The 113361-nt window shown below is 73.2% G+C and carries 98 protein-coding genes, 7 tRNA genes and 1 pseudogene (1 of these 106 running past the window's edge); 70 read left to right on the plus strand and 36 right to left on the minus strand.

Annotated elements, in window-relative coordinates:
• Positions 1-272 precede the first annotated feature (272 nt).
• The 4 genes from ACIGXE_RS25570 (at position 273) to ACIGXE_RS25585 (ending at position 12228) form a co-directional block, all read left to right on the plus strand.
• Entirely contained in the window at positions 273-8711 is an 8439-nt protein-coding gene (locus tag ACIGXE_RS25570) for a hypothetical protein (protein WP_399751201.1), read from the plus strand.
• Between the two features lie 162 nt (positions 8712-8873).
• Entirely contained in the window at positions 8874-9941 is a 1068-nt protein-coding gene (locus ACIGXE_RS25575) for a PP2C family protein-serine/threonine phosphatase (protein WP_399751202.1), read from the plus strand.
• Positions 9942-10220: 279 nt separating this feature from the next.
• A complete protein-coding gene (locus ACIGXE_RS25580; RefSeq protein WP_399751204.1) occupies positions 10221-11561 on the plus strand; it encodes a transcriptional regulator in 1341 nt (446 codons plus the stop codon).
• Positions 11562-11697: 136 nt separating this feature from the next.
• The gene (locus tag ACIGXE_RS25585; RefSeq protein WP_399751206.1) at positions 11698-12228 is read left to right on the plus strand and encodes an NUDIX hydrolase; all 531 of its coding nucleotides are present in this window, start codon (positions 11698-11700) and stop codon (positions 12226-12228) included.
• 90 nt (positions 12229-12318) lie between these two features.
• Here ACIGXE_RS25585 and ACIGXE_RS25590 read toward each other — a convergent pair whose 3' ends face one another.
• The gene (locus ACIGXE_RS25590) at positions 12319-13179 is read right to left on the minus strand and encodes a 3-hydroxybutyryl-CoA dehydrogenase (RefSeq protein WP_399751208.1); all 861 of its coding nucleotides are present in this window, start codon (positions 13177-13179) and stop codon (positions 12319-12321) included.
• A 170-nt stretch (positions 13180-13349) separates the two neighbouring features.
• Here ACIGXE_RS25590 and ACIGXE_RS25595 point away from each other — a divergent pair, with 170 nt between their 5' ends.
• Positions 13350-14660 carry a glycoside hydrolase family 10 protein gene (locus ACIGXE_RS25595; protein ID WP_399751210.1) on the plus strand — a complete coding sequence of 437 codons (1311 nt, stop codon included), beginning with the start codon at positions 13350-13352 and terminating at the stop codon, positions 14658-14660.
• 85 nt (positions 14661-14745) lie between these two features.
• On the opposite strand, the gene ACIGXE_RS25600 is transcribed toward ACIGXE_RS25595, so the two are convergent.
• Complete coding sequence (locus tag ACIGXE_RS25600) at positions 14746-14949, minus strand: DUF1918 domain-containing protein (protein WP_399751212.1); 204 nt, start codon at positions 14947-14949, stop codon at positions 14746-14748.
• Between the two features lie 90 nt (positions 14950-15039).
• On the minus strand, positions 15040-16017 hold the full coding sequence (locus ACIGXE_RS25605; RefSeq protein ID WP_399751214.1) for a DMT family transporter: 978 nt from the start codon (positions 16015-16017) through the stop codon (positions 15040-15042).
• On the opposite strand from ACIGXE_RS25605, the gene ACIGXE_RS25610 reads away from it, so the two are divergent.
• The 4 genes from ACIGXE_RS25610 to ACIGXE_RS25625 all read left to right on the plus strand — a co-directional run bounded on the left by ACIGXE_RS25610 (position 16016) and on the right by ACIGXE_RS25625 (position 19945).
• Positions 16016-17452: a PLP-dependent aminotransferase family protein gene (locus ACIGXE_RS25610; protein ID WP_399751215.1), complete on the plus strand. Its 1437-nt coding sequence runs from the start codon at positions 16016-16018 to the stop codon at positions 17450-17452. The two genes, ACIGXE_RS25605 and ACIGXE_RS25610, sit on opposite strands and share 2 nt — an antisense overlap.
• A gap of 112 nt (positions 17453-17564) precedes the next feature.
• On the plus strand, positions 17565-18017 hold the full coding sequence (locus ACIGXE_RS25615) for a GNAT family N-acetyltransferase (RefSeq protein ID WP_399751217.1): 453 nt from the start codon (positions 17565-17567) through the stop codon (positions 18015-18017).
• A 69-nt stretch (positions 18018-18086) separates the two neighbouring features.
• A complete protein-coding gene (locus ACIGXE_RS25620) occupies positions 18087-18662 on the plus strand; it encodes a histidine phosphatase family protein (protein WP_399751219.1) in 576 nt (191 codons plus the stop codon).
• Between the two features lie 104 nt (positions 18663-18766).
• Positions 18767-19945, plus strand: coding sequence for a methyltransferase (locus tag ACIGXE_RS25625; RefSeq protein WP_399751221.1), 1179 nt, complete (start codon positions 18767-18769; stop codon positions 19943-19945).
• Here the strand turns inward: ACIGXE_RS25625 and ACIGXE_RS25630 are convergent.
• Both ACIGXE_RS25630 and ACIGXE_RS25635 read right to left on the minus strand, forming a co-directional pair.
• Positions 19932-21532, minus strand: a pseudogene (locus ACIGXE_RS25630) (ABC-F family ATP-binding cassette domain-containing protein). The gene ACIGXE_RS25625 and the pseudogene ACIGXE_RS25630 sit on opposite strands and share 14 nt — an antisense overlap.
• A gap of 322 nt (positions 21533-21854) precedes the next feature.
• On the minus strand, positions 21855-22643 hold the full coding sequence (locus ACIGXE_RS25635; RefSeq protein WP_399751223.1) for an RNA polymerase subunit sigma-70: 789 nt from the start codon (positions 22641-22643) through the stop codon (positions 21855-21857).
• Between the two features lie 159 nt (positions 22644-22802).
• Here ACIGXE_RS25635 and argC point away from each other — a divergent pair, with 159 nt between their 5' ends.
• From argC to ACIGXE_RS25660, 5 genes are read left to right on the plus strand one after another with little or no spacing between them, the layout of a single operon-like run.
• Positions 22803-23831, plus strand: coding sequence for an N-acetyl-gamma-glutamyl-phosphate reductase (argC, locus tag ACIGXE_RS25640; RefSeq protein WP_399751225.1), 1029 nt, complete (start codon positions 22803-22805; stop codon positions 23829-23831).
• Positions 23828-24979 (plus strand): bifunctional glutamate N-acetyltransferase/amino-acid acetyltransferase ArgJ, encoded by a 1152-nt coding sequence (gene argJ, locus ACIGXE_RS25645; protein WP_399751227.1) that lies wholly within the window; start codon positions 23828-23830, stop codon positions 24977-24979. Before argC ends, argJ begins: the two co-directional genes overlap by 4 nt.
• Positions 24976-25899, plus strand: a complete 924-nt coding sequence (gene argB / locus ACIGXE_RS25650) for an acetylglutamate kinase (RefSeq protein ID WP_399751229.1) — start codon at positions 24976-24978, stop codon at positions 25897-25899. The genes argJ and argB overlap by 4 nt, the downstream gene beginning before the upstream one ends.
• Positions 25896-27095: an acetylornithine transaminase gene (locus ACIGXE_RS25655; protein ID WP_399751231.1), complete on the plus strand. Its 1200-nt coding sequence runs from the start codon at positions 25896-25898 to the stop codon at positions 27093-27095. The genes argB and ACIGXE_RS25655 overlap by 4 nt, the downstream gene beginning before the upstream one ends.
• A 7-nt stretch (positions 27096-27102) precedes the next feature.
• Positions 27103-27663, plus strand: coding sequence for an arginine repressor (locus ACIGXE_RS25660; protein WP_365342408.1), 561 nt, complete (start codon positions 27103-27105; stop codon positions 27661-27663).
• Between the two features lie 66 nt (positions 27664-27729).
• On the opposite strand, the gene ACIGXE_RS25665 is transcribed toward ACIGXE_RS25660, so the two are convergent.
• The 7 genes from ACIGXE_RS25665 to ACIGXE_RS25695 form a co-directional block, all read right to left on the minus strand.
• Positions 27730-28395, minus strand: coding sequence for a L,D-transpeptidase (locus ACIGXE_RS25665; RefSeq protein WP_399751384.1), 666 nt, complete (start codon positions 28393-28395; stop codon positions 27730-27732).
• Positions 28396-28622: 227 nt separating this feature from the next.
• Positions 28623-30407 carry an ABC transporter ATP-binding protein gene (locus ACIGXE_RS25670; RefSeq protein WP_399751234.1) on the minus strand — a complete coding sequence of 595 codons (1785 nt, stop codon included), beginning with the start codon at positions 30405-30407 and terminating at the stop codon, positions 28623-28625.
• Positions 30404-30781, minus strand: coding sequence for a lasso peptide biosynthesis B2 protein (locus ACIGXE_RS25675; protein WP_399751236.1), 378 nt, complete (start codon positions 30779-30781; stop codon positions 30404-30406). Before ACIGXE_RS25675 ends, ACIGXE_RS25670 begins: the two co-directional genes overlap by 4 nt.
• Positions 30782-30786: 5 nt before the next feature.
• Positions 30787-31044 (minus strand): lasso peptide biosynthesis PqqD family chaperone, encoded by a 258-nt coding sequence (locus tag ACIGXE_RS25680; RefSeq protein ID WP_399751238.1) that lies wholly within the window; start codon positions 31042-31044, stop codon positions 30787-30789.
• On the minus strand, positions 31041-32918 hold the full coding sequence (locus tag ACIGXE_RS25685; protein ID WP_399751240.1) for an asparagine synthase-related protein: 1878 nt from the start codon (positions 32916-32918) through the stop codon (positions 31041-31043). The genes ACIGXE_RS25680 and ACIGXE_RS25685 overlap by 4 nt, the downstream gene beginning before the upstream one ends.
• Before the next feature lie 77 nt (positions 32919-32995).
• Entirely contained in the window at positions 32996-33115 is a 120-nt protein-coding gene (locus tag ACIGXE_RS25690) for a keywimysin-related RiPP (protein ID WP_399751242.1), read from the minus strand.
• 232 nt (positions 33116-33347) lie between these two features.
• On the minus strand, positions 33348-34688 hold the full coding sequence (locus ACIGXE_RS25695) for a hypothetical protein (RefSeq protein ID WP_399751244.1): 1341 nt from the start codon (positions 34686-34688) through the stop codon (positions 33348-33350).
• A 139-nt stretch (positions 34689-34827) separates the two neighbouring features.
• Here ACIGXE_RS25695 and ACIGXE_RS25700 point away from each other — a divergent pair, with 139 nt between their 5' ends.
• Entirely contained in the window at positions 34828-36021 is a 1194-nt protein-coding gene (locus tag ACIGXE_RS25700; protein WP_399751245.1) for an argininosuccinate synthase, read from the plus strand.
• 98 nt (positions 36022-36119) lie between these two features.
• The gene (gene argH / locus ACIGXE_RS25705) at positions 36120-37547 is read left to right on the plus strand and encodes an argininosuccinate lyase (RefSeq protein WP_399751246.1); all 1428 of its coding nucleotides are present in this window, start codon (positions 36120-36122) and stop codon (positions 37545-37547) included.
• A 9-nt stretch (positions 37548-37556) separates the two neighbouring features.
• Here argH and ACIGXE_RS25710 read toward each other — a convergent pair whose 3' ends face one another.
• Positions 37557-38066 carry an HAD domain-containing protein gene (locus tag ACIGXE_RS25710; protein WP_399751247.1) on the minus strand — a complete coding sequence of 170 codons (510 nt, stop codon included), beginning with the start codon at positions 38064-38066 and terminating at the stop codon, positions 37557-37559.
• Between the two features lie 84 nt (positions 38067-38150).
• On the opposite strand from ACIGXE_RS25710, the gene ACIGXE_RS25715 reads away from it, so the two are divergent.
• Positions 38151-38702, plus strand: coding sequence for a TetR/AcrR family transcriptional regulator (locus tag ACIGXE_RS25715; protein WP_399751248.1), 552 nt, complete (start codon positions 38151-38153; stop codon positions 38700-38702).
• A complete protein-coding gene (locus tag ACIGXE_RS25720) occupies positions 38699-40255 on the plus strand; it encodes an MFS transporter (protein WP_399751249.1) in 1557 nt (518 codons plus the stop codon). Before ACIGXE_RS25715 ends, ACIGXE_RS25720 begins: the two co-directional genes overlap by 4 nt.
• Before the next feature lie 70 nt (positions 40256-40325).
• Here the strand turns inward: ACIGXE_RS25720 and ACIGXE_RS25725 are convergent, their stop codons facing one another.
• Positions 40326-41000 (minus strand): lysophospholipid acyltransferase family protein, encoded by a 675-nt coding sequence (locus tag ACIGXE_RS25725; RefSeq protein WP_399751250.1) that lies wholly within the window; start codon positions 40998-41000, stop codon positions 40326-40328.
• Positions 41001-41225: 225 nt separating this feature from the next.
• Here ACIGXE_RS25725 and ACIGXE_RS25730 point away from each other — a divergent pair, with 225 nt between their 5' ends.
• The 3 genes from ACIGXE_RS25730 (at position 41226) to ACIGXE_RS25740 (ending at position 43550) form a co-directional block, all read left to right on the plus strand.
• Positions 41226-42416 carry a glycerophosphodiester phosphodiesterase gene (locus ACIGXE_RS25730; protein ID WP_399751251.1) on the plus strand — a complete coding sequence of 397 codons (1191 nt, stop codon included), beginning with the start codon at positions 41226-41228 and terminating at the stop codon, positions 42414-42416.
• A gap of 89 nt (positions 42417-42505) precedes the next feature.
• Positions 42506-43027: a sigma-70 family RNA polymerase sigma factor gene (locus ACIGXE_RS25735; protein ID WP_399751252.1), complete on the plus strand. Its 522-nt coding sequence runs from the start codon at positions 42506-42508 to the stop codon at positions 43025-43027.
• A 37-nt stretch (positions 43028-43064) separates the two neighbouring features.
• Positions 43065-43550, plus strand: coding sequence for a GNAT family N-acetyltransferase (locus ACIGXE_RS25740; protein WP_399751253.1), 486 nt, complete (start codon positions 43065-43067; stop codon positions 43548-43550).
• 26 nt (positions 43551-43576) lie between these two features.
• Here the strand turns inward: ACIGXE_RS25740 and ACIGXE_RS25745 are convergent, their stop codons facing one another.
• On the minus strand, positions 43577-44551 hold the full coding sequence (locus ACIGXE_RS25745) for a GlxA family transcriptional regulator (protein WP_399751254.1): 975 nt from the start codon (positions 44549-44551) through the stop codon (positions 43577-43579).
• A gap of 139 nt (positions 44552-44690) precedes the next feature.
• On the opposite strand from ACIGXE_RS25745, the gene ACIGXE_RS25750 reads away from it, so the two are divergent.
• Entirely contained in the window at positions 44691-45089 is a 399-nt protein-coding gene (locus tag ACIGXE_RS25750) for a hypothetical protein (protein ID WP_399751255.1), read from the plus strand.
• Here the strand turns inward: ACIGXE_RS25750 and ACIGXE_RS25755 are convergent.
• Both ACIGXE_RS25755 and ACIGXE_RS25760 read right to left on the minus strand, forming a co-directional pair.
• Positions 45086-45508, minus strand: coding sequence for a hypothetical protein (locus tag ACIGXE_RS25755; protein WP_399751256.1), 423 nt, complete (start codon positions 45506-45508; stop codon positions 45086-45088). The two genes, ACIGXE_RS25750 and ACIGXE_RS25755, sit on opposite strands and share 4 nt — an antisense overlap.
• Positions 45509-45510: 2 nt before the next feature.
• Positions 45511-45873: a hypothetical protein gene (locus tag ACIGXE_RS25760; protein ID WP_399751257.1), complete on the minus strand. Its 363-nt coding sequence runs from the start codon at positions 45871-45873 to the stop codon at positions 45511-45513.
• An 838-nt stretch (positions 45874-46711) separates the two neighbouring features.
• Here ACIGXE_RS25760 and ACIGXE_RS25765 point away from each other — a divergent pair.
• The 8 genes from ACIGXE_RS25765 (at position 46712) to ACIGXE_RS25800 (ending at position 57503) form a co-directional block, all read left to right on the plus strand.
• A complete protein-coding gene (locus ACIGXE_RS25765; protein ID WP_399751258.1) occupies positions 46712-47770 on the plus strand; it encodes a methionine ABC transporter ATP-binding protein in 1059 nt (352 codons plus the stop codon).
• The gene (locus tag ACIGXE_RS25770; RefSeq protein ID WP_399751259.1) at positions 47767-48435 is read left to right on the plus strand and encodes a methionine ABC transporter permease; all 669 of its coding nucleotides are present in this window, start codon (positions 47767-47769) and stop codon (positions 48433-48435) included. The genes ACIGXE_RS25765 and ACIGXE_RS25770 overlap by 4 nt, the downstream gene beginning before the upstream one ends.
• Before the next feature lie 104 nt (positions 48436-48539).
• Positions 48540-49397 carry a MetQ/NlpA family ABC transporter substrate-binding protein gene (locus ACIGXE_RS25775; RefSeq protein ID WP_399751260.1) on the plus strand — a complete coding sequence of 286 codons (858 nt, stop codon included), beginning with the start codon at positions 48540-48542 and terminating at the stop codon, positions 49395-49397.
• 100 nt (positions 49398-49497) lie between these two features.
• Entirely contained in the window at positions 49498-50172 is a 675-nt protein-coding gene (locus ACIGXE_RS25780) for a GNAT family N-acetyltransferase (protein WP_399751261.1), read from the plus strand.
• 59 nt (positions 50173-50231) lie between these two features.
• Positions 50232-51410 carry a precorrin-6y C5,15-methyltransferase (decarboxylating) subunit CbiE gene (gene cbiE / locus ACIGXE_RS25785; protein WP_399751262.1) on the plus strand — a complete coding sequence of 393 codons (1179 nt, stop codon included), beginning with the start codon at positions 50232-50234 and terminating at the stop codon, positions 51408-51410.
• Between the two features lie 308 nt (positions 51411-51718).
• On the plus strand, positions 51719-55195 hold the full coding sequence (gene cobT / locus ACIGXE_RS25790; protein WP_399751263.1) for a nicotinate-nucleotide--dimethylbenzimidazole phosphoribosyltransferase: 3477 nt from the start codon (positions 51719-51721) through the stop codon (positions 55193-55195).
• A 189-nt stretch (positions 55196-55384) separates the two neighbouring features.
• Positions 55385-56617: a uroporphyrinogen-III C-methyltransferase gene (gene cobA, locus ACIGXE_RS25795; RefSeq protein WP_399751264.1), complete on the plus strand. Its 1233-nt coding sequence runs from the start codon at positions 55385-55387 to the stop codon at positions 56615-56617.
• Positions 56618-56684: 67 nt separating this feature from the next.
• Positions 56685-57503, plus strand: a complete 819-nt coding sequence (locus ACIGXE_RS25800) for a TrmH family RNA methyltransferase (protein ID WP_399751265.1) — start codon at positions 56685-56687, stop codon at positions 57501-57503.
• A gap of 201 nt (positions 57504-57704) precedes the next feature.
• Here ACIGXE_RS25800 and ACIGXE_RS25805 read toward each other — a convergent pair whose 3' ends face one another.
• Positions 57705-58937, minus strand: coding sequence for a serine/threonine-protein kinase (locus ACIGXE_RS25805; protein WP_399751266.1), 1233 nt, complete (start codon positions 58935-58937; stop codon positions 57705-57707).
• 437 nt (positions 58938-59374) lie between these two features.
• Between ACIGXE_RS25805 and ACIGXE_RS25810 the strand changes: the two genes are divergently transcribed.
• The 3 genes from ACIGXE_RS25810 to ACIGXE_RS25820 all read left to right on the plus strand — a co-directional run bounded on the left by ACIGXE_RS25810 (position 59375) and on the right by ACIGXE_RS25820 (position 61211).
• Positions 59375-59542: a hypothetical protein gene (locus ACIGXE_RS25810; RefSeq protein WP_399751267.1), complete on the plus strand. Its 168-nt coding sequence runs from the start codon at positions 59375-59377 to the stop codon at positions 59540-59542.
• A gap of 418 nt (positions 59543-59960) precedes the next feature.
• Positions 59961-60899: an aminoglycoside phosphotransferase family protein gene (locus ACIGXE_RS25815; RefSeq protein WP_399751268.1), complete on the plus strand. Its 939-nt coding sequence runs from the start codon at positions 59961-59963 to the stop codon at positions 60897-60899.
• Between the two features lie 39 nt (positions 60900-60938).
• The gene (locus ACIGXE_RS25820) at positions 60939-61211 is read left to right on the plus strand and encodes a zf-TFIIB domain-containing protein (protein WP_399751269.1); all 273 of its coding nucleotides are present in this window, start codon (positions 60939-60941) and stop codon (positions 61209-61211) included.
• A 145-nt stretch (positions 61212-61356) separates the two neighbouring features.
• Here ACIGXE_RS25820 and ACIGXE_RS25825 read toward each other — a convergent pair.
• The 5 genes from ACIGXE_RS25825 to ACIGXE_RS25845 form a co-directional block, all read right to left on the minus strand.
• Positions 61357-61431, minus strand: a tRNA-Val gene (locus tag ACIGXE_RS25825).
• A gap of 28 nt (positions 61432-61459) precedes the next feature.
• Positions 61460-61531, minus strand: a tRNA-Val gene (locus ACIGXE_RS25830).
• A gap of 34 nt (positions 61532-61565) precedes the next feature.
• Positions 61566-61637: transfer RNA gene (locus ACIGXE_RS25835), tRNA-Val, on the minus strand.
• A gap of 1 nt (position 61638) precedes the next feature.
• Positions 61639-61712 (minus strand) — tRNA-Cys (locus ACIGXE_RS25840).
• Positions 61713-61751: 39 nt separating this feature from the next.
• A tRNA-Gly gene (locus ACIGXE_RS25845) sits at positions 61752-61824 on the minus strand.
• 276 nt (positions 61825-62100) lie between these two features.
• Between ACIGXE_RS25845 and ACIGXE_RS25850 the strand changes: the two genes are divergently transcribed.
• From ACIGXE_RS25850 to ACIGXE_RS25860, 3 genes are read left to right on the plus strand one after another with little or no spacing between them, the layout of a single operon-like run.
• Complete coding sequence (locus ACIGXE_RS25850) at positions 62101-63153, plus strand: chorismate-binding protein (protein WP_399751270.1); 1053 nt, start codon at positions 62101-62103, stop codon at positions 63151-63153.
• Positions 63150-63980 (plus strand): aminotransferase class IV, encoded by an 831-nt coding sequence (locus ACIGXE_RS25855; protein ID WP_399751271.1) that lies wholly within the window; start codon positions 63150-63152, stop codon positions 63978-63980. The genes ACIGXE_RS25850 and ACIGXE_RS25855 overlap by 4 nt, the downstream gene beginning before the upstream one ends.
• A gap of 42 nt (positions 63981-64022) precedes the next feature.
• The gene (locus ACIGXE_RS25860; protein ID WP_399751272.1) at positions 64023-64859 is read left to right on the plus strand and encodes a GNAT family N-acetyltransferase; all 837 of its coding nucleotides are present in this window, start codon (positions 64023-64025) and stop codon (positions 64857-64859) included.
• A gap of 98 nt (positions 64860-64957) precedes the next feature.
• Here the strand turns inward: ACIGXE_RS25860 and ACIGXE_RS25865 are convergent, their stop codons facing one another.
• On the minus strand, positions 64958-65470 hold the full coding sequence (locus ACIGXE_RS25865) for a DsbA family protein (protein ID WP_399751273.1): 513 nt from the start codon (positions 65468-65470) through the stop codon (positions 64958-64960).
• Positions 65471-65644: 174 nt separating this feature from the next.
• Between ACIGXE_RS25865 and ACIGXE_RS25870 the strand changes: the two genes are divergently transcribed.
• Entirely contained in the window at positions 65645-66085 is a 441-nt protein-coding gene (locus ACIGXE_RS25870) for a hypothetical protein (protein WP_399751274.1), read from the plus strand.
• Between the two features lie 132 nt (positions 66086-66217).
• On the plus strand, positions 66218-66382 hold the full coding sequence (locus ACIGXE_RS25875; protein ID WP_399751275.1) for a hypothetical protein: 165 nt from the start codon (positions 66218-66220) through the stop codon (positions 66380-66382).
• A gap of 18 nt (positions 66383-66400) precedes the next feature.
• Here the strand turns inward: ACIGXE_RS25875 and ACIGXE_RS25880 are convergent, their stop codons facing one another.
• A complete protein-coding gene (locus tag ACIGXE_RS25880) occupies positions 66401-66958 on the minus strand; it encodes a CGNR zinc finger domain-containing protein (RefSeq protein WP_399751276.1) in 558 nt (185 codons plus the stop codon).
• Between the two features lie 191 nt (positions 66959-67149).
• Positions 67150-67563 carry an SsgA family sporulation/cell division regulator gene (locus ACIGXE_RS25885; RefSeq protein WP_015032345.1) on the minus strand — a complete coding sequence of 138 codons (414 nt, stop codon included), beginning with the start codon at positions 67561-67563 and terminating at the stop codon, positions 67150-67152.
• 189 nt (positions 67564-67752) lie between these two features.
• Between ACIGXE_RS25885 and ACIGXE_RS25890 the strand changes: the two genes are divergently transcribed.
• Together ACIGXE_RS25890 and ACIGXE_RS25895 are read left to right on the plus strand one after the other, a co-directional pair.
• A complete protein-coding gene (locus ACIGXE_RS25890; RefSeq protein ID WP_399751277.1) occupies positions 67753-68199 on the plus strand; it encodes a TIGR02611 family protein in 447 nt (148 codons plus the stop codon).
• Between the two features lie 54 nt (positions 68200-68253).
• Positions 68254-68328, plus strand: a tRNA-Val gene (locus tag ACIGXE_RS25895).
• A 49-nt stretch (positions 68329-68377) separates the two neighbouring features.
• Here ACIGXE_RS25895 and ACIGXE_RS25900 read toward each other — a convergent pair.
• Positions 68378-70906 carry an SCO7613 C-terminal domain-containing membrane protein gene (locus ACIGXE_RS25900; RefSeq protein WP_399751278.1) on the minus strand — a complete coding sequence of 843 codons (2529 nt, stop codon included), beginning with the start codon at positions 70904-70906 and terminating at the stop codon, positions 68378-68380.
• Between the two features lie 82 nt (positions 70907-70988).
• Here ACIGXE_RS25900 and ACIGXE_RS25905 point away from each other — a divergent pair, with 82 nt between their 5' ends.
• A complete protein-coding gene (locus ACIGXE_RS25905; RefSeq protein WP_399751279.1) occupies positions 70989-71453 on the plus strand; it encodes an SRPBCC family protein in 465 nt (154 codons plus the stop codon).
• A 40-nt stretch (positions 71454-71493) separates the two neighbouring features.
• A tRNA-Val gene (locus ACIGXE_RS25910) sits at positions 71494-71565 on the plus strand.
• Between the two features lie 58 nt (positions 71566-71623).
• Here the strand turns inward: ACIGXE_RS25910 and ACIGXE_RS25915 are convergent.
• Positions 71624-72352 carry a 3'-5' exonuclease gene (locus ACIGXE_RS25915; RefSeq protein WP_399751280.1) on the minus strand — a complete coding sequence of 243 codons (729 nt, stop codon included), beginning with the start codon at positions 72350-72352 and terminating at the stop codon, positions 71624-71626.
• Positions 72353-72472: 120 nt separating this feature from the next.
• Between ACIGXE_RS25915 and ACIGXE_RS25920 the strand changes: the two genes are divergently transcribed.
• From ACIGXE_RS25920 to thrS, 3 genes are all read left to right on the plus strand, one after another.
• A complete protein-coding gene (locus ACIGXE_RS25920) occupies positions 72473-73048 on the plus strand; it encodes a DUF4365 domain-containing protein (RefSeq protein ID WP_399751281.1) in 576 nt (191 codons plus the stop codon).
• Positions 73048-74520 carry a hypothetical protein gene (locus tag ACIGXE_RS25925; RefSeq protein WP_399751282.1) on the plus strand — a complete coding sequence of 491 codons (1473 nt, stop codon included), beginning with the start codon at positions 73048-73050 and terminating at the stop codon, positions 74518-74520. Before ACIGXE_RS25920 ends, ACIGXE_RS25925 begins: the two co-directional genes overlap by 1 nt.
• A gap of 114 nt (positions 74521-74634) precedes the next feature.
• Positions 74635-76611, plus strand: a complete 1977-nt coding sequence (gene thrS / locus ACIGXE_RS25930; protein WP_399751283.1) for a threonine--tRNA ligase — start codon at positions 74635-74637, stop codon at positions 76609-76611.
• A gap of 16 nt (positions 76612-76627) precedes the next feature.
• On the opposite strand, the gene ACIGXE_RS25935 is transcribed toward thrS, so the two are convergent.
• Complete coding sequence (locus tag ACIGXE_RS25935) at positions 76628-77317, minus strand: potassium channel family protein (protein WP_399751284.1); 690 nt, start codon at positions 77315-77317, stop codon at positions 76628-76630.
• Positions 77318-77382: 65 nt separating this feature from the next.
• Between ACIGXE_RS25935 and ACIGXE_RS25940 the strand changes: the two genes are divergently transcribed.
• On the plus strand, positions 77383-77946 hold the full coding sequence (locus ACIGXE_RS25940) for an HIT family protein (RefSeq protein ID WP_399751285.1): 564 nt from the start codon (positions 77383-77385) through the stop codon (positions 77944-77946).
• Positions 77947-77964: 18 nt separating this feature from the next.
• Here the strand turns inward: ACIGXE_RS25940 and ACIGXE_RS25945 are convergent, their stop codons facing one another.
• Together ACIGXE_RS25945 and ACIGXE_RS25950 are read right to left on the minus strand one after the other, a co-directional pair.
• Positions 77965-79623, minus strand: a complete 1659-nt coding sequence (locus tag ACIGXE_RS25945) for a hypothetical protein (RefSeq protein ID WP_399751286.1) — start codon at positions 79621-79623, stop codon at positions 77965-77967.
• Positions 79624-79831: 208 nt separating this feature from the next.
• Positions 79832-82033 carry an elongation factor G-like protein EF-G2 gene (locus tag ACIGXE_RS25950; RefSeq protein ID WP_399751287.1) on the minus strand — a complete coding sequence of 734 codons (2202 nt, stop codon included), beginning with the start codon at positions 82031-82033 and terminating at the stop codon, positions 79832-79834.
• Between the two features lie 416 nt (positions 82034-82449).
• Here ACIGXE_RS25950 and pgsA point away from each other — a divergent pair, with 416 nt between their 5' ends.
• From pgsA to ACIGXE_RS25965, 3 genes are read left to right on the plus strand one after another with little or no spacing between them, the layout of a single operon-like run.
• On the plus strand, positions 82450-83109 hold the full coding sequence (pgsA, locus tag ACIGXE_RS25955) for a phosphatidylinositol phosphate synthase (RefSeq protein WP_399751288.1): 660 nt from the start codon (positions 82450-82452) through the stop codon (positions 83107-83109).
• Positions 83106-84044 carry a phosphatidylinositol mannoside acyltransferase gene (locus ACIGXE_RS25960; protein WP_399751289.1) on the plus strand — a complete coding sequence of 313 codons (939 nt, stop codon included), beginning with the start codon at positions 83106-83108 and terminating at the stop codon, positions 84042-84044. The genes pgsA and ACIGXE_RS25960 overlap by 4 nt, the downstream gene beginning before the upstream one ends.
• Positions 84041-85198 carry a glycosyltransferase family 4 protein gene (locus ACIGXE_RS25965; protein WP_399751290.1) on the plus strand — a complete coding sequence of 386 codons (1158 nt, stop codon included), beginning with the start codon at positions 84041-84043 and terminating at the stop codon, positions 85196-85198. The genes ACIGXE_RS25960 and ACIGXE_RS25965 overlap by 4 nt, the downstream gene beginning before the upstream one ends.
• Before the next feature lie 153 nt (positions 85199-85351).
• Here the strand turns inward: ACIGXE_RS25965 and ACIGXE_RS25970 are convergent, their stop codons facing one another.
• Positions 85352-87067 (minus strand): ricin-type beta-trefoil lectin domain protein, encoded by a 1716-nt coding sequence (locus ACIGXE_RS25970; RefSeq protein WP_399751291.1) that lies wholly within the window; start codon positions 87065-87067, stop codon positions 85352-85354.
• 168 nt (positions 87068-87235) lie between these two features.
• Here ACIGXE_RS25970 and ACIGXE_RS25975 point away from each other — a divergent pair, with 168 nt between their 5' ends.
• From ACIGXE_RS25975 to ACIGXE_RS25995, 5 genes are all read left to right on the plus strand, one after another.
• Positions 87236-87871, plus strand: a complete 636-nt coding sequence (locus ACIGXE_RS25975) for an N-acyl homoserine lactonase family protein (RefSeq protein WP_399751292.1) — start codon at positions 87236-87238, stop codon at positions 87869-87871.
• 11 nt (positions 87872-87882) lie between these two features.
• Complete coding sequence (locus ACIGXE_RS25980; protein WP_399751293.1) at positions 87883-88425, plus strand: hypothetical protein; 543 nt, start codon at positions 87883-87885, stop codon at positions 88423-88425.
• 125 nt (positions 88426-88550) lie between these two features.
• Positions 88551-89465: a pyridoxal 5'-phosphate synthase lyase subunit PdxS gene (gene pdxS, locus ACIGXE_RS25985; protein WP_399751294.1), complete on the plus strand. Its 915-nt coding sequence runs from the start codon at positions 88551-88553 to the stop codon at positions 89463-89465.
• A 6-nt stretch (positions 89466-89471) separates the two neighbouring features.
• Positions 89472-90059, plus strand: coding sequence for a pyridoxal 5'-phosphate synthase glutaminase subunit PdxT (pdxT, locus tag ACIGXE_RS25990; RefSeq protein ID WP_399751295.1), 588 nt, complete (start codon positions 89472-89474; stop codon positions 90057-90059).
• A gap of 62 nt (positions 90060-90121) precedes the next feature.
• On the plus strand, positions 90122-90874 hold the full coding sequence (locus tag ACIGXE_RS25995; protein ID WP_399751296.1) for a YebC/PmpR family DNA-binding transcriptional regulator: 753 nt from the start codon (positions 90122-90124) through the stop codon (positions 90872-90874).
• A 193-nt stretch (positions 90875-91067) separates the two neighbouring features.
• Here ACIGXE_RS25995 and ACIGXE_RS26000 read toward each other — a convergent pair whose 3' ends face one another.
• The gene (locus tag ACIGXE_RS26000; RefSeq protein ID WP_399751297.1) at positions 91068-91361 is read right to left on the minus strand and encodes a hypothetical protein; all 294 of its coding nucleotides are present in this window, start codon (positions 91359-91361) and stop codon (positions 91068-91070) included.
• Between the two features lie 245 nt (positions 91362-91606).
• Here ACIGXE_RS26000 and ruvC point away from each other — a divergent pair, with 245 nt between their 5' ends.
• The 8 genes from ruvC (at position 91607) to ACIGXE_RS26040 (ending at position 100785) form a co-directional block, all read left to right on the plus strand.
• Entirely contained in the window at positions 91607-92137 is a 531-nt protein-coding gene (gene ruvC / locus ACIGXE_RS26005) for a crossover junction endodeoxyribonuclease RuvC (RefSeq protein WP_399751298.1), read from the plus strand.
• Positions 92134-92766, plus strand: coding sequence for a Holliday junction branch migration protein RuvA (gene ruvA / locus ACIGXE_RS26010; RefSeq protein ID WP_399751299.1), 633 nt, complete (start codon positions 92134-92136; stop codon positions 92764-92766). The genes ruvC and ruvA overlap by 4 nt, the downstream gene beginning before the upstream one ends.
• Positions 92767-92810: 44 nt before the next feature.
• A complete protein-coding gene (gene ruvB, locus ACIGXE_RS26015; RefSeq protein WP_399751300.1) occupies positions 92811-93890 on the plus strand; it encodes a Holliday junction branch migration DNA helicase RuvB in 1080 nt (359 codons plus the stop codon).
• Between the two features lie 187 nt (positions 93891-94077).
• Positions 94078-94536, plus strand: coding sequence for a preprotein translocase subunit YajC (yajC, locus tag ACIGXE_RS26020; RefSeq protein WP_399751301.1), 459 nt, complete (start codon positions 94078-94080; stop codon positions 94534-94536).
• A 141-nt stretch (positions 94537-94677) separates the two neighbouring features.
• Positions 94678-96459, plus strand: a complete 1782-nt coding sequence (gene secD, locus ACIGXE_RS26025; protein WP_399751302.1) for a protein translocase subunit SecD — start codon at positions 94678-94680, stop codon at positions 96457-96459.
• Between the two features lies 1 nt (position 96460).
• Positions 96461-97531, plus strand: coding sequence for a protein translocase subunit SecF (secF, locus tag ACIGXE_RS26030; RefSeq protein ID WP_399751303.1), 1071 nt, complete (start codon positions 96461-96463; stop codon positions 97529-97531).
• The gene (locus ACIGXE_RS26035) at positions 97528-98079 is read left to right on the plus strand and encodes an adenine phosphoribosyltransferase (protein WP_399751304.1); all 552 of its coding nucleotides are present in this window, start codon (positions 97528-97530) and stop codon (positions 98077-98079) included. Before secF ends, ACIGXE_RS26035 begins: the two co-directional genes overlap by 4 nt.
• 240 nt (positions 98080-98319) lie before the next feature.
• On the plus strand, positions 98320-100785 hold the full coding sequence (locus ACIGXE_RS26040; protein ID WP_399751305.1) for a RelA/SpoT family protein: 2466 nt from the start codon (positions 98320-98322) through the stop codon (positions 100783-100785).
• Between the two features lie 104 nt (positions 100786-100889).
• On the opposite strand, the gene ACIGXE_RS26045 is transcribed toward ACIGXE_RS26040, so the two are convergent.
• On the minus strand, positions 100890-102119 hold the full coding sequence (locus ACIGXE_RS26045) for a DUF349 domain-containing protein (RefSeq protein ID WP_399751306.1): 1230 nt from the start codon (positions 102117-102119) through the stop codon (positions 100890-100892).
• A gap of 220 nt (positions 102120-102339) precedes the next feature.
• Positions 102340-103125 carry a peptidylprolyl isomerase gene (locus ACIGXE_RS26050; RefSeq protein ID WP_399751307.1) on the minus strand — a complete coding sequence of 262 codons (786 nt, stop codon included), beginning with the start codon at positions 103123-103125 and terminating at the stop codon, positions 102340-102342.
• Positions 103126-103278: 153 nt separating this feature from the next.
• Between ACIGXE_RS26050 and ACIGXE_RS26055 the strand changes: the two genes are divergently transcribed.
• From ACIGXE_RS26055 to rpsD, 5 genes are all read left to right on the plus strand, one after another.
• Positions 103279-103986, plus strand: coding sequence for an MBL fold metallo-hydrolase (locus tag ACIGXE_RS26055; protein WP_399751308.1), 708 nt, complete (start codon positions 103279-103281; stop codon positions 103984-103986).
• Positions 103987-103997: 11 nt separating this feature from the next.
• Entirely contained in the window at positions 103998-105260 is a 1263-nt protein-coding gene (gene hisS / locus ACIGXE_RS26060; protein WP_399751309.1) for a histidine--tRNA ligase, read from the plus strand.
• 151 nt (positions 105261-105411) lie between these two features.
• A complete protein-coding gene (locus ACIGXE_RS26065; RefSeq protein ID WP_399751310.1) occupies positions 105412-106038 on the plus strand; it encodes a vitamin K epoxide reductase family protein in 627 nt (208 codons plus the stop codon).
• Positions 106039-106093: 55 nt separating this feature from the next.
• A complete protein-coding gene (locus tag ACIGXE_RS26070; protein WP_399751385.1) occupies positions 106094-107449 on the plus strand; it encodes a replication-associated recombination protein A in 1356 nt (451 codons plus the stop codon).
• Between the two features lie 361 nt (positions 107450-107810).
• Positions 107811-108425: a 30S ribosomal protein S4 gene (gene rpsD, locus ACIGXE_RS26075; RefSeq protein WP_365342540.1), complete on the plus strand. Its 615-nt coding sequence runs from the start codon at positions 107811-107813 to the stop codon at positions 108423-108425.
• A 34-nt stretch (positions 108426-108459) separates the two neighbouring features.
• Here the strand turns inward: rpsD and ACIGXE_RS26080 are convergent, their stop codons facing one another.
• The gene (locus ACIGXE_RS26080) at positions 108460-110634 is read right to left on the minus strand and encodes an ATP-binding protein (RefSeq protein ID WP_399751311.1); all 2175 of its coding nucleotides are present in this window, start codon (positions 110632-110634) and stop codon (positions 108460-108462) included.
• 177 nt (positions 110635-110811) lie between these two features.
• Between ACIGXE_RS26080 and ACIGXE_RS26085 the strand changes: the two genes are divergently transcribed.
• The 3 genes in view from ACIGXE_RS26085 to alaS are tightly spaced (at most 5 nt apart) and all read left to right on the plus strand, a layout consistent with a single transcriptional unit that may run on beyond the window.
• Complete coding sequence (locus ACIGXE_RS26085; protein WP_399751312.1) at positions 110812-111246, plus strand: DUF948 domain-containing protein; 435 nt, start codon at positions 110812-110814, stop codon at positions 111244-111246.
• 5 nt (positions 111247-111251) lie between these two features.
• Entirely contained in the window at positions 111252-111608 is a 357-nt protein-coding gene (locus ACIGXE_RS26090) for a hypothetical protein (protein WP_399751313.1), read from the plus strand.
• A protein-coding gene (alaS, locus tag ACIGXE_RS26095; RefSeq protein WP_399751314.1) for an alanine--tRNA ligase crosses the window boundary here: on the plus strand, positions 111608-113361 show its 5' portion. The gene runs 916 nt beyond the window's last position; 1754 of the gene's 2670 nt are visible here — the first part of the coding sequence; the start codon lies at positions 111608-111610; the stop codon falls past the right edge of the window. The genes ACIGXE_RS26090 and alaS overlap by 1 nt, the downstream gene beginning before the upstream one ends.

Genomic DNA, 113361 nt, shown 5'->3' on the forward strand with positions numbered 1-113361 from the left:
GCCCGCCCGGCCCGCGGGGGTCGCCTGGGGGGGGGCCCCCCGGGGGCCGGCCCCCGGGGGCGCCTCCCCCGCCGGCCTGGGGGGCCGGCCCGGGCCCCCCCCCCCGCCCACGGCCCTTTTCCGCATTCCGGATCATGACGCACCGTCAGGTCGGTAGACTCCCCTCCTCCGCCGAGTGTCGTCAGCCGTCGACTGTGCTGCGCGCAGATCCGGTCGTCCGTCATCGACGCAGCGGAGTGAAGGTGTCCGGGGTCCAGCGGGGAGCGTGCACGATGACGGCGATCGAGCGTGTCGGGGAGGCGCAGGGCTCGGCACCCTCCGCCGCGGGTGAGGCGGCGGCCCGGTTCGTCCGACACTGTCTGAACCGGGGTACCGGCATCGACCGGGAGGCGTTACGCGCGGCCGCGCCCTTCGTCGTTCTCCTCCATCGCCGCTCCGCGGTCCTCGCCTCCATCGTCGTGCCGCCCGAGCGGCGTACGCCCGAGAGCCCCCTGGTGGGGGAGCTCATGTCGGAGCTCACTGCCGCGGCCGTCGGGGCCAAGGACATCGCGCTCGCCCAACTGGTGAGCTGGGCGCGGCAGGCGTGGTCGGCCCGCCGGTACGACGTCTTCGACGCGGAACGCGCCCTGCCCGGACCCCTGATGCACCAGCTGTCGGAGCTGTTACGGGCGGTGCCGTCCCCGGTCATGCTCCAGGCGGCGGGCACGCGGCAGCTCCGTGACCTGGCCGAAGAGCTGCGGGCCTGTGCGGAGGAGCACGCCAAGATCGATCGCCACCTCGGTCCCGAGCTCTTCACCCGGCCCGTCGGTGCCCTGCTCGACGGACTCGCCGCCGGCGCGCCCACCGACGCGGGACTCCTGGCGGACGGCCCCGACGAACGGGTGTCCCGGGCGATGGCCGCCCTCGGCGGTACGGCGGCGCACTACGAGGGCCAGGCGGGCGCCGCGAAGCTGCGGCGGCTGACAGCGGCCGTCGACGACGTCACCGGGCGGGTCCGGCGCGTCCTCGAGCTGGCCGCGGAGTTCCGGTGGCGGCCGGTCGACGTGCCGGATCCGCACCAGCCCGAGCATGCGGATCTCGATCCCGCACTCCTGCCGGTCCTGATGGCCGCGCTGGAGAGCGACCCGGCCCCGGAGTCGCCGCACACCGCCGACGGACAGTCGCTGCTCGCCTGGTTCGCCGCCGAGGCCCTGGCCTCGGCGGACCCCCACCACCGGCACCAGGTCGCCGTCGTGGCCCGGCTCACGGACATCGACCCGAAGCTCCTCGAACCCGCACTGGCTCCGCTGGAGCGACTGCGCGCACGCGGTGCGGAGTTGCTCCGCGACGTGGGCGACAAGGGCGCCCAGAGCCTCGGCCCCCTGGGGGAGATGGTCACCGACGCGCTCGCCCGGGGCGACCTGGAGGAGGCCGGCCAGGGCGTCGAGCTGCTCGCCGAGGCGCGCGCCGAGTTCGACGTCCTCAACGGGCTCGAGCGGATGCGCGCGGGGCTCACCGCCCTCGCCGCCCCCGACGCCGCCGTCGCCCTGGACGTGCGCACCGCGGAAACCTACGTCGTGAACGGCGACGTGGACGCCGCCGCCGAATACCTCCGGCGCGCGGAGGACCGGCTCCGCGTCACGCTGACCGCCGCCGACCAGGACGCCGACACCGACCGGGCCGGTGACGGCACCGAGCAGCCGCACGCCCCCGGTCCGATGCCGTTCGAGAACGGGACCGCGCCCACCGCCCCACCGGAGGCGTACCCCGTCCCGGTGACCGTGGCTCCGCCGGACGACGGCCTGGGCTTTCCGGCCCAGCGGGGCAGCACCGTCGCCACCATCCAGGAGGGCTGGAGTCCGGACGCCTCCCCGGAGACCCGGGAGACGGCGCGGACGCTGCTGCGGCAGCTGGGCGCGCAAGGGTCGTTCCAGGAGGTGAGCCAGGTCGCGCGCCAGCTCACCTTCGCCGCCCCGGAGGCCGCCGCGGACCTGCTGGAGGCCGCCGTCCCGCGCTTCCCGCGACAGACCCACCCGACCATGTGGCAGTTGCAGGAGCAGGCTCTGCGCGCCGCCGGGCGGCACACGCCGGCCGACGAGGTGTTCCACCGGGGGCACCCGCCGCTGCCGCCGGCCGAGCTTTTCTCGGCGCATCCCCTCGCCCCGCTGCCGCCGCTCGCTCCCTGGCTGACCTCGCCCGACGGCGCGGCCCTCGGCGACCCGGCCGTCGCCGAGGCCGTGCGGCTCGCCGCCCTGAACGAGTCGGCCGCGGCCGCCGAGGCCTTCACCACCGCCGCGCGCGGCGGAGCCAAGATCGCGCTGGGGCCCGCGGTGGGCTGGCACGTCGCGGCCGGCAGCCCGGCCGCGGCGCTGGCCCTCTACCGCGACCTCGCCCCGCGGCAGTACCTCAACGCGGCCGCCGCCTGGAACATCGCCTGCGCCTACGCCGCGGTGGGAGCCGACCGGCTCGCCGTCGACTCCCTGCGCGTGATGGCCCGGGTCCTCCCCGGCCGCCCGAACCAGGAGCAGAAGGCCGCGGCCGACGCCTACTGTGCGCGCCTCGGCTTCCCCTCCCCGTTCACGGAGACCGACACCCGGCGGGAACCGCCGGTCCAGGCCGTCGAGGAACAGACGCGCGAATCCCTGGCGAAGCGGATGTACGAGAGCGGGGACGTCGAGGGAGCCGCCCGCGAGCTCGAGGACCTGCTCCGCACCAACCCCTCGTCGCCGGGGGCGTTCCTCATGCTGCGCATCTGCCGGGAGACGGGGGACCTCCCGCGCGCCCAGGCCGTCGTCCGGCGCATCTCCGAGACGCGCGACGCACCGAGCTGGCGCCACCACATCGAACTGGCCCGCACCGCCCTCGACAGCCGCATCGCCGACTACGAGGTGGCCCGTCACGAGCTCGAGCGGGCGCGGGAACTCAACGCCACCGAGACCTGGATCGCGCCGCTCGAACAGCGCCTGAGGGAGGTGACGGCGGCCGGGCACGTCCCCGGTGCCGACCAGCGCGACAGCCGTCCCGGGGCCGGGCTGCCCGGCCCGGCGCCGTGGACGTCGGACCGGTCGGCGCTGCAGGCCGAGTCCTCCCGCTTGGCCGCGTACGGCGGCATGGGCACGGCCGACATCGTGGCGGGCCTGCGCTCGGGAACGCTGCCGGCCCCGTCCGAGGCAACGCTGAGCGAGCTGCAGGACGCCGTCGCCGTCTGCCACGACGACTACCTCGTCCGCGACTTCGCCTTCTGGCTGATGGACACGGGACGCCCCGGGGAAGCCGTACGGCTCCTGGAACGCAGCCTGGTCTGGACGGCGCCCCAGCGGATCCCGCGCGTCCTGCTCGTCCGGGACCGAGCGGCCGCCGCGGCCGGCCTCCCGGCCTCCGCGCTGCATCCGCGCAGCGCCCCGCGCCTCGCCGAGGCGGGGCCGGCGGTACCCGCGCGGGCCCACCACATCGGTGTCCACCGCACGCCGATCGTCGGCCCCCCGGCCACCCAGCCGGTCATCCGCGCGGCCCAGCAGCCGCTTCCCGGTGCTTCGCGCGACGAGGTGGCCGACGCGTGGGCACGGGCCGCCCGCGCCCACCCCGTGGCCACCGGCAACGCGCTGGCCGATCTCGTCGAGGCGGGGCGGGCCGAGGAGGCCCTGCGGCTGCACAGCGACCTGGCCGACACCCGCTGGCTCGGTTCCGGCAGCGCGTGGAACCTCGGCTGCGCGTACGCCGCCACCGGCCGGCTGGAGGCCGCGGCGGCCACCTTCGAGTACCACGCGCGGGTGTCGACACGTCGATACGACCTGCAACAGCTCGACTGGCTCGGCAGGCTCTTCGCCGTCGTGGGCAGACCGGTGCCCACTCCGGCCAGGAGCGGCCCGGAACCGGCCTTCACGCCGGCCGCCCCTTCAACCGCCGCCGCGGTGCGCGCCCCCGCGCCGCCGTCCCCCGTCTGGCAGGCCTCCCGGGTCGCCTACCCGCGGACGCCGACGCCTGCCTCCGCGCCCGTACGGTCCTCGTACGCCCTGGAGGAAGCGGAGTCCAACGCCGCGGAGCTGATCGCCCAGTGCCGCAGCGAGCCGACGTCCCACCACTTCCGCCTCGCGGCCGACGCCGCCCGCCGGGCCATGCGGGCCGGTGGCACCGCCACGGCCGGTCGCTATGTCGCGACCATGCGCGAGCTGTTCACCTACCAGCCGGACCCGCAGCCGGACACGGTCGCCGCCATGGCGATGGTGCTGGAGACGGCGGAGCGGTACGAGAACGCCTGGGACCTGCTGACCGAATGGATCGAGCGGAGCAGGGGCAAGGTCGCCGAACTGCTCGCCTCCGCCGTCCGTGTCGCACCGATACTCGGGCGCGTGGAGCAGCTCTACGAGTTCCTGCAGCCCTACGTCACCCCCGACAGCGGCTTCGAGCTGCACCTCAGCCTGGCCAAACTGGCCCAGAGCCTGCACCGCAAGGACGAGGTCGTCCACCACGCCGAGACGGCGTTGCGGCTGAGCCCGAACTGCGCCGAGGCGGCCAATCTCCTGCAGCGGTACGGCGGCGGCAGGCTGCCCCGCCACGACCATCAGCAGGCCGTCGGACTGCGCCAGCGGCTCGCCGAGGCGCCGCGTCGGCAGGCCGTGGACATGCTGGAGGGCGAGTACGGTGACGCCCTCGCCGGGCTCCGGGTGCAGGCGCTGTCGTACTTCCGGCCGGAGGTCAGCCGGAACACCTTGAAGAAGCTGCTCAGCGGGCCGCTGCGGGAACCGGCCGCGGACCTGCTCGCCGCCGCGGAGGACGACTGGGAACTCGCCTCGGACCATGCGCGAAGGCTGCTCGACGAGGCACCCCGGTCGATCGATCTGATCAAGGCCGCCGCCTACTGCCTGATCGAGGCGGCGCGCCACGACGAGGTCCGAACGGTGGCGGGGCTGCCGGGCTCGGAGGCCGACAGCCGCGAGATCCTCGTTCGGCTCGCCTGCGCGCAGGGCGATCACGCCGAGGCCGGACGGCTGATGTCCGGCATCGAGGTCTGGCACAACGACCGGACCAAACTTCTCGCCCACGTGGGCGTGCTCGCCCAGCCCGACATGGGCGACAACCCGGCCGAGGCGGCCCGCCTCCTCCTGGTGCACGCCCGGCTGAAGCCCCGCAGCGAGAACCTGGCGGGACTCGCGGCGCTCCTGGCTCACCAGGCCGGCCGCAACGAGCTGGTCGACGAGGCGATCGAACTTCTCCGGCGCGACGAACTGCCGTCCACGCAGGCTCTGGTGGACAGCGCGCTCGCGGCGCACGTGCCCGAGGCGCTGCACGGGATCGGCCGCCCCCTCGGCGGCGACCAACTGCGCGCGATCGTCGCCTCCCTGGAGAACGACCGGGAACGCGCCGTGCGCTTCCTGTCCCACACGAACAGCCGGACCAGCCGGGTCTACGGCGACGAACAGCAGGTCAGCAACCGTATCCTCGGGCGGATCTACGCCGAGGACGGCATGATCGAACGGGCGCTTGAGGCGTACCGGAAGGCGCTGGAGCTGGGCGCCGACAGGGAAGGGATCCTGCGTGAGCTGACGGAGCGGTGCGCGGAATGGAGCGCGGCGGATCCGTCCCAGGCGGCGCGCGCGCTGCTCACGGACGGCGCGGTGACCGACCTCTGGGCCGAGGCGGAGGTCACGCCGGAGGCCGCCGCCCTGGTGGCCCGCCTGGCGGAGCGGCCCGGACGCCCCGGCCCGGAGCTGGCCGCGCAGGTGGAACAGGTCGCTCACGCCTTCGCCGACGGCGCCGTCGGGCCGGACGCCCAGCTGTGCCGGCGCCTGGGGGAGCGGTGGCGGCGGCTGGTCGAGATGATGGCGGACGCCAATGCGCGGGGCGAGGCACCGCTGCCGCCGATCGGCGCCGAGCGCCCCGACGTGGACGTCACCTTCAGGGAGGGCACGGCACGGGCGTACGCGCTCGCCTCCGCCGCTCTGCGGGACGCCGCCCTTCACGTGCACGGCGTGCTCAAGGGGGTCTGGGAGACCACCGGGCACGAGCGGCTGCGAGCCGATGCGGGCACCCAGGTCCCGCTCAGCTGGCGGGAGAGCAAGGTCACGCGGCTCGAAGGCGGACCGGTGGAACTCCGCCTCAAGCTCAGGGCCGGTCCCGAACCGCTCGGCCAGGTGACCGTGCGGGTACGGGGCACGGACATCGTTCACGAGCTCGGCCGCATGGAGCCGGGAGCCGTGTCCTCCGTCTTCCTCGTCGTGCCCTGGAACGGCAACCAGCTGGTCATCGACGCCGACGGCGTCCTGCCCGACCGGAGCCTGGGCCAGGCGAAGAAACTCGCGGCGAAGATCGAACCGCTCACCCGCCGCGAGGGACTCTCCTCCCGCTTCCGCCCCGGCGATCCCGTGAACACGACGATGTTCGCGGGCCGGGCCGCGGAGATGGAGCGGCTGCGGGCCGCCTTCGGCGACGCCTCGAGCGAATCGGTCCCGCCGGTGTGCATGACGGGATCACGCAGGGTCGGAAAGACGTCCCTGGTGCGTCAGCTGACCCGGCTGTGGGGCGGCACGCCCGAATCCCTCCTTCCGCCCGAGCGCTGGCGCATCCCCCAGGTCTTCCCGGTCCTGCTCGACGGCCAGGCGGTGGATCCCGGCTCGGCCCCGCTCCTCACCTGGATCGCCAAGGAGGTGCGCGACCAGGTCGAGGAGCACTACGACCCCGACCCCGCCGTCCTGACCCTCCCCGAAGCGCCGCACGCGGTCGACTTCCGGCGGTGGTGGCGGGGCGTGCGGCGGGCGGTCTGGCAGGACCGGAAGGTGGGGCTGCTGCTCGTGATCGACGAGACGCAGGATCTCCTGCGCCGCTACGAGGACGCGGCGGAGCTGTCCCGCGCCCTCGGCGACCTCCGGCGGCTGCGCCAGGACGGCACCCTCGCGCTGCTGCTCACCAGCTCCGGCACGGCCGCCCAACTGGGCGAGCGGCTGGCCGGCACCCTCTCCCACCAGGACTTCCTGCGCCCCGTCCCGCTCGGCCCGCTCGACCGGCAGGCCACGCTCCAAGTCCTCCACCAGGGCTTCTCCGGCACCGGTGTGGACGTGCGGCCCACCGCGGCCGAGCTGGTCTTCCGCTACACCTCGGGGCACCCCCAGCACGTCCACATGATGGGGCGGGCCCTGTGTGAGCTCCTGGAGTCCGAGCGCCCGCGTACGGTCGTCGACGACGCCCTGGTGGACGAGGCCTTCCGTCAGGTGACGGGGCAGGACGAGGCCGTGCTCGGGCTCCTCGACGCGTACGCCCCGGTGGAGGACACGCTGGACGTGCTCCTCCGGGTCGCCCAGGAGCTCCTCACGGACCCCGAGGAGAAGGCGGTGCGTGCCGCCCTGGCCGAGGAGACACATCGCAGGCGGCTGGACGACTACCTCGAATACGGTCTGCTCGTCCGCAACGGCACCGAGCTGACCTGGATCAACAGCATCGTCGAGACGTGGCTGGCGGGGCAGACACCTTCCTGGGACGACGGCACGGCGGCCTCCCACGAGCAGGAGAAGGAACTGCGCCCGCACTACGTGGTCACGTACCGGTACGAGAACTCGCTGACGAACGCGTGCGAAGTCCAGCCCCTCCCGCACCGGGACGTCACGTACATCGCCAAGCGGTATCCGGAGGCTCCGCAGACGACGCTGCAACGGATCGAGGAGCTCTTCGACGGCCAGTCGGGGATGACGGTGGAGGGCCTGCCCGACGGCTGGAAGCGCAACGGCAGCTGGCTGCTGCACCGGAAGGTCGCCGGGCGATCGCTGGCCGCCTCCCTGCGCCACGGCCGAGGCATGAAGCCCTTCGAAGCGGCCCGCATGGTGATGTACGCGTGCTACGCGGTGGGCCAGGTCTGGGAGGAGCGGAAGACGACGCACGGCGACATCCGCCCCGGTAACCTCATCGTGCCCGAGCACGCGGACGGGGCGCCGTTGTACGTGGTCGGATGGGGGCACGGCGGCGGGCTCGGGAAGGGCGGGTCGCTGGAGCCGCTCCTGCCGAGCACCCCTTCCGGCTACTACCCCTGGGCCGCCCGGGAGGGACGTGTCCCCACACCGGAGGACGACACCTTCGCGCTGGCCGGCGTCCTGTACTGCTTGCTCAGCGGCAAGGAGGAACTGCCGTGGGACGGAGCCGCGTCCGGCGACCCGCGATACGACCACATGCCCGAGGCGTTGAAGCTGGTCCTTCGCACGGCTCTCGGGGTTCCTGCGCAACGATTCCGCTGGCCCGCCGAGCTTGCCGCCGCGATCAGCAGCGTCCTGCCTCAGGAGCCCTCGGAGAAGCAGGACTCGCAAAGCAACGTCTTCAATGTTTCCCTCAACAACACCACATCCACCCAGGCGACCAGTAACTCGGAGGCAACGGCAAACATGGGCGACACGTTCGAAGTCAAGGGCACGTTCACCAACTCGGCCGTCGGCAACAACGTCACGAACACCGGCAACACCAACACGCAGGGCGCCCCGGCCGCGTCCGATGGTTCCGAGGCGAGCCTCGCCGATCTCGTGACCCGGCTCCAGGCGGAACTGGACGCCATTCGGTCGCAGTTGAGTGCCGGTGACGCTCAGGACCTGGACGTGCACGTCGCCTCGCTCGCGACCGAGGCCGAGAGCGAGCAGCCGGACGCCCGGCGCGTCGGCCGGCTCGCCGGATGGGTCGGCGGCATCCTCCGGGGCATCGGTGCGGCGGCCTCCGCCATCGCCGTGACCGATGCCATCAGCGGGCAGTTCGGTTCCTGACCGCCCTTCCGACACACGTGCCGGGGTCTCACTCCTTCGGGTGAGACTTCGGACGGCGGAACCTCCCGGGCCGGGCCGCGCGCGAGAATCGACCCGGCCACAGGGGCGGGCCTGTGTGCCGCAGGGTCTTCGGGCGCTGGCGGGCCTCGGGAAGGGCCGTGGATGTTCCGTGACAGGGCGTTGGTTGCCGAAGGCTCCCGGCTGAGGCGGATGGCCCCGCCGGCGGCTCCGTTCGCGTGGGGGGCCGTGGCCGTCGCGTGGCGGTTGTGGTGTCCGCTGGCCCGGCAGCCGGGGCTGCCGATGCGGATCGCCACCAGTGTCGTGTTCTTCAGCGTGGGCATCGGGCTCGTTCTCGGGGTGCGGCGCGGGCTCAGCCGGGAGTTGGCGCGCGTGCGGGCCGTCGCCGACGCCACCCAGCAGGTGCTGCTGCGGCCGCCGCCCCCGCGGCTCGACGGGCTCGCCGTGGCAGCGGGCCAGCTGTCCGCCTCACGCGGGGCCGTGGTCGGCGGGGATCTGTACGAGGCGACCGCCACGCCGTACGGCGTGCGGATCGTCATCGGGGACGTGCGGGGGCACGGGCTCGCCGCGCTGGGGGCCGTGGTGGCCGTGCTGGGGAGCTTCCGGGAGGCCGCGCACGACGAGCCCGAGCTCGCCGGGGTGCTGCGCAGGCTCGAGCGGGCGCTCGGGCGGCATCTGCGCGAGCGGGCCAGGGAGGAGCACCCGGCGCGCTCCGGGCGGACGCCCGAGCATCCGGCGGCCGAGGAGTTCGTGACCCTGCTGCTGCTGGAGATCCGGCCCGACGGGTACGTGGACGTGCTCGACTGCGGCCACCCCGGGCCGTACCGGATCGGCGGCCGGTGCGTCGAGCCCGTGCCCGTCGGCGAACCCCTGCCGCCGCTCGGCGCCTTCCCACTGCCCGTCGACCTCGTGCCGTACCGCGCGACCCGGCTGCTGCCCGGCGAGACGCTGGTGCTCCACACCGACGGCGCCGAGGAGGCGCGGGACGACCACGGGCGGTTCTTCCCGCTCGCGGCCGTCCTCGCGGGTGCGGCGCGCGAGGCGCCGGCGGCGCTCGTCCACCGGGTCCACGCCGCTCTGCTGCGTCACACGGGCGGCCGGCTCACCGACGACGTCGCCCTGCTCGTCGTACGCAACGACCGGGTACGGGTACCGGCGCAGCCCGCCGAACCCGGGCTGCGCCGTACCCGGCCCGCGCCCTCCCCGCGCTAGTGGTCCACACCAGCGAGACAGGGGGACGGGTGACCGGCGCCGCCCGCGCTGCCACGGAGTGTCGGGCAGATCAACAGCGCGGGCGGCGCGTCGACCGGGCGGCCGCACTGTAGAGGGGGAGCCGGCGCCCGGTCCTCGCCCTTCGGCGAGGATCCAAGTCAACCCGTACCGGGGCGACTTCGGCACCGCACGCGGAAGGGAAGAAGATGTACTTCGTTCACACCCCGTGCGAAACCGCCCCTCACTACTCTGAGCGCACCGAAAGACCGGAGCGGTCCCATGCAGCCCAACACCCTCCTCGACGCCCTGCTCGACGAAGCGGGCATCTCGCACGCCGGTCTCGCCTCCCGGGTGAACCAGGCGGGGCGGTCCCGGGGCCTCGCCCTGCGGTACGAACACACCGCCGTCGCCCGCTGGCTGAAGGGGCAGCGGCCGCGCGGCCAGGTCCCCGACCTGATCTGCGAGGTGCTCGCCGGGCGGCTGCGCCGCGCCGTCACCCTCGACGACATCGGCCTCGGGGTGCCCGGCGCGGGCCTGCCCGTCCCCGGCACCCCGCTCTCCGGGTTCGTCGAGCGGGCCACCGCCCTCTGGCGCTCCGACGAGCAGCGGCGCCCCCACATCCGCGGCGCCCAGGCGGTGACCGGGACCCCGGCCGTGATGCCCGTGTGGGAGTGGGAGAACCCGCCCGAGGACGTCGACGTCTCCCGCGACGGCCGCACCCGCGTCTCGGCCGCCGACGTCGAGATGCTGTGCGCGGCCCGCGCGCACTACGAGCAGATGTACCGCAAGGCCGGCGGCCTGGCCACGCGCGCCCGGATCGTCGGCTTCCTCAACTCCGAGACCGCGCCGCTGCTGCGCGGCGCCTACGGCGACGCGCTGGGCCGGCGGCTGCACCGCGCCACCGGCGGCCTGGTGGCGGTGGCCGGGATCTGCGCGTACGACTCCGACGCCCACGGCCTCGCCCAGCGCTACTTCCATCAGGCGCTGCGGCTCGCGAAGGCGAGCGGTGACCGCGGCCTCGGCGCCTATGTCGTCGCCCTGCTGGTCAACCAGTCGCTGTTCATGGGGGAGTACCGGCAGGCCGTGGCCTTCGCCGAGGCCGCGCTGCGCTCGGCGGGGCGCGAGATCACCCCCGCGCTCGCCGCCGACCTGACGGCCATGCAGGCGAAGGCGTACGCACATCTGGGCGACGGCGCCGCGGCCTTGGCCTGCATCCTGCGGGCCGAGGCGGAGGCGGAGCGGATCAGCCCCGGCAGCGAGCCCGCCGAGACCGGCTACGTCCAGCCGGGTCTCGTCAACGTGCAGGTCGCCGAGGCCCTGCTCAGTCTGGGTGAACTCGCCGCCGCCCACGAGCACGCGGCGGCGGCCGTCGGGACCCCGGCCCACGACCGGGGGCGGGTGCACCGGCTCGCGATGCTGTGCCAGATCGAGCTGCGCCAGGGCGAGCCGGACCGGGCCGCCCGGACGGCCGTGGAGATGACGGAGCGGGCCCGCGGGATGGAGTCGCGCCGGCTGCGGGACCGGCTGCGGCTGGTGCGCGAGCAGCTGCTCGCGAGCGGAGGAGGGGACGCGCGGCAGGCGGCCGAGCTCATCGACAGCGCGCTGCGCGTGCCACTGTGACATGGCGTCCGCGCCGGCGTGAGACCCTCCCTCGGCCGTGCGCTGCGCGCGCCCCCGTGAGCTTTTCCTTGCGACCGGGCAGGAGCTGCGATATTGCCACCAAGTAATCACCGACCAGTCGGAAGGTGGCAAAAACGTGCAGTGGACGAAATTAAGCGAACATCCCGTCTATGAGAACCGTTGGTTCCGGGTCAATCTCGCGGACGTCGAACTCCCCGACGGCCGCCGGCTCGACCACTACCTGATCCGGCTCCGCCCCGTCGCCGCCGCGACCGCCGTCAACGACGCCGACGAGGTCCTGCTGCTCTGGCGCCATCGTTTCATCACCGACAGCTGGGGCTGGGAGCTGGCCGCCGGCGTCGTCGAGGACGGCGAGGACATCGAGGCCGCCGCGGCGCGGGAGATGGAGGAGGAGACGGGCTGGCGCCCCGGGCCGTTGCGTCCGCTCCTCACCGTCGAGCCGTCCAACGGTCTCACCGACGCCCGCCACCACCTCTACTGGAGCGAACGGGCGACCTGGACCGGTCCGCCGCAGGACGCCTTCGAGTCCTCGCGGCTGGAATGGGTCCCGCTCAAGCTCGTCCCCGACATGATCGCCCGGGGTGAGGTCCCCGCCGCCAACATGGCCGCGGGGCTGCTGATGCTGCACCACCTGCGGCTGGGGTGACCCCGGAGAGGCGCCCCGGCCGGTGGAAAAGGCCGGACGGCCCGTACCTGTGCGGTGTACGGGCCGTCCGGCGGCAGGGGAGAAAGGTCCTCAGGAGTACGGGTAGAAGCCCGAACCCGTCTTGCGGCCCAGCCGGCCCGCGTCCACCATCCGCTGCAGCAGCGGGGGAGCGGCGTACAGCGGCTCCTTGTACTCGGCGTACATCGAGTCGGCGATCGAGGCGATCGTGTCCAGACCGATGAGGTCCGAGAGCTTCAGCGGCCCCATCGGGTGGGCGCAGCCGAACTCCATGCCGTTGTCGATGTCCTCGCGGCTCGCGATGCCGGACTCGAACATCCGGATCGCGGAGAGCAGGTACGGCACGAGCAGCGCGTTCACCACGAAGCCCGAACGGTCCTGCGCACGGATCGCGTGCTTGCCGAGGGTCTTCTCCGCGAAGAGCTGCGCCCGGCTGATCGTGCCCTCGGAGGTGGTGAGGGCGGGGATCAGCTCGACGAGCTTCTGGACCGGAGCCGGGTTGAAGAAGTGGATGCCGATGACGTTGTCGGGGCGGGAGGTCGCCACGGCCAGCTTCACCAGCGGGATGGAGGAGGTGTTGGAGGCCAGGATGGCGTCCGGCCGGGTCATCACCTGGTCGAGCACCTGGAAGATCTCGGTCTTGACCTGCTCGTTCTCCACGACCGCCTCGATCACGAGGTCGCGGTCGGCGAACTCGCCCAGGTCGGTGGTGAAGCTGAGCCGCGCGAGCGTCGCGTCGCGCTCCTCCTCGCTGATCTTGCCGCGTTCGGCGGCCTTGTCGAGCGAGTTGTAGAGCCGCGTGCGGCCGATCTCCAGCGCCTCGCCGGTGGTCTCGGCGACCTTCACCTCGAGGCCGCTGCGGGCACACACCTCCGCGATGCCTGCGCCCATCTGGCCGCAGCCCACCACTCCGACGCGCTCAATGTCGGCCATGGAGTCCGTCACCTCGTGCCTTTCGCTGTTTCCTGGCGGCGGGCCCGTGTGATTCCGGTGCGTCCGCCTCGACTCCACGACGTTACTCCCGACGGGGCGGATGATCGATCGTTCTGGGAGGGGCATGCTCTCCCAGACGCTGTGACGTATCCGATAGCGAGGGGTGACAAATGCCGCCGATCGGTAGAAGAGGGTTCGTGGCGGGGGTGACGCTCGCGACGCTCGGCCTCGGCGGCCGGGCGGCGGCCGACGCGCCGGGCGGAGGTGGCGGTGGGCCGGGCGGAGGTGGGGCGGGGCCGGACCGTGGCGGCGGTGGGCCAGGGCGGGGTGGCGCCGGGGGCGGGCCGGGCCGTGGTGGCGCCGGCGGCGGGCGGAACGCCCCCGCCTTCCGCGGCATGTGGGTCGCGACCGTCACCAACCGTGACTTCCCCTCCCGGCCCGGCCTGAAGGCGGCCGAGCAGCGCGCCGAGCTCGTCGCCCTGCTCGACCTCGCGGTCCGGCGCGGGATGACGGCCGTCGTGCTGCAGATCCGGCCGTCCGCGGACGCCCTGTGGCCCTCGCCGTACGAGCCCTGGGCCGCGTGCCTCACCGGGGTCCAGGGCCGCGATCCGGGCTGGGACCCGCTCGGCACCGCCGTGACCGAGGCGCACGCCCGCGGCCTGGAACTGCACGCCTGGTGCAACCCGTACCGCGTCGCCTCCCACACCGACCCCGACCGGCTCGCCCCCGGTCACCCGGTCCGGCGGCACCCCGAGTGGGCCCTCACCTACAACGGCAGGATGCTCTACAACCCCGGCCTGCCCGAGGTCCGGAGCCACGTGCAGGACGCCATGCTCGACGCCGTACGCCGCTACGACGTCGACGCCCTGCACTGGGACGACTACTTCTATCCGTATCCGGTCGCGGGGGAGGTCATCGACGACGACGCGGCGTTCCGGGAGCACGGGGACGGCTTCGCGGACCGGGCGGCGTGGCGCCGGAACAACATCGACGTGCTGGTGTCCGAGACGGCGGCGCGGATCAAGGAGCTCAAGCCCGGGGTCGCCTTCGGTATCAGTCCCTTCGGCGTCTGGCGCGACGCCGCCGACGATCCCGCCGGGTCCGACACCCGCGCGGGCCTGTCGACCTACGACGACCTGTACGCCGACACGCGCCGGTGGATCCGGGAGCGGTGGATCGACTACGTGGTACCGCAGCTCTACTGGAACATCGGCTTCGCCGCCACCGACTACGCCAAGCTCGTGCCGTGGTGGGCCGAGACCGTCCAGGACACCGGGGTACGGCTCTACCTCGGCGAGGCGCTCTACAAGGTCGGTGACCCCGCCCAGCCGGACGCCTGGCAGGACCCGCGGGAGCTGGCCCGTCATGTCGCCCTGGCCAGGAAGTACCCGGCCGTCGGCGGGCACTGCTACTTCGCGGCCAGAGAGGTCGCGGAGGATCCGCTCGGCGCGCTGACGACCGCGCTCGCGGAATCCCCCTAGGAGGGGGCGGTCGGGCTCGCGGAATCCCCCTAGGCGGGGTGGTCGGGCCAGGAGAGCCGGGGGCGGACCCCCGGCGCCCGGGGGCTCAGGCGCCCCCGGTCTCCAGGTGGTGGCGGACGACGGTGTCAGGGCCCGGCGACACCACGGCCTCGTGGCCGTCGTCGTCGAACTTGACGCGGAACGGGGGGTTGCCGTCCTCCCCCAGTACCTTCAGGACCTTGGCCGTACGGTCGTGGTGGCCGACCGTCCGACCGTGCACGACCAGCTGGTCGCCCTCGGACGCACGCATCGGTGACCTCCTCGCGGCTGGGCTTGCCCTACTGGGAGTCTACGTCTGCCATTGTGACCTGGCTCACCCCCGGAGTCGCGCTGGGCCGCGTCAGCTCTTCGCCCGCTGGGTCACCGCGATGCAGACCAGCACCGCCCCGGCGGCCAGCGGGGCGGCCGGCGCGAGGTCCTCGCCGAGCACCGTCACCGACCAGACCAGCGTCAGCAGCGGCTGGGCGAGCTGCAGCTGGCTGGCACGCGGGATGCCGATGGCCGCCATGCCCCGGTACCACACGTACAGACCGAAGAACGTGGACCCCGCCGCCACCCAGACGAGGCCGACGATCCCGTGGGCGGTGAGGTGCACCGGCTCGTACGCGAGGGCCACGGCCGCGCCGACCGCCATGAGCGGCAGGCACAGCACGAGCGCCCAGCCGATCACCTGCCAGCCGGGCATCAGGCGCGCCAGCCGTCCGCCCTCGGTGTAGCCGGCGGCGCACACCAGCAGGGCGCCGAAGAGGTAGAGGTCGCCGGTCGACAGCGCCCCGCCGCTCTGCTGGAGCGTGAAGGCGAGCACGACGACGGCTCCGGCGACGGCCGCGGCCCAGAACATCCGAGAGGGGCGCCGGCCGGTACGGATCGCGGCGAACGTCGCCGTGGTCAGCGGCAGCAGCCCCACGACGACGGCGGCGTGCGAGGTGGTGGAGGTCTGCAGGGCGAGCGTCGTCAGGAGCGGGAAGCCGACGACGACGCCGCCGGCGACGACCGCGAGCCCCGCCCAGTGGCGCCGCTCCGGCAGCGGTACCCGGCCCGCCAGCAGGAAGGCTCCCGCGATCAGCGCGGCGAGGACCGAGCGGACGGCGACCAGGGACCAGGGACCGAAGCTCTCCAGGCCCCACACGGTGGAGGGGAAGGTCAGCGAGAAGGAGATCACTCCGAGCGCGGCGAGCAGGGTGCCACCGCTGACGGGTGTGCGGCGGGAGGCGGCGTCCGGGGCGGCGGGGGCGGTGTCCGCCCCGACGGTCCCCGCGTCCGGGGAGGTGGTGACCGCTATCGTGCTCGGAGTAGTAGCGCTATTCTGTGCTCTCATGTATGAGCGTAGCAGTGTGGCCGAGCTGGTGAAATCCCTGAAGGCGGAGCTGAATCGCTACTCGCCAGGTGAGAAGCTGCCGTCGAGTCGGGCTCTCGTGGAGCGCCACCGCGTCTCCCCGGTCACGGTCACCCGCGCCCTCGCCCAGCTCGCCGCCGAAGGCCTCGTCGTCACCCGCCCCGGTGCCGGCGCCTACCGCGCCGAGCCCCGCGGTGCCGCGCCCGTCGCCGGCGACACCTCGTGGCAGGAGGTGGCGCTGAGCGCCGACAGCGCCACCGAGCTCGTTCCCCGGTCCGTCGACGCCTCCGGCGTCCTCGTCACGTTGTCCGCGCCCCCGCCCGGCGTCGTCGAGTTCAACGGCGGCTACCTCCACCCCGCCCTGCAGCCCGAACGCGCCCTCGCGGCCGCCCTCGCCCGGGCCGGCCGCCGCCCCGGCGCCTGGGGCCGGCCGCCCGCCGACGGCCTGCCCGAACTGCGCGAGTGGTTCGCCCGCGAGATCGGCGGCACCGTGACCGCCGCCGAGATCCTCATCACCGCCGGCGGACAGTCCGCCATCACCACCGCGCTGCGCGCGCTGGCCCCGCCCGGCGCCCCCGTCCTCGTCGAGTCGCCCACCTACCCCGGCATGCTGGCCGTCGCCCGCGCCGCCGGACTGCGGCCCGTCCCCGTCCCCACCGACGCCGACGGCATCCGCCCCGACCTGCTCGAAGCCGCCTTCCGGGCCACCGGCGCCCGGGTCGTGGTCTGCCAGCCGCTGTTCCAGAACCCCACCGGGGCCGCCCTCTCCGTCGAACGCCGCGCCGCCGTGGTGCGGATCGCCCGCGCCGCCGGCGCCTTCGTCGTCGAGGACGACTTCGCCCGCCGGCTCGTCCACGAGGACGCCGGGCCGCTGCCGCCCACCCTCGCCGCCGACGACCCCGACGGCGTCGTCGTCCATGTCTGCTCGCTCACCAAGATCACCTCGGCGAGCCTGCGGGTCGGCGCGCTCGCCGCGCGCGGGCCCGTCCTCGAACGGCTCCGGGCCATCCAGGTCGTCGACAGCTTCTTCGTGCCCCGGCCCCTGCAGGAGACCGCGCTCGAACTCGTCGGCTCGCCCGCCTGGAAGCGTCATCTGCGTGCCGTGTCCGCCGAGTTGAAGAACCGGCGGGACGCCATGACCGGCGCCGTCGCGCTGCGGCTGCCCGAGTTCGCCGTGCCGCACGTGCCGTCCGGCGGCTACCACCTGTGGCTCCGGCTCCCCGAGACGCTCCCCGAGGCCGAGCTGCTCGCCGCCGCCCTGCGTGCCGGCGTCGCCGCCGCCCCCGGCCGCCCCTACTTCTGCGCCGAGCCGCCCGCCGGGCACATCCGGCTGAGTTTCGCGGGTGTCGCGGGAGCCGCGGAGATCGTCGAGGGGGTGCGGAGGCTGCGGTCCGCGGTCGACGAGCTCACCCGCTGAGCCCGCGGGCGGCGGGGCGCGGGCGTTCACGGGGCCCGGCCGGGGTCTCCGGCGGCCCTCGCCCCCGGCACATTCGCCTGACACGGGACGGCGGCCCTGGCAGCCTGGGGCCATGACCGACATCCGTACCGAGAACGGCACCGTCATGCACGGGGCGTACGAGATCTCAGCCGACCCGTCCCGCATCGACGCCGAGCGCGTCCACCACTGGCTGTCCACCGACTCCTACTGGGCCCTGGGCCGACCTCGGGAGAAGCAGGACCGGGCCATCGCCGGCTCGCTCAACTTCGGCGCCTACGACGCCGAGAGCGGCGAGATGGCCGCCTACGCGCGGATCGTCACCGACTACGCCACCTTCGCCTGGCTCTGCGACGTCTACGTCGACCGCCCGGCCCGCGGCACCGGCCTCGGCACCGCCCTCGTCGCCGCCGTCCGCGACCACCTGGAGCCGTACGGGCTGCGCCGCGTCATGCTCGCCACCGCCGACGCGCACGGCGTGTACGAAAAGGTCGGTTTCACGCCACTGCAGAATCCGGACAAGTGGATGGCTCTCGGACAGCATTGACCGAGCCCGCTCGCTGACCTGCGCAATGACCTCTTGACCTGCGGGGCGGGCGGCCTCACGATCGCGGCCATGGGTCTTCGGGTCACGCTGGTCGCGGCGGCGCGCAGCTCCTCCCTGCTCGCCGAACGTTTCGACGACGACCGGCCGCTCGACGAGGCCGGCTGGTACGAGGTGCAGCTTGCCGCGCCCCGGCTGATTCCGCTCGGTGCGGCCGAGCTCCGCTACTGCTCCCCGACGCCCCGCAGCAGGGCCACCGGCACCGCCCTCGGCTACGCCCCGCTCGCCCAGCCGGCCCTGCGGGACTGCGACATGGGGCGCTGGCGCGGGCTGACGCTGGCCGAGGTCGCCGCGCTCGAACCGGCCGCCGTCGACGCCTGGCTTTCCGACCCGCGCAGCGCGCCGCATGGTGGAGAAACGCTTCTCTCGTTCATCACGCGGGTCGGGGGGTGGCTCGACACCCGGCCGGCCGACGACGGGGAGATCGTGGCCGTGGCCGAACCCGCCGTCGTACGGGCCGCGCTCGTCTACGCCCTGAAGGCGCCGCCCGCGACGTACTGGAACGTCGACGTCCGGCCCCTGTCGACGGTCACCCTCGCGGGGCGCCCCGGGCTGTGGCACCTCCAGCTGGCGGCGGCCGTGGGCTGACGCGTCCCGTGGGCCGACGCGTCCCGCCCGCGGCCGCGGGCTCCCGGCGGCCGGGGCCCGCGGGGCGGGGGCCGGCCGGCCCGACCGGCTAGCCTGGGGGCACGATGAACCGTCTGACCACGTCATGGGGCACCTTCCCGCTCACCCGCTTCCCCGAGGACCCGCGCGACCAGCTGCGGGCCTGGGACGCGGCCGACGAGTACCTGCTGAACCACCTCGCGGAGACCGGCACCGATCTGTCCGGCACCGTCGCCGTCGTCGGCGACCGCTGGGGCGCGCTCGTCACCGCGCTCGCGGCCGCGGGACCCGGCGAGCTGGTCCAGATCTCCGACTCGTACCTCGGCCGGACCGCCACCGGCGAGAACCTGGCCCGCTCGGGGGCCGAGGGCGCCTCGGTGCGGCTGCTCACCACGCAGGACCCGCCGCCCGAGCGGGTCGACGTGCTGCTCGTCCGGGTGCCCAAGAGCCTCGCGCTGCTGGAGGACCAGCTCTACCGGCTCGCGCCGGCGGTGCACGAGAACACGGTGATCGTCGGCACCGGCATGGTGAAGGAGATCCACACCTCGACGCTCTCGCTCTTCGAGCGGATCCTCGGGCCCACGCGGACCTCGCTGGCGGTGAAGAAGGCCCGGCTCATCCACACCACGCCCGAGGCCCGCACCACGCCCGAGGCGCGGGAAGAGCGCGCCAACCCCTGGCCGTACCGCTACGCGCTGCCCGCCGACGCCCCGGCCGGGCTCGCCGGGCGGACGGTCGTCAACCACGCGGGGGTGTTCTGCGCCGACCGGCTGGACATCGGCACGCGCTTCCTCCTGAACCACCTGCCGCGCGGGCTCGGGCGGGCCCGGGTCGTCGACCTGGGCTGCGGGAACGGTGTCGTGGGGCTCGCCGTCGCGCTCGCCGAGCCCGAGGCGGAGCTGCTGTTCACCGACGAGTCGTACCAGGCCGTCGCCTCCGCCGAGGAGAACTTCGCCGCGCACCTCGGGGACGCCGGACGCAAGGCCGAGTTCGTCGTCGGCGACGGCCTCGCCGGCCTCGCGCCCGGCTCGGTGGACCTCGTCCTCAACAACCCGCCGTTCCACAGCCACCAGGCCACGACCGACCGCACCGCCCGCCGGATGTTCACCGACGCCCGCCGGGCCCTGCGGCCCGGCGGGGAGCTCTGGGTCGTCGGCAACCGGCACCTGGGCTACCACGTCACCCTGCGCCGGATCTTCGGTGCCTGCGAACTCGTCGCGAGCGACCCGAAGTTCGTGGTCCTCCGGGCCGTCAGGCGAGGGTGACCAGCTCCCGGTAGCCCTCGTTCCACAGGTCCTCCTCCGCGTCCGGAAGCACCAGCACCCGCTCCGGGCGCAGCGCGTCGATCGCGCCCTCGTCGTGCGTGACCATGACGATCGCGCCCGGGTACGTGCCCACGGCGGCCAGCACCTCGTCGCGCGAGGCCGGGTCGAGGTTGTTCGTCGGCTCGTCGAGCAGCAGCACGTTCGCGCCTGAGTGGACCAGGCCCGCCAGGGCGAGCCGGGTCTTCTCGCCGCCGGAGAGCACCCCGGCCGGCTTGTCGGCGTCGTCGCCCCGGAACAGGAACGCGCCGAGGACGCGGCGGACCTCCCCGTCCGTCAGGTGCGGGGCGGCGGCCGCCAGGTTCTCCCGGACCGTACGGGCGGGATCGAGCGTCTCGTGCTCCTGCGCGAAGTAGCCGAGACGCAGCCCGTGCCCGTGGACCACCCGCCCGGCGTCCGGGGTCTCCCGGCCCGCGAGGAGCCGTAGCAGGGTCGTCTTGCCGGCGCCGTTGAGCCCGAGCACGACGAGCCGGCTGCCCCGGTCCACCGCGAGGTCGACCCCGTCGAGGACCCGCCGGCCCCCGCCGTACCCCTTGGCCAGGGAGATCGCGCCCAGCGGCGTGCGGCCGCAGGGGGCGGGCTCCGGGAGCCGGATCCGGGCCACCTGCTCGCCGTGCCGGACCGCCTCGAGACCGTCCAGGAGCCGGTCGGCCCGGCGGGCCATGCTGCGGGCGGTGACCGAGGTGGCCGAGCGGGCCTTCATCCGGTCCGCCTGCGCGTGCAGCGCCGCCGCCTTGCGTTCGGCGTTGGCGCGCTCACGGGTGCGGCGGCGCTCGTCGGCCTCCCGCTGGGCCAGGTACGCGGCCCAGCCGGTGTTGTGGACGTCGACGGTCGCGCGCCGCGGATCGAGGTGGAAGACCCGGTTGACGGTGGCGGCGACCAGGTCGAGGTGGTGGCTGACCAGGACGAGGCCGCCCCGGTGCGCGGCGAGGTGGCCGCGCAGCCAGCCGACGGAGTCCGCGTCGAGGTGGTTCGTCGGCTCGTCGAGCAGCAGGGTGCCCTCCCGTCCGTGGCCGGCGAAGAGGATGCGGGCCAGCTCGACGCGCCGCTTCTGCCCGCCGGACAGGGTGCCGACGGGCCGTCCCGTCAGGTCGGCGGGCAGTCCGACTCCGGCCGCGACCCGGGCCGCCTCGGCCTCCGCCGCGTAGCCCCGCACGCCTCGAAGGCGGCCTCGGCGCGTGCGTACGCCTCCATGGCCCGGGCGTCGGCCCGCTCGGCGAGCCAGTCGGCGGCCTCACGCAGCCGCCGTACGGCCACGTCCATGCCCCGGGCGGACAGGATGCGGTCGGTGACGGACACCGACGGGTCGGCGGCGCGCGAGTCCTGCGCCAGGTACGCGACGGGGCCGGTGCGCAGGACGCTGCCGGCGGCCGGGGCGCGCAGCCCGGCCAGGGTGTGGAGAAGGGTGGTCTTCCCGGCGCCGTTGCGGCCGACCAGGCCGACGCGGTCGCCGGGCGCGACGTGGAAGGAGACCTCGGACAGGAGGAGACGGGCGCCGACGCGCACGTCGACACCACGAGTGGTGATCATGGGATGACGCTCCGAACAGGCTGAAGGACACACGGGTGGCGTGGAAGCGGGTCCTCAGCTAGGAGATGCGGGGCGTCGACATGCCTCCGAGCGTACGGGCCGGGGGCGGCGGAGCGCATCCGCGTTTCGCCGCCCGGCGGCGGCGCGCCAGGTCGGAGCCCTGGCCTGGGCGCGGGCGGCGGCCGAGGGAGGGCGCGGGTGACGGCCGAGGGGAGGGCGCGGGTCGGTGACCGAGGGGCAGGCCCGGATGGCAGGCCCGGATGGCGGGCGCGGGTGGCGGGCCCGGGCCGGGCGGCCGGACGGGCCGCCCGGGTCGGTGTCGTCAGTGCTCCGGGAACCTCAGTTCCAGGTTCCTGACCCGCTCCTCGCCCGTCGTGATGTCGAGGGCCACGATCCGGTCCTCGCGCAGGGTGAAGGACACCGCCGCCACCGGGCGGCCGGCGGCGAAGCCGACGACTCCGAGCGCGCCGTCGACCAGGGCGGGCCGGGTCGCGCCGGCCGTGCGGGCCAGGGCGGTCGCGGCTCCCTCGGCGACGGCGGCCGGTCCATGGGCCTGGCCGTGCGCCGAGTACGCCACCACCTCCGGGTGCAGGACGGCGGCGATGGCGCGCGGGTCCCTGGCGCGGGCGGCGGCGAGGAAGGCCTCCACCACCGCCCTCTGCCGTGCCGGGTCCGGGCCGGCCCCGCCGGCGCCCCGCACCCGCAGCCGGGCCGCCCGGGCGAGCCGGCCCGCCTCCTGCGGGGTGCCGCCGGCGATGCGGGCGGCGTCGTCCAGGGGCAGCCCGAACAGGTCGTGCAGCACGTACGCGAGTCGTTCGGCGGGCGGCAGCCCGCCCAGGACGACGAGCAGCGCGAGCCAGACGGGGTCGGCCTCGGGCCTGTCCGCGGCCCCGTCGGCGTGCCCCGTCCCCGTCCGCTTCTGGAGGCGCCGTACGCAGGCCCGCCCCACGACGGTCAGCAGCCATTCGCGCGTGCCGCTCCCGACCGCCGCACGCGCCTCGGCCAGCACCTCGTCCACCTCGCCGGGCTCCCCGAGCATCCGCCGTGCCGCGGCCCGCAGCCGCTCCTCGTCCGCGTCGAACTCCGCGGTCAGGAAGGTCCTCCCGTGCATCGGTCCTCACTCCTCGTGGTGGTGTCCTCGTCGCAGCCTTGACGCCCCGACCGGCGCGGATGTGACAGGGGCCGGGCGCGGGCCCGGCGGCCCGGCGCAAGGGCTTTGCATAAAACTGCGGCGCCACGTATAGTCATGCCATCCATGAGGAGGGTTTCGATGACGGTACGAGCAGCAGTCGCGGGCGCGAGCGGATACGCGGGCGGAGAGCTCCTGCGCCTCCTCCTGGCCCACCCCCACGTCGAGATCGGCGCCCTGACCGGCCACTCCAACGCCGGACAGCGGCTCGGCGGCCTCCAGCCGCACCTCCTGCTGCTCGCCGACCGCGTGCTGGTGGAGACCACCGCCGACGCCCTCGCCGGCCACGACGTGGTGTTCCTCGCCCTCCCGCACGGGCAGTCCGCCGCCGTCGCCGAACAGCTCGGCCCGGACACGCTCGTCGTCGACATGGGCGCCGACTTCCGGCTCAAGGACCCGGCCGACTGGGAGGCCTTCTACGGCTCCCCGCACGCCGGCACCTGGCCGTACGGCCTCCCCGAACTGCCGGGTGCCCGCGCCGCGCTGGAGGGGTCCAAGCGCATCGCGGTGCCCGGTTGCTACCCCACCGCCGTCTCGCTCGCGCTCTTCCCGGCGTACGCGAACGGGCTCGCCGAGGCCGAGGCCGTGATCGTCGCCGCCTCCGGCACCTCCGGCGCCGGCAAGGCCGCCAAGCCGCACCTGCTCGGCAGCGAGGTCATGGGCAACATGACCCCGTACGGCGTCGGCGGCGGCCACCGGCACACCCCCGAGATGATCCAGAACCTCAGCGCGGCGGCGGGCGAGCGGATCACCGTCTCCTTCACCCCCACCCTCGCGCCGATGCCCCGCGGCATCCTCGCCACCTGCTCGGCCGCCGCCAGGCCGGGCGTCACCGGCGAGACCCTGCGGGCCGCGTACGAGAAGGCCTTCGCGGACGAGCCCTTCGTCCACCTGCTCCCCGAGGGGCAGTGGCCGGCCACGGCGTCCGTCTACGGCTCCAACGCGGTCCAGATCCAGGTCGCCCACGACCCGGCCGCGAACCGGATCATCGTGATCAGCGCCATCGACAACCTCACCAAGGGCACCGCCGGCGCAGCGGTGCAGAGCATGAACATCGCCCTCGGGCTCCCCGAGGAGACCGGACTCTCCACGATTGGAGTCGCTCCATGAGCGTCACCGCAGCGAAGGGATTCACGGCCGCGGGCATCGCGGCCGGAATCAAGCAGAACGGCAACCCGGACCTGGCCCTCGTGGTCAACACCGGGCCGCGCCGCGCCGCCGCGGGAGTCTTCACCTCCAACCGCGTCAAGGCCGCCCCCGTCCTGTGGTCCCAGCAGGTCCTCGCCGACGGCGAGCTGACCGCCGTCGTCCTCAACTCCGGCGGCGCCAACGCCTGCACCGGCCCGAAGGGCTTCCAGGACACCCACGCCACCGCCGAGAAGGTCGCCGAGGTCCTGGACATCGGCGCCGGCGAGGTCGCCGTGGCCTCCACCGGCCTCATCGGCGTCCTGCTCCCCATGGACAAGCTCCTCCCGGGCGTGGAGAAGGCGGCCGGCGAGCTCTCCGAGCACGGCGGCGAGAAGGCCGCCATCGCCATCAAGACCACGGACACCGTCCACAAGACCGCCGTGGTGACCAAGGACGGCTGGACCGTCGGCGGCATGGCCAAGGGCGCGGGCATGCTCGCCCCCGGCCTCGCCACCATGCTCGTCGTCCTCACCACCGACGCCGACGTCGACGCCAAGGGCCTCGACGCCGCCCTGCGGAACAGCACCCGGGTCACCTTCGACCGGGTCGACTCCGACGGCTGCATGTCCACCAACGACACCGTCCTGCTGCTCGCCTCCGGCGCGGCCGGCGTCACCCCGGCCCAGGACGAGTTCGCCCAGGCCGTCCAGGACGTGTGCGCCGACCTCGCCCGGCAGCTCATCGGCGACGCCGAGGGCGCCAGCAAGGACATCCGCATCGAGGTGATCAACGCGGCCACCGAGGACGACGCCGTCGAGGTCGGCCGGTCCATCGCCCGCAACAACCTCCTCAAGTGCGCCATCCATGGCGAGGACCCCAACTGGGGCCGGGTGCTCTCCGCCATCGGCACCACCCGGGCCGCCTTCGAGCCCGACCGGCTCAACGTCGCCATCAACGGCGTCTGGGTCTGCAGGAACGGCTCCGTCGGCGAGGACCGCGAGCTCGTCGACATGCGCTACCGGGAGGTCGTCATCACCGCCGACCTCGCCGCCGGCTCCGAGTCCGCCGTCATCTGGGCCAACGACCTCACCGCCGACTACGTCCACGAGAACAGCGCGTACTCCTCATGAGCGACTCCAAGAGCCCCACCCGGAAGCACACCGCGCTGCCCAAGGCGCAGATCCTCATCGAGGCGCTGCCCTGGCTCACCCGCCACCACGGCAAGACCGTCGTCATCAAGTTCGGCGGCAACGCCATGATCGACGACGACCTCAAGGCCGCCTTCGCCCAGGACGTCGTCTTCCTGCGCCACGCCGGCCTCAAGCCGGTCGTCGTGCACGGCGGCGGCCCGCAGATCAGCGCCGCCCTCGACCAGGCCGGCCTGGTCAGCGAGTTCAAGGCGGGCCTGCGGGTCACCACCCCCGAGGCCATGGACGTCGTACGGATGGTCCTCGCCGGACAGGTCCAGCGCGAGCTCGTCGGGCTGCTCAACCAGCACGGCCCGCTCGCCGTCGGCCTCACCGGCGAGGACGCCCACACCATCACCGCGACCAGGCACCAACCGGTCATCGAGGGCGAGCAGGTCGACATCGGCCGGGTCGGCGAGATCACCGCCATCGACACCGGGGCCATCCAGGCCCTCCTCGACGACGGCCGGATCCCCGTCGTCTCCTCCATCGCCCGCTCCCAGGACGACGACCATGTCTACAACGTCAATGCTGATACGGCGGCTGCGGCACTCGCTGCTGCGCTGGGCGCCGAGACACTGATGGTCCTGACCGACGTCGAGGGCCTCTACGAGGACTGGCCGAACAGCGACGAGGTCATCAGCCGGCTCACCGCGAGCCAGCTGGAGAAGCTGCTGCCGGAGCTCTCCAGCGGCATGGTCCCCAAGATGGAGGGCTGCCTGCACGCCGTCCGCAACGGGGTCACCACCGCCCGCGTCATCGACGGCCGGGTCCAGCACTCGATCCTGCTGGAGATCTTCACCGACGAGGGCATCGGCACCATGGTCGTGCCCGACGACCAGCACGTTCAGGGGGAGAAGTGACCGCCAACCAGGACCTGACCCAGCGGTGGCAGGGCGCGCTGATGGACAACTACGGCACGCCCAGGCTGCCGCTGGTCCGCGGCGAGGGCGCCAAGGTCTGGGACGCCGACGGCACCGAGTACCTCGACTTCGTCGGCGGCATCGCGGTCAACGCCCTCGGCCACGGCCACCCGGCGATCGTCGAGGCCGTCTCGCGGCAGATCGCCTCCCTCGGCCACGTCTCCAACCTCTTCGTCGCCGAACCGCCCGTCGCCCTCGCCGAGCGGCTGCTCCAGCTCTTCGGCCGGCCCGGCAAGGTCTTCTTCTGCAACTCCGGCGCGGAGGCCAACGAGGGCGCCTTCAAGCTCGGCCGGCTCACCGGTCGCCGGCACATGGTCGCCACCACCGGCGGCTTCCACGGCCGGACCATGGGCTCGCTCGCGCTGACCGGCCAGCCCGGCAAGCAGACCCCGTTCCTGCCGCTGCCCGGCGACGTCACGCACGTGCCGTACGGCGACGTCGAGGCCCTGCGCGCCGCCGTCACCGAAGAGACCGCCTTCGTGATCATCGAGCCCGTCCAGGGCGAGAACGGCGTCGTGGTCCCGCCCGCCGGCTACCTGCAGGCGGCCCGGGCGATCACCAGGGCCACCGGCACCCTCCTCGTCCTCGACGAGGTGCAGACCGGCATCGGCCGGTGCGGCACCTGGTTCGAGCACCAGGCCCACGACGGCGTCGACCCCGACGTCGTCACCCTCGCCAAGGGCCTCGGCGGCGGCCTCCCGCTCGGCGCGACCGTCGCCTTCGGCCCGGCCGCGGAGCTGTTCACGCCCGGCCACCACGGCACCACCTTCGGCGGAAACCCGGTCGCCTGCGCCGCCGGACTCGCCGTCCTCGACACCCTCGGCGCCGACGCCGTGCTCGACGAGGTGAAGCGGCTCGGCGAGAAGCTGCGCGACGGAATCGAGGGTCTGGGCCACCCGTTGGTCTCCCACGTCCGTGGCTCGGGCCTCCTGCTGGGTATCGTGCTCACCGAGTCCCTCGCGCCGCAGGTGCAGCAGGCGGCTCAGGACGCCGGTCTCCTGGTGAACGCGCCCGCCCCCGATGTCGTACGACTCATGCCGCCGCTCATCATCGGCGACGCGGAGGTGGACGCCTTCCTCCGGGCCCTGCCCGGCGTCCTCGACGTGGCGAACGGGGAAGGACGAAGCGGAGAATGAAGCGACGATGACCGACGCGCAGGGAACCGAGCGCTGGGGATCCGCCCAGCCGGAGTCCGGGGGACCGTCCGTTCCGCAGACCCGCACCGCACGCCACCGCAGGATCGTCGACATCCTCAACCGGCAGCCGGTCCGCTCGCAGAGCCAGCTGGCCAAACTGCTCGCCGACGACGGGCTGAGCGTCACCCAGGCGACGCTCAGCCGTGACCTCGACGAGCTCGGCGCGGTGAAGATCCGGAACACCGGCGGCGAGCTGATCTACGCCGTGCCCAGCGAGGGCGGCTTCCGCACCCCGCAGGCCCCGCTCGGCGAGTCCGCCAAGGAGGAGCGCATGCGCCGCCTCTCCGGCGAACTGCTGATCTCCGCCGAGGCCTCGGCCAACCTGGTGGTGCTCCGGACCCCGCCGGGCGCCGCACAGTTCCTCGCGTCGGCCATCGACCAGGCCGAACTCCACGCGATCCTCGGCACGATCGCGGGCGACGACACGCTGCTGCTCATCTCCCGCGACCCGGCCGGCGGCCAGGCCCTCGCCGACCACCTGCTGCGCCTCGCGCAGAAGGAACGTTGAGGCACCAGGTCCTGTCGTCGAACTCCCGTCGTTGCCCGCGGGGCAGGCGGGAGTTGACGACAGGGCCTAGTACCGCGTGATCGCCGTCGGCCCGCCCCGCGTGCCGACGGCGATGTGCGGCCGGCGGGCCGGATCGGCCCAGGCCAGGAGCTTGCGCATGGTCTCCTCCGGTACGGAGACGCAGCCGGCCGTCGCCCCGCGCCCGTTCACGTGCAGGAAGATCCCGGCGCCGCGCCCGCGCACCGGGCGGTCGTAGTTGAAGCCGACGACCAGCCCGTAGGCGTACTGCGTCGGATAGGCGCCCAGACGCTCGGACTCGGCCGCCCGGCAGTCCGAGGGCAGGCCCTCCACCCAGCGGTTGTAGGCCTTCGACCGATTGTCCTCGCACCACCAGGAACGATGCGTCACCCGGGCGTAGCGGTACGCCGTCCCGGCCGGCGCGGGCTTGATCCCGAAGGCGTACGGCAGGCCGTAGAGACCGGTGGGCGTGGTGTTCGTGCCCTGGCGCCGGGTCGCCCCCTCGGTGAGGCCCTTCGCCCCGAAGCGGGCGGGCGCCGACCCCGCCTTCACCCATGTCCCGTCGCGCCGGTCCCACCAGGTGAGGGTGCCGGTGGTGGCACCCGTGTCCAGGGCCTCGGCGGTGATCAGCTGGGAGCCGCCGCCGGTGTCCGCCATCCGCGCGGGCAGCGGGGCCTGCTGCGGGCTCCAGGGGGCCGGGACGATCGTGAACATGACCGCGCCGAGCGCGAGAAGGGTTCGCATGGCGCGACGCTAAGCGCCCCGCGCCGGCCCTGCCAAGCCGGCGGCTCGTCCGGGGGAGCGGCGGCGGCGGGAGCGGCAGCGCGGGCAGCCCGTCGAGGCCGGTGGCGATGTGCTCCTTGCGCGCAGCAGGCGTCGAACTCCTCCTCCAACCTGCGGTCGAAGTGGTCCGCGTGGAGCCGCCGGTCCGTCCACGTCGCTCACCCGCCCCGCCCACGGGCCGCTCCTCTCACCTGCTGGGCACGGCACAGCAGCCGGTACGGGGCGCAGCCGTCCAGCAGCTCCTCATGGCTGCCCGTCGCCACGACCCGGCCGCCGTCGAGCACGACGATCAGGTCCGCCGCGCGGATCGTCGACAGCCGGTGGGCGATGACGAGCACGGCGCACTCGGCGGAGGCCTGCTCGATCGAACGGCGCAGCGCCACCTCGTTGACCGCGTCCAGGTGGGCGGTCGGCTCGTCGAGCAGCAGCAGGCTGGGGCGGCTCAGCAGGGACCGGGCGATGGCCACGCGCTGGCGTTCGCCGCCCGACAGGGCCATGCCGTGCTCCCCGGCGTCGGTGTCGAGGCCGCGCGGCAGCCGCGCCACCAGCTCGGTCAGCTGGGCCAGTTCCACCGCCCGGCCGACCTCCTCGGCGCCGGCCTCCGGGGCGGCGTAGAGCAGGTTCTCCCGCAGCGAGCCGTACAGCACCGGGGCGTGCTGCTCGACGAGCCCGATCCGCGCCCGGTGCTCGGCCCGGTCGAGGGTCCGGACGTCCCGGCCCTCGAAGAGGAGCACGCCCCGGTCGGGGTCGTAGAAGCGCTCGGCAAGCGCGAAGACCGTCGACTTGCCGACACCGGAACGGCCGACCAGGGCGACATGAGCGTGTGCGGGGACCCGGAACGAGACCCCGCGCAGGACCGGCCGCTCGGGGTCGTAGCCGAACCACACGTCCCGGAACTCCAGTACCGGCGGGCGGGGCCCGGCCCGGGACGGCCGCGGCGCCGCGGCCGCCGGAGCCGCGGGGACGGCCCCCGGCTCGCCCGGCAGGTCCAGGATCTCGGTGATCCGCCGCAGCGCGCCCGCGCCCTGCTGCAGGGTGCTCACCGCCTGGAACACCGCGCCGACCGGCCCCACGAGGAAGAGCATGTAGAGCAGGAAGGCGGCCAGATCGGCGACGGAGGCGTCCTGGCCCGCCACCCGCACCCCGCCGATGAGCAGGACCAGCAGGAACGAGCCCTGCACGGTCAGCTCGATCGCCGGCGCGACCACCGCGTCGAGCCGTCCCACCCGCACGCTCGCCAGGAAGGCGGCCTCGGCCTGCGCCCCGATGCGGTCCGCCTCGCGGCGCTCGGCGCGGCTGGCCCGGACGGTCCTGATGGCGCCCAGGGCCCGTTCCAGCTCGGCCGTCATCGCACCGGTGGCCTGCTGGGCGTGGAGCGAGGCGCGCGCGATCCCGCGCAGCACCGAGGCGACGAGCAGCCCGCCGACCGAGATCAGGGCCAGGACGACCAGGAAGAGCACCCAGTCGAGCCAGATCATCAGGGCGACCACCGCGGCCAGGCCGATGGCGCCGCTGACCGCGTCGGTGAAGCCCTCCGCGATGAGCAGGCGCAGCGCGGTGCTGTCCGCGCTGGTGCGCGCGATCAGGTCGCCGGTCCGGTACCGGTCGTACGTCCGCATCGGCAGCCGCAGCAGATGCTCGACGAGGTCGAGCCGGATGCCCAGGACGACGCCCTCGCCCGTGCGCGCGAGCACATAGCCCGCCACCGCCTGGACGAGCGCCTGGGCGACGAAGAGGACGACCAGCAGGGCCACTGAGCCGGCGACGGCCGTTCCCGCCCCGGCGGCCTCGATCACCCGCCGGACCACCAGGGGCTGGGCCAGTCCGAGCGCCGAGGCGACCACGGTCAGCGACACCGCGCCGAGGATCCACCGCCGGTGTCCGCGCAGCACCCGCAGGATCTCCCGTGGGCCGGTGAGCCGCTCGCCGCCGTGGTCCCTCATGGCACGGTGAAGAAGGTCCGGAAGTAGTCGGGCGGGTGGTCCTCGCCGACCGGCACGCCCTCGGCCTCCACCCAGGCGTGCGCGGCGAACGGCGGCAGCCGGCGGACCCCCACGCACCAGGTCGGCCACCGCCCGTGCAGCCGGCAGAGCAGGGCGGTCGCCAGGGACCGGGGCAGGCAGCCCTCGGGCGCGGCGCAGCGCACACTGACCGCGGTCACCGCGTCCCGGGCCGCGCGGGCCTCCTCGTAGCCCGCCGGACGGGCACCGCGGCGCACCGCGCCGAGCACCGCCCGCATCCGTCGGGGGGAACGCCGGGCCAGCAGCCGGGCGAGGCCGACGACGAGCCGGGCCTCTACGGCCCGGACACCGGTCACCGCGGTCACCGTTCCACCAGCCCGGACGACTCCAGCGCCTCGACCAGCTGCCGCACGTCCTCCCGCGCGCCGCCGTCGTCCACGTCGTAGTCCCGGATCAGCTCCCGCACCGCCTCCTCCGGGGTGCCGCCGGCCAGGAGGGTGCGCAGCACCTGGCCGCCGGTGGGGTTCAGTTCCCAGTACTCGCCGCTCTCCTCGTCGAGCAGGGCCGTCCCGTAGTCGGTCTCGGCGCAGGACACGCCGGTGCGCAGGGTGAAGGTCATGGCGGGGCTCCCACGGTCGGGCCGGCGGCGGCGCGTTCCCTGGCGCGCAGCCAGAGTTCGCAGCCCACCGCCTGGTACAGCGCGTCGTGCAGGTCGTAGGGGTGCTGTCGCAGCGGGCCGGTGCACAGGGTGCGCAGCGCGGCCTCGTCGATCAGCCCGAGCCGGCCCAGCCGGGAGTCCTCGAAGAGCGTGAGCACCTCCCGGCGGTGGGCCCGCAGGGCGGCGTCGAGGTCGCACATGCCGGGCGACTTGGCAGGCCGGTCGAGGCTCTCGGCGGGGACGACGCCCCGCATCGCCTCCTTGACCAGCGGCTTGTACGCGGACGGGGGGCGCTTGTCCTCCGGCCGGACCGAGAGTCCCGCCTCCAGGACGCGGTCGTCGTAGTAGGGCGCGCAGAGGGTCACGCCGAGGCGGGCGGCGAGGCGGCTGATCTGGCGGACCGGCCGGGCGGACTCGCGGATGCCGACCAGGTCGTCGTGCAGCCCGCGGTCCGCGGAGAGCGGCCGGGCCGTCGGAGCCTCCGCCCGGATCAGCTCGCGGACGGCGTCGGCCGCGTCCTCGGTGACCCACGGCGCGAGGCGAGGCGTGGGGCCCCAGCCGAGGGCGCCGGCGTCGGCGTCGGGCGGCGGGGGAGTGGTGAGCCGGTCGGCCGCCCCGCGCAGCCAGGAGCCGTACGACCTGCCGTCGCACAGCTCCCGCAGCATCCGGGCCCGCGACCACCGGTAGGTGACGGCGAAGCCGCGCAGCTCGCGCAGGGCGGTCGCCGGCCGGCGGCGCAGCAGGGTCCGCAGATGGGTGGTGGCGCAGCCCAGCACCTCGTCCCCGCCGAAGCCGCTCAGATGCAGCCGCGAGCCGCGGTCCGCGGCCCGGCCGACGACGGCCGCCCACCGGGCGTGGTCCGCGAGGCCGCCGCAGGGCTCGTCGAGCAGCTCGTCCAGCAGTCCGCCGGTGTCGAGCAGTCCCTGATAGATCTCCGGCATCTCCTCGGCGGGGACGATCCGGTGGTCGACCCGGGGCAGGGCGCCCGCGGTGAGACGCGCGTACCGCACGTCGTCGTCGAGCGGGTCCGGCCCGGCGGCCGTGCAGGCGACGACCTCCGGGCCCGCCCGGGCAGCCAGGGCGCACAGCGCGGTCGAGTCCAGGCCGCTCAGGTCGCTGCTGACCCGCGCACGCCCGCGGACGCGGGCGTCCACGGCCGCCCGCAGCGCCTCGGCGAGCGCGGCGGCACCCTCGGCCAGGGGCACCTCGGGCGCGGGGGGCAGCCACCAGCGGACCTGGCGCGCGCGTCCGTCGGTCTCCAGGACGAGGACGTGGTCGGCGGGCAGGTCCGCGACGCCCCGCCACACGGGGCGGTACGTGAGGGGATGGAGGACGGGCGGGTCGAGGAGGTGGAGGGCGAGCCGACGGGCGTCCAGGTCCGTGCGGCCGAGGGCCGCCGTCACGTCGGCCCGGTCGGAGGCGACCGCGACGCCGGCGACGGTGGTGTGGAAGAGGCGCCGGAGTCCGCTCACCGCGCCCTGGGCGCGGACCCGCCCGGAGACCGAGGCGAGGAGATGGCAGCTGCCGGTGAGGCGGCGGGCCACCGTGTCGACGTCGGCGACCGTGCGCAGCCCCGCGGCCGCCCGGGCGAGCGGGACGGGACCGAACTCCCCCATGAGGACCAGCTTGTTGCCGCCCGCCTCCCCGACCGCACAGGCCTCGTCGTCCCACCGACCCACCAGCCAGGGCCGTCCGGAGGGGTGGCGGATCGTCCGCCGGGCGCCGTGACGTGAGGCGGCGTCAGCGAGGGCGGCGGCCGCCGGGGTGTCCGGAAGGACGGCGAACCAGGAGGGGACGGCGGCGAGTTCGGAGCACACCGGCATCACCACGGTCACGTTCGTCAGGAGGACGACGGGTGTCCGGCACCCGCCGTCGCTCGTCAGAGATGCTGATCGACATCAACTCCTGGTGCTCAGAGGAGATTGCCCTTGAAGAGGATGTCCGGAGGGCCCTTGCCCTTCCGGAACGGCCTTCCGGTCTCCTTGCGGAAGGAGCCGACCCGAGTCAGCGTCGGGCGCTCGTAGGCACGCATGGCGGTTGCACCTCCTCTCGCTTCCCGGTTCGGACACCCGTGGTCCCGCCCCGAGGGGCCGGACCCCGTCCGGTGAGCACGCCCAGGGCGGACCTGAACCCGCCAGGGGACACTGAGGACTTGTGCGCGGACCCCGCATCGCTCTGTCGAACTTCTGTGCGCGCCCGGCTGCATGACGCCGGACCGCGATCGGTCCGTGCACCTTCCAGGCTAGTACGTCCCTCTTTGTGCGTCACCTACGCGTGACGCGGCGGTCTCCTCGAGCGGGAATCCGGCGGAGCCGTGCCCGCAGCACCGGATCGGGGTCCTCGGCGAGCCGCCGGGCCGTCTCCTCGTAGGCGGCCGAGCCGTTCGCGCGCAGCAGCCGCAGGGCGCGGAGGCGGACGTGGACGGGCCGGTCGGGACCGGTGCGGCGCACGAAGTCCTCCTCCGGCAGCCGGTTCGCCCACGGCAGCAGCGCCCGCGCGGCCTCCCGCACGACACCGGGATCGGGGTCGTCGAGCAGGGGCAGCAGGCGGGCGTGATCGACGGCCTCCAGGACGCGCAGGCCCGCGACGGCGGAGGAGCGCACCAGCGGGCGTTCGTGCCCGGCCAGCTCCCACAGCACCGGCAGGTCCGCCGCCCGCCCACCGCACTCGGCGAGTCCGAGCGGCGCCCGGCCGGGCACGGTCGCCGGGTCCGCGCAGGCCGCCCGGTAGACGGCCGAGGGATCCCGGCCGTCCTGTCGCAGCACCCAGCGGGCGCAGGCCCGGACGAGCCCCGACCGGTCGTACAGGAACGCCTCGGCCTCGGCGGACCGGCCGGACTTGCGGAGGGCGGTGACCCCGGCCGAGCGCACGCCGCCGGATCGGGCCGCGAGCAGCAGCGGCAGCGTCTCGTCGGGGATGCCCGCGGCCAGGGCGGCCGTGGCCGCCTTGTCCCGTACGGCGCCGTCCTCGTCGTACGCGGCGATCCGGGCCAGCTCGCGCGGTGCCAGGAGCCCCCGCTCGACGGAGACGTCGAGGGCGAGCCGCCGGGTGGCCCGGTCCCGGTTGAGGAGCAGGGTGGAGACGGTGGCCGGCGGGGCGGTGCGCAGCACCTCCCGGAGGAGCGCGGCCGCCGTGCCGCCGCGCAGCCGGGCCCGCAGCCGGAGGATGACCGGGGCGGTCACGCCGAGGGTGCCGGCGTCGGCGCCGGGCAGGGCGGCGGCGAGGACGGCGTCCGCCTCCTCGCGTACCCGAGCGGCCCAGTCGGCCGTGCGGATCGCCACCAGGGGGAGGACGGCGGGACGCGCGGCGGCGTGGGGGAGGGCGGCCGCGCGGATCCGGCCGTCGCCGTCGCACAGGGCCAGCGCGAGCTCCGCCTCGCTCGGCTTCGGGTCGCCGATGAGGACACGCAGGACGACGGGGCGCACGCGCTGCGCGAGCCACTCGTGCTGGGGAAGCCCCAGGCCTCGCCAGGCGTGGTCCGAGCGGATGTGCTCGTCCAGCTCCAGCCACGCCCCCGGGCGCCACACCTCGATGACCTTGGCGAGCGCGCGCCCGTGCGCGAGCCCCCGTAGCGCCGCGGTCGGCGGCTTCTCGTCGCTCGTCATGCACGGACCCTAGGTCCTGCGTACCCCCCGCCGCCTGCGGTTTTCCACGGTGGAGGGCCGGGCTCGGGAGCGCGTTGACAAAACATACGGAGGACTGCATAGTTATACCCATCAGTGGTTGCAAGGTAAGGAGAACCCCGTGACCGAGCGCGTCGTACTCGCCTACTCGGGCGGCCTGGACACCTCCGTCGCCATCGGCTGGATCGCCGAGGAGACGGGTGCCGAGGTCATCGCTGTCGCCGTGGACGTCGGCCAGGGCGGCGAGGACCTGGACGTGATCCGCAAGCGCGCGCTCGCCTGTGGTGCGGTCGAGGCCGAGGTCGCGGACGCCAAGGACGAGTTCGCCGACGAGTACTGCCTCCCGGCGATCAAGGCCAACGCCCTCTACATGGACCGCTACCCGCTGGTCTCGGCCCTTTCCCGGCCCGCCATCGTGAAGCACCTCGTGGCCGCCGCGAAGAAGCACGACGCCTCGATCGTGGCGCACGGCTGCACCGGCAAGGGCAACGACCAGGTGCGCTTCGAGGCCGGCATCCAGGCCCTCGGCCCGGACCTGAAGTGCATCGCCCCGGTCCGTGACTACGCGATGACCCGGGACAAGGCCATCGCCTTCGCCGAGAAGGCGAACCTGCCGATCGCCACCACCAAGAAGTCCCCGTACTCGATCGACCAGAACGTCTTCGGCCGGGCCATCGAGACCGGCTTCCTCGAGGACATCTGGAACGCCCCGATCGAGGACATCTACGAGTACACCCAGAACCCGGCCGTCGTCCGGGAGCCCGACGAGGTCGTCATCTCCTTCAAGGAGGGCGTCCCGGTCGCCATCGACGGCCGGCCCGTCACCGTCCTCCAGGCGATCCAGCAGCTCAACGAGCGCGCCGGCGCCCAGGGCATCGGCCGGATCGACATGGTCGAGGACCGTCTCGTCGGCATCAAGTCCCGTGAGGTCTACGAGGCTCCCGGCGCGATCGCCCTGATCACCGCCCACCAGGAGCTGGAGAACGTCACCGTCGAGCGCGAGCTGGCCCGCTACAAGCGGCAGGTCGAGCAGCGCTGGGGCGAGCTCGTCTACGACGGCCTGTGGTTCTCCCCGCTCAAGCGCGCCCTGGACGGCTTCATCAACGAGGCCAACCAGCACGTGACGGGCGACATCCGGATGACCCTGCACGGCGGCCGCGCCGTCGTCACCGGCCGGAAGTCCGCCGAGTCGCTGTACGACTTCAACCTCGCCACCTACGACACCGGCGACACGTTCGACCAGTCGAAGGCGCAGGGCTTCATCGACATCTTCGCCCTTTCGGCGAAGATCGCCGCGAAGCGCGACCTGGGCTGACCCCCGCACGTTGAACAAGCCGCCTCCCTGTCTCGTACGCCGTTGGTACGGCAGGGGGGCGGTGGCACATCCAGACACTGTCCTGAGGAGCAACAGCAGTGAGCAGCAACAACGGTGACGTCCGGCTCTGGGGCGGCCGGTTCGCCGACGGCCCCGCCGAGGCCCTGGCGAAGCTGTCCGCGTCGGTCCACTTCGACTGGCGCCTGGCGCCGTACGACATCGCCGGCTCCCGTGCCCACGCGCGCGTGCTGCACAAGGCCGGGCTCCTCACCGAGGACGAGCTGACCCGGATGCTGGCCGGCCTCGACCAGCTGGAGGCGGACGTCGCCGACGGCTCCTTCGTCGGCACCATCGCCGACGAGGACGTCCACACCGCTCTGGAGCGGGGTCTCCTGGAGCGCCTCGGCGCCGAGCTGGGCGGCAAGCTGCGGGCCGGCCGGTCCCGGAACGACCAGGTCGCCACGCTCTTCCGGATGTACCTGCGGGACCACGCCCGGATCATCGGCGGTCTGATCGCCGACCTCCAGGACGCCCTGGTGGGCCTGGCGGAGGCGCACCCGGACGTCGCCATGCCGGGCCGGACCCACCTCCAGCACGCCCAGCCGGTGCTCTTCGCCCACCATGTGCTCGCCCATGTGCAGTCGCTGTCCCGGGACGCCGAGCGGCTGCGGCAGTGGGACACCCGGACCGCCGTCTCGCCGTACGGCTCCGGCGCCCTCGCGGGCTCCTCGCTCGGGCTCGACCCGGAGGCGGTGGCCAAGGACCTGGGCTTCGAGCGGGGTTCGGCGGGCAACTCGATCGACGGCACGGCCTCGCGCGACTTCGTCGCCGAGTTCGCCTTCATCACGGCGATGATCGGGGTGAACCTCTCCCGGATCGCGGAGGAGATCATCATCTGGAACACGAAGGAGTTCTCCTTCGTGACCCTGCACGACGCCTTCTCCACCGGCTCGTCGATCATGCCGCAGAAGAAGAACCCGGACATCGCCGAGCTCGCCCGGGGCAAGTCCGGCCGCCTCATCGGCAACCTGTCCGGCCTCATGGCGACGCTGAAGGCGCTGCCGCTCGCCTACAACCGTGACCTCCAGGAGGACAAGGAGCCGGTCTTCGACTCCTGCGACCAGCTGGAGGTCCTGCTGCCCGCCTTCACCGGCATGATGGCGACCCTCACGGTCAACCGGGAGCGGATGGAGGAGCTCGCCCCGGCCGGCTTCTCCCTCGCGACCGACATCGCCGAGTGGCTGGTCAAGCAGGGCGTGCCGTTCCGGGTGGCGCACGAGGTCGCCGGCGAGTGCGTCAAGGTCGCCGAGGCGGAGGGCAAGGAGCTCGACGACCTGACGGACGAGCAGTTCGCCAAGATCTCCGAGCACCTCACCCCCGAGGCCCGCACGGTCCTCAACGTCCCCGGCGCCCTCGCCTCGCGCGACGGCCGGGGCGGCACGGCCCCCTCCGCGGTCGCCGCGCAGCTGGTCGAGGTCAAGGCGGACCTGGTGATCCAGCACGCCTGGGCCACCGCCAAGAACTGAATCCCGCTCCTACAGCGCCGCCGCCCAGTCCGCGAGCGCGTCGAAGTCCGGCCGGAGCAGTCCGAGTCGGGGGTCGACGCGCAGCAGCAGGGCGGCGGCGAGGTGGTTCTGCTCCACGTACTCGTGGTCGTACGACGTGATGTCGTCGTCCACCCATGCGAACGGCCGCCCCTGCGCGTACTCGAGGACGTACTGGGTCTTCCAGAACGTCCCGCGCGGGGCGGCCCCGTGCATTCTCGGCCAGTCGATGAACGGCAGCTCGGGCAGCCCCAGACGCGGGCCGATCCAGTCGTTGGCCTCGTCCTTCCATGTCGTCGCCCAGACCAGCTCGTACGCGTCGGACAGCGCGAGCAGCTCGTCCCCGTGCCCGGGGTTCAGCCACACGCGCAGCGGCTTGGCGCCCGTCCAGGCCGTCGGGCTCATCCGGTGCGTGTCGTAGCCCTCGGGGCGGCGCTCCGGCTTCGCCGCATACGGGTTCAGCGGTCCGTCCACGTCGATCAGCAGCAGCGGCTTGGTCATGTTCACAGCATTCCTCCGGGCCCCCGGTGAGGCATTGAAATTTCGAATGAGACATTGATGTCTCATTCGATGTATGGTTGTCTCATGTCAGTCGACCGCACCCAGGTGCTCCACGCCGCCGCAGCCCTGCTCTCCCGCAAGGCGACCGCCACCATGGACGAGGTCGCGCGGGCCGCCGGGATCGGGCGTGCCACGCTGCACCGGCACTTCGCCGGGCGGGACGCGCTGGTGCGGGCGCTGGAGCAGATGTGCATCGAGGAGACGGAGACCGCGCTCGACGCGGCCCGCCTCGACGAGGGGCCCGCGGACGAGGCCGTTCGCCGGCTGATCGGCGCCTCGGAGCCCGTGGCCCCCCTGCTGGCCTTCCTCTACACGGAGAACCAGCTCTTCGAGGGCGAGCAGCAGAACGAGGGCTGGTCCCGCGTCGACCTCCGGGTCGCCGCGCTCTTCCGGCGCGGACAGGAGGAGGGCGTCTTCCGGATCGACCTGACCCCCGCCTGGCTCTGCGAGGCCTTCTACGGGCTGATCGGCTCGGGCGCCTGGGCCGTCGCCGACGGGCGGGTCGCCGCCAACGACTTCCAATTCATGATCGCCGAGCTGCTGCTCGGCGGAGCGCGCAGGAGCGTGGAGAAGTGATCACCGACAGCGTCACGAGGGCGAAGAAGCACGAGAGCCATACGGAGGGCGTGCGCCGTCCCGGCCGGTGGCTCGCCCTCGCCGTGCTCGTCCTGGCCGTGCTGCTCGTGGCGGTCGACGCCACGGTACTCGGTCTGGCGACCCCGTTCCTCTCCGAGGACCTGAAGCCGTCCGGTACCCAGCTGCTGTGGATCGGCGACGTCTACTCCTTCGTCATCGCCGGTCTCCTGGTCTCCATGGGCAGCCTCGGCGACCGCATCGGCCGCAAGAAGCTGCTGCTCACCGGAGCCGTCGCCTTCGGCGCCGTCTCCGTGCTCACCGCCTATGCCACCAGCCCCGAGATGATGATCGTGGCCCGCGCCCTGCTGGGCGTCGCCGGCGCCACCCTCATGCCCTCCACGCTCGCCCTGATCCGCAACCTGTTCCACGACCCGCGCGAGCGCAGCCTCGCCATCGGCATCTGGGGCGCCATGGCCTCGGCCGGTGCCGCCGTGGGCCCGGTCGTCGGCGGATTCCTGCTCGAACACTTCTGGTGGGGCTCGGTCTTCCTCATCAACCTGCCCGTCATGGCCGTCCTGGTCCTCGTCGGCGCCAAGCTGATCCCCGAGTCGAAGAACCCGAACCCCGGCCCCTGGGACCTGCCCAGCGTCGGCCTCTCCCTCGTCGGCATGATCGGCGTCGTCTACGCCGTCAAGGAACTCGCGTCCGAGGGCCTCGCCGTCGGCGTGGCCGTCGCGGCCCTGGTCGGCATCGGCTGCCTGGCCGGGTTCGTGCGCAGGCAGCTCACGCTGCCGGCCCCGCTCCTGGACATGCGCCTGTTCCGCCACCGCGGCTTCTCCGCCGCCGTCCTCGCCGACCTGCTCACCATCCTGGGGCTGTCGGGCCTGGTGTTCTTCCTGTCCCAGTTCTTCCAGCTGGTCCAGGGCCGCCATCCGCTGGAGGCCGGACTCGCCGAACTGCCCGCCGCGATCGGCGCGGTGACGGCCGGTCTGGTCGCGGGCAACGTCGCCCGCCGCTACAGCGTGCGCTCCGTCGTCGCGGGCGGTCTCGCCGCCATCGGCCTCGCCCTCGCGGCCCTCACCGCCCTCGGGCAGTCGACCGGCTACCCGCTGCTCGGCGCGAGCCTCCTGGTCGTCGGTGTGGGCGCGGGCTTCGCCTTCACCGTCACCGCCGACGTCATCCTCTCGACCGTCCCCAAGGACCAGGCGGGTGCCGCCTCCGCGGTCTCGGAGACCGCGTACGAACTGGGCGCGGCCCTCGGCATCGCGCTCCTCGGCTCCGTCGTGACCGGCGTCTACCGGGGCTTCACCACCCCGGCCGGCGTCCCGGCCGACACCGCCGCCGCGGCCCACGACTCGCTCGGCGGCGCGGTCGAGGCCTCCGCGGGCCTCGCCCCGGCCCAGGCCGAGGCGCTCGTCTCGGCGGCCCAGCAGGCCTTCGTCGACGGCCTGCGCATCGCGTCGGGCGCCGGCGCCGCGGTGCTGCTGGTGACCGCGGTCGCGGCCTGGTTCCTGCTGAAGGGCCAGAAGCTGGCCGACGGCGTCGAGCACTGACGCGTCCGGACACGACGGAGGGCGCTCCCCGGTCCCGGGGAGCGCCCTCGCCTGCGTCGCGGGTGCGGCGCTACGCCGCTTCCTTCGCCTTGGTGGCGTACATGTCCACGTACTCCTGGCCGGAGAGCCGCATGACCTCCGCCATCACCGAGTCCGTCACCGCCCGCAGGACGTAACGGTCGCGGTCCATGCCGTCGTAGCGGGAGAACTCCATCGGCTCGCCGAAGCGGACGGTGACCCGGCCCGGGCGCGGGAAGCCCGCGCCGCCCGGCTGGATCTTGTCGGTGCCGATCATCGCGAACGGCACCACCGGCGCGCCCGTCATCAGGGTCAGCCGCGCGATACCGGTGCGGCCGCGGTACAGGCGCCCGTCGGGGGAGCGGGTGCCCTCGGGGTAGATCGAGAAGATCTTGCCCTCCTCCAGGACCCGGCGCCCGGTCATCAGCGCGGCCACGCCGCCGCGGCCGCCGTCGCGGTCCACCGGGATCATGCCGACGCTGGTGAAGAACCAGGCCATCAGGCGGCCCTTGAGGCCGGTGCCCTTCACGTACTCGTCCTTGCCGATGAAGAAGACCTGACGGTCCAGGCAGATCGGCATGATCATCGAGTCGATGAACGTCAGATGGTTCCCCGCGAGGATGACCGGCCCGGTGCCGGGGACGTTCTCCGCGCCCTCGACGCGGGGGCGGAACATGAGGCGCAGGACGGGACCGAGAGCGGCCTTCATGATCGCGAGACGGGACAACGGTTCCTCCGGTGTCGGGCGGGCGGCTCGTGCGGAGCCGACAAGTGCAGATCGCGACGATACTCGCCGGTCACGGCGTGTCGCACGTCGGGTTCACCGAGTGGATACGCGGTGTTGACGTGTGTTTCCGCCATGTTCCGCCCAGGTCTGCCGCCCGTAGGGGGTTCTTGCCTAGCGTCGGGCCCGTAGTTGGCAGGTGCGGGACATCACACCGAAGGAGTGTTCATGACACAGCCCGAGCGCCGGACCCCGGCCCGACGCGCCGTCCTCGGAGCGGCCGGAGCGGCCGTCCTGGGCGGCTCCACGGTCCTCGCCGGCGGCACCGCGCAGGCCGTGCAGTCGGCCGTCGCCGCCGACGCCGACCGCGACGCCCGTGGCAGGGGCCACGGCCACGGCTACCGCTCGCTGCCCGTGCCCACCGTCATCGCCCACCGAGGCGCCAGCGGCTACCGGCCCGAGCACACCCTCGGCTCCTACCAGCTCGCCCTCGACATGGGCGCGCACGTCATCGAGCAGGACCTCGTCCCCACCCGGGACGGGCACCTCGTCTGCCGCCACGAGAACGAGATCGGCGGCACCACCGACGTCGCCGACCACCCCGAGTTCGCCTCCCGGAGGACCACGAAGAGCGTCGACGGCGTCAGCCTCACCGGCTGGTTCACCGAGGACTTCACGCTCGCCGAGCTGAAGACCCTCCGCGCCAAGGAGCGCATTCCGGCCACCCGTCAGGAGAACACCCTCTACGACGGCCGCTGGGCCGTCCCCACCTTCGAGGAGGTGCTGCGCTGGGCCGAGCGGGAGGGACGCCGACGGGGCCGCGAGGTGTGGCTGCACGTCGAGACCAAGCACCCCACCTACTTCCGCGCCCTCGGCCTCGCCCTGGAGGAGCGGCTCGCCGGGCTGCTCCGCCGCTACGGCCGGCACCGCGCCGACTCCCCGGTCTTCCTCCAGTCCTTCGAGCCCAGCAGCATCCAGCGCCTGGCCCGGCTGGTGGACTCCCCGCGCGTCGTGCTGCTCTCCGCCGCGAACACCCGCCCCTGGGACTTCGTCCAGGCCGGTGACCCGCGCACCGTCGCCGACCTGGTCGAGCCGGCCGGACTGCGCTGGATCGCCTCGTACGCGCAGGGCATCGGACCCACCCTCGACCTGATCCTGCCGCGCGACGCGAGCGGCCGGCTGGGCACCGAGACCACGCTGGTGCGCGATGCGCACGCCGAGGGCCTGATCCTCCACCCGTACACCCAGCGCAACGAGAACGGCTTCCTGCCGGCCGAGTACCGCCGGGGCACCGACCCGGTCGCCTACGGGGACGCCTTCGGCGCGCTCCGGCGGTTCTTCGCGACGGGCATCGACGGCATCTTCTCCGACAACGCCGACACGGCCCTGCTCGCGGCGGCGGACCTCCAGTCCCGCTGACCGGCCCGCGCGGGCCCGGCCCTCCCCCGACCGGGTGGTTTGCCGCCGGGCCCGCAACCGCCGGCGGCCCACCCCGCATCGTCGCGGGCATGACCTCCCGCGACACGCTGCTCGCCACCCTCACGCCGCTGCTCGCCGCCGAGTCCAGGGCGGAGGCACCCGCCGCCGGCGTCGAGGCCGGCGACCTCGAACAGGCCGTCTGGCTGCGGCTCCTGGAGCGACTCCAGGAGGACGGCGCCCCCGAACACCCCGCCGACTGGCTGCGCCGCGCCGTCCGCGCCGAGGCCCGCCGGGCCCGCCGGGCCTCGGCCCGCGAACGCCCGTACCACGGCGAGCCCGCCCAGGAGGCGCACCGCTCGCCCGAGACCTCCGCACTCGTCTCCGAACGCCGCCGCACCGTGCGCGCCGCCGTCCGCCGCACCCCCGGCCACTGCCCCCGGCTGCTGACCGCGATGCTCCACCCCGCCGACCCCACCTACCGGGAGATCGCAGGAGCGTTGGGTATCTCACAGGGCAGCCTGGGACCGATGCGTTCCCGTTGCCTGGGATGCCTGCGCAGAATGCTGGCTGCGGAGGTTCCCGGCCCCGGCGAAGGGGGAAGGGTGCCGTAGACCGACGGCGGATCAGGTGAGCGGGAGGCATGCGCACATGGGCATGAGCGTGACCATCTCAGCGGCGGACGCGACGCACGACGCGGAGCACATCCTCAAGCTGCAGTACCTCTGCTATCAGCGCGAGGCGGAGATCTACCAGGACTGGTCCATCGAACCGCTCACCCAGTCGCTCGACGCCCTGCGTGCCGAACTCGCCGAGGGCCAGGCCTTCGTCGCCCGTCTCGGCGACGAGATCGTCGCCTCCGTACGCGGCCGGCTGGACGAGGACGGCACCGTACGGATCGCCAAGCTCATCGTGCACCCCCGGATGCAGCGCCACGGTCTCGGCGGACGGCTCCTCGACGCCATCGAGGCCCACTACGCCGGCGAACCGGTCCCCGCCGCCAAGCGCTTCCAGCTCTTCACCGGCCACCGCAGCGAGGGCAACCTGCGGCTCTACCGCAGCAAGGGCTACGCGCAGGTCTCCACCCGCGAGATCGGCCCGACCCTCACCCTGGTCACCCTGGAGAAGGCGGCCTAGGGCGGGCCCGAAGCCGCCGTGTCCCGTCAGCCGTCCCGCGCCGGCCGCATCGCCGCCCGGTAGCGGGACGGCGAGATCCCGTACCGCTCGGTGAACGCCTGCCGCAGCGCCTCGGCGCTGCCGAATCCGCAGCGCGCCGCGACTCCGGCCATCGGCAGCACGGTCGAGGCGAGCAGCTGCGCGGCGGCCTCGGTACGGGCCCGCCGGACGTACCGGCCCGGCGGAAGGCCCAGCTGCTCGGTGAACAGGCGCGTCAGGTGGCGGGGCGTCACCCCGGCCCGGGCCGCCAGCGCCGCCGTGCTCAGCTCGCCGTCCGGATGCGCCGCGATGTGCGCGACCAGAGCGCGGACCAGGTCGTCCCGGGCCGGCGGGGTCGCCGTGAACAGGCTCATCTGCGCCTGGTTGCCCGGCCGTTGCAGATAGACCACGAGGTCCCGGGCGACCTGCCGGGCGAGCTCCGGGCCGTGGTCCTCCTCGACGAAGGCGAGGGTGAGGTCCAGCGCGCTGGTGACACCGGCCGCCGTGTAGACGTTCCCGTCCCGGACGTAGATGGGGGCCGGGTCCACGGTGACCTCCGGATGCCGTTCGGCCAGCCGCCGCGCGAACCGCCAGTGCGTGGTGGCCCGCCGGCCGTCGAGGAGTCCCGCGGCGGCCAGTACGCCCGCCCCCGTGCACACGGACGCCACCCGCCGGCTCTCCCGGGCCAGCCGCCGGACGTGCCCGACGAGCCGCGCGTCGGCGGCGGCCCGTTCGAAGCCCGTGCCCCCGGAGACGATCAGCGTGTCGACGGGGCCGACGAGCCGCTCCAGGGACCGCTCGCTGCCCAGCACGAGCCCTGAGCCGCACACGAGCGGGGCGCCGCCGGGACCCGCCAGCAGAACCCGGTACGGGACGGCGGGCGCGCCGATGCCGTTGGCCATGGCCAGGGTCGTGGTGACGCACGCGATGTCCAGCAGTTCGGCCGCCTCGTAGCCGACCACCACCATGAGCCGTTCCCCCATGCGGCCGACCCTATGCCGGAAGGACGGCCACCCCAAGGGGACGGACACGGCGAGCGGGCGCCCTTCCGCTCGTCCCGGGCCGGCCGGGACGGTGGTCGCCGCCCCTTCCCGCCCCGCCCTCGCCCTCAGGAGGCACCCGATGCACGCCGTCCCGCACCGCTGGCCCACGGCGGTCGCCCTGACCCTGGCCGCGCTGACCTTCCTCGACGGCCTGCCCGCGCCGGCCTTCCTGGCGGCGGTGCTCGCCTCGATGCCGCTCTTCTACCTGGGCTTCGGCGTGTTCCGCGGCGAACTCCGGCGCCCTGGCGCCCTCGCCGGCCAACTGGCGGGCCTCGCCGGTTTCGCCGCCGTCGCGCTGCTGGCCGTCGCCGCCGACGGCGACGCCGGCCTGGTCGTCCTGGCGGCGGGCTGGCTGGGGCACGCGCTGTGGGACCTCGTGCACCACCTCCGCGGCCGGGTCGTGCCCCGGGCGTGGTCGGAGTGGTGCGGCGTCTTCGACGCCTGCGGCGCCGTGGCCCTGCTGCTGGCGGCCCTCTAGGCGGTCCGCGACCGGCGGAGCCACCAGATGCCGGTCAGCGGCAGCAGGACCGGGATGAAGACGTAGCCGTAGCCGTAGTCCGACCAGACCGTCGCGTCCGGGAAGGCCGAGGGCTCCACCAGCGTCCACGTCCCGACGATCAGCACGCCGGCGAGCTCGGCGGCGCAGCACACCAGCGCCGCCCTGCGGGCCGTCTCGCCGCCCCGTACCAGCGTGTACGTGATGAAGGCGTAGACGACGGCGGCCACCGCCGACAGGCCGTACGCCAACGGGGCACGGTCGAACTCGGTGGCGATCTGGTAGACCGACCGGGACACCGCGCCCACCGACATCACGCCGTACAGCCAGACGAGCAGCAGGCCCGGGCCCTTCACCAGGCGGCCGGACTGGCGGGCGCCTTCGGTCTCGGTCGTCGTCATGGTCAGCCCACCGTCCAGATGTCGTAGAGACGCACCTCGAGCACGGCGAGCACCACCGCGCCCGCCGCCACCGTGGCCGAACCCCACTTGCTGCGCTCGGTGAGCGACATGAGACCGGCCGCGGGCACCGCGCACAGCGCGCCCAGCAGATAGGCGACGAAGATCGTCGTGCCCTCCTCGGCGTTCTCGCCGCGCACCAGCTGCACGATGCCGACCACCAGCTGCACCACCGCGAGGAAGGTCACCACGGCCATGCCGATGAAGTGCCAGTCCTTGGTGGGCTGGTTCCGGGTGAAGGCGAAGCCGCACCAGGCGGCGAGGGCGAGCGCGGCCACCGAGACCGCGACCGTCAGGGCGTCAAGCATGCGCCCGAGGGTATTACGGGCCGAATGGCCCGATGCGCGCGGCCCCTCCCCGGGGAGGCCGGCCGGGGGACGCTGTCGGCGGACCCAGCCGGGGGCACAGCCGGGGGACACAGCCGGGGGACCCAGCCCCCGGGGGACGTACCACTCCTCTCCCCGGGACCCGCCGTCCCTGTCTTCCCGGGACCGCCGTCCCTCCCTCCGGGGACGCACCGCCGCGCTCCCCGGCGCGCAGAGCGGCGCGAACGCGCACGCGGGGGCCCCGCTTACCGGGGCGCTCCCGCTCGCGAGCGTGAAGCCGCCCGCGCGGCCGGCCCGGAGGTCGTGGCCTTGGCCACAACCCGGGAACGGGACCGGCCCGGCGCCGGCCCGACCCCGGGCCGTCCCGGCGGGCGGTCGGCCCAGGCGGGACGCGGGGGAGCGGAGCGCGTCCCCGGCCGCCCGGGCGTCCCGCCCGTCCCGGGAGTGTCCGCATGGCGTCTCACTCTTGTCCGGTATGCGGACAGCTCCCTTTCGTTCGCACGTTTGCATGCTTTACTTGCAGCCATGACCACGACGAGCAGCCGCACCCTTGCGACCGAGGCGAACCCGACGCCCGGTGCTCGTTGTATGTGTCGAATGTGCGCCAACTGAGGGCCCCCGCCGAGCTCGCGCCCCGAAGCGAGCCCCGACGGCCGAGCCGATCCGCCCGCCACTCCGGCGCCGGACCGTGCCCCGCCCCGCGCACGCGCTGCCTCCCGGCCCACCGCCGCGACCAGCCGCCCTGCGCCTGACTGTCCGAATGACGAATGCCGTGCACGGCGGACCCATGCGCCGCGCACTCGACAGTGACGGAAACCCTGTGATCACCACTACGGGCCTGACCAAGGTCTACGAGTCGCGAGGCCGCCAGGTCACCGCTCTGGACGGCGTCGACCTCCACGTCCGCGAAGGCGAGGTCTTCGGCGTGATCGGCCAGAGCGGCGCCGGCAAGTCCTCGCTCATCCGCTGCGTCAACCTCCTGGAGCGCCCCACCTCCGGCACCGTGACCGTCGACGGGGTCGACCTCACCGCCCTCGCCGGAAAGGGCCGCCGCGCCGGCAAGGACCTGCGCCGCGCCCGCAGCAGCATCGGCATGGTCTTCCAGCACTTCAACCTGCTGTCCTCGCGCACCGTCCAGGACAACATCGAGCTGCCCCTGGAGATCCTCGGCGTCTCCGGCGCCGAGCGCTCCCGCCGCGCCCTCGAACTCCTCGACCTCGTCGGCCTCTCCGACAAGGCCCGGTCCTACCCCGGCCAGCTGTCCGGCGGCCAGAAGCAGCGCGTCGGCATCGCCCGCGCCCTCGCCGGCAGGCCCAAGGTCCTCCTCTCCGACGAGGCCACCAGCGCCCTCGACCCGGAGACCACCCGCTCCATCCTCCAGCTGCTGCGCGACCTCAACCAGCAGCTCGGCCTCACCGTCCTGCTCATCACGCACGAGATGGACGTCGTCAAGACCATCTGCGACTCGGCCGCCCTCATGGAGAAGGGCCGTGTCGTCGAGTCCGGCACCGTCGGCGAACTGCTCGCCACCCCCGGCTCCCAGCTGGCCGCCGAGCTCTTCCCGGTCAGCGGCGCCGCCACCGCCCCCGACCGCACGGTCGTGGACGTCACGTTCCACGGCGAGACCGCCACCAAGCCGGTGATCTCGCAGCTCTCCCGTACGTACAACATCGACATCTCGATCCTCGGCGCCGCCATGGACACCGTCGGCGGCCGGCAGATCGGCCGCATGCGGATCGAACTCCCCGGCCGCTACGAGGAGAACGTCGTCCCGGTCGGCTTCCTGCGCGAGCAGGGCCTCCAGGTCGAGATCGTCGAAACGCAGGATCTGCCCGTGCCCGCCCAGGCGTCGGCGCTGGTGAAGGAAGGTGTCCGGTGAACTGGTCCGAGATGCAGCCGCTGCTCGAGCAGGGCACCGTCGACACCCTCTACATGGTCCTGTGGGCCACCGTCGTCACCGTCCTCGGCGGCCTCCCCCTCGGCATCCTCCTCGTCCTCACCGACAAGGGCGGACTGCTGCAGAACCGGCCGGTGAACAAGGTCGTCGGCGCGATCGTGAACGTGGGCCGCTCGCTGCCCTTCATCATCCTGCTGATCGCCCTGATCCCCTTCACCACCTTCGTCGTCGGCACCTTCATCGGCCCGACCGCGATGATCGTGCCGCTCGCCATCGGCGCCATCCCCTTCTTCGCCCGGCTCGTCGAGACCGCGATCCGCGAGGTCGACCACGGACTCGTCGAGGCCGTCCAGGCCATGGGCGGCGGCATCCCGACCATCGTCCGCAAGGTCCTGCTCCCGCAGGCCCTGCCGTCCCTCGTCTCCGCCGTCACCACCACCGTGATCGTGCTCATCGGCTACTCCGCGATGGCCGGCGCGGTCGGCGGCGAAGGCCTCGGATCCAAGGCCGTCACCTACGGATACCAGCGCTTCGACACCACCTTCATGCTGGTCACCGTCGTCGTCCTGGTCGCGATCGTGACCGTCGTCCAGCTCGTCGGCGACGGGATCGTCCGCCTCCTCGCCCGCCGCGGCCGCGCCGCCTGACGGCGCCCCGGCCTGAGGGCCACCCCCAGACTTCGCAACCCGAAGAAGAGCCCGGACTTGTTGTCCAGGCGAAATCACCGCTCCACCGGAAAGAGGCACTCTTCGTGCGCAAGAACATCAAGCTCGCCGCCGGCATCGCCGCCACCGCCACCCTCGCGCTCGGCCTCACCGCCTGCGGCACCTCGTCCGACCCGTCCTCCGCCAAGGACGCGGCCGGCTCCGCCGACAAGCCCCTCGTCGTCGCCGCGTCCCCCACGCCGCACGCCGACATCCTCAACTTCGTCAAGGACGAGCTCGCCGCGAAGGAGGGCCTGAAGCTGGAGGTGAAGGAGTTCACGGACTACGTCCTGCCGAACACCGCCACCGAGTCCGGCCAGGTCGACGCCAACTTCTTCCAGCACAAGCCGTACCTCGACGACTTCAACAAGAAGAACAACACCCACATCGTCCCGGTGGTCAACGTCCACCTGGAGCCGCTCGGCCTCTACTCCAAGAAGGTCAAGTCGGTGAAGGACATCAAGGCCGGCCAGACCGTCGCCGTGCCCAACGACACCACCAACGAGGGCCGCGCCCTCCACCTGCTCGCCGACAACGGGCTCATCACCCTCAAGGCGGGCGTCGGCACCGACGCCAAGCTCTCCGACATCACCGACAAGAAGGGCCTGGAGTTCAAGGAGCTGGAGGCCGCCACCGTGCCCCGCGCCCTGAACGACGTCGACGCCGCCGTCGTCAACGGCAACTACGCGATCGAGGCCAAGCTGCAGCCCGCGAAGGACGCCCTCGTCCTGGAGAAGGCGGAGGGCAACCCCTACGCCAACTTCCTCGCCGTCAAGGAGGGCAACGAGAAGGACGCCCGCGTGCAGAAGCTCGCCAAGCTCCTCAACTCGCCCGAGGTGAAGAAGTACATCGAGGACACCTACAAGGGCTCGGTCATCCCGGCCTTCGGCGCCCCCGCCGCGTAGCCCTCGCGGTACCGTCCGCACCCAGAAGGCCCCGCGCGCCCCGTCCGGCGCACGGGGCCTTCGGCTCACCCGCGTATGCGCGGCGGCAGTCACATGCTGCATGCTGTGCGTTCACGGTCATTCACGTATGGAGTTGCGCATGACTACGACCTTCCCGTCCATCTCCATCAGCACGGACCGGTTGGTGCTGCGCCCGTACGAAGAGGCCGACATCCCCGCGTTCGTGGAGATGATGAACGACGAACTCGTCGTCGCCTGGACCTCCGTCCCGCACCCCTACACCCGCGCCGACGCCGAGGCCTGGGTGCGCAGGATCGCTCCTGCTGAACGGACCGAAGGCCGCGGAATCGTCTTCGCCGTCACCGAGTTCCTCACCCAGCGCCTCGTCGGCACCCTCCACCTCCACAGCACCAACTGGCGCACCCGGGCCACCGAGGTCGCCTACGTCACCGCCCCCTGGGCCCGCGGCGAGGGCTACGCCACCGAGTCCGTCCTCGCCGCCGCCCAGTGGCTCTTCGGCGACCGCGGCTTCGAGCGCCTCGAACTGCGCACCGCCGCCGACAACACCGCCTCCCAGCAGGTCGCCCAGAAGGTCGGCTGCATCAGCGAGGGCGTCCTCCGCAACGCCTGGATAGCGCGCAGCCAGACCGAGTCCGGCGAATGGACCGACGTCCGCACCGACCTCATCGTCTGGAGCCTCCTCCCCGAGGACCTGGACGGCGACGCCGACCAGATGGCCGACGCGGGCCTCTCCACCTACGCCGACTGGAGCTGACCACCCAGGTAGGCTCGATCCGCCCCGCCCCGCACACACGTCCAGGGAGACAGACACAGATGGCCGACCGGGTCACGGTGATCGGCTGGGACGGTTCGCCCCTCACCGCAGCGGCCCGGTCCGCGCTCGCCGCCGCCACCCTCGTGGCCGGCGCCGCCCACCACCTGGCACTCCCCGAAGTACCCGCCGCCGCCGAACGCGTGCGCCTCGGCAGCGTCGACCTCGCCGCCCGCCGGATCGCCGGCCACCGCGGCACCGCGGTCGTCCTCGCCGACGGCGACCCCGGCTTCTTCGGCGTCGTCCGCACCCTGCGCGCCCCCGAGCACGGCCTCGAGGTCGAGGTCGTCCCCGCCGTCTCCTCCGTCGCCGCCGCCTTCGCACGGGCCGGCATGCCCTGGGACGACGCCAAGATCGTCGTCGCCCACCAGCGCACCCTGCGCCGCGCCGTCAACGTCTGCCGCGCCCACCCCAAGGTCGCCGTCCTCACCTCCCCGGGCGCCGGACCGGCCGAACTCGCCCTCCTCCTCGACGGCGTGCACCGCACCTTCGTGATCTGCGAGGCGCTCGGCACCGAACGCGAGCAGGTCACCGTCCTCACCTCCGACAAGGCCGCCGACCACGCCTGGCGCGACCCCAACGTCGTCCTCGTCATCGGCGGCAGCTCCGCCGGCGGCTGGCTCATGGGCCATGACACCCCCTCCGTACGCGGCTGGGCCCTGCCCGGCGAGGAGACCGACGGCCGCACCGGCCAGGACGCCACCCTGCGCGCCGCCCAACTCGCCCGGCTCGGCCCGCGCGTCGGCGACCTCGTCTGGGACATCGGCTGCGCCGGCGGCGCCTTCGCCGTGGAGGCCGCCCGCTTCGGCGCCGCCGTCATCGCCGTCGACGCCGACCCCGAGGCCTGCGCCCGCACCGAGGCCGCCGCCCGCCGCGCGGGGGTCCAGCTCCAGACCGTGTCCGGCCGCGCCCCGCACGTTCTGGAACGCCTGCCCGAGCCCGATGTCGTACGGGTCGGGGGCGGGGGAGTCCCCGTCGTCACCGCCTGCACCGACCGCAGGCCCGAACGGATCGTGGCGCACGCCGGTACGCGCGACGAGGCCGAAGCCGTCGGGGCCGCCCTCGCCGACGGCGGCTACCAGGTCGAATGCGCCCTGCTCCAGACCGTCGCACTCGACCCGGGCGACTTCGCCGAACGGTCCCGCTCCGTGGTCTTCCTGCTGTCCGGCCACCGGACCTGAGTGATCGCACCGCCCGTGGGGCGGGGTAGGCTGGCCGATTGTTGTACCGCACCCGGACGTTCGGCATTTTGTTCCCCAATGTCCGGAAGTAGTGGCCCCATTGGGTCGCTGATGTGGTACGGAGCAATGGGGGACGGCGCGACGTGGCGCAGTCCACAGCGCACCGTGGCGGATCCGCCTGCCACGATGGCCGAAGGCCGCGACAATGCATGGGTGTCCGCGCGCCTCGTGCCGCGCGGCGCGCACGCTCGTTCTTGTTGACGGGCAAGGTCTGAAGGAGCAGAACCGATGGGCGAGGGGTACGCAGCATGACGGACACCGGCCAGGTCCCGGGCGAGGGGCTGCCGGAGAACGCAGGCATGGTCGAGCAGCCGGGCATCCCCGCACCGGGCGCGTACACCTTCCTGGACCCCTCCGAGACGGCAGCCGAAGACGAGGTACTCCTGATGCCGGGCGCCCAGGGTGCCTGGAGCGAGCTGCAGCCGGGCGTCGTGCCCGCGCCGCCGGTCACGGTGCCCGCCCCCGAGTTCGTGGACCCGCTGACCGCTCCCCTGGAGCAGGTCACGGCCACCCCGCCGCAGGGCGTTGCGCTGCCGCCGCAGGGCACCCCCGCGCACGGCGTGCCCCTGGGCGCCCCGCAGGAGCCCGTGCTCGCCGACCACGGCTACGAGCCCGGCGTCCTCGACACCGGCGCCCACGAGGCCGCCGGCCGTGACTCCGGCTCCGTCGACCTCGGCGGTGTCCGCATGCCCCCGACCCCGGCGCCGGCCCGCCGCCCCCTGCACATGGGCCCGCCCGTCCCGGACGCCACCGGCGTCGTCCGCTCGCTCGCCGACCGCGGCCCCGCGGCTCCGGCCCCGCAGCCGGTGGCCGCCCCCGTCCCGGCCGCCGCCACGGCGCCCGCCCCGATGCCGGTACGCACCCCGGGCCCGCCGACCACCGGCCCCGAGTACCTGGACGTCCCGCAGGACCAGCAGACCGCGCCGCAGGGCGCCGTGCCGTGGCCCGCGCAACCGCAGGAGCCCGCAGAAACGGTCGTCCCGCCGGTCGCCCAGTTCGTCCCGGTCGAGGGCTCCGTCCCGACCGCCCCGCACCTGGCCCCGACCCCGGCGCCCGAGCCCCAGCTCCCGCAGTCCGAGGACGCGCTGCCGGCGACGGAGGCCGCCCAGGCCCCGGCTGAGCAGGTCGTGGCTGAGCAGGTCGTGGCTGAGCCGGTCATGGCCGAGCCGGTCGTGACGGAGGCGGTCACGGCCGACCAGGCCGCCGCCGAGCCGGTGGCCGCCGAGCAGGCCGTCGCCGAGCCCGCCGCCGAGCCGGTGGGCGTCGAGCCCGTCGCCGAGGCTCCCGCGAACGTCGCCGAGCCGGTGGCGGCCGAGCAGCCCGTCGCCGAGCAGCCCGCCGGAGAGCCGGTCGCGGGCGAGGCCGTCGCCGCGGAGCCGACCGTGGCCGAGCCGGTGGGCGCCGAGCAGCCGGTCGACGCCGGGCAGCCGGGCGAGGCCGTGCAGTCGGTCGTCGAGCCCGCCGCCGAGGCCGTCGCCCCGGAGGCCCCGGCCCCGGTCCCCGCCCCGCGCGAGGCCGAGCAGGAGGCCCTGGCCGAGCCGGTCCTCGCCGAGCCGGTCGTCGCCGAGGCGCCCGCCGCGGAGCCCGCCCCCGAGGCCGGGCCCGTCGCCCAGGAGACCCCCGCCGAGGCGCCGCAGGAGCCCGCGGCCGAGGAGTCGGCGGCGGTGGCCGCCCCGGCCCCGGTCGAGGTGTCGGCCCCAGAGGAGATTCCCGTCGTGGCCGAGGACACCCCGGAAGCGCAGCCGGAGGCGCAGACCGCCGAAGCGCCGGGTGCCGACGCGGCCTCCGCCGAGGCGACCTCCACCGACGCGCCCACCGCCGACGGGCCGGCCGCCGAGGCGCCGGCCGCCGCGGCAGTCCCGCAGGCCGAGCAGGCGGGCACGGACGAGCAGCACCCCGGGCAGCAGACCGCCGAGGCGCCGGCCGAGGGCGCCCGGCCCGCCGACGGTCCGACCGGGGACCCGCAGACCCCGGACGCCGAAGCGGCGGCGGGCGACCGTGCCCCCGGCTACGACGAGGCCGAGCGCGAGGCCGTGCTCCGTGTGATGCGCGAGCGCCGCGACATCCGCAACGGCTTCCGCTCCGACCCGATCCCGCACGAGGTGCTCCTGCGCGTCCTGGAGGCCGCCCACACGGCGCCCAGCGTCGGTCACTCGCAGCCGTGGGACTTCGTCGTCATCCGCAGCGCCGAGACCCGCCGCACCATGCACGAACTGGCCACGCGCCAGCGTGAGGCGTACGCGAAGTCGCTGCCCAAGGGCCGGGCGAAGCAGTTCAAGGAACTGAAGATCGAGGCCATCCTCGACACCCCGGTCAACATCGTCGTGACCGCCGACCCCACCCGGGGCGGCCGCCACACCCTCGGCCGCTACACGCAGCCGCAGATGGCCCCCTACTCCTCGGCGCTCGCCGTCGAGAACCTCTGGCTCGCCGCCCGCGCCGAGGGCCTCGGCGTCGGCTGGGTCAGCTTCTTCGACGAGCGCGAGATGGTCCGCGCCCTCGGCCTGCCCGAGCACCTCGAAGTGGTCGCGTACCTGTGCGTCGGCTACGTCGACGAGTTCCCGGACGAGCCCGAGCTGATGCAGGCCGGCTGGTCCAAGCGCCGCCCGCTGTCCTGGGTCGTCCACGAGGAGACGTACGGCCGCCGCGCGCTGCCCGGCGAGGAGCCGCACGACCTGCTCCAGGAGACCGTCGCCAACATCCGCCCGCTGGACGCGAAGGCGCTCGGCGAGGCGTGGGAGCGGCAGAAGCGCATGACGAAGCCCGCCGGGGCGCTCGGCATGCTGGAGATCATCTCCGCGCAGCTCGCCGGCCTCTCCCGGGTCTGCCCGCCGCCGATCCCGGAGCCCGCCGCCGTCGCGATCTTCGCCGGTGACCACGGGGTGCACGCCCAGGGCGTCACCGCCTGGCCGCAGGAGGTGACCGGCCAGATGGTCGCGAACTTCCTCGGTGGGGGAGCGGTCTGCAACGCGTTCGCCAACCAGGTCGGCGCCGAGGTCTGCGTCATCGACGTGGGCGTCGCGAGCGACCTGCCCTCCACCCCCGGCCTGCTGCCGCGCAAGGTCAGGCCCGGCACCGCCGACTTCACCATCGGCCAGGCCATGACCCGCGAAGAGGCCGTCGCCGCCATCGAGGTGGGCATCGAGACCGCCCGCGACCTCGTGGCCGCCGGCAACAAGGCGCTGCTCACCGGCGAGATGGGCATCGCGAACACCACCGCGTCCGCCGCCCTCATCTCGGTCTACACGGGGGTGGACCCGACCGAGGTCACCGGACGCGGCACGGGCATCAACGACGAGATGCACGCCCGCAAGGTGGACGTCGTCCGCCGTGCCCTCGACCTCCACAAGCCGGACCCGGCGGACCCCATCGGCGTCCTCGCGGCCGTCGGCGGCCTGGAGCACGCGGCGCTCGTCGGCCTGATCCTGGGCGCGGCCTCGCTCCGTACCCCGGTCATCCTGGACGGCGTCTCCACCGGCGCGGCGGCCCTCGTCGCCCGTGCCATCGCGCCCGAGTCCCTGGCGGCCTGCATCGCAGGCCACCGCAGCGCCGAGCCGGGCCACGTCGCGGCCCTCAACAAGCTCGGCCTGCGCCCGCTGGTCGACCTGGACCTCCGTCTCGGCGAGGGCACCGGCGCGCTGCTGGCCCTCCCGGTGGTGCAGAGCGCCGCGCGCGCCATGCACGAGGTGGCGACCTTCGACTCCGCGGGCGTCACGGAGAAGTAGGCAGCAGCAAGCAGCAGAACGCGAGGCGGCCTGTGTCCGGGACCCCGGGCACAGGCCACCGCACGTCCCCAAGCACCGACCGACGGCGCTCGGCCCGAGGGACATCCGTCACAGCGTGACAACCCCAGGTCACCGATATCGTGAGGTGGGCCAGCGCCCACCCACGCCCCTCCGAGGAGCCGCCCGCACATGGCAGAGCACGCCGACCACCCCGCCTACCCCGTCGGACTGCGCCTCTCGGGCCGCCGCGTCGTCGTCCTCGGCGGTGGCCAGGTAGCCCAGCGCCGCCTCCCCGCGCTGATCGCGGCGGGCGCCGACGTCACCCTGATCTCCCCGTCCGCCACGCCCTCCGTCGAGGCGATGGCCGAGGCCGGCGAGATCACCTGGACCCGGCGCCGCTACGAGGAGGGCGACCTGGCCGACGCCTGGTACGCGCTCGTCGCCACCACCGACCCGGCCGCCAACGCCGCGGCCTCCGCCGAGGCCGAGCGGACCAAGACCTGGTGCGTGCGCTCCGACGACGCCGCCGCGGCCACCGCCTGGACCCCCGCCACCGGTCACAGCGAGGGCGTGACCGTCGCCGTGCTCACCGGCCACGATCCGCGCCGGTCGGCCGCGGTCCGGGACGCGATCGTCGAGGGACTGCGCGACGGCTCCCTCGCCGCGCCCGCCCGCCGTTCCCGCACCCCCTTCGTCGCCCTGGTCGGCGGCGGCCCCGGCGACCCGGACCTCATCACCGTCCGCGGCCGCCGGCTGCTCGCGGAGGCGGACGTGGTCATCGCCGACCGCCTCGGCCCGCGCGACCTGCTCAGCGAACTGCCCCCGCACGTCGAGGTGATCGACGCCGCGAAGATCCCGTACGGCCGGTTCATGGCCCAGGAGGCCATCAACAACGCGCTCATCGAGCACGCCAAGCAGGGCCGGTCGGTCGTCCGCCTCAAGGGCGGCGACCCGTTCGTCTTCGGCCGCGGCATGGAGGAGGCCCAGGCGCTGGCCGCCGAGGGCATCGCCTGCACCGTCGTCCCCGGCATCTCCAGCTCGATCTCGGTGCCCGGCGCGGCCGGCATCCCGGTCACCCACCGCGGCGTCGCGCACGAGTTCACCGTGGTCAGCGGCCACGTGGCGCCCGACGACCCGCGCTCCCTCGTCGACTGGGCGTCCCTCGCCAAGCTCACCGGGACGCTCGTGATCCTCATGGGCGTCGACAAGATCGGGAAGATCGCCGAGGCGCTGATCGCCCACGGCAAGTCCCCGGACACCCCCCTGGCCCTGGTCCAGGAGGGCACCACCGCCACCCAGCGCCGCGTGGACGCGACCCTGGCGACCGTGGCGGAGACGGTCAAGGCCGAGGAGGTCCGCCCGCCGGCCGTGATCGTCATCGGCGACGTCGTGAACGAAGGCCCGCACAAGCCGCTCGGCTGAGCCGGGCAGGCCCCGAGAGCGCCCCGCACACATTGGCACCACCCACCGGACAAGGCAGTATCACCCCGTGGCCGAACTCATCACGATCGACGACCCCGACGACCCGCGTCTGCGCGACTACACCGGACTGACCGACGTCGAGCTCCGCCGCAGGCGCGAGCCCGCCGAGGGACTGTTCATCGCCGAGGGCGAGAAGGTGATCCGCCGCGCGAGGCAGGCGGGTTACGAGATGCGCTCGATGCTGCTCTCCGCCAAGTGGGTCGACGTCATGCGCGACGTCATCGACGAGGTCCCGGCGCCCGTGTACGCGGTGCAGCCGGACCTCGCCGAGCGCGTCACCGGCTATCACGTGCACCGCGGCGCCCTCGCCTCGATGCAGCGCAAGCCGCTCCCCTCGGCGCCCGACCTCCTGGCCACGGCCCGCCGGGTCGCCGTCATGGAGTCGGTCAACGACCACACCAACATCGGCGCGATCTTCCGCAGCGCCGCCGCGCTCGGCATGGACGCGGTGCTGCTGTCCCCGGACTGCGCCGACCCGCTGTACCGGCGTTCGGTGAAGGTCTCCATGGGTGCGGTCTTCTCCGTCCCGTACGCCCGCCTGGACACCTGGCCCCGTGGCCTGGAGGCGGTGCGGGAGGCCGGCTTCAAACTGCTCGCCCTGACCCCGGCCGACCGGGCCGCCTCGATCGACGACGCGGCCCCGCACAAGCTGGAGCGGGTGGCCCTCATGCTCGGCGCCGAGGGCGAGGGCCTGTCCACGCAGGCGCTGCGCGCGGCGGACGAGTGGGTCCGCATTCCGATGGCGCACGGCGTGGACTCGCTGAACGTCGGCGCCGCGGCGGCGGTGGCCTTCTACGCCGTGACGAGCGGCCGCCCCCAGGCCTGAGGCCCACCGGGGGAGCGCCGCCCGCCCGGTGTCCTGGCGGAGAGACGACCCTGTCCCGGCGCCGGCGCCGCCTTCGGACCCGCCCTGGGTCCTGTCGTCCTTCCGGACCCGCCCTGGGTCCTGTCGTCAAACTCCCGTCGTTGCCCGGAGGGCGAACTCCCGTCGTTGCCCGGAGGGCAGGCGGGAGTTCGACGACAGAAGCTAGCCCTGCAGGGCCTGCGCGGCGGCGATTCCCAGCGCGACGATCAGCGTCACGACCACGAACACGAACAGCCGCTGGCGCAGCAGCCGGGGGTTGGCCGGCCGGCGTCCGGTGGACGTCGAGCGCGCCCCCGGCCGGGTGCCGGGCCGCGACTGCGACGCGCGCGAGCCCCCGCCCGTACGGGGCGAGGACGGCCGGGACGCGGAGGGCCGGCCGGCCCCGGGCCGCCCCCCGCCGGTCGGCCTGTCGCCCGGCCGCTCCGCGTTGCGCCCGGCGATCCGCTCGCCGGAGCGCTCGGTGGTCCGCTCGCGTTCGGCCGTGCGCTCGGTGTACCGCTCCGTGGGCCGGAGCGTGTGCCGCTCCTCGACCCGCTCGCGCTGCACGGGGGGCCGGGTGGCGGCCGGCAGCCCTTGGGCCTCCCGCGCGGCGATCTCCTTGAGCCGCATGGACAGCTGGAGGGTGCTGGGTCGTTCCTCCGGGTCCTTCGCCAGGCAGGCCCGGACCAGCGGGGCGAGCGCGTCCGGCACGCCGTGCAGCTGCGGCTCCTCGTGGACGACCCGGTAGAGCATGACCTCCGAGCTGCCGTGCCCGAAGGGGGAGTCGCCCATGGCCGCGTACGCGAGCGTCGCGCCCAGCGAGAAGACGTCCGTGGCCGGGGTGACGGCCGCGCCCCGCACCTGCTCGGGAGCGAGGAAGCCGGGCGACCCGACGGCGGTGCCGACGTGCGTGAGCGTGCTGGCGCCGGTCGCCCAGGCGATGCCGAAGTCGATGATGCGGGGACCCTTGGGGGACAGCAGGATGTTCGACGGCTTCAGGTCCCGGTGGACGACGCCGGCCTCGTGGACGGCGACCAGCCCCTCCGAGAGCGCCGCACCGATCGCGGCCACGTCGGAGGCCCGCAGCGGGCCCTCCTCGGCGACCCGGTCGTGCAGCGACGGCCCGGGCACGTACTGGGTGGCGAACCAGGGGCGCTCGGCCTCCAGGTCGGCGGCGACGAGCCGCGCGGTGCAGCCGCCGCGGATCCGACGGGCGGCGGACACCTCGCGGGCGAACCGGGAGCGGAACTCCTGGTCCTCGGCCAGGTCGGGCCGGATGACCTTCAGCGCCACGCGCTGCCCGCGCCGGTCGGAGCCGAGGTACACGACCCCCATGCCGCCGGCCCCCAGCCTGCGGTGGAGCCGGAAGGACCCGACGATCCGCGGGTCCTCGCGCCGGAGCCGCATCATCGCCATGTCCGTCCCCTCGTCCGTTCGACGTGGCACAGCTTACGTACCGGCGCCCCGAGGTGCTCACAGGCCGCGCCCTCACGGTCGCATCGATTGTCAGTGCTGAGGGGGACACTTGAGGACGGGTCAGCCGCACCCCCCGCCAACACCCCCTGGTGGCAGGGAGGTTGGGATCTCTCCCGGGCGCTCCTCGGGCTCCCGGCCGCAAACGTGAGCGACGTCACGCACCCCCTCGGGGAAGTCCCCCAGGGCGCGGGCGCCGTCTCCACCCAGGGGAGTACGCCGGGCGGAGGCTCGTCATCCTCCGGGAGGCCCGCAAGCCGGTACGCGGGCATGACGCCCTGGCGGCCCCCGCTGCCTAGTGTTGAGGTCAAGCGGCGGGTGCAGCACTCGTCCCCCGAGGTCACCGCACCCGCCGCGACAGACACGACAGGAGAGGAACCATGGCGTACCCGGCCCCGCGGATGACCCCCCGCCCTTCGAGCCGCCGTCACCCCCTGGTGGCGACCGCCATGGTCCTCCCTCTCGCGACCCTGCTCGTGGTCGTCTTCGGCGGCTGGGACGCGGTGGTCACACAGGCGTCGTCCGTGGGCGTGATGCTGGGGCGCTGAACGGCGCTCCGGACCTGGGAGAGCGGCCCGGGTCGGGGACATCCGGCCAACAACCCCGTGGGGACGGGGGTGCGGCGGACGACAGCGTGCGGCCGGTCAGCTGGGGAGCTGACCGGCCCTCACGCTTTTCCGGGCCGCCGGGCCGCCGGGCCGCCGGGCCGCGGGGCCGCGGGGCCGCCGGGCCGCCGGGCCGCCGGGCCGCCGGGCCGCGGGGCCGCCGGGCGGCGGCCCGGCGATGGCTCGACGGTGGCCCGGCGATGGCTCGACGGTGGCCCGGGGGCGGCTCGACGGTGGCCCGGCGACGCCCGGCGGCGCCCCGCGACGGTTCGGGCCGCGCCGCCGGCCGTCCGGCGACGGCCCGGCAGCGCCCGCCGACTGCCCGGCGCGGAGGGGGGCCGTGCCGCGTAGGCTCCCCCGCGTGGAGGAGACCGTTCTCGGACAGCTGTACGCGCTCGCGCGGGACGCCGTGCATCCCGGTGGCGCCCCGGCCGGGCCCTGCCCCTGCCCGCAGGGCGTGCTGGCGGACCGGGACGACGGGACGGTGGTGCGCCACGGGGATCTGGTCCTGAAGGTCCACGCGCCCGGCGGCGATCCGGGAGAGCTGCGGTCGCGGGTCGCGGTCGCGGCGGCGCCGGGCCTGGGGGAGGTGCTCCTCCCGCCCCTGCCGCGACCCCGACCCGAGCTCGACGGGCGCCCGCTCACGGCCTGGCCGTACGGCGTCCCGGTCGATCCGGACGCTCCCGAGGCCGCGCCCTGGGAGGAGGCGGCCCGCCTGCTGGCCGCCCTGCACCGGACCCCGCCCCCGCCGGGCCTGCCGCCCATGCGGGCCCCGGTGAAGGCGGCGCTCGCCGTGGAGCGGATGCGTCGGGCGGCCCCGGACCATCCGGGCACGGCGACGGTGCTGCGCGCCTGGCGCACCCTCCCGGACCCGCCGCACACCTCGCCGTCCCCGGAGCCCGCCCTGTGCCACGGCGACTTCCACCTCGGCCAGCTGGTCCGGGCCCCGTACTGGCGCCTGATCGACGTGGACGACCTCGGCGTCGGCGACCCGGCCTGGGACCTGGCCCGTCCGGCGGCCTGGTTCGCCGCCGGACTGCTGGCACCGGAGGTCTGGGCGCGTTTCCTCGGTGCGTACGAGGCGGCCGGCGGCTCCGCGACCACGAGCCCGGCGGGCGGCGACCCCTGGGCCCGGCTGGACGTCCCCGCCCGCGCCCTCACCGTGCAGACCGCCGCGCTCGCCCTCGCCAAGTCGAACGCCGAGGGCCGGGCCCTGGACGAGGTGGAAGAGGTGATGATCGACACCTGCGCCCGAATCGGTTCGCTCCGAACCGAGTTGGCTCCACCGGCGTCCACGTAGGGTGAGAGCATCATTCGAACGGCAGGGAGTTGAGACCCCATGCAGTGTCCCAAGTGCCACGCGCCCATGCACACGTACAACCGCAACGGCGTCCAGATCGAGCAGTGCAGCGGCTGCCGCGGCATCTTCCTGGACTACGGGGAGCTCGAGGCCCTGACCCGCCTGGAGTCGCAGTGGCAGACGCCGCCCGCCCCGCCGGCCTACCCGGCGCAGCCCGCGGCTCCGGCCTGGGGTGCCCCGCACCACGGTGGTCACCACGGTCACCACGGCGGCCACCACCGCGGCTTCGGCCGGATGCTCTTCTCCTCCTGAAACGAGCCCGTCGCGCCGAGCGCAGGCCCCCTCGGGGGCCTGCCCGCCCCGGCTTCCTGCGCGCGGGAACGACGCGCCCGCGCCCGCACGCCACCCGCACACGACGAAGCCCCCGGCCGCTGCTCGCGGCCGGGGGCTTCGTGTCTGGTGCGCGATACTGGGATTGAACCAGTGACCTCTTCCGTGTCAGGGAAGCGCTCTCCCGCTGAGCTAATCGCGCGGGCACACCCGAAGGTGCGGGTACTGCGTGCGCGATACTGGGATTGAACCAGTGACCTCTTCCGTGTCAGGGAAGCGCTCTCCCGCTGAGCTAATCGCGCGGGGGATCCGAAGATCCAGGACCCGAGGGTCCAGTGGACGATACTGGGATTGAACCAGTGACCTCTTCCGTGTCAGGGAAGCGCTCTCCCGCTGAGCTAATCGTCCTTGGAGGTGGAGACGGGATTTGAACCCGTGTAGACGGCTTTGCAGGCCGTTGCCTCGCCTCTCGGCCACTCCACCAGGAGTGAATACAGGGGTTCGGGATGATCCCCCACATCGAGCGGACGACGAGATTCGAACTCGCGACCCTCACCTTGGCAAGGTGATGCTCTACCAACTGAGCCACGTCCGCTTGTCGTTTCCGTTTCGCTTGCGCGTCCCGGCGACGTGTTGAACTCTAGCGGATTCCTGGGCCAGTACAAAAACGCGTTTCCGCAGCGTGCTGACCTGCGGCCCGGCCAGGGGGTCCGGGAGCGTTCGCACGGCGTTCACTCCACGTGTTCCCCGGGTGGCGCGAAGGCGTCCCCGGGACGCCTCGGAGGCCCCTCGCGCCCCAGCCGCCCCACGGGCCTCCTGCGCCACCGCGTGACCCGGCGCCCCCGCCGTTCCCCCACCTAGACTCACAAGCGTGCATTCCCTCGCTCCTCTGGCCCGCTTCGGCGGCCTCCTCGCCACCGACCTCCGGGACGTCACCCACGATCCCGAGGCACTGGACTCCTCCGGCTTCTGGGCCGTCTGCGCGGACTTCGAGGGCCGACTCACCTGCGCCCGCTTCGGCGACGTACGGCCCGACCCGGTCCCCGCGCCCGTGCCGGGCGCCTGGCTCGGCCCCGCCGCCGGCGACTGGACGTCCTCGCTCGACCGCGCCGCGTACACCGCGGGCGTGCGCCGGGTGCGCGAGCACATCGCGCGCGGCGAGGTCTACCAGGCGAACCTCTGCCGGGTGATGTCCGCGCCGCTGCCCGATCCGGCCCGGGCCGATGTCGACGCGCTCACCGCTCTCCTCGCCGAGGGCAATCCCGCCCCCTACGCGGGCACGATCAGGCTGCCCGCGCACGGCGTGGAGATCGCCACCGCCTCACCCGAGCTCTATCTGCGCCGCACGGGCGGCACCGTGGAGTCCGGCCCCATCAAGGGCACCGGCCGAACGGCCGAGGACCTCCTGGAGAAGGACCACGCCGAGAACGTGATGATCGTGGACCTCGTACGGAACGACCTGGGCCGCGTCTGCGCCACCGGGTCGGTCACCGTGCCCGAGCTCTGCGCCGTCGAACCCCACCCCGGCCTCGTCCACCTGGTCTCCACCGTCCGCGGCGAGCTCCGTGAGGAGGCCGGCTGGCGCGAGCTGCTCGCCGCGACCTTCCCGCCCGGCTCCGTGACGGGCGCCCCCAAGTCGAGCGCCCTGCGGATCATCGAGGCCCTGGAGAACGGCCCGCGCGGCCCCTACTGCGGCGGCATCGGCTGGGTCGACGCCGACCGGCGCACCGCCGAGCTCGCCGTCGGCATACGCACCTTCTGGATCGACCGTCCGGAGGGCGTGCTGCGCTTCGGTACGGGTGCCGGCATCACCTGGGGCTCCGACCCCGAGCGCGAATGGGCCGAGACCGAGCTCAAGGCGGCCCGGCTGGTCGCGATAGCGTCTGGCGCGTACGAGGCGAGCGGAAAGGCCATATCTCGATGAAACTCTGGGTCAACGGCGGACTGCACGACGCCGAGACCGCGCAGGTGTCCGTCCTGGACCACGGTCTGACCGTCGGCGACGGCATCTTCGAGACGGTCAAGGCCGAGCGCGGAGAAACGTTTGCGCTCACCCTCCACCTGGAGCGCCTCACCCGCTCCGCCCGCGGCCTCGGGCTGCCCGACCCGGACCTCGACGAGGTCCGCCGGGCCTGCGCCGCCGTGCTCGCGGCCAACCCGATGGAGCTCGGCCGGCTGCGCATCACGTACACCGGCGGGCTCTCGCCGCTCGGCTCCGAGCGCGGCGACGCGGGCACCAGCCTCGTCGTGGCCCTCGGCGAGACGAGCCGGCGCCCGGACTCCACCGCGGTGATCACGGTCCCCTGGACCCGCAACGAGCGCGGCGCGCTCACGGGCCTCAAGACCACCTCGTACGCCGAGAACGTGGTCGCCCTCGCGCGGGCGCGCGAGCGTGGCGCGTCCGAGGCGCTGTTCGGCAACACCGTCGGGCAGCTCTGCGAGGGCACCGGCTCCAACGTCTTCGTGGTGCTCGACGGGCGCGTCCACACCCCGCCCGTCGCCTCCGGCTGCCTCGCGGGCATCACCCGCGCCCTCGCCGTGGAGTGGACCGGCGCCGAGGAGACCGACCTCCCGCTGGAGGTGCTGGCGAGCGCCGACGAGATCTTCCTGACCTCGACCCTGCGGGACGTCCAGGCGGTGCACCGGGTCGACGACCGGGAGCTCGCCGGGGCGCCGGGTCCCGTCACGGCCAAGGCCATGCGGATCTTCGACGAGCGGGCCGCCCGGGACCGGGATCCCCGGCTGCCCTGAATTCGGATGCGGGACGGGCGCGGGGTGGGTAGAACACCGGTGATGACCACCACCCTGCGGCCGTCCGAGCCGCTCCAGCAGACCGCCGACGGCGGCCGTTCCCGCACGTACGACATCTGCGTGAACAGCCGCCGGGTCGGCTCCGTGCGCGTCGCCACCGACCCGGCCTTCGGCCCCGCGGCCGGCCTGATCGAAGGGCTCCGGGTCGACGAACCGGACCGCGGGCGGGGCCGGGGCACGGTCGCGGCGCTGGCCTCGGAGGAGGTGCTGCGCGGCTGGGGCTGCGGCGAGGTGGCGGTCTCGGTGCCCGCGGACGCGGAGCCGGCGCTGCGCATGGTCCGCTCGCTGGGCTACACGGAGCGCAGCCGGAACATGCTCAAGGAGCTGCCGGCCGAGCCGCCGGAGCTGCCGGAGGGCTTCGCGTACCGGCCCGCCACGGAGGAGGAGTTCGCGCAGTGGTCGGCGCGCTCCATGGCCGCCTTCGCGCAGAGCTGGATCGAGCGGGGTGTCCCGGAGGACCGGGCGCTCGCGAAGGCCGAGGACAGCCGCCGCCGGTTCCTGCCGCAGGGCCTCGCGACCCCGGGGGTCTCCGTGGTCGTGGCCGTACGGGACACGGAGGTGGTCGGCTATCTGTGGACCGGCGCCCTGGACCTGGAGCCGGGGGTGCGGTCGGGCTTCGTGTTCGAGGTCGAGGTCCACGAGGACCAGCGCGGCAGGGGGTACGGCCGCGGGCTGATGCTGGTCGCCGAGCGCGTGGCGCTGGCGGCCGGGGAGCGCCGGCTCGGACTGCACGTCTTCGCGGGCAACACCCCGGCGATCCGGCTCTACGAGTCGCTGGGCTACCGCACGACGTTCCTGAACAGCTCCAAGCGGCTGTAGGGCCGGTGCGGCGGGGCGGGTGCCCCCCGACCTGTCCGGCGGACGGCGGACGGACGGCGGACGCGTACGGCGGACGCGGACAGGGGCCCGGTCGGCCCCTAGCCCTGGAGGATGCGGTCGGCGATCTCCTCGATGCGGGCGCGCAGACCGTCCTGGCTCTGGCCGCCGTCGAGCCGCTCGCCGCCGATGACGTACGTCGGGGTGCCGGTGACCTTGATCGCCTTGCCCTCGGCCTCGTCGGCGTCGACCGTCAGCAGGTGCCGGCCGTCGATCAGGGCGGTGTCGAACTCCTCGCTGTCCAGGCCCAGTTCACCCGCGACCTCGAGCAGCACCGGCTCGCCGCGTCCACCCAGCTCCTCGGTCCTGGCGAGCAGCGCCTCGGCGTACGGCCAGCCCTTGCCCTGGGCGAAGGCCTCCTCGGCGGCCTGGGCGGCCGCGTAGGCGTGCTTGTGCTTGGCGAGCGGGAAGTGGCGCAGCTGGACGTCGAGGCGCTCGCCGTACTTCTCGCGCAGGGCGCGCACGTCGTCGAGGGCCTTGAAGCAGTCGGGGCACTGCAGGTCGAACCAGGCCTCCAGGACGGCGGGGGAGGCGGGGGTGGTGGACTCACTCATGGGAAGAGTCTCCCACCGCGTCCGCGGTCAGCGGGCGCGTGCCCTCAGGGTCCTTCTCGGGCCCCTGGGGGGACGACCCGGAGATCTCCCTGATCCGGGGGGCGGGGCATGGCCGTGGCGGGCCGGGGCGGTGCAGGATGGAAGGGACGTATCACCCGGGACCAGGAGGATCGCATGCTCGCCGAGACCATTTGCTCCGCGGTGTCCGCGGCCGGCCTGGGCATCGCCGCGATCACGGCTTACCGCAAGCGGTATCTGGCCGCGACGCGGATCGCGGCCTACGCGCTGGTGCCGCTCGGCCTGGTGATGACGGGCGCGATCGACTGGCTGGCGAGCTCGGCCTTCAGCCTGACGGCCTGGATCGGCTTCGGTGTGCTCGGCGTGGCCTGGCTGCTGTTCTCGTCCACGCGGACGATAGAGCGGCGCAGGGCGGGCAAGCGGGAGACCACCGGGGGAGAGGGGCGGGCGGCCGTGGCGCCCGCCGCTGCGGCGCCGCCGCTCGGCGCCGGCCGGCGCGGCGCGTCCGCGCAGGCGCAGCAGCAGGCCAAGGCCGGCAAGCCGGCCGAGGACGACTTCAGCGACATCGAGGCGATTCTGAAGAAGCACGGAATATGACCGGGATCGGACCGCGGTCCGACCGGTTCTGACGCCTCTCGCTCCCGGCGTCCACGGGATGGGGTGAACAGGGCGCGTCATGGGGTGTGTTGCGGGATCTTCGGGGAGGGCTGTGCCCCATCATCCCCCGAGATGCTGGATACCTCACGGGACCCGGTCCCCACCCCCACCGCCGCTCCTCCCGAGGAGCCGCGCGGCTGTCTGTTCGCGCTCTCCCAGCCGCCGCTGATGATCTTCCTGGCGGTGATCGGCGGACTGCTGCTGATGGCCGCCCTCCACGATCTGTTCCTGCTGTGAGGCGGGCGACGGGCGGACTCAGCCCGCGGCTTCCTTGCGGCGGGCCCGGTAGGCGGCGACGTGCAGCCGGTTTCCGCAGGTGCGGCTGTCGCAGTAGCGGCGCGAGCGGTTGCGGGAGAGGTCGACGAAGGCCCGGCCGCAGTCCGGGGCCTCGCAGCGGCGCAGACGCTCCTGCTCGCCGGCGACGACGATGAAGGCGAGCGCCATCCCGCAGTCGGCGGCGAGGTGGTCGGCGACGGAGGCGCCCGGCGCGAAGTAGTGCACGTGCCAGGGGTAGCCGTCGTGGTCGGTGAGCTGCGGCGTGGTGCCCGCGGCGGTGACCAGCTGGTTGATCAGTGCGGCGGCGATGCGCGGGTCGGGGGCGGAGAAGACGGCCGTGAAGCGCTCCCGTACGTCCCGGACGGCCCGCAGGTCCTCGGCGCCCAGCTCACCCACGTCGCTGATCTTGTGGTCGCGCACGAAGGACCGCAGCGCGTGGACGTCCCCGAGCTCGTCGTCGCGGTCGCCCTGCGAGGCGGTGTTCACCAGATCGACGACGGTGTCGAGGGCGATCCGGGTGTCGTGGGGGATCAGCACGATTCGCTCCCTGGCCGGCTGCGGGCGGGCGCCCGCGGAATTGCGCTGACTTTAGCGCGACCCGGAAACGGGCATCGGCGCCCCGCACCGCGCCGGCTGCGCGGTGGGGGGCGCCGAGGGAAGACGTGTGCGGCTCTCCGCGCGGCGCCGTCTCCCCGAGTCGGACGGCGCCGTGCGGCTCTTGGCCTGGCTCAGCTGTCGGCCAGGATGTGGGAGAGCTCCGTATCGAGGTCGAAGTGGCGGTGCTCGGTGCCGGGCGGCACAGCGGCGTCGGTCCTCTTCAGGAACGACTCCAGGGCCCTCGCGGGGGCCTCGAGCAGCGCTTCGCCCTCGGGGGAGCTCAGCGCGATGCAGACGACTCCCTGGCCGTGGCTGCGGGACGGCCAGACTCGGACGTCGCCCGTGCCGGTGGGCCGGTGCAGCCCCTCGGCGAGAAGGTCGCGGGCGAAGACCCACTCGACCGTCTCCTCGGCTCCGGTGTGGAAGGTGGCGTGCACGGCATACGGATCGGCCGTGTCATACCGCAGGCCCGCGGGTACAGGCAGTGATGACTCGCTCGACACAACGAGGCGCAGGTGCAGCTCGCAGCTGACCGTGGTGTTCATAAGCGCCAGGGCCTTTCGCTCAGTGTGCGCTCGGGGATTCGCACGTCGGCGAAATCGACATGCCACCTACGGTGCCGTTGTAAACCCCTCTGTCTGTTTTGTGATCGTTCAGGTAGCTCGTTTGGGTGTGTGTAACTTTGGGTAATACCGCCATTCCGGCAAGACGGGCCCGTCCGGTAAGTTGGGGCCATGAATGCGGAGAGTGACGAGCGCACCGGGGAGTCCGCGGCGAGCGGGGGGAACGGCCACGAGAAGGCCGAGGAGGCGCCGCTGGGCTCGCGGGCGCCCGAGTTCATCAAGGCCAGCCGTGGCCTGCACCTGAGCTGGCAGGTCGGCGTCTTCGTCGTCGGACTCGCCGTGGTCGGCGCGGGCGTCGTGATGCTGCCCCTGCCGGGCCCGGGCTGGCTGGTGATCTTCGCCGGCATGGCGATCTGGGCGACCGAGTTCGTCTGGGCCCAACTGGTGCTCCGCTGGACCAAGCGAAAGGTCACCGAGGCCGCCCAGCGCGCCCTCGATCCCAAGGTCCGGCGCCGCAACATCATCCTCACGTCGATCGGCCTGGTGATCATCGCCGTGCTGCTCGGCGTCTACCTGTGGAAGTTCGGCCTCGTGATGCCGTGGAAGATCGACCAGTGACCCGCGAGTGGTGCGGGAGCCCCGCTGACATGGGGTAATGTTTGCGATGCGCCCGGGCGATTAGCTCAGTGGGAGAGCGCTTCGTTCACACCGAAGAGGTCACTGGTTCGAACCCAGTATCGCCCACCACCCGGACCGAAGGCCCGGAGACGGATTCCGTCTCCGGGCCTTCGGCGTCTCACCGCATCCGGCCGAGCCGCTCCCGCAGCCGGCGGGCGTCGCGCAGCCGCTGCTCGTACGTCGCGCCCACCGCGAGCAGCAGCAGACCGGCGAGCGCCGGCGGCAGCCAGCGCGGCAGCGCGCCCACCACCTGCACCACGTACGGCGCCAGCTCGTGCAGCCCGTCCAGGGCGAGCACCGCACCGCCGAGCAGCAGCAGGGCCTGCAACCGGAACCGGGCGCCGAGCAGCGTCACCACGAGCGCAGCGAGCCCCAGGAGCAGCGGCCGCGCCCAGTGCGGGTCGGTCCAGGCCGCGAAGAGGCTCGGCACCAGCGTCGCCGCCAGACCCGGCCCGTACGCCGTCCAGGAGGAGGCCTCCGGGTCGCGGCGCCGCCGCAGCACGCCCACCGCGAGGGCCGGGAGGGTCACCGGGAGCGTGTACGCCTCCGGCGTCGTCACCTCCCACACCGCCAGCCGCACCCACGTGGCGAGCAGGAACAGCCCCGCCGCGGCCCACGAGGCGACCGCGCGCCGCTCCGGCCGCAGCGCCGTCGCCGCCGCGACCACCCCGCCGAGGGCCAGTCCGAGCGCGAGCAGCGCGGGCCGCTCCACGGTGAGCCCCAGGGCGCACAGCCCCACGACGGCGCCCGTGCCCTCCACGGCCGGCGCCACCGGGTGCCGCCGCAGCCGCGCCCCGACCCCGGCGGCCCCGGCCGGCACGGCCAGCAGGACGAGCCCGGTCACCGCGGGCCCCGCGTGCGCGGCGCCCGCGCCGGACGCGACCAGACCGCCCACCGCGAGCACGGCGCCACAGGCCCCGACCAGCCGCCGGGCCCCCTCCCCGGCCACCGCGACCCCGCCGAACAGGACCGCGAGCACCCCCAGCACCCCGAACGTCGCCCCCCGCGAGTCGAGTGCCAGGCCCACGGCCCCGATCGCGGACCCGAGGCCGCAGGCGAACGCCGTCCACCCGACGACGGCGGCGGGCTCCACGGCCCGTACGCCCGCGCCCGCGGTACGCGGTGCCCAGCCGGGCCGCCCGGCCGGCGGCTCCACGACGGGCGCAGGGCGGGGGACAGGGGCCGGGAGCCCGCGCAGCAGCGCCCCGGGGCGCACCGCGATCGCGAGCGTCGCCGCCGTGGCCGTCAGCTGCAGCACCTGCGTCACCGCGTACGACAGCTCCAGGGACACCGGCAGCGCCGTGAGCAGCGCCCAGGCCAGTCCGAGCGCGCCGCAGCGGGCCCAAAGGCGCGGCACCACCGCGAGGGCCACGGCCGCGAGCAGCAGCACCAGCGGGGCGGTAGCCGGGTACCCGGTCAGGACGCGGGCGGAGTGCTCGCCCGACCACACCGCGGTGCTCCGCGCCACCGGCCCCAGCAGCCCGGCCGCCACCGGCGGCACCGCCCAGGCCACCGCGAGGCCGAGGACTCCGGCGCCCGCGACGGCGAGACCGTCCCGCACCGCGCGGCCCGGGGCCGCGCCCGGCGCCGGCGCGGAGGGCTCCGGGGCACGACGGCCCCGCGCCCCGTGGACCCACCAGGCCGCGGCCGCCAGGACCACGCCGCAGAGCGCGTACCCGGGCACCGCCCAGACGGAGGGAACCGCCGCCCGCAGCAGCCCGCCCGCCGCGGCGACGATCGCCAGCCCCGCCACCGTGGCGGCGGCGAGGGCGGTCGGCGTGTGGCGGACGGCGAGGTACAGCAGGACCGCGGCGCAGCCCAGGAGCAGCGGGGCCGCCCGGCCCGGGGTGGGGAGGGACAGGGTCAGGCCGGACATGAGGGCCCAGCCGCCCAGCGCGGCCGCACCGACGCCCGCCGTCACCCGCACCGGGGGCACCGTCAGACGGGCCGGGAGCGGCTTCGCGCGCAGCACGAGGGCGAGGTCCGCGATCACCGTGGCGAGGGCCGCCCACGCGAAGGGCAGCAGGCCACCGTCGGCGGCGACGACCCCGAGCGGCAGCGGAAGTTGGGCCGCGACCACGGCCGCCGGCCGCGGGATCCGCAGTCGGCTCAGGGCGGAGCCGTACCCCGCCCAGGCCGCCGCCAGCACCCCCGAGGCCGCCGCCGCGTACGCCGCGCCGTCCGTGGCCGGCAGCGCCACCCGGTGCAGGGCGTAGGCGTCGAGCAGGGTCAGGACCAGCCCCAGCGCGGCCACCGCCTCCGCCGTGGAACCCAGACCGCGGCGCAGCAGCGCCACCGGGGCGAGAAGCGCCGCCGAGGTCACGACCGCCAGGACGCACGCCCGGCCGCCGATGCCCATGGAGCCCCAGCTCACCAGGGTGAAGACGAGCGCGGCCACGGTGAGCAGCACACCGCCCAGGGTGAGCAGGACGTTCTGCGTGCTGCGCGGGGTCGCCTCGGGCCGCGCAAGCCCCTGCGCCCTCGGCGGCCCGGGCACGGGCGGCGCCGTCGGGGCCGGCACCGCCGGGTACAGCACCCGCAGCAGCCAGTCCCGGCGGGCCAGCAACTGGGCCCGGTGGGCGTCGAGTCGGGCCAGTTCGCGGTCGACGAGCACCAGCTCTTCCGCGGGAGGCAGGGAGGAGTCCATACGCGGAGTGTGGCGCCGGACACAGGGAAAGGGGATGCGCGCGCGTACTCAGATCCGCGACTGAGTAGCCCACACTGGGGCCATGGACTGGTGTCGCTACCGCTTCCGCAGCGTCTGGCGCCTCGCCGCCCCGCCCGGCGCCGTCTACGCCGTGCTGGAACGCGCCGAGGAGTACCCCCGCTGGTGGCCGCAGGTCCGGGAGGTCGTCCCCCGCGACGAGCGCACCGGCACCGCCCGCTTCCGCTCGCTCCTCCCGTACGAGCTCGTCGTCACCGCCGAGGTCCGGCGCGAGGACCCCGCCGCGGGCGTCCTCGAGGTCGTGATGAGCGGCGACCTCGACGGCTGGGCCCGGTGGACCCTGACCGCGCTGCCCGGCGGCGGCGGCACGCGCGCCGTCCACGAGCAGGAGGTCGAGGTCCGCAGCCCGCTGATGCGCGCGCTCGCCGTCCCCGGACGGCCGCTGTTCCGCGCCAACCACGCCCTGATGATGCGCGGCGGACGCCGCGGTCTCGCCGCCCACCTGCGCGCCTCGCCGCCGCCGGTTTGAACGAAGCCCCGTCGGGCCTGTATGGTTCAACGCGTTGCCCGGGCGATTAGCTCAGCGGGAGAGCACTTCGTTCACACCGAAGGGGTCACTGGTTCGATCCCAGTATCGCCCACCGGGAAGAGGCCGGTTCGTCGAAAGACGGACCGGCCTCCGCCGTTCCCGGCGGGGGATCACGCCGCCGTCCGCAGCTCCGGCCGCAGCGGCCACGCCGGATCCACCGCCTCCGGGGTGCCCTGCCGCGCGAACCAGGCCTGCAGGCCCCGCGCCTGCGCCGCGTGCCACACCGCCTGCAGTGTGTGCAGTTCGGCCGGGGTCAGCCGCTCCAGCCGGGACGCGAACCGCCGCCCCACCGCCCGTACGACCTCCATCGCCGCCTGCGCGTCCGCCACCGCGTCGTGGGCGCCCTCGAGGTCCACCCCGTACTGCCCGCACAGGTCCGTGAGGGTCCGCCGGCCCTTGCGGTAGCGGTCCAGGTGCTTGTCCAGGACCCGCGGATCGAGCACGCACAGCGGCACGTGCTCCAGGTAGCGGCCCAGCGAGGAGGCGCGATGGCGGCGCAGCTCGCGGTCGAGGATCGTGAGGTCGAAGGGGGCGTTCATCACCACCAACGGGCGCCCCATCGCGCTCTGTTCGGCTATCGCCCGGGCCAGCTCCTCCACCACCGGCGACGGCCACCGTCCGTTGCGCTGGAGGTGATCGTCCGTCAGGCCGTGTACGGCGGTGGCCTCGGCGGGCACCGGGACGCCCGGGTTCACCAGCCAGCGGGTCACCCGTGGCCGCATGCCCGCCGCGTCCTGGACGACGAGGGCGGCGGACACGATCCGGTCCTCCTCGACGTCGACTCCTGTGGTCTCCGTGTCGAAAGCGGCCAGGGGCCCCTCGTACCAGTGCGTCGTCATCCCCGAACTCCTCGCACGTGCGCGGCAGATGGCCATCCCCCTGCCCGAATCGTTGATACCCGGGCTGTTTGCGCCGTACGCAAACCGGTCACAACACAGGTGACGGGGAAGGGAATTGACATGGCGCTCGCCCAGCCGGAATCGGGAGGGCTGCCGCCCCAGCGGGCAGCCCCGACGCGCGGCTCACTCGCCACCACCGCCTGCATGGAGACCCTCCAGGTCGGGTATCTCCACGCGGTCGCGGCGGCGGCGGGCTGTTCGCTGTCGCAGCCGTTCCCGGACAACGGCATCGACTGGCACGTGAGCCACAGCGCTCCCGGCCACACCGTCGACGACGAGGTGACCATCAAGGTGCAGCTCAAGTGCACCTACCAGCTACCGCCGCGGCAGCCAGGGGCCGGCTCCGACACGTTCTCGTTCACTCTCGACAACGAGCACCTGGTCAAGCTGGCCCGGACGCCCGTGGCGGTCCACAAGATCCTGGTCGTGATGCTCGTGCCGCGGGACCGGGAGGACTGGCTGAGGGCCGGGCACGACCGGCTCGACCTGCGGCACTGCTGCTACTGGATCAACCTGGCCGGCCATCCGGTCACGGGACGCCGCAGGACCACCGTGCGCATTCCCACGGCACGGATCTTCGACGACCGGGCGCTCTGCGAGATCATGGCGCGGGTCGGCGTGGGAGGGAGACCTTGATGCACCGGCCGAACGACGAACCCGAGAACGGGGCCGGACACGGCCGCGACCGGACGCCTCCCCCCACCCCGCCGTATCCGCCGGCGCCCCCGCCGGCTCCTTCCGGCCCGTCGTCTCCCTCCGCCCACCCGCCGTCTCCCCCCGCCCACCCGGCCTTCCCGGGCCAGGACCACCCGTCGGCCTCGTCCCCGCCGCCCGGACCCCAGCCCTTCCGCCCCAGGAGCCACCCGGCGCCCGGCGAGCTCCCCGGCCACTGGACGGGGATCCCCGCAGCGCCCCTCGGCCCCTGGGCGGACGCGGGGGAGATCCCCGACCCCGGCCGGGTCGACCCGCGGGTCCTCGGCGCGCTGCTCGCCCGGCACGGCTGGCGGCGGCGCGGCGGCGCCGCGGGCCGCTACAGCCGCTGGACCCCGCCGGGTCCCGAGGCGCTCGGCCGCGGCACCAGCCTGCTCGTGCCGGAGAGCAGCGCCTTCCCCGACTGCGAGGAGCTGCTCGGTGAGGCGCTCGTCGCCCTCGCCCGCAGCGCCGCGCCCTCGGCGCGCGAGGTCCTCACCGGGCTCACGGTCCCCAGCGACGAGATCCGCTGGTGGCGCGACGTGCCCCCCGGGCCGGCCGGCACCGTGCCCTGGCCCGTGCAGGAACAGCTGAGGTCCGCCGCCCGCGGCATGCTGCTCGCCGGCGCGCTCGCCGTCCGGGGCCGCAACGGCTACCACGGGGCCCGGCACCGGCGGCAGGCCCGGACCGCGCTGGACAGCGTGGTCGTCGGCGCCGCGCCGGGCGGGCGCGCCCTGACCGCCTTCCTGCCCGTCGACCCCGGCCGGACCGTCTCCGTACGGCTGTACCACGCGCTGTACGCCGCCCGGGAGGCCGTCGACTACCAGCGGGCGACCGGCGGCACGGAGGCCTTCGACACCGCCGTCCAGGCCGGGGTGAGCCGCGAGCTCACCGAGGCCCTCGTCGCGCTCGTCCGCGGCACCGAGGGCGCGAGCGTCGCCCTGGAGTGGTCCCCGGCCGCCGGCACCCCCGAGGGCTGCGCCGCCCGCCCCGAGCCCGTCGAGTTCTCGCCCGGCGACCTGCCCGCCCTGCGCGAGGCCGGGGCCCGCTATCTGACCGTCGAGCCCTCCGTGCCGGTGCGGATCACCGGCGCCGTCGTCCGCATGCGCCGCCCGGGACCGCGCGGCGAGGGCACCGTACGCCTGCGCGTCCTCTCCGGCGCGGAGGTCGGGCACGTCCGCCTCACCCTCGACGAGGAGGACTACCGCACCGCGGGCCACGCCCACCTCGCCGGCCTGCCGATCCGCGTCGTCGGGCGCCTGGAGAGCCGCGGCGGCTTCCGGCGCCTCACCGACGCCACCGGTGTCGTCCCCGTGCGGGTGGACGAGGCGGAGCGGGACCGGCTGATGAAGTCGTCGGAGGGGACCGCCGAGGACACCGCCTTCCTCGACGAGGCGTGCGGGCCGGACGAGGACTGAGGAAGCGGGCGGGGGTGCCCCGGTAGGATCAAGCCTGCGCGGCACCTCGTCTCTGCCGTGCGTCGCCGGCGCCGGCACCTCGTGTCTGCCTGCGCCCCTATGTATGGAGCACTCGTGTCTGAAGTCCGTGTGACCGTCCAGTCCCCCTCGGGAGCAGAGGAGAGGGCGGTGAGCGCGGGCACCACGGCCGGCGCCCTGTTCGCCGACGACCGCACCGTCATCGCCGCCCGCGTCGGCGGTGAGCTCAAGGACCTGGCGTACGAGCTCGCCGAGGGCGATGTCGTCGAGGGGGTGGAGATCTCCTCCGAGGACGGTCTGAACATCCTGCGCCACTCCACCGCGCACGTCATGGCCCAGGCCGTGCAGGAGCTCTTCCCCGAGGCCAAGCTGGGCATCGGCCCCCCGGTCCGGGACGGCTTCTACTACGACTTCGACGTCGAGAAGCCGTTCACGCCCGAGGATCTCAAGGCCATCGAGAAGAAGATGCAGGAGATCCAGAAGCGCGGCCAGCGCTTCGCCCGCCGTGTCGTCACGGACGAGGAGGCCCGCGAGGAGCTCGCGGCCGAGCCGTACAAGCTGGAGCTCATCGGCATCAAGGGCGCCGCGTCGACCGACGACGGCGCGAACGTCGAGGTGGGCGGCGGCGAGCTGACCATCTACGACAACCTCGACGCGAAGACCGGCGACCTGTGCTGGAAGGACCTCTGCCGCGGTCCCCACCTGCCCACCACCCGGAACATCCCGGCCTTCAAGCTCATGCGGAACGCCGCCGCCTACTGGCGCGGCAGCGAGAAGAACCCGATGCTCCAGCGCATCTACGGCACCGCGTGGCCGTCGAAGGAGGAGCTGAAGGCCCACCTCGACTTCCTCGCCGAGGCCGAGAAGCGCGACCACCGCAAGCTCGGCAACGAGCTCGACCTGTTCTCCATCCCCGACGAGATCGGCTCCGGTCTCGCCGTCTTCCACCCCAAGGGCGGCATCATCCGCCGGGTCATGGAGGACTACTCGCGCCGCCGGCACGAGGAGGAGGGCTACGAATTCGTCTACTCGCCGCACGCCACCAAGGGCAAGCTCTTCGAGAAGTCCGGTCACCTCGACTGGTACGCCGAGGGCATGTACCCGCCCATGCAGCTCGACGAGGGCGTGGACTACTACCTCAAGCCCATGAACTGCCCGATGCACAACCTGATCTTCGACGCGCGCGGGCGCTCCTACCGTGAGCTGCCGCTGCGCCTGTTCGAGTTCGGCACCGTGTACCGGTACGAGAAGTCGGGCGTCGTGCACGGCCTCACCCGGGCCCGCGGCTTCACCCAGGACGACGCGCACATCTACTGCACCCGCGAGCAGATGGCGGACGAGCTCGACAAGACGCTCACCTTCGTCCTGAACCTGCTGCGCGACTACGGTCTGACCGACTTCTACCTGGAGCTGTCCACCAAGGACCCGGAGAAGTACGTCGGCTCCGACGAGGTCTGGGAGGAGGCCACCGCGGTCCTCCAGCAGGTCGCCGAGAAGCAGGGCCTCCCGCTCACCCCCGACCCCGGCGGCGCCGCGTTCTACGGCCCGAAGATCTCCGTGCAGGCGCGCGACGCCATCGGCCGTACCTGGCAGATGTCGACCGTGCAGCTGGACTTCAACCTGCCGGAGCGCTTCGACCTGGAGTACACCGCCCCGGACGGCACCAAGCAGCGCCCGGTCATGATCCACCGCGCGCTCTTCGGCTCGATCGAGCGCTTCTTCGCGGTGCTCCTGGAGCACTACGCGGGTGCGTTCCCGGCCTGGCTGGCCCCGGTGCAGGCGACCGGCATCCCGATCGGCGACGCGCACGTCGACTACCTGCAGGAGTTCGCCGCCAAGGCGAAGAAGCAGGGCCTGCGGGTGGAGGTCGACGCCTCCTCGGACCGGATGCAGAAGAAGATCCGGAACGCGCAGAAGCAGAAGGTCCCGTTCATGATCATCGCTGGTGACGAGGACATGGCCAACGGCGCCGTCTCCTTCCGCTACCGCGACGGCTCGCAGGAGAACGGCGTCCCGGTCGACGAGGCCATCGCCAAGATCGCCAAGATCGTCGAGGACCGCGTCCAGGTCTGAGCGGCCTGAGCAGTGGTCAAGGGGCCCCCGGGGTGTCGTTCCCCGGGGGCCCCTTCTCGTCCTCCCGGGTGAACGCCTTGATCAGCCAGGACGAGAAGGAACCCGTCACCGCGCCCAGCAGGGCCACGCCACAGCCCATCATGCCCACCGCCGTGAGACGGCCCACCGGCGTCACCGGGGTCACGTCGCCGTACCCCACCGTCGTCAGGGTGGCGCACGCCCACCAGACCGCGTCCCCGAAGGTGCGGATCGAAGCCCCCGGCGCCTGGTACTCGACGTGGTAGACGGTCAGGGCCCCCGCGAAGCCGAGCAGGCACGCGGTCATGCCCGCGTACGCCATGACCCGCGCGTAGAGCGTGAGCCGGGGCGCGTCGTGCCGGCGCTGCACCCGGTCGTAGACGCTCACGATCCGCAGCGGGCGCAGCAGCGGCAGGACCAGCACCGCCGTGTCCAGGAAGTGGTGCCGGACGAAGCGGAGCACCCCGAGGCCGCTCAGCCTGACGCGCACCACGTAGTCCACGAGGAAGACCGCCCAGGAGGCGAAGGTCAGCGCGAGGCACAGATCGCGCACGGCCGGCGGCAGGCCGTGGCCCAGGATCCGCACCGCGTAGCCGGCGAGATAGATCAGGGACGTCACCGTCAGCGGGGTCTCCATCCGGCGGTCCCATCGCTCCTGCGCGGGGCTCACCGGCGGCCTGTCTCTCATCGGATCAGCATGGCCCCTGCACGGATCTTCCGCCCCGGCGACACGATCCGAACGGGCGAAGCCATATGCTGCACAGCATGACGACTGAGCCGGAGCAGCAGATCGGAGTGGGGACGCAGGACGCGTTCCAGCGCCTGTGGACGCCTCACCGGATGGCCTACATCCAGGGCGAGAACAAGCCCACCGGGCCGGGCGCCGAGGACGGCTGTCCCTTCTGCACCATCCCGTCGAAGTCGGACGAGGACGGACTGGTGATCGCGCGGGGCACCAGCGTGTACGCGGTGCTCAACCTCTACCCGTACAACGGCGGCCACCTGATGGTGGTCCCCTACCGGCACGTCGCCGACTACACCGACCTCGACGAGCCCGAGACGGCCGAGCTCGCCGACTTCACCAAGCGGGCGATGGTCGCGCTGCGCGCGGCCTCGGGGGCGCACGGCTTCAACATCGGCATGAACCAGGGCACCGTCGCGGGCGCCGGCATCGCCGCGCACCTGCACCAGCACATCGTGCCCCGCTGGGGCGGCGACACCAACTTCATGCCGGTGGTCGGCCACACCAAGGTGCTGCCGCAGCTGCTCGCCGACACCCGGAAGATGCTGGCCGACGCGTGGCCGGCCGGCCTCTGATCCGTCCGGACCTCCCGGTCACGCGTCGTAGATGTCGGCCTTCTTCGGGCCGGGGTCCTGGATCCCGCCGCTGAGGACCAGCGAGCGGGCCGTGAAGCGTTCGGTGTCCACGCCGTGATCGTCGAGCACCTTGATGGTCGCGGCGTGCACCGCCCGCAGCACCGGCGTCGCGGCGCGGATGGCGTCGTCGGCCATGAAGCGGTGCCGCCAGGGCTGGCCGGCCCAGGCGTGACGCAGGCCGAAGGGCTCGGGCAGGACCAGCTTGCCGCCGAGGAAGTCCAGGAGCGGCGGGAACCAGGTCAGCGGGGCGCGCACCGCCTGGCGCACCACGTCGTCCGTGTCGGTCAGCGGCAGCTTGATCTCACGTGTCTCCCAGAACCTGACGGTCTTGGAGACCTCCTTCGTCTTCGCCTTGGGCTTGGTGGTGAACAGGCCGTGCACCGGCCCGAGGGCGTGGCCGGTGACCTCGACGCGCAGGGTGTGGTGGAGCGAGGTGACCGTCACCATCATGGTGAGGACCAGCTGGCCGTCCCAGAGGGTGAACTGGACGCCCAGATAGTGCCGGTTCCCGCTGCCGAACTGCTGGTCGTTGCAGATGCGCTGTATCTCGTGCGGCTTCACCTGGAAGTGGACGACGTTCTCGCCCTCGGGGCGGGCGACCTCGTCGGCGCCCTCGCCGACCGGCGAGACGATCCAGTGCTTGACGGTCGGCTTGGGGAAGCCGGTCTTCAGGGAGCCGCGTTCGAGGAGCGTCAGCTCGGTGTGGATCTGGCGGACCACGTCCCAGGCGCGGAAGTCGTGGATCTCCTTGCCCTCCCGGGGGAACAGCTCCTCGGCGAGGGTCCAGCTGCCCCAGCGGGTGCCCATGCCCAGTATTCCCTTGGGTCCCGCGTAGAAGACGACGTTGGACTGCTGCTCGGCGGTCAGCTTCTCCAGGTTGAGACGGAGCTCCTCGGCGGTCTTCTCGGTGGGGTCCTTCGGTACGGCCTCGGGGACCGCCGCGCCGATGCCGCCGCCGCTGAGCAGCGCGGTCCAGCGCTCGCGCAGGTCGACCGCGGTCTTCTCGCAGATCCGGCGGGCCAGGAACCAGCCCACGACCGGAGCCACGAGCATGGCGCGCAGGTACAGGGGCAGGAGGCCGTCGAAGGGCAGCCGGAGCACCACGAGCAGGGCGAGCAGGCCGGCGGCGACCAGCACGGCCGTGCCGATGGCGCTGGTGCGCCTGTTCTCCGAGCCGGCCGCGATCCGGCGCAGCTGGATCACGCCGAGCCAGAGCAGGAGTCCGGGCAGGAACAGCACCCCGAAGACGAAGGTGACCAGGGTCAGCTTGACGTCCCGCTGCTTGCGGATGCCGGTGGCGGCCAGACAGTGCTCGACGACGGGCTGGGGGTCGGCACCGAAGGACTGGATGAGGGGCTTGCGGGCGCCGCCGAGCATCCGGACCTGGACGGCGCGGGAGAAGGCCTCACCGAGGTCCGGACGGAAGAGCTTCTTCCACTTCCCTTCCTTGACCGTCGACTTGTGCCACTCGTTGTTGGCCTCCAGGATCGCCTCGACCGGGCTGTCGCGGTACGCGGCGGAGGCGAGGGCATGGGTCGCCGCCGTCTGTGCGTCCGAGCCCTGGAGGGGAATCTGTGCCCCGGGTCCGAAACTGCCGATCGTCACTGCCGCCCCCATCGCCACGGTTCCCTGTGCGGGCTGTTCCCAACTGCCGCGCCCCGCACACCTTCTGAGCTGGGCACCACAGCGTAACCGGGTGGCGACCGGTGCGTCACCGGAGCGGGCGGAGGCGGCCGAATGCACGAGGGGGCGGCCGGAAGCCGCCCGCCGGAGGGGAGTTGGGCGGGCGGCATCCGGCGTCAAACGGTCGGCGGACCGTCAGGCGTCACCCTTTCTCGGCCCGTTCGCGGATCTTGTCCGCCAGATGCGGGGGCATCGCCTCGTGCCGGGCGTACGTACGGTCGAAGCTGCCCGTCCCGTGCGAGACCGAGCGCAGGTCCACCGCGTACCGCCCGATCTCGATCTCCGGCACCTCCGCGCGCACCACCGTGCGTCCCGGCCCCGCCTGCTCGGTGCCCACCACTCGGCCGCGCCGGCCCGACAGGTCGCTCATCACCGGGCCCACGTAGTCGTCCGGGACCATCACGGTCACCTCCGCGACCGGCTCGAGGAGATGGATCGGCACCTCGGCCGCCGCCTCCCGCAGGGCCAGCGCGCCCGCCGTCTGGAAGGCCGCGTCGGACGAGTCCACCGAGTGCGCCTTGCCGTCCCGCAGGGTCACCCGGATGTCGACCAGCGGATAGCCGGCCGCGACCCCGCGGGCCGCCTGCGCCCGGACGCCCTTCTCCACGGAGGGGATGAACTGACGCGGCACGGCGCCGCCGACCACCTTGTCGACGAACTCGATGCCGCTGCCCGCCGGCAGCGGCTCCACGTCGATCTCGCAGATCGCGTACTGGCCGTGCCCGCCCGACTGCTTCACGTGCCGGCCCCGGCCGGCCGAGGCCTGGCCGAAGGTCTCCCGCAGCGACACCTTGTGCGGCACGGTGTCGACCTGCACGCCGTACCGGCCGCGCAGCCGCTCCAGGGCCACGTCCGCGTGCGCCTCGCCCAGGCACCACAGGACGACCTGATGCGTGTCCTGGTTCTGCTCCAGGCGCATCGTCGGGTCCTCGGCGACCAGCCGGGCGAGCCCCTGCGACAGCCGGTCCTCGTCGGCCTTGCTGTGCGCCTCGATCGCCAGCGGCAGCAGCGGCTCCGGCATCGACCACGGCTCCATCAGCAGCGGGGCGTCCTTGGCGGAGAGCGTGTCGCCGGTCTCCGCCCGGGCCAGCTTCCCCACGCAGGCCAGGTCCCCCGCCACGCAGTGCGCGAGGGTGCGCTGGTGCTTGCCGAACGGCGAGGTCAGCGCGCCCACCCGCTCGTCGACGTCGTGGTCCTCGTGTCCGCGGTCGGCCAGGCCGTGCCCCGACACGTGCACCGTCTCGTCGGGCCGCAGGGTGCCGGAGAAGACCCGGACCAGCGAGATCCGGCCCACGTACGGGTCCGAGGAGGTCTTCACGACCTCGGCGACCAGCGGCCCGTCCGGATCGCACGCCAGCGCCGGACGCGGCTCGCCCGCCGGGGTCGTGACGGCCGGCGCCTCCCGCTCCAGCGGGGTCGGGAAGCCGCCCGTGATCAGCTCCAGGAGCTCCACCGTGCCGAGCCCCTGCTTCCCGCCGTCCGACGCCGGGGCCGCCGCGAGCACCGGATGGAAGGTGCCGCGCGCGACCGCCTTCTCCAGGTCGTCGACCAGGGTCTTCAGATCGATGACCTCACCGCCGAGATAGCGGTCCATGAGGGTCTCGTCCTCGCTCTCGGCGATGATCCCCTCGATCAGCCGGGCCCGGGCCTCCTCGATCAGCGGCCGCTGCGTCTCGTCCGGCGGGTCCTCCCGCCGCGTCCCCGTCGAGTAGTCGAAGATCCGCTCCGTGAGCAGGCCGACCAGCCCGGTGGCGGGCGCGTGCCCGTCGGCGGCCTCGGCGCCGCGCACGGGCAGGTACAGCGGGAGCACGGCATCGGGGTCGTCGCCGCCGAACAGCGACGCCAGGACCTCGGTGAGGCGGGTGTAGTCGGTGCGGGCCGTGTCCAGGTGGGTGACGACGATCGCCCGCGGCATGCCGACCGCGGCGCACTCCTCCCACACCGCGCGGGTCGAGCCGACCACCGCGTCGGCCTCCTGCGCCGCCGAGACGACGAAGAGGGCCGCGTCCGCCGCGCGCAGACCGGCCCTCAGCTCCCCGACGAAGTCGGCGTATCCGGGTGTGTCCAGGAGGTTGATCTTGTAGCCGTCCCATTCGACCGGGACGAGCGAGAGCTGTACGGAACGCTGCTGGCGGTGCTCGATCTCGTCGTAGTCGGAGACCGTCCCGCCGTCCTCGACGCGCCCGGCCCGGTTGACCGCCCCCGCGGTCTGAGCCAGCGCCTCCACCAGGGTCGTCTTGCCCGATCCGCTGTGGCCGACCAGCACCACGTTCCGCACGGCCGAGGGCCGGTCGGCCGTTGGAGCCCTGCCGGCGGCCCCGGAGGTGTTCGCCTTGTCGCCCATGATTTCTTCCTCCCGACTGCTCGTACGGTGAGGTGGGGGGCGCGGGCGCGGGGGAGTGGTGGCACCCGGCGGCATACGGCCGCCTGTCGCGTGCGGCTCCGGCGACGCCCGCCGTTGTCCTTCGAGCTTTGCACCGACGTCACGGTGCGTCCATACGTCGTACGCGCGGGGGCGGCGGTTCCGGCCGCCCGGCCGGCGGGGCGGGGCCGACGGCGAGGGCGGCGGGGCGGGCCCGACGGCGAGGGCGGCGGAGAGCGGCACGGCAGGCGGCGGGTGCCGACCGGGGCGGGCGGCGGGCTCCGGCGACGCGTCCGGCGGGTGCCGCCGCTGCCGCGAGGGCCCGCCTGGCTACGATGGGCGAGCCGGTGGTCGTAGGGGCCGCGCGGCCCACCGAACCTCGGGAAGGCCACAGGGCCATGCTGAACAAGTACGCGCGTGCTTTCTTCACGCGTGTCCTCACACCGTTCGCCGCGTTTCTGCTCCGACGGGGGGTGAGCCCCGACACCGTCACGCTCATCGGCACCGCCGGCGTCGTGGCCGGCGCGCTGGTCTTCTTTCCCCGCGGGGAATTCTTCTGGGGCACGATCGTCATCACGCTGTTCGTCTTCTCGGACCTCGTCGACGGCAACATGGCCCGCCAGGCCGGCCTCTCCAGCCGGTGGGGCGCCTTCCTCGACTCGACCCTCGACCGGGTCGCCGACGGGGCGATCTTCGGCGGCTTCGCCCTCTGGTACGCGGGCAAGGGCGACGACAACATCCTGTGCGCCGTCGCGATCTTCTGCCTGGCCAGCGGCCAGGTGGTGTCCTACACCAAGGCCCGCGGCGAATCGATTGGCCTTCCGGTGGCCGTCAACGGGCTCGTCGAGCGGGCCGAGCGGCTCGTGATCTCGCTGGTCGCGGCCGGCCTCGCCGGACTGCACACCTTCGGCGTGCCCGGCGTCCAGGTCCTGCTGCCCATCGCCCTGTGGATCGTCGCGGTCGGCTCGGCCGTTACCCTGGGCCAGCGGGTCGTGACCGTACGCAGGGAGTCGGCGGAGGCGGACGCCGCCGCCCGGGGGAGCGAGGCGACGTCATGAGCGGATCGTCCGACAGGTTCGGCGGACTCAGGGACAAGGTGACCGACGGGCTGTACGGGCTCGGCTGGGCCACGGTGAAGAAGCTGCCCGAGCCGGTGGCCAGGGGCCTCGGCCGGCGGATCGCCGACACGGCGTGGAAACGGCGCGGGAAGAGCGTGCTGCGGCTGGAGTCCAACCTCGCGCGGGTCGTCCCCGACGCCTCCCCGCAGCGCCTCGCCGAGCTCTCCCGGGCCGGCATGCGCTCGTACATGCGCTACTGGATGGAGTCCTTCCGGCTGCCGACCTGGAGCAGGAAACGGGCGGCGAGCAGCTTCGACCCCAAGGACATCCACCACCTCACGGACGGACTCGCCTCTGGGCGCGGTGTCGTCCTCGCCCTGCCCCACATGGCGAACTGGGACCTCGCGGGGGTCTGGGTGACCCGGGCGCTCGGCGTGCCGTTCACCACCGTCGCCGAGCGGCTCAAGCCCGAGACGCTGTACGACCGGTTCGTCGCCTACCGCGAGTCCCTCGGCATGGAGGTCCTGCCGCACACCGGCGGCTCCGCCTTCGGCACCCTCGCGCGCCGGCTGCGGGCCGGCGGCCTGGTCTGCCTCGTCGCCGACCGCGACCTGTCCGCCTCCGGCGTCGAGGTCTCCTTCTTCGGCGAGCCCGCGCGGATGCCGGCCGGGCCCGCGATACTCGCCCAGCAGACCGGGGCGCTGCTGCTGCCCGTGACGCTCTGGTACGACGACACCGATGTCATGCGCGGCCAGGTGCACGCGCCGATCGACGTGCCCGAGTCGGGCACGCGCGCCGAGAAGACGTCCGTCATGACCCAGGCCCTCGCCGACGTCTTCGCCGGGGGCATCGCGGACCACCCGGAGGACTGGCACATGCTGCAGCGACTGTGGTCGGCGGACCTGGAGCAGCGACAGGAGGGCGGGACGGCGTGAGGATCGGCATCGTCTGCCCGTACTCCTGGGACGTCCCGGGCGGCGTCCAGTTCCACATCCGCGACCTGGCCGAGCACCTCGTCCGGCTCGGCCACGAGGTGTCCGTCCTCGCGCCCGCCGACGACGAGACCCCACTCCCGCCGTACGTCGTGTCGGCCGGCCGCGCCGTCCCCGTCCCGTACAACGGCTCCGTCGCGCGCCTCAACTTCGGCTTCCTCTCCGCCGCGCGGGTCCGCCGCTGGCTGCACGAGGGCACCTTCGACGTGGTCCACATCCACGAGCCGACGTCCCCGTCGCTCGGGTTGCTCACCTGCTGGGCCGCGCAGGGGCCGATCGTGGCCACCTTCCACACGTCCAACCCGCGCTCGCGCGCCATGATCGCCGCGTACCCGATCCTCCAGCCCGCCCTGGAGAAGATCAGCGCGCGGATCGCCGTGAGCGAGTACGCGCGCCGCACGCTGGTCGAGCACCTCGGCGGCGACGCGGTCGTCATCCCCAACGGCGTCGACGTCGACTTCTTCGCGCGCGCCGAGCCGAAGAAGGAGTGGCAGGGCGGCACCCTCGGCTTCATCGGACGGATCGACGAGCCGCGCAAGGGCCTGCCGGTCCTCATGAAGGCCCTCCCGAAGATCCTCACGGAACGCCCCGACACCCGGCTGCTCGTGGCCGGGCGCGGCGACGAGGAGGAGGCCGTGGCCTCGCTGCCGCGCGAGATGCGGTCGCGGGTCGAGTTCCTCGGCATGGTCAGCGACGAGGACAAGGCGCGGCTGCTGCGCAGCGTCGACGTGTACGTGGCGCCCAACACGGGCGGCGAGAGCTTCGGCATCATCCTCGTCGAGGCCCTGTCGGCCGGCGCGCCGGTGCTCGCCGCCGACCTCGACGCCTTCGCCCAGGTCCTCGACCAGGGCGCGGCGGGCGAGCTCTTCGCCAACGAGGACGCCGACGACCTCGCCGACCGGGCCGTCCGCCTCCTCGGCGACGAGGCCCGCCGCGACGAACTCCGCGTCCGGGGCTCGGCCCACGTCCGCCGCTTCGACTGGTCGACCGTCGGCGCGGACATCCTCGCCGTCTACGAGACGGTCACGGACGGCGCGGCGTCGGTGGCGACGGACGAGCGCGCGAGCGGCGGCCTGCGGGCGAGGCTGGGCCTGTAGGCCCGGGGCCCCTCCCCGCCGGAAGCCGTGACGAGCACGAAGGGGCCGACCCGTGTGAGGGCCGGCCCCTTCGGCCTTGTCCGCGGCCGTGTCCGCGGCCCTGTCCGCGTCCGTGTTCGCGTCCGCTCCGTGTCCGGGGACCGGGGTGGGGGACTAGAAGCCCTTCACCACCCAGTCCTGGGCGTCGGGAGTGGGGCTGCCATGGGTCCACAGGGTCAGCCATACGCCGTTGTTCAGGGAGTTGCCCTTCGGCGTGATGGCCTTGCCGTAGGCGTTCACGGCGCTGCCGTCGGCCGACGGCGAGAACCGCTGGACGTCACTGGCCGGATTGCACGTCCAGAGGGTCAGCAGCGCGCCGTTGGTGTCGGCGCCGTTCGCCTCGGGGGTGATGCACTTGCCGCTCGCCTTGTGGACGATCAGGCCGTTCTCGTACTTCCACCGCTGCACGTCCGATCCCGTGCAGGTCCACACGGTGATCGGAGTGCCGTTGGCGGTGCCGTTGCCCTGGGGCGTCGCGCAGACGGAGCCCGCCACGTGGAAGTTGGTGAGCCAGCTCCAGCCGTCGACGGGCTTGCCGGCGTCGGGCTCGATGTCGAACACGACCCTGCGCGGCCCGGTGGAATCCACCAGGGCCTCGTTGGCGCCCCAGAGCCGCTTGGCGAGGGGGTCCCAGGACAGGCCCTGGGTCAGCTGCGGCGCCTGGGTGAGGACGTGCGGCGCCTCGCCGGGCTTGGCCACGTGGATGCAGGAGTAGAGCGCGGTGCCGCCCGGCCAGTACTCCGGGCAGGTGCCGCTCATGTAGTAGTTGGTGCCGTCCGTGGCGGTGCCCTGGATGCCCCACACGGGAGAGGTGTAGCCCGTGGTCTCCGAGGCGACCGTGGCGGGCAGGCCGGTGCCGAGGGTCGACAGCGGCCAGCGGACGATGCGGGCGCCGCCCTGGCTCCTGTTCTCCACCGAGACCAGGGCCGGCGTCGCGCCCGAGCGGTCGATGCTCAGGCTGCTCAGGCACAGCTCGTTGGCGACCGACGGACCGCAGGCGCGGGGGCTGTTGTTGACGTAGGCCGTGGAGAGGGCGTCGACCGCGGCGCTGCTGACGGTGCTGTAGCGGGCGACGAGCGGCATCGCCCAGAGGTGGTAGCGGGCGGAGGTCTTGCCCGCCGAGATGCCGGTGAGGGCGCTCGTGGTGTCGGTCATGCGCCACATCCGCGTCAGGTCGAAGACCTGGAGTTCCGCGCCGTTGGCGACGAACAGCCGGTTGCCGTACCAGGCGACGCCGTCCGCGTGCGAGGGGTACGCGAGCTGCTTGAAGTTGCCGGCGATCGGCTCCACGAGCGCGATGTGGCCGTACCGGACCTGGCCGCCGGCCGACTCGGCGATCGTGACCCGCGCGTAGTCCTCGACGGTCGTCGGAGTGCGGTCCGAGACGTACGTGCCGTGGTACCAGGAGGTGGCCGTGAGGGACCGGCCCGCATACAGCCCGTCGGCGGTGGCGGCATGGGAACCGGCGAAGCCCTGCGGCATCCAACCGCCGCCGGCGTCGGCGTAGTTCGACCGGTCGTCCTCGTCGTCCCAGCAGAACCCGTCGGGCTTGAGGGCGCCGTTCAGAGCGGTGGCGTGACACAGCCCCGGGCGCCCGGTGCGGGCGCCCAGGACATCGGTGACGGACGCCCTGGCGACTCCGGAGGCCTCGGCGGAGTCGATGAGAGCCGTCTTGTCGCCGTCCACGCGGGTGAGCCTGAAGTTCGCGGCGAACGGGTCGAGGCCCGAGGCGGCCTGCGCGGGCTGGGCGGGAAGCAGGACGGAGGCGGCCACGGCCGCACCGAGGGCGAGCCGGGCGACACGGCCACTTCGTCCGAACATGAGTTTCATTCGGGCAGGCTAACCGCGGCCGGCCTCTCATGATCATCTCCTTCACCAGGTCTTCACGCGGCTCTTCCGGCAGGTCACGGCGTCGCCCGGAGTCGGCGCCGTGAGTCCGAGGTGCGAAGCTGGGCCGGTTCGGTTCCGCGCTCGGCCGGCCCGTGGCAGCCTGGGCCGATGATCTCCGTCGAGCGCCTCGATCTCGGACACTTCGTCCGCCCCGCCCAGGAGTGGGGCGGCCCCCACGACCGTGAGGAGCCCGTGCTCGCGTACCTCGTGCGCCACGACGGCGGGCGCCTGCTCTTCGACACCGGCATGGGGACCGGGTCCCCGGAGACCGACGCGCACTACCGGCCGGTGCGCAGGGCGCTGGGCGTCCGGCCCGAGGACGTCGACGTGGTGGTCAACTCGCACCTGCACTTCGACCACATAGGCGGCAACCAGCGCTTCCCCGACACCCCCGTCCTCGTGCAGCGCGAGGAGCTCGCCACCGCCCTCGCCGGCGGCTACACCATCGACTCCCTGCTGCCCGGCGTCCGGTACGAGGAGATCGAGGGGGAGTACGAGGTCGCGAAGGGGGTGCTGGTGCTGCCGACGCCAGGCCACACCGAGGGCCACCAGTCCGTGGTGCTCGACCAGGGGGACCGCCTCACCGTGCTCGCCGGCCAGGCCTACGACTTCGCGCACGAGTTCGGCACGCCGTACCGGCCCTGGGTCGGGCGGATCGGGGAGCTCGCCGCCGGGCGCGACGTGCGGGTCCTGTTCGCGCACGACGTGGAGGTGTGGGAAGGGCGGCTGCCGGCGCCCCGGTAGCCTGTGCGCCCGTGACCGAAACGCTGATCTGGACCGTCGTCGCGCTGATTCTCGTCGGCGTCTATCTGAGCTGGACCGCCGGCCGGCTCGACCGGCTGCACACCCGGATCGACGCCGCGCGCGCCGCGCTCGACGCGCAGCTGCTGCGGCGGGCCTCGGTCGCCCAGGAGCTCGCCACGTCGGGGGTGCTCGATCCGGCGGCGTCGATCGTGCTGTACGAGGCCGCCCACGCGGCCCGCCAGGCCGAGGAGGACCAGCGCGAGGTCGCCGAGAGCGAGCTCAGCCAGGCGCTGCGCGCGGTGTTCGGCGAGCCGGAGCAGGTCGAGCTGGTCCGCGCGGCGCCCGGCGGCGAGGAGGCGGCGGGAGAGCTGGCGGCGGCCGTGCGCCGCGTCCCGATGGCCCGGCGGTTCCACAACGACGCCGTGCGGGCGGCCCGGGCGCTGCGCCGGCACCGGAAGGTGCGCTGGTTCCGGCTGGCAGGCCACGCGCCTTTCCCGCTGGCCTTCGAAATGGATGACGAACCGCCCGTCGCGCTTGCGGATCGGCCCGTCTGACCGGCCTCTGCCTTCGTAATCCGCGAAAACGAGCCACCGGATACACATTGGCCCTTGCTGTGGACCGCGCGTGGCCTGTTTCCTCGCTCTAGTCGTCAACCCCGTTGTCACGAGTGAGGTACCCCGTGTCCACCACGCCTTCCACCACCCCGCAGTCCTCCGAGACCGGCACCGCCCGTGTCAAGCGCGGCATGGCCGAGCAGCTCAAGGGCGGCGTGATCATGGACGTCGTCACCCCGGAGCAGGCGAAGATCGCCGAGGACGCGGGTGCCGTGGCCGTCATGGCCCTCGAGCGGGTCCCGGCCGACATCCGCAAGGACGGCGGCGTGGCCCGCATGTCCGACCCGGACATGATCGAGGGCATCATCAACGCCGTGTCCATCCCGGTCATGGCCAAGTCCCGCATCGGCCACTTCGTCGAGGCGCAGGTCCTGCAGTCGCTGGGCGTGGACTACATCGACGAGTCCGAGGTGCTCACCCCGGCCGACGAGGTCAACCACTCCGACAAGTGGGCCTTCACCACCCCCTTCGTCTGTGGCGCCACCAACCTGGGCGAGGCCCTCCGCCGCATCGCCGAAGGCGCGGCCATGATCCGCTCCAAGGGCGAGGCCGGCACCGGCAACGTCGTCGAGGCCGTCCGCCACCTGCGCCAGATCAAGAACGAGATCGCCAAGCTGCGCGGCTTCGACAACAACGAGCTGTACGCCGCCGCCAAGGAGCTGCGCGCCCCCTACGAGCTCGTCAAGGAGGTCGCCGAGCTCGGCAAGCTGCCCGTCGTGCTGTTCTCCGCCGGCGGTGTGGCCACCCCGGCCGACGCCGCGCTGATGCGCCAGCTCGGCGCCGAGGGCGTCTTCGTCGGCTCCGGCATCTTCAAGTCGGGCGACCCGGCCAAGCGCGCCGCCGCCATCGTGAAGGCCACCACCTTCTACGACGACCCGAAGATCATCGCGGACGCCTCCCGCAACCTGGGCGAGGCCATGGTCGGCATCAACTGCGACACCCTGCCCGAGGCCGAGCGCTACGCGAACCGGGGCTGGTAAGCACCCATGAGCACTCCCGTCATTGGTGTCCTGGCGCTCCAGGGCGACGTACGGGAGCACCTGATCGCCCTGGCCGCGGCTGACGCCGTGGCCAGGCCCGTCAGGCGCCCCGAGGAACTCGCCGAGATCGACGGCCTGGTCATCCCCGGTGGTGAGTCCACCACCATCTCCAAGCTCGCCGTGCTGTTCGGGGTCATGGAGCCGCTGCGTGAGCGGATCGCCGCGGGCATGCCGGTGTACGGCACCTGCGCCGGTCTGATCATGCTGGCCGACAAGATCCTCGACCCGCGTTCGGGCCAGGAGACCTTCGGCGGCATCGACATGATCGTGCGCCGCAACGCCTTCGGGCGGCAGAACGAGTCCTTCGAGGCGGGCGTCACCGTGGCCGGCATCGACTCTCCCGTCGAGGGCGTCTTCATCCGCGCCCCGTGGGTCGAGTCCGTCGGCGCCCAGGTCGAGGTCCTCGCCGAGCACGACGGCCACATCGTCGCCGTGCGACAGGGCCGCGCGCTGGCCACCTCGTTCCACCCCGAGCTCACCGGCGATCACCGGATCCACCAGCTGTTCGTGGACATGGTGCGCGCCGAGCGGTGAGCCGATCCTTGTAGGATCTCTGGGGTTCGTTCAGAAATGGGTTACGCGAAGGAGACAGGCAGATGTCCGGCCACTCTAAATGGGCTACGACGAAGCACAAGAAGGCCGTGATCGACGCCAAGCGCGGCAAGCTCTTCGCGAAGCTGATCAAGAACATCGAGGTCGCGGCCCGCACCGGCGGTGCCGATCCGGACGGCAACCCGACGCTGTTCGACGCCATCCAGAAGGCGAAGAAGCAGTCGGTTCCGAACAAGAACATCGACTCGGCCGTCAAGCGCGGCGGCGGCCTCGAGGCCGGCGGCGTCGACTACGCGACGATCATGTACGAGGGCTACGGCCCGAACGGTGTCGCGGTGCTCATCGAGTGCCTCACCGACAACCGCAACCGCGCCGCCTCCGACGTGCGCGTCGCCATGACCCGCAACGGCGGCTCCATGGCCGACCCCGGCTCGGTGTCGTACCTGTTCAACCGCAAGGGCGTCGTCGTGCTGCCCAAGGGCGAGCTGACCGAGGACGACGTCCTGGGTGCCGTCCTCGACGCGGGCGCCGAGGAGGTCAACGACCTCGGCGACAACTTCGAGGTCATCAGCGAGGCCACCGACCTGGTCGCGGTCCGTACCGCGCTCCAGGAGGCCGGCATCGACTACGACTCGGCCGAGTCCAGCTTCGTCCCGACCATGCAGGTCGAGCTCGACGAGGAGGGCGCGCGCAAGATGTTCAAGCTGATCGACGCCCTGGAGGACAGCGACGACGTCCAGAACGTCTTCGCCAACTTCGACGTCAGCGACGAGGTCATGGAGAAGGTCGACGCCTGACGAAGGCCTCGCACCCGTCCGACGCGAACGGCCGGACCGGCGGAGTATCCGCCGGTCCGGCCGTTCGCGTCGGAGGGTCCGGGTGGGCTGCCGGGTCCGTGTCCCGAACGGAGAGCGGCCCGCCGGAACACCGGCGGGCCGCTCTTTTCGACATCCCCGCCGAGTCAGTGGTCAGCGGGACGCGGGATCACGTTCAGTCGACCCGCTTGAAGTCGCCCGAGTTCTTGACGCTGCCCGAGGCCCCGCCCTTGGCGGTGACCTTCTTCATCCGGCTCGTGCTGCCGTCCTGCCACCAGATGTTGATGGTGGACTCGTAGGAGCAGGTGTTGTGCCAGTACACCGTGGTGGTGGTCCAGCCCTCGGCCCAGGACCAGGTGAAGCAGCCGGTCTTCCCCCGGTGGATGTCCGAGGAGGCCGCCTGGGCGGGCGAGCTGAGGCCGACCGTGGCGAGAGCGAGCGCGGCGCCCGTGACGCCGATCTTGGACATGCGACGCATGTGTATCCCCCTGCTGAAGTGGTGTGCTCGGGAATGAGCAATTGGTCGAACGTGCACACGTCGGTCAAACGTGCGAACGTTCGTGATCATAGGCAGGTGTCGATCATGGAGGCAAAGCGGAAAACGGCCCTCAGGCGTCGCCGCGTCGGCTCGCGAGGCCGCCGGACCGCGTGGTCGGCCGTGGTGTCAGTGGCAGCCGGTAGCCTTCAGGCGGTTGCCGACAGGGAGGAGGGGCTGTGCGTGTCTTGGGTGTCGACCCCGGACTGACGAGGTGCGGAGTCGGAGTCGTCGAGGGCGTGGCCGGGCGCCCTCTGACCATGCTCGGCGTCGGCGTCGTCCGCACGCTCCCCGACGCCGACATCGGCACCCGCCTGGTCGGAATCGAGCGCGGCCTCGAGGAGTGGATCGACCGCTTCCAGCCCGAACTCGTCGCCGTGGAACGGGTGTTCAGTCAGCACAACGTGCGTACGGTGATGGGCACGGCGCAGGCCAGCGCCGTCGCCATGCTGTGCGCCGCCCGCCGCGGACTGCCGGTCGCCCTGCACACCCCCAGCGAGGTCAAGGCCGCCGTCACCGGCAGCGGACGTGCCGACAAGGCCCAGGTCGGGGCCATGGTCACCCGGCTGCTCCGGCTCTCCGCGCCGCCCAAGCCCGCCGACGCCGCCGACGCCCTCGCGCTCGCCATCTGCCACATCTGGCGGGCGCCCGCCCAGAACCGCCTCCAGCAGGCCGCCGCCCTGCACGCCTCGAAAGGCCGCACGTCATGATCGCCTTCGTCAGCGGCCCGGTGGCCGCCCTCGCCCCCACCACCGCCGTCGTCGAGGTGGGCGGCGTGGGGATGGCCGTCCAGTGCACCCCGAACACGATCGCCGGCCTGCGCCTCGGCGAGCACGCGCGGCTCGCCACCTCCCTGGTCGTCCGGGAGGACTCGCTGACCCTGTACGGCTTCGCCGACGACGACGAGCGGCAGGTCTTCGAGCTGCTGCAGACCGCCAGCGGCGTCGGGCCGCGGCTCGCCCAGGCGATGCTCGGGGTGCACAGCCCCGACGCGCTGCGGCTCGCCGTCTCCACCGGGGACGAGAAGGCGCTGACCGCGGTGCCGGGCATCGGCAAGAAGGGCGCCCAGAAGCTCCTCCTCGAACTGAAGGACAAGCTCGGCGCGCCGCTCGGCAGCAGCGGCCTCGTCGGGCAGCAGCGCGCGGTCGCCGCCGGTCCCGCCCCCTGGACCGAGCAGCTCTCCGCCGCGCTCGTCGGCCTCGGCTACGCGAGCCGCGAGGCCGAGGAGGCCGTCGCCGCCGTCACGCCGCAGGCCGAGGCCGCGCTCGCCGAGAGCGGCTCCGCGCCCGTCCCGCAGCTGCTGCGCGCCGCCCTGCAGACCCTCAACCGGGCCCGCTGAGCCGGCCGCCCCTTCCCCGTACGAGCGAAAAGGCAACCACCACCGTGAACTGGGACGACGAGCCGGCCGTGGCCGGCGAGGAGCGGATCGTCGGCGCCGCCGCCGAGGGCGACGACCAGGCCGTCGAGGCCGCGCTGCGCCCCAAGGACCTGGGCGAGTTCATCGGCCAGGAGAAGGTGCGCCAGCAGCTCGACCTGGTCCTCAAGGCCGCCCGCCAGCGCGGCGCCACCGCCGATCACGTGCTGCTCTCCGGCGCCCCGGGCCTCGGCAAGACCACCCTCTCGATGATCATCGCCGCCGAGATGAACGCGCCGATCCGGATCACCTCCGGCCCCGCCATCCAGCACGCCGGCGACCTCGCCGCGATCCTCTCCTCCCTCCAGGAGGGGGAGATCCTCTTCCTCGACGAGATCCACCGGATGTCCCGGCCCGCCGAGGAGATGCTCTACATGGCGATGGAGGACTTCCGCGTCGACGTCATCGTCGGCAAGGGCCCCGGCGCCACCGCCATCCCGCTCGACCTGCCGCCCTTCACCCTGGTCGGCGCCACCACCCGGGCCGGGCTCCTGCCGCCCCCGCTGCGCGACCGTTTCGGCTTCACCGCCCACATGGAGTTCTACGAGCCGCACGAGCTGGAGCGGGTCGTCACCCGCTCCGCCGGACTCCTCGACGTGGAGATCGACCCGGCCGGCGCCGCCGAGATCGCCAGCCGCTCCCGCGGCACCCCGCGCATCGCCAACCGGCTGCTCCGCCGGGTCCGGGACTACGCACAGGTCAGGGCCGACGGAGTGATCACCCGGGAGATCGCCGCCGCCGCCCTCGGCGTGTACGAGGTCGACAGCCGCGGCCTCGACCGCCTCGACCGAGCCGTCCTCGAGGCGCTGCTCAAGCTCTTCGGCGGTGGACCGGTCGGTCTGTCCACCCTCGCGGTGGCCGTGGGGGAGGAGCGCGAGACCGTCGAGGAGGTCGCCGAGCCCTTCCTCGTACGGGAGGGTCTGCTGGCGCGCACACCGCGCGGACGGGTCGCCACTCCGGCGGCCTGGAGCCACCTCGGACTGGTTCCGCCGCAGGCAGCGGGCCCGGGACCGGCGGGATCGGGACAACAGGGGCTCTTCGGGGCGTGACCCCCGGGTGTGAGGCGACCGACGGCGCGGATACTCGCCTCACCAGGAACCACGGTGCGATGCTGGGCGTTGTTCCATCGATGCGGACTCGCCTAGACTCCGCCGGTGCCGCCCTTTCTGGTCGGCGTACCCACCCCCGAAGATCAGGCCGCGGTTCCTCCGCGACCGTGCGAAGGAAACCCGTCCCGTGAACATCGTGACCCTCCTCCCCTTCATCGTCCTCATCGGGGCCATGTTCCTGATGACCCGCTCCGCCAAGAAGAAGCAGGCGCAGGCGGCGCAGATGCGCAACGAGATGCAGCCCGGCACCGGCGTGCGCACCATCGGGGGGATGTACGCCACCGTCAAGGAGATCGGCGACGAGACCGTCCTCCTCGAGGTCGCGCCGGGCGTGCACGCCGTCTACGCCAAGAACGCGATCGGCGCGGTCCTGGAGGACTCCGAGTACAACCGCATCGTCCACGGCGACGACGACAGCGACACCGTCGTCCCGGACGACGCGTCCTCGCTCACCGAGGTCGCCGACGACGCCGAGGGTCAGGAGGGGGCGGCCAAGGCCGACCTGACCAAGAAGGACGCCGCCGAGGCGGCCGACTCCGAGGTCGAGAAGGACGGCAAGGCCGACGGGGAGACCGAGGCGAAGTAATCGCCCCGGGGCAGCCGCGGACGCCTACCGGCGTCCGCCGCCCCGGACCGGTTCGTCTGCGGGGGCAGGTCCCCACACACACTTCGTGGCCGTCTCGCGCCCACCCGGCGCAGGGCGGTTTGGACAGGGAGAAACGACAAGGTGGCAGCACCGAAGAAGGGCCGAAGGCCGGCGGGGGGCCAGAGCCGGCCGGGCCGCGCCCTGGCACTCATTCTGATCGCCATGGTCGCGCTCACCGGCGGCATGTTCTGGTCGGGGCACACCACCCCGCGCCTGGGCATCGACCTCGCCGGCGGCACGTCGATCACGCTCAAGGCGAAGGCGGAGCCGGGCAAGGAGTCCGCCGTCAACGAGACCAACATGAACACCGCCGTCGGCATCATCGACCGGCGTGTGAACGGTCTGGGTGTCTCCGAGGCCGAGGTCCAGACGCAGGGCCGCGAGAACATCATCGTGAACATCCCGCGAGGGACGAACGAGAAGCAGGCTCGCGAGCAGGTCGGCACCACCGCCCAGCTGTACTTCCGGCCCGTCCTGGCGGTCGCCGCCGGCCAGCCCGCGCCGAACCCGAGCGCCACGCCGAGCGGCTCCGCCACCCCGTCCGCGAAGCCCTCGGGCGCCACCGCGGACAAGGGCAAGGGCGACGCGTCGGCGAAGCCGACCGCGACCGCCTCCAGCAAGGGCCGGGTGGTCTCCGAGGCCCTGAAGGCCCCGAGCCCGACGCCCACCGCGAGCTCCTCCGCGTCGCCGAAGGCCACCACGCCGCCGGCCACCACGCCGCCGGCCGACGCGGCCACCGCGAAGCTGCAGCAGGACTTCGCCACGCTCGACTGCACCCCCAAGGCGGGTAAGTCCGGCGGCAAGAAGGTCGTGCCCAACCCCGCCCGCACCGTTCCGGCGGATCAGCCGACCGTCGCGTGCGGCGCCGAGGGCGACGCCAAGTACCTCCTCGGCCCGGCCGAGGTCGACGGCAAGGACGTCGACGACGCCAAGGGCGTCTTCGACCAGCAGCGCGGCATGTGGATCGTCACCATGGACTTCACGGACTCCGGTTCGAAGAAGTTCCAGAAGATCACCAGCAAGCTGTCGCAGCAGACCGAGCCGCAGAACCAGTTCGCCATCGTCCTCGACGGCGAGGTCGTCTCGGCCCCGTCCGTGCGCCAGACGCTGAGCGCCAGCGCCGAGATCTCCGGCAGCTTCAACCAGCAGTCGGCCCAGGACCTCGGCAACATCCTGTCCTACGGTGCCCTGCCGCTGTCCTTCGACACCCAGAGCGTCGACACCGTCACCGCCGCCCTCGGCGGCGAGCAGCTCCAGGCCGGTCTGATCGCCGGCGCCATCGGCCTCGCCCTGGTCATCCTGTACCTGGTGGTCTACTACCGGGGCCTGTCGATCATCGCTATCGCGAGCCTCGGCGTCTCGGCCGTGCTCACCTACGTGATCATGTCGCTGCTCGGCCCCACCATCGGCTTCGCGCTGAACCTGCCGGCCGTCTGCGGTGCCATCGTGGCCATCGGTATCACCGCCGACTCGTTCATCGTGTACTTCGAGCGCATCCGCGACGAGATCCGCGAGGGCCGCACCCTGCGCCCGGCCGTCGAGCGCGCCTGGCCGCGGGCCCGCCGCACCATCCTGGTCTCCGACTTCGTGTCGTTCCTCGCCGCCGCGGTGCTCTTCATCGTCACCGTCGGCAAGGTCCAGGGCTTCGCCTTCACCCTCGGTCTGACCACGCTGCTCGACATCGTGGTGGTGTTCCTCTTCACCAAGCCGGTGATGACGCTCCTCGCCCGCACGAAGTTCTTCGGCGACGGCCACAAGCTGTCCGGCCTCGACCCGAAGAGCCTCGGCGCCAAGCCGCCGCTGCGCCGTACGCGCCGCACCTCTGTCAATGCCGCTGGCCCTGTCGACCCGAAGGAGGCGTGAGATGTCGAAGCTCGGCGATCTCGGCGCCCGACTGCACCGCGGTGAGGTCGGCTACGACTTCATCGGCAACCGCCGCATCTGGTACGGCATCTCGATCCTGATCACCATCACGGCCATCGTCGCCCTCGCGGTGCGCGGCCTGAACATGGGCATCGAGTTCCAGGGCGGCGCGGTCTTCACCACCCCGAAGACGGACGTCTCCGTCTCGCAGGCCCAGGAGTACGCCGAGGAGGCCGCCGGCCACCCGGCGGTCGTCCAGCAGCTCGGCAGCGGCTCCCTGCGCATCCAGGTCGGCGGCCTCGACACCGCCAAGTCCGACCAGGTCCGCGCGGAGCTCGCCAAGGACCTCGACGTCGCCGAGTCGAAGATCGCGGCCGAGCTCGTCGGCCCGAGCTGGGGTGAGCAGATCGCCAACAAGGCCTGGACGGGCCTCGGGATCTTCATGATCCTCGTGGTGATCTACCTCGCCATCGCCTTCGAGTGGCGGATGGCCGTCGCGGCGCTCGTCGCACTGATCCACGACCTCACCATCACCGTCGGCATCTACTCGCTGGTCGGCTTCGAGGTCACGGTCGGTACGGTCATCGGTCTGCTGACGATCCTCGGTTACTCGCTCTACGACACGGTCGTCGTCTTCGACTCCCTCAAGGAGCAGACGAAGGGCATCACCAAGCAGACCCGCTGGACCTTCAGCGACGTCGCGAACCGCTCGATCAACAGCACCCTGGTCCGTTCGATCAACACCACGGTCGTGGCCCTGCTGCCGGTCGCCGGTCTGCTCTTCATCGGCGGCGGCGTCCTCGGCGCCGGCATGCTGAACGACATCTCCCTGTCGCTGTTCGTGGGTCTCGCCGCCGGCGCGTACTCCTCGATCTTCATCGCCACGCCGCTGGTCGCCGACCTCAAGGAGCGCGAGCCGGCCATGCAGGCCCTGAGGAAGCGCGTCATGGCCAAGCGGGCCGCCGCCGCCGCCAAGGGCGAGCCGCTCGACGACACGACGGACGCCGTCGTCGAGCCGGCCGTCGTCGGCCAGCACGGCCGCCGCGGCCGCTCCTCGGAGCGGCGCGGATGACCGCGGAGGCGCAGAGCACCACGGAGCTGCTCCTCAGCCGCATCCGGGACGTCCCCGACTACCCGAAGCCGGGGGTGCTGTTCAAGGACATCACCCCGCTGCTCGCGGACCCGGAGGCGTTCACGACGCTCACCGCCGCCCTCGCCGCGCTCTGCGCGGAGCAGGGCGCCACGAAGATCGTCGGCCTGGAGGCCCGCGGCTTCATCCTGGCCGCGCCGGTCGCCGTCCGCGCGGGACTCGGCTTCATCCCGGTCCGCAAGGCCGGGAAGCTGCCCGGGGCCACCCTGCGCCAGGCGTACGAGCTGGAGTACGGCACCGCCGAGATCGAGGTGCACGCCGAGGACCTGGCCGCGGGCGACCGCGTCATGGTCATCGACGACGTCCTCGCCACCGGCGGGACCGCCGAGGCCTCGATCGAGCTCATCCGGCGGGCCGGGGCCGAGGTCGCCGGCGTCGCGGTCCTCATGGAGCTGGGCTTCCTGCCCGGCCGGGCCCGTCTGGAGCCCGTCCTGGACGGCGCACCGCTGACCGCGCTGATCACCGTCTGACGGCAGCCGATCCACCCGCGAGGGGCGGCCCGGGGAATTCCCCGGGCCGCCCCCGTCGTTTTCCGGACAGGGCCCGAACGGGTCCCGGCGAAGCGCCGCGGGCGTCCCGGTGACGTCTCAGCCCTCAGGCACGTGAGCACAGGCGCTTCCAGGTCGATACGATGGCCTTTCCGGGCCTGACCGGGGGACCCGGAGATCTCCCCCAGACTCCGTCCGGGGGTAGCCCCCAGAGGAGCGCTCTTGCCAGACGAGGCCCAGCCACTCTCCGCCGCGCAGTCCGAGCAGCAGGCCGACCAGGCCGCGCAGCAGGCCGACGCGCCCCAGAACCCGCCCGCGGAGACCAGCCCCCGGCCCGCGGCACCCGCACCGGCCCCGTCCGTCCGGCCCTCGCCGGCCCCGCCGGCCCGCTCGGGCGGCTCCTCCAGCCGGGTCCGCGCCCGGCTCGCCCGCCTCGGCGTCCAGCGTTCCTCCCCGTACAACCCGGTCCTCGAACCGCTGCTGCGGATCGTCCGCTCCAACGACCCGAAGATCGAGACGGCGACCCTGCGCCAGATCGAGCGCGCCTACCAGGTCGCCGAGCGCTGGCACCGCGGCCAGAAGCGCAAGAGCGGCGACCCGTACATCACGCACCCGCTCGCCGTCACCACGATCCTCGCCGAGCTCGGCATGGACCCGGCGACCCTGATGGCCGGGCTGCTGCACGACACCGTCGAGGACACCGAGTACGGCCTGGAGGACCTGCGCCGCGACTTCGGCGACCAGGTCACGCTCCTCGTCGACGGCGTCACCAAGCTCGACAAGGTGAGGTTCGGCGAGGCCGCGCAGGCCGAGACCGTCCGCAAGATGGTCGTCGCCATGGCCAAGGACCCCCGGGTCCTCGTCATCAAGCTCGCCGACCGCCTGCACAACATGCGCACCATGCGCTACCTCAAGCGGGAGAAGCAGGAGAAGAAGGCCCGCGAGACCCTGGAGATCTACGCCCCGCTGGCACACCGGCTGGGCATGAACACCATCAAGTGGGAGCTGGAGGACCTCGCCTTCGCGATCCTCTACCCCAAGATGTACGACGAGATCGTGCGGCTCGTCGCCGAACGCGCCCCCAAACGCGACGAGTACCTGGCCATAGTGACCGACGAGGTCCAGGCCGACCTGCGGGCCGCCCGCATCAAGGCCACCGTCACCGGCCGGCCGAAGCACTACTACAGCGTCTACCAGAAGATGATCGTCCGCGGCCGTGACTTCGCGGAGATCTACGACCTGGTCGGCATCCGCGTGCTCGTGGACACCGTCCGCGACTGCTACGCGGCGCTCGGCACCGTCCACGCGCGATGGAACCCGGTCCCCGGCCGGTTCAAGGACTACATCGCGATGCCGAAGTTCAACATGTACCAGTCGCTCCACACGACGGTCATCGGTCCCAACGGCAAGCCCGTCGAGCTGCAGATCCGCACCTTCGACATGCACCGCCGCGCCGAGTACGGCATCGCCGCGCACTGGAAGTACAAGCAGGAGGCCGTCGCCGGCGCCTCCAAGGTGCGCACCGACGTGCCGCGGAAGGCCGGCAAGGACGACCACATCAACGACATGGCGTGGCTGCGCCAGCTGCTCGACTGGCAGAAGGAGACCGAGGACCCCTCGGAGTTCCTGGAGTCGCTGCGCTTCGACCTCTCGCGCAACGAGGTCTTCGTCTTCACCCCGAAGGGCGACGTCATAGCGCTGCCCGCCGGGGCCACCCCGGTGGACTTCGCGTACGCCGTCCACACCGAGGTCGGCCACCGGACGATAGGCGCCCGCGTCAACGGACGCCTGGTGCCGCTGGAGTCCACCCTCGACAACGGCGACCTGGTGGAGGTCTTCACCTCCAAGGCCGCCGGCGCCGGACCCTCCCGGGACTGGCTGGGCTTCGTCAAGTCGCCGCGCGCCCGCAACAAGATCCGCGCCTGGTTCTCCAAGGAGCGCCGCGACGAGGCCATCGAGCACGGCAAGGACGCCATCGCGCGGGCCATGCGCAAGCAGAACCTGCCGATCCAGCGCATCCTCACCGGCGACTCGCTGGTCACCCTCGCCCACGAGATGCGCTACAGCGACATCTCCTCGCTGTACGCGGCGATCGGCGAAGGCCATGTGACCGCGCAGTCCATCGTCCAGAAGCTGGTCCAGGCCCTCGGCGGCGAGGAGGCCGCCACCGAGGACATCGCCGAGACCGCCCCGCCGACCCGCGGCCGCCCCAAGCGCCGCTCCAGCGCCGACCCGGGCGTGGTCGTCAAGGGCGTCGACGACGTCTGGGTGAAGCTGGCCCGCTGCTGCACCCCGGTGCCCGGCGACCCGATCATCGGCTTCGTCACCCGCGGCAGCGGCGTGTCCGTGCACCGCAGCGACTGCGTCAACGTCGAGTCGCTGTCCCGGGAGCCCGAGCGGATCCTGGAGGTCGAGTGGGCCCCCACCCAGTCCTCGGTCTTCCTGGTCGCCATCCAGGTCGAGGCCCTCGACCGGTCCCGGCTCCTCTCGGACGTCACGCGGGTCCTGTCGGACCAGCACGTCAACATCCTGTCGGCGGCCGTCCAGACCTCCCGCGACCGGGTGGCCACCTCCCGCTTCACCTTCGAGATGGGCGACCCGAAGCACCTGGGCCACGTCCTCAAGGCGGTCCGGGGCGTGGAGGGCGTGTACGACGTCTACCGCGTCACCAGCGCCCGCAGGCCGTAACCCGGCGGATCCCCGGGTCGGACCCTCGGGGACACCGCGACGGCACACGAGAAGGGCCCCCGGCAGCGCGCCGGGGGCCCTTCTCGCAGCCTCGCCCTACGGCATCAGCCGCCGAACTCCTGCAGACCCTTCAGGGCCTGGTCGAGCAGCGCCTGACGGCCCTCGAGCTCCTTGGCGAGCTTGTCGGCCTTGGCGTCGTTGCCCGCGGCCCGGGCGGCGTCGATCTGCTTGCGCAGCTTGTCGACGGCGTCCTGGAGCTGGCCGGTCAGACCCGCGGCGCGCGCCCGCGCCTCCGGGTTGGTGCGGCGCCACTCCGCCTCCTCGGCCTCCTGGATCGCCCGCTCCACCGCGTGCATCCGGCCCTCGACCTTCGGGCGGGCGTCGCGCGGCACGTGACCGATGGCCTCCCAGCGCTCGTTGATGGAGCGGAAGGCCGCGCGGGCCGCCTTCAGATCCGTCACCGGCACCAGCTTCTCGGCCTCGGTGGCGAGCTCCTCCTTCAGCTTGAGGTTCTCGCCCTGCTCGGCGTCGCGCTCCGCGAAGACCTCGCCGCGGGCCGCGAAGAAGACGTCCTGGGCGCCGCGGAAGCGGTTCCACAGGTCGTCCTCGTGCTCGCGCTGGGCCCGGCCCGCCGCCTTCCAGTCCGCCATCAGCTCGCGGTAGCGGGCGGCCGTGGCACCCCAGTCGGTCGAGTTGGCCAGCGCCTCGGCCTCGGCGACCAGCCTCTCCTTGGTCTTACGGGCGTCCTCGCGCTGCGCGTCGAGCGCCGCGAAGTGGGCCTTGCGACGCTTGGAGAACGCCGAGCGGGCGTGCGAGAAGCGGTGCCACAGCTCGTCGTCGGACTTGCGGTCGAGCCGCGGCAGGCCCTTCCAGGTGTCGACGAGCGCCCGCAGCCGCTCGCCCGCGGAGCGCCACTGCTCGCTCTGCGCCAGCTCCTCGGCCTCGGTGACCAGGGCCTCCTTGGCGGAGCGGGCCTCGTCGGCCTGCTTCGCCTTCTGGGCCTTGCGCTCCTCACGGCGGGACTCCACCGTCTCGGTCAGCTTGTCGAGCCGGGCCGCCAGCGCGGCCAGGTCGCCCACCGCGTGGTGCTCCGCGACCTGCTGCCGGATGTGCTCGATGGCCGCCGTGGCGTCCTTGGCCGAGAGGTCGGTGGTCCTCACCCGCTTCTCGAGGAGGCCGATCTCGACCACCAGGCCCTCGTACTTGCGCTCGAAGTAGGCCAGCGCCTCCTCAGGGCTGCCGGCCTGCCACGATCCGACGACCTGCTCGCCCTCGGCCGTACGCACGTACACGGTGCCCGTCTCGTCGACGCGGCCCCACGGGTCGCTGCTCACAGCGCCTCCTCACCATGATGCCGTCGTGGGGGCTCCGCCCCCTGGCATCGTCCACGGTTTCCCGGCGGGCCTCGCCCGCCCTCCACAGCGCGGCCGACGGCCTGCGCTGCACAACGCCAATCTAGGCGAACGGCGGCCCGGCTGTCCGCACTCAGCACGACCGAAATTCAACGGTCACGCGCGGGTGTGTCCCCGGGCCGCCCCTCGCCTCGCCCACCGGCTACTTCTTCGTGACGGTCGCCTTCTCGATCGTGACGGCCTTCTGCGGCGCGCCGTCGCCCGAGCCGCCCGCGACACCGGCCTTGGCGACCTCCTCGACGACCTTGATGCCGGCCGCGTCGAAGGTGCCGAAGGGGGTGTAGTTCGGCGGGAGCTTGGTGTCCTTGTAGACGAGGAAGAACTGGCTGCCGCCGGTGCCCGGGCCCGCGTTCGCCATCGCGACGGTGCCCTTCGGGAAGGTGACGGTGCCGTCCGCGCCCGCCTTGCCGAGCCCGTTCAGGTTCTCGTCCGGGATCGAGTAGCCCGGGCCGCCGGTGCCGTCGCCCTTCGGGTCGCCGCACTGGAGCACGTAGATGCCCGAGGTGGTGAGGCGGTGGCACTTCGTCCCGTCGAAGTACTTCTTGGCGGCGAGGTGCTGGAAGGAGTTCACGGTGTGCGGGGCCTTGGCCGCGTCCATCGTGACCGTGATGTCGCCGACGTTGGTCTTGAGGGCCATCGTGTACGTGGCCTTCTTGTCGATCGACATCGCCGGCTCGGGCTGTGCCTTCGTGGGCTCGGCGCTCGGCGTCTGCGACGGCGCGGACGCGACGTCGTCCGAACCCTTCTTGCCGTCGTCGGTCAGGGCCACCGACGCCCACACGGCGCCGCCCGCGGCGAGCACCACGGCGAGCGTGGAGGCGATGACGGTGTTCCGCCGCGCCCTGCGCCGCGCCTCCTCACGCCGCTGCTGCTGCCGCTGGTACTTGTCCCTGGCGAGCTGCCGCCGCCGCTGATCGCTGCTGACCACCGGGTCCGCTCCTTGTCGATCGTCTGTTCTGTCCTGGCCGGGTGTGCCCGTACCGTATACGGGTTGGCTGTGGAATACGCACCGCCGGTAGGCTCTGATCTGCTGCATTCCGCATCGCCGCAGCCATCTGCCGGACGAGACAAGAGGAAGATCGTGCTGATTGCCGGGTTCCCCGCCGGGGCCTGGGGCACCAACTGCTACGTGGTCGCCCCCGCCGCAGGCGAGGAGTGCGTCGTCATCGACCCGGGCCACCAGGCCGCCCAGGGAGTCGAGGAGACGCTGAAGAAGCATCGGCTCAAGCCCGTCGCGGTGGTCCTCACCCATGGCCACATCGACCACGTCGCCTCCGTCGTCCCGGTCTGCGGCGCCCATGACGTACCCGCGTGGATCCACCCCGCCGACCGGTACATGATGAGCGACCCGGAGAAGGCCCTGGGCCGCTCCATCGGGATGCCCCTCATGGGCGAGCTGACCGTGGGCGAGCCGGACGACGTGCACGAGCTCACCGACGGCGCCGAGCTGAATCTCGCCGGTCTGGAGTTCTCCGTCGCGCACGCGCCCGGTCATACCAAGGGGTCGGTGACCTTCAGGACCCCGGAGACCACGGAGATCCCCTCCGTGTTCTTCTCGGGCGACCTGCTGTTCGCCGGCTCCGTCGGACGCACCGACCTGCCCGGCGGTGACATGGACGAGATGCTGCGGTCGCTGGCCCGCGTGTGCCTGCCGCTCGACAACTCGACCGTGGTGCTGTCGGGGCACGGTCCCCAGACGACCATCGGCCAGGAGCGCGCCACCAACCCCTATCTGCGGCAGGTGGCCGCCGGCCTCGGGAGCGTGGACGCTCCCCGACGAGGAATGTGACGAGAGACTTCGTGAGCACCTTCAAGGCCCCCAAGGGCACCTTCGACCTCATCCCGCCGTTCTCGGCGACCTACCTCGCCGTCCGTGACGCCATCTCCGCCCCGCTGCGGAAGTCCGGCTACGGCTACGTCGAGACGCCCGGCTTCGAGGACGTCAACCTGTTCGCGCGCGGTGTCGGCGAGTCCACGGACATCGTGACCAAGGAGATGTACACCCTCACCACCAAGGGCGGCTCGAACCTCGCGCTGCGCCCCGAGGGCACGGCCTCCGTCCTGCGCGCGGCGCTGGAGGCCAACATGCACAAGGCCGGCGGGCTGCCGGTCAAGCTGTGGTACTCCGGCTCCTACTACCGCTACGAGCGCCCGCAGAAGGGCCGCTACCGCCACTTCTCCCAGGTCGGTGCCGAGGCGATCGGCGCCGAGGACCCGGCGCTCGACGCCGAGCTGATCATCCTGGCGGACCAGGCCTACCGCTCGCTCGGGCTGCGCGAGTTCCGCATCCTGCTCAACTCGCTCGGCGACAAGCAGTGCCGCCCCGTCTACCGCGAGGCCCTGCAGACCTTCCTGCGCGGGCTCGACCTCGACGAGGAGACCCTGCGCCGCGCCGAGATCAACCCGCTGCGCGTCCTCGACGACAAGCGCGAGGCCGTGCAGAAGCAGCTGGGCGACGCCCCGCTCCTCAAGGACTACCTGTGCGAGGAGTGCAAGGCGTACCACGAGGAGGTGCGCGCGCTGCTCACCGCCGCGGGCGTGGCCTTCGAGGACGACCCGAAGCTGGTGCGCGGCCTGGACTACTACACCCGCACGACCTTCGAGTTCGTCCACGACGGTCTGGGCTCGCAGTCCGCGGTCGGCGGCGGCGGGCGCTACGACGGCCTGTCGGAGATGATCGGCGGACCGGCGCTGCCGTCCGTCGGCTGGGCGCTCGGCGTGGACCGCACGGTCCTGGCCCTGGAGGCCGAGGGCATCCAGCTCGACATCCCGCCGGCCACCAGCGTGTTCGCGGTGCCGCTGGGCGACGAGGCGCGCAAGGTGCTGTTCGGTCTCGTCACCGAGCTGCGCAAGGAAGGCGTGGCCACGGACTTCAGCTTCGGCGCGAAAGGCCTCAAGGCCCACATGAAGAACGCCAACCGCTCCGGCGCCCGTTTCGCCGTCGTCGCCGGCGAGCGCGACCTCGCCGAGGGCGTGGTCCAGCTCAAGGACATGGAGTCCGGCGAGCAGCAGCCGGTCGCGCTGGACCGGCTGATCGAGACGGTCAAGGCGAAGCTCGCCTGACCGGGGGCCTGCGGCCCGCCCGTACGACCTGAAGAGGGCCCGGCCCGCGCACGCCGCGGGCCGGGCCTCCTTTACGGCCCGCGAACGCCGCCCGTGCCACCGTGTGCGGCACAATGACCCTGCACCGGACAGCCGAACGAGGAAGCGCCACATGAGCCGAGCAACCGCCGAGGACGTCTCCGCCGGACGGAGTGACGCCTCCACCATCGGCGCCGGCAAGGCCTTCGCCTGGCTTCTGGTGATCACCGGCGCCGCCGGGCTGCTCGCCTCCTGGGTGATCACGCTCGACAAGTTCAAGCTGCTCGAGGACCCGAACTTCACCCCCGGCTGCAGCCTCAACCCGATCGTCTCCTGCGGCAGCGTCATGAAGAGCGAGCAGGCCTCGGCGTTCGGCTTCCCGAACCCGATGCTCGGCCTCGTCACCTACGCCGTGGTCGTCGCCATCGGCGTCGGCCTCCTCGCCGGGGCCCGCTACCGGCGCTGGTACTGGCTCGGCCTCAACGCCGGCATGCTCTTCGGCGTCGGCTTCTGCACCTGGCTGATGATCCAGTCGCTGTACGTGATCAACGCCCTGTGCCTGTGGTGCTGCCTGGCCTGGGTCGCCACCATCGTCATGTTCTGGTACACCACCTCGCACAACGTGCGCCACGGGGTGATCCGGGCCCCGCGCGGGGTGCGCACCTTCTTCGACGAGTTCACCTGGGTCCTGCCGGTGCTGCACATCGGCATCGTCGGCATGCTGATCCTCACCCGCTGGTGGGACTTCTGGACCAGCTGAGCCCGGCACCGGTCCAGGACCGGACTGTCGGTGCTCTCGCTTAGGCTTCATGACCGTGGAGCCCGACCTCTTTACCGCAGCCGCCGAAGAACGCCAGGAGAAGGACCCGACCAGCAGCCCACTGGCCGTCCGGATGCGTCCGCGCACCCTCGACGAGGTGGTGGGCCAGCGCCATCTGCTCAAGCCCGGCTCGCCGCTCCGCCGCCTCGTCGGCGACGGCAACGGCGGCCCGGCGGGCGCGTCCTCGGTGATCCTGTGGGGACCGCCCGGCATCGGCAAGACCACCCTCGCCTACGTGGTCTCGAAGGCCACCAACAAGCGCTTCGTCGAGCTCTCCGCGATCACCGCGGGCGTCAAGGAGGTCCGCGCCGTCATCGACGGGGCCCGGCGGGCCGTCGGCGGCTACGGCAAGGAGACCGTCCTCTTCCTCGACGAGATCCACCGCTTCTCCAAGGCCCAGCAGGACTCGCTGCTCCCGGCCGTGGAGAACCGCTGGGTGACGCTGATCGCCGCCACCACCGAGAACCCGTACTTCTCGGTGATCTCCCCGCTGCTCTCCCGGTCGCTGCTGCTCACCCTGGAGCCGCTCACCGACGACGACCTGCGCGGGCTGCTGCGCCGGGCCCTCGAGGAGGAGCGCGGGCTCGGCGGGGCGGTGACCCTGCCCGAGGACGCCGAGGCCCACCTGCTGCGGATCGCCGGCGGCGACGCCCGGCGCGCCCTGACCGCCCTGGAGGCGGCCGCGGGCGCCGCGATCGCCAAGGGGGAGCCGGAGATCAGCCTGGAGACGGTCGAGGAGACCGTCGACCGCGCGGCGGTGAAGTACGACCGGGACGGCGACCAGCACTACGACGTGGCGAGCGCCCTCATCAAGTCGATCCGCGGCTCGGACGTGGACGCGGCCCTGCACTATCTCGCCCGGATGATCGAGGCGGGGGAGGACCCGCGGTTCATCGCCCGGCGCCTGATGATCTCCGCGAGCGAGGACATCGGCCTCGCCGACCCGCAGGCGCTGCCGCTCGCCGTGGCCGCCGCGCAGGCCGTCGCCATGATCGGCTTCCCGGAGGCGGCGCTGACCCTGAGCCACGCGACGATCGCCCTGGCCCTGGCCCCGAAGTCCAACGCGGCGACGAACGCGATCTTCGCCGCGCAGGCCGACGTCCGCAACGGCCTCGCGGGTCCCGTCCCGCCCCATCTGCGCGACGGTCACTACAAGGGCGCGGCCAAGCTCGGCCACGCCCAGGGCTACGTGTACCCGCACGACGTCCCGGGCGCCATCGCGCCGCAGCAGTACGCCCCGGACACCGTCCACGGCAAGCGCTACTACGAACCGACCCGCTACGGCGCCGAGGCCCGCTACGCGGACGTGGTGGAGAAGGTGCGCGAGCGCCTGAAGGGCGAGGGCGGCTGACGGAGCCGGCCGGGCGCCTCGGTGCACGAGGCGCCCGGCGGACCCGGTACACTCGTGGGAAGTGCTGCGTCCCGTGTCCGGCTTCGGCCGACATCACCAGAGCGGGACAGTCAGCCGGAGCCCCGGCCTTCGGGCGGGGTCTCCAGGAGCGTCGCGCACCTTCGAAGGTGTCGCGGGCAACCCACCACCACCGGGAGTCCCCGGAGCGGGCGGTGGGTCGTTCGCGTGCTGCACGTATGTGCCCAGACCTGGGAGCGGCTGCCCGGCAGGTCCCCCGTGGACCCGAAGGGTTTCCCGGCTGCGGATTGCGACCTCCCTAACCCTGGTGAAGCCGTATTCGAAACAGTAGAGAGGTTGGTTCATGCCGAACCAGTCCCGCCCCAAGGTCAAGAAGAGCCGTGCGCTCGGCATCGCGCTGACGCCGAAGGCCGTCAAGTACTTCGAGGCCCGCCCCTACCCGCCGGGCGAGCACGGCCGTGGCCGCAAGCAGAACTCGGACTACAAGGTCCGTCTGCTCGAGAAGCAGCGTCTGCGCGCCCAGTACGACATCAGCGAGCGCCAGATGGCCCGCGCCTACGACCGCGCCAAGAAGGCCGAGGGCAAGACGGGCGAGGCCCTGGTCGTCGAGCTCGAGCGCCGTCTCGACGCCCTGGTCCTGCGTTCGGGCATCGCCCGCACCATCTACCAGGCCCGTCAGATGGTCGTGCACGGCCACATCCAGGTCAACGGCCAGAAGGTCGACAAGCCGTCCTTCCGCGTCCGTCCCGACGACGTCGTGATGGTCCGCGAGAAGTCCCGCGCCAAGACCCTCTTCCAGGTCGCCCGCGAGGGTGGCTTCGCCGCCGACGGCGAGACCCCGCGCTACCTGCAGGTCAACCTGAAGGCCCTGGCCTTCCGCCTCGACCGCGACCCGAACCGCAAGGAGATCCCGGTCATCTGCGACGAGCAGCTGGTCGTCGAGTACTACGCCCGTTGATCCTTCGACGGACGTAGTACCACCCCCGCGGTGTTCAGCCCGCCGCTTCCCCGCCCTTGCCGGAGGGGGAGCCGGCGGGCTTCCGCGTGTTCGGGACCGGTGCCCGCCGGCTCCGGAACGGCCGCGGCGCCCGCGCCCCGGCCCTCCCCGCGATCACGGCCGGATCCCGGCGCACGGCCAGCGCCCGCTCCACCGCCGCGTCCAGCGAGAGCCCCTCGCCCTCGCGGTACCAGGCCCGGTAGGCCTCGGCGCCGAGCACCTCGCGCGCCTGCCGCTCGCACAGCGTCCGCGCCCCGTTGAACTGCGCCGAGCCGAACAGCGGCAGACCCACCGCGTCCCACACCGGCATCGCCGCCCCCTGCAGCACCGCCGCCTCCGCCGCGTCCCCCTCCGACAGCGTCACCAGCGCCAGCAGCTCGAGCGCCAGCACCAGACCCACCAGGTCGTGGAAGGCGTGGTCGATCGTCACGCACTCGGCGAGCAGCTCGCGCGCCGCCGCGTGATCGCCGCCGGTCAGCGCCGCGTAGCCCAGCACGTAGAGCGCGTACGCCCGGGTCCAGCGCTCGCCCCGCTCCTCGCAGATCTCCCGCACCTCCGCGCACAGCGCCACCGCCCCCTCCAGATCCCCCTGGAAGGCCCGCGCCATCGCCAGCTCCACCTGGCCCATCAGCACGTTGCTGTTCAGCTCGCCCAGCTCCCGGTAGGCCGCGAGCGCCCGCCCGATCAGCTCCTCGGCCCGCGGCGCGTCGTCCGAGAGCAGCGCCAGACAGCCCATCCGGTGCGTCGCGTACGCCTCCGCCACCGCGTTCCCCGTGTCCCGCGCCCGCTCCCCGCACTCGTGCAGCGCCGCCACCGCCGCCGTGTCGTCGCCCTGCAGGATCGCCACGTAACCGAGCACCCACAGCGCCTTCAGGCGGGCGTCCTCGTGCTCCGCGACCGACGGGGACGCGGCCGCGCCGAGCGCCCGGTCCAGCCAGTGCCGGCCCTCGGAGAGCCGTCCGCAGCCCACCCAGTAGAACCACAGCGTGCCGGCCAGATGCCGGGCCAGAGCCGCGTCCTGCGCCGACTCCAGGCACAGTTCGAGCGCCGCCCGCAGATTCGGCAGCGCCACGTCCGCGCAGGCCGCGACCTCCGCCTGCCGGGGGCTGAACCACTCCAGCTCGCACCAGGTGGCGAGCCCCATGAACCAGTCCCGGTGCCGGCGCCGCATCCGCTCCGTGTCGCCCAGCGCCGCCAGCCACTCCGCCCCGTACGCGGCGACCGTGTCGAGCATCCGGTAGCGCGGACCCGCCGGCGTGTCCTCACGGGCCACGAGCGCCTGCGCCAGCAGCTCCCCGAGCACGTCGACCATCCGGTCCGCGGGCAGCTCCGGGCCCCCGCAGACGTACTCCACCGCCTCCAGATCGAAGGGGCCGGCGAACACCGAGAGGCGCGCCCACAACAGCCGCTCCTCCGGTGTGCAAAGCTCGTGGCTCCAGCCGATCGCAGTCCGCAGCGTCCGGTGCCGGGGCGGCGCGCCGCGCCGCCCGCGGTCGAGCAGCCGGAAACGGTCGTCGAGCCGCCGCAGCATCTGCTCCGCCGTGAGCAGCGGCAGCCGCGCCGCCGCCAGCTCGAGCGCCAGCGGAATCCCGTCCAGCCGCCGGCACAGCTCCCGCAGCGTCCCCGGATCGCCGGGGGCGACCGCCCCCGCCTCCGCCGCCCGTCCCGACAGCAGGGCCATCGCGTCCGAGTCGTCCATCGGCGCGAGCGACAGCACCGCCTCGCCGTCCACCCGCAGCGGCCGGCGCCCCGCCGCGAGCACCGTGAGCCCCGGGCAGCCCAGCAGAAGTTCCCGCAGCAGCTCCGCGCACTCCTCCACCAGATGCTCGAAACCGTCCACCACCAGCAGCAGCCGGAGCTCGGCGAGATGCTCCCGGAGCACCTCGCGTGGCCCGCGCCGCGTGTGGTCGGTCAGACCGAGCGCCTCGACCAGCGCGTGCGCCACCAGCTCCGGGTGGCGCAGCGAGGAAAGCTCCACGAGCCGCACCCCGTCGACGTAGCGTTTCTGCAGTGCCGCCGCGGCCCGCAGCGCGAGTCTGGTCTTGCCGACGCCGCCCACCCCGACCACCGTCACCAGCCGGAACTCGGCGAGCATTCCCGCCAGTTCGTCCTGCTCCGCGGCCCGTCCCACGAACCGGTTCAGCTCCGCAGGGAGATTGCTCCGTCGCATGGGACACGGAGCGTACTCATCCAGAAGCGCTCCGTACAATCGGTCCCGTACAACTCCCCTCCCACAAGCGGTAATGCGGTACGGCGGGAGACCTCCGGCGCGATAGGGTCGGAGGACGTTTATCAGCACGGGTCCGACGACCGTCCGGGGCCCGACGACAGCAGAGAGCGGTGCGGAGTGACCGGTGGTGAGGTTGCCGGGATCCTGGTGGCCGTGTTCTGGGCGATCCTCGTCTCCTTCCTGGCCGTGGTGCTGGTGAGGCTGGCGCAGACACTCAAGGCGACCACCAAGCTGGTGGCGGACGTGACCGAACAGGCCGTCCCGCTGCTCGCCGACGCGTCCGCGACCGTGCGCTCCGCGCAGACCCAGCTCGACCGGGTCGACTCCATCGCCTCGGACGTCCAGGAGGTCACCTCCAACGCCTCCGCGCTGTCCACCACCGTCGCGTCCACCTTCGGCGGCCCGCTCGTCAAGGTCGCCGCCTTCGGTTACGGGGTGCGCAAGGCGCTGGGCGGCCGGGGGCGCCAGGACGCGCCGAGCGCCGCCGAGCGGCGTACTGTGATCGTCGGTCGCACCCTGCCGTCCGCCAGGCGCCGGAAGCAGAAGGGCTGAGCACGATGTTCCGCCGTACGTTCTGGTTCACCGCGGGCGCGGCCGCCGGTGTGTGGGCCACCACCAAGGTCAATCGCACGCTCAAGCGGCTGACGCCGGAGAGTCTGGCCGCCCAGGCCGCCGACAAGGCCGTCGAGGCCGGTCACAAGCTGAAGGACCGCGCCGTCGGCTTCGCCCTCGACGTACGGGCGAACATGCTCCAGCGGGAGGCCGAGCTCGGCGAGGCCCTGGGCCTGGACGCCCCGGTCGACGAGCAGGACCGGGCCCTCCCCGCACCGCGCCGCAGGGCCGAGCTCGGACCGCGCACCACCCCCAACACCACCACGTATTCGCTCTCGTACAACCGGAATGAGGACCACTGATGGAGTCGGCTGAAATCCGCCGCCGCTGGCTGAGCTTCTTCGAGGAGCGCGGGCACACCGTCGTCCCTTCGGCGTCGCTCATCGCGGACGACCCGACTCTGCTCCTCGTCCCGGCCGGCATGGTGCCCTTCAAGCCCTACTTCCTGGGTGAGGTCAAGCCGCCGTACACCCGCGCCTCCAGCGTGCAGAAGTGCGTGCGGACCCCCGACATCGAAGAGGTCGGCAAGACCACCCGCCACGGCACGTTCTTCCAGATGTGCGGCAACTTCTCCTTCGGCGACTACTTCAAGGAAGGCGCCATCAAGCTCGCCTGGGAGCTGTTGACCACCTCGGTCGAGCACGGCGGCTACGGGCTCGAGCCGGAGAAGCTCTGGATCACCGTCTACCAGGACGACGACGAAGCCGAGCAGATCTGGCGCGACGTCGTCGGCGTCCCCGCCGAGCGCATCCAGCGGCTGGGCAAGAAGGACAACTTCTGGTCCATGGGCGTCCCGGGCCCCTGCGGCCCCTGCTCCGAGATCAACTACGACCGCGGCCCCGAGTTCGGCGTCGAGGGCGGCCCGGCCGTCAACGACGAGCGGTACGTCGAGATCTGGAACCTCGTCTTCATGCAGTACGAGCGGGGCCAGGGCATCGGCAAGGAGGACTTCGAGATCCTCGGCGACCTGCCGTCCAAGAACATCGACACCGGTCTCGGCCTCGAGCGCCTGGCGATGATCCTCCAGGGCGTGCAGAACATGTACGAGACCGACACCCTCAAGGTCGTCATCGACAAGGCCACCGAGCTCACCGGCGTCGCCTACGGCAAGGCCCACGACTCGGACGTCTCGCTGCGCGTGGTCGCCGACCACATGCGCACGTCCGTCATGCTCATCGGCGACGGCGTCACCCCCGGCAACGAGGGCCGGGGTTACGTGCTCCGCCGCATCATGCGCCGCGCCGTCCGCAACATGCGCCTGCTCGGCGCCACCGGCCCGGTCGTCGGCGAGCTCGTCGACACCGTCATCAGGACCATGGGCGAGCAGTACCCGGAGCTGGAGACCGAGCGCAAGCGCATCGAGACGGTCGCCCTCGCCGAGGAGGCCGCGTTCCTGAAGGCCCTCAAGGGCGGCACCAACATCCTCGACACCGCCGTGACCGAGACCAAGGCCGCCGGCGGCACGGTCCTCTCTGGCGACAAGGCGTTCCTGCTCCACGACACCTGGGGCTTCCCGATCGACCTCACCCTGGAGATGGCCGCCGAGCAGGGCCTCTCCGTGGACGAGGACGGCTTCCGCCGCCTGATGAAGGAGCAGCGGGAGCGCGCCAAGGCCGACGCCCTGGCCAAGAAGACCGGCCACGCCGACGTCACCTCGTACCGCGAGATCGCCGACACCGCCGGCGCCACCCAGTTCACCGGCTACACGAACACCGAGGGCGAGACCACCGTCGTCGGCCTGCTGGTCAACGGCATCCCCTCGCCCGCCGCCACCGAGGGCGACGAGGTCGAGGTCGTCCTCGACCGCACCCCCTTCTACGCCGAGGGCGGCGGTCAGCTCGCCGACCACGGCCGCATCAAGCTGCACTCCGGCGCCGTCATCGAGATCCGCGACGTGCAGCAGCCGGTCCCCGGCGTCTCCGTGCACAAGGGCTCGGTGCAGGTCGGCGAGGTCACCGTGGGCTCCACCGCCTACGCCGCCATCGACGTGCGCCGCCGCCGGGCCATCGCCCGCGCCCACAGCGCCACCCACCTGACCCACCAGGCGCTGCGCGA

The organism is Streptomyces sp. NPDC053431 (assembly GCF_044544925.1).
Lineage (GTDB): Bacteria > Actinomycetota > Actinomycetes > Streptomycetales > Streptomycetaceae > Streptomyces.

Coding starts and splice junctions, on each gene's coding strand:
- ACIGXE_RS25570 (WP_399751201.1), top strand. CDS start 273: ATGACGGCGATCGAGCGTGTCGGGGAGGCGCAGGGCTCGGCACCCTCC.
- ACIGXE_RS25575 (WP_399751202.1), top strand. CDS start 8,874: ATGTTCCGTGACAGGGCGTTGGTTGCCGAAGGCTCCCGGCTGAGGCGG.
- ACIGXE_RS25580 (WP_399751204.1), top strand. CDS start 10,221: ATGCAGCCCAACACCCTCCTCGACGCCCTGCTCGACGAAGCGGGCATC.
- ACIGXE_RS25590 (WP_399751208.1), bottom strand. CDS start 13,179: ATGGCCGACATTGAGCGCGTCGGAGTGGTGGGCTGCGGCCAGATGGGC.
- ACIGXE_RS25595 (WP_399751210.1), top strand. CDS start 13,350: ATGCCGCCGATCGGTAGAAGAGGGTTCGTGGCGGGGGTGACGCTCGCG.
- ACIGXE_RS25600 (WP_399751212.1), bottom strand. CDS start 14,949: ATGCGTGCGTCCGAGGGCGACCAGCTGGTCGTGCACGGTCGGACGGTC.
- ACIGXE_RS25610 (WP_399751215.1), top strand. CDS start 16,016: ATGTATGAGCGTAGCAGTGTGGCCGAGCTGGTGAAATCCCTGAAGGCG.
- ACIGXE_RS25605 (WP_399751214.1), bottom strand. CDS start 16,017: ATGAGAGCACAGAATAGCGCTACTACTCCGAGCACGATAGCGGTCACC.
- ACIGXE_RS25615 (WP_399751217.1), top strand. CDS start 17,565: ATGACCGACATCCGTACCGAGAACGGCACCGTCATGCACGGGGCGTAC.
- ACIGXE_RS25620 (WP_399751219.1), top strand. CDS start 18,087: ATGGGTCTTCGGGTCACGCTGGTCGCGGCGGCGCGCAGCTCCTCCCTG.
- ACIGXE_RS25625 (WP_399751221.1), top strand. CDS start 18,767: ATGAACCGTCTGACCACGTCATGGGGCACCTTCCCGCTCACCCGCTTC.
- ACIGXE_RS25635 (WP_399751223.1), bottom strand. CDS start 22,643: ATGCACGGGAGGACCTTCCTGACCGCGGAGTTCGACGCGGACGAGGAG.
- argC (WP_399751225.1), top strand. CDS start 22,803: ATGACGGTACGAGCAGCAGTCGCGGGCGCGAGCGGATACGCGGGCGGA.
- argJ (WP_399751227.1), top strand. CDS start 23,828: ATGAGCGTCACCGCAGCGAAGGGATTCACGGCCGCGGGCATCGCGGCC.
- argB (WP_399751229.1), top strand. CDS start 24,976: ATGAGCGACTCCAAGAGCCCCACCCGGAAGCACACCGCGCTGCCCAAG.
- ACIGXE_RS25660 (WP_365342408.1), top strand. CDS start 27,103: ATGACCGACGCGCAGGGAACCGAGCGCTGGGGATCCGCCCAGCCGGAG.
- ACIGXE_RS25665 (WP_399751384.1), bottom strand. CDS start 28,395: ATGTTCACGATCGTCCCGGCCCCCTGGAGCCCGCAGCAGGCCCCGCTG.
- ACIGXE_RS25670 (WP_399751234.1), bottom strand. CDS start 30,407: ATGAGGGACCACGGCGGCGAGCGGCTCACCGGCCCACGGGAGATCCTG.
- ACIGXE_RS25680 (WP_399751238.1), bottom strand. CDS start 31,044: ATGACCTTCACCCTGCGCACCGGCGTGTCCTGCGCCGAGACCGACTAC.
- ACIGXE_RS25690 (WP_399751242.1), bottom strand. CDS start 33,115: ATGCGTGCCTACGAGCGCCCGACGCTGACTCGGGTCGGCTCCTTCCGC.
- ACIGXE_RS25695 (WP_399751244.1), bottom strand. CDS start 34,688: ATGACGAGCGACGAGAAGCCGCCGACCGCGGCGCTACGGGGGCTCGCG.
- ACIGXE_RS25710 (WP_399751247.1), bottom strand. CDS start 38,066: ATGACCAAGCCGCTGCTGCTGATCGACGTGGACGGACCGCTGAACCCG.
- ACIGXE_RS25715 (WP_399751248.1), top strand. CDS start 38,151: ATGTCAGTCGACCGCACCCAGGTGCTCCACGCCGCCGCAGCCCTGCTC.
- ACIGXE_RS25730 (WP_399751251.1), top strand. CDS start 41,226: ATGACACAGCCCGAGCGCCGGACCCCGGCCCGACGCGCCGTCCTCGGA.
- ACIGXE_RS25735 (WP_399751252.1), top strand. CDS start 42,506: ATGACCTCCCGCGACACGCTGCTCGCCACCCTCACGCCGCTGCTCGCC.
- ACIGXE_RS25740 (WP_399751253.1), top strand. CDS start 43,065: ATGGGCATGAGCGTGACCATCTCAGCGGCGGACGCGACGCACGACGCG.
- ACIGXE_RS25745 (WP_399751254.1), bottom strand. CDS start 44,551: ATGGGGGAACGGCTCATGGTGGTGGTCGGCTACGAGGCGGCCGAACTG.
- ACIGXE_RS25750 (WP_399751255.1), top strand. CDS start 44,691: ATGCACGCCGTCCCGCACCGCTGGCCCACGGCGGTCGCCCTGACCCTG.
- ACIGXE_RS25755 (WP_399751256.1), bottom strand. CDS start 45,508: ATGACGACGACCGAGACCGAAGGCGCCCGCCAGTCCGGCCGCCTGGTG.
- ACIGXE_RS25760 (WP_399751257.1), bottom strand. CDS start 45,873: ATGCTTGACGCCCTGACGGTCGCGGTCTCGGTGGCCGCGCTCGCCCTC.
- ACIGXE_RS25780 (WP_399751261.1), top strand. CDS start 49,498: ATGCTGTGCGTTCACGGTCATTCACGTATGGAGTTGCGCATGACTACG.
- cbiE (WP_399751262.1), top strand. CDS start 50,232: ATGGCCGACCGGGTCACGGTGATCGGCTGGGACGGTTCGCCCCTCACC.
- cobT (WP_399751263.1), top strand. CDS start 51,719: ATGACGGACACCGGCCAGGTCCCGGGCGAGGGGCTGCCGGAGAACGCA.
- cobA (WP_399751264.1), top strand. CDS start 55,385: ATGGCAGAGCACGCCGACCACCCCGCCTACCCCGTCGGACTGCGCCTC.
- ACIGXE_RS25805 (WP_399751266.1), bottom strand. CDS start 58,937: ATGGCGATGATGCGGCTCCGGCGCGAGGACCCGCGGATCGTCGGGTCC.
- ACIGXE_RS25810 (WP_399751267.1), top strand. CDS start 59,375: ATGGCGTACCCGGCCCCGCGGATGACCCCCCGCCCTTCGAGCCGCCGT.
- ACIGXE_RS25820 (WP_399751269.1), top strand. CDS start 60,939: ATGCAGTGTCCCAAGTGCCACGCGCCCATGCACACGTACAACCGCAAC.
- ACIGXE_RS25855 (WP_399751271.1), top strand. CDS start 63,150: ATGAAACTCTGGGTCAACGGCGGACTGCACGACGCCGAGACCGCGCAG.
- ACIGXE_RS25860 (WP_399751272.1), top strand. CDS start 64,023: ATGACCACCACCCTGCGGCCGTCCGAGCCGCTCCAGCAGACCGCCGAC.
- ACIGXE_RS25865 (WP_399751273.1), bottom strand. CDS start 65,470: ATGAGTGAGTCCACCACCCCCGCCTCCCCCGCCGTCCTGGAGGCCTGG.
- ACIGXE_RS25870 (WP_399751274.1), top strand. CDS start 65,645: ATGCTCGCCGAGACCATTTGCTCCGCGGTGTCCGCGGCCGGCCTGGGC.
- ACIGXE_RS25875 (WP_399751275.1), top strand. CDS start 66,218: ATGCTGGATACCTCACGGGACCCGGTCCCCACCCCCACCGCCGCTCCT.
- ACIGXE_RS25885 (WP_015032345.1), bottom strand. CDS start 67,563: ATGAACACCACGGTCAGCTGCGAGCTGCACCTGCGCCTCGTTGTGTCG.
- ACIGXE_RS25890 (WP_399751277.1), top strand. CDS start 67,753: ATGAATGCGGAGAGTGACGAGCGCACCGGGGAGTCCGCGGCGAGCGGG.
- ACIGXE_RS25900 (WP_399751278.1), bottom strand. CDS start 70,906: ATGGACTCCTCCCTGCCTCCCGCGGAAGAGCTGGTGCTCGTCGACCGC.
- ACIGXE_RS25905 (WP_399751279.1), top strand. CDS start 70,989: ATGGACTGGTGTCGCTACCGCTTCCGCAGCGTCTGGCGCCTCGCCGCC.
- ACIGXE_RS25915 (WP_399751280.1), bottom strand. CDS start 72,352: ATGACGACGCACTGGTACGAGGGGCCCCTGGCCGCTTTCGACACGGAG.
- ACIGXE_RS25920 (WP_399751281.1), top strand. CDS start 72,473: ATGGCGCTCGCCCAGCCGGAATCGGGAGGGCTGCCGCCCCAGCGGGCA.
- ACIGXE_RS25925 (WP_399751282.1), top strand. CDS start 73,048: ATGCACCGGCCGAACGACGAACCCGAGAACGGGGCCGGACACGGCCGC.
- ACIGXE_RS25935 (WP_399751284.1), bottom strand. CDS start 77,317: ATGAGAGACAGGCCGCCGGTGAGCCCCGCGCAGGAGCGATGGGACCGC.
- ACIGXE_RS25940 (WP_399751285.1), top strand. CDS start 77,383: ATGCTGCACAGCATGACGACTGAGCCGGAGCAGCAGATCGGAGTGGGG.
- ACIGXE_RS25945 (WP_399751286.1), bottom strand. CDS start 79,623: ATGGGGGCGGCAGTGACGATCGGCAGTTTCGGACCCGGGGCACAGATT.
- ACIGXE_RS25950 (WP_399751287.1), bottom strand. CDS start 82,033: ATGGGCGACAAGGCGAACACCTCCGGGGCCGCCGGCAGGGCTCCAACG.
- pgsA (WP_399751288.1), top strand. CDS start 82,450: ATGCTGAACAAGTACGCGCGTGCTTTCTTCACGCGTGTCCTCACACCG.
- ACIGXE_RS25960 (WP_399751289.1), top strand. CDS start 83,106: ATGAGCGGATCGTCCGACAGGTTCGGCGGACTCAGGGACAAGGTGACC.
- ACIGXE_RS25970 (WP_399751291.1), bottom strand. CDS start 87,067: ATGAAACTCATGTTCGGACGAAGTGGCCGTGTCGCCCGGCTCGCCCTC.
- ACIGXE_RS25975 (WP_399751292.1), top strand. CDS start 87,236: ATGATCTCCGTCGAGCGCCTCGATCTCGGACACTTCGTCCGCCCCGCC.
- pdxT (WP_399751295.1), top strand. CDS start 89,472: ATGAGCACTCCCGTCATTGGTGTCCTGGCGCTCCAGGGCGACGTACGG.
- ACIGXE_RS25995 (WP_399751296.1), top strand. CDS start 90,122: ATGTCCGGCCACTCTAAATGGGCTACGACGAAGCACAAGAAGGCCGTG.
- ACIGXE_RS26000 (WP_399751297.1), bottom strand. CDS start 91,361: ATGTCCAAGATCGGCGTCACGGGCGCCGCGCTCGCTCTCGCCACGGTC.
- ruvA (WP_399751299.1), top strand. CDS start 92,134: ATGATCGCCTTCGTCAGCGGCCCGGTGGCCGCCCTCGCCCCCACCACC.
- secF (WP_399751303.1), top strand. CDS start 96,461: ATGTCGAAGCTCGGCGATCTCGGCGCCCGACTGCACCGCGGTGAGGTC.
- ACIGXE_RS26035 (WP_399751304.1), top strand. CDS start 97,528: ATGACCGCGGAGGCGCAGAGCACCACGGAGCTGCTCCTCAGCCGCATC.
- ACIGXE_RS26065 (WP_399751310.1), top strand. CDS start 105,412: ATGAGCCGAGCAACCGCCGAGGACGTCTCCGCCGGACGGAGTGACGCC.
- rpsD (WP_365342540.1), top strand. CDS start 107,811: ATGCCGAACCAGTCCCGCCCCAAGGTCAAGAAGAGCCGTGCGCTCGGC.
- ACIGXE_RS26080 (WP_399751311.1), bottom strand. CDS start 110,634: ATGCGACGGAGCAATCTCCCTGCGGAGCTGAACCGGTTCGTGGGACGG.
- ACIGXE_RS26090 (WP_399751313.1), top strand. CDS start 111,252: ATGTTCCGCCGTACGTTCTGGTTCACCGCGGGCGCGGCCGCCGGTGTG.